Source organism: Pseudomonas fluorescens group sp. (assembly GCF_020093335.1).
Taxonomy (GTDB): domain Bacteria; phylum Pseudomonadota; class Gammaproteobacteria; order Pseudomonadales; family Pseudomonadaceae; genus Aquipseudomonas; species Aquipseudomonas petroselini.
Window position 1 is genome coordinate 57276 of sequence record NZ_JAIOKW010000010.1, and the last position, 112753, is coordinate 170028.

General features: G+C 59.6%; 95 protein-coding genes, 1 tRNA gene, 2 rRNA genes and 1 pseudogene (1 of these 99 running past the window's edge). 33 read left to right on the forward strand and 66 right to left on the reverse strand.

Annotation, left to right across the window (positions count from 1 at the left end; all coding sequences use genetic code 11):
• Positions 1-702 carry the 5' portion of an energy transducer TonB gene (locus K7431_RS13520; protein WP_012721645.1) on the reverse strand. Its footprint begins 114 nt before the window's first position, so only the first 702 of its 816 coding nucleotides appear in the window; its start codon is at positions 700-702; its stop codon lies beyond the left edge, outside the window.
• Between the two features lie 224 nt (positions 703-926).
• Positions 927-1793 (reverse strand): LysR family transcriptional regulator, encoded by an 867-nt coding sequence (locus K7431_RS13525; RefSeq protein ID WP_012721644.1) that lies wholly within the window; start codon positions 1791-1793, stop codon positions 927-929.
• 108 nt (positions 1794-1901) lie between these two features.
• Between K7431_RS13525 and K7431_RS13530 the strand changes: the two genes are divergently transcribed.
• Positions 1902-3089 (forward strand): CynX/NimT family MFS transporter, encoded by a 1188-nt coding sequence (locus K7431_RS13530; protein ID WP_012721643.1) that lies wholly within the window; start codon positions 1902-1904, stop codon positions 3087-3089.
• Here K7431_RS13530 and K7431_RS13535 read toward each other — a convergent pair.
• Positions 3060-5375 carry a TonB-dependent receptor gene (locus K7431_RS13535; protein WP_012721642.1) on the reverse strand — a complete coding sequence of 772 codons (2316 nt, stop codon included), beginning with the start codon at positions 5373-5375 and terminating at the stop codon, positions 3060-3062. The genes K7431_RS13530 and K7431_RS13535 overlap by 30 nt on opposite strands.
• Positions 5376-5530: 155 nt before the next feature.
• On the opposite strand from K7431_RS13535, the gene K7431_RS13540 reads away from it, so the two are divergent.
• Both K7431_RS13540 and K7431_RS13545 read left to right on the forward strand, forming a co-directional pair.
• Positions 5531-6475 (forward strand): LysR family transcriptional regulator, encoded by a 945-nt coding sequence (locus tag K7431_RS13540; protein WP_012721641.1) that lies wholly within the window; start codon positions 5531-5533, stop codon positions 6473-6475.
• A 100-nt stretch (positions 6476-6575) separates the two neighbouring features.
• Complete coding sequence (locus tag K7431_RS13545) at positions 6576-8183, forward strand: alkaline phosphatase family protein (protein WP_012721640.1); 1608 nt, start codon at positions 6576-6578, stop codon at positions 8181-8183.
• Between the two features lie 100 nt (positions 8184-8283).
• On the opposite strand, the gene K7431_RS13550 is transcribed toward K7431_RS13545, so the two are convergent.
• Complete coding sequence (locus K7431_RS13550; protein ID WP_012721639.1) at positions 8284-9189, reverse strand: TauD/TfdA dioxygenase family protein; 906 nt, start codon at positions 9187-9189, stop codon at positions 8284-8286.
• A 179-nt stretch (positions 9190-9368) separates the two neighbouring features.
• Here K7431_RS13550 and K7431_RS13555 point away from each other — a divergent pair, with 179 nt between their 5' ends.
• Positions 9369-10289, forward strand: a complete 921-nt coding sequence (locus K7431_RS13555; protein WP_012721638.1) for a LysR family transcriptional regulator — start codon at positions 9369-9371, stop codon at positions 10287-10289.
• 53 nt (positions 10290-10342) lie between these two features.
• Here the strand turns inward: K7431_RS13555 and K7431_RS13560 are convergent, their stop codons facing one another.
• Positions 10343-11344: an ABC transporter substrate-binding protein gene (locus K7431_RS13560; RefSeq protein ID WP_012721637.1), complete on the reverse strand. Its 1002-nt coding sequence runs from the start codon at positions 11342-11344 to the stop codon at positions 10343-10345.
• 288 nt (positions 11345-11632) lie between these two features.
• Here K7431_RS13560 and K7431_RS13565 point away from each other — a divergent pair, with 288 nt between their 5' ends.
• The 3 genes from K7431_RS13565 to K7431_RS13575 are packed head-to-tail and all read left to right on the forward strand — an operon-like array spanning position 11633 to position 15664.
• On the forward strand, positions 11633-13225 hold the full coding sequence (locus K7431_RS13565) for an ABC transporter permease (protein WP_012721636.1): 1593 nt from the start codon (positions 11633-11635) through the stop codon (positions 13223-13225).
• Positions 13222-14037, forward strand: coding sequence for an ABC transporter ATP-binding protein (locus K7431_RS13570; RefSeq protein WP_012721635.1), 816 nt, complete (start codon positions 13222-13224; stop codon positions 14035-14037). Before K7431_RS13565 ends, K7431_RS13570 begins: the two co-directional genes overlap by 4 nt.
• A gap of 16 nt (positions 14038-14053) precedes the next feature.
• Complete coding sequence (locus tag K7431_RS13575; protein WP_012721634.1) at positions 14054-15664, forward strand: arylsulfatase; 1611 nt, start codon at positions 14054-14056, stop codon at positions 15662-15664.
• Here K7431_RS13575 and K7431_RS13580 read toward each other — a convergent pair.
• A complete protein-coding gene (locus K7431_RS13580; RefSeq protein WP_012721633.1) occupies positions 15636-16715 on the reverse strand; it encodes a fatty acid desaturase in 1080 nt (359 codons plus the stop codon). The two genes, K7431_RS13575 and K7431_RS13580, sit on opposite strands and share 29 nt — an antisense overlap.
• A 101-nt stretch (positions 16716-16816) precedes the next feature.
• Here K7431_RS13580 and K7431_RS13585 point away from each other — a divergent pair, with 101 nt between their 5' ends.
• Positions 16817-17821, forward strand: a complete 1005-nt coding sequence (locus tag K7431_RS13585; protein ID WP_012721632.1) for an AraC family transcriptional regulator — start codon at positions 16817-16819, stop codon at positions 17819-17821.
• Positions 17822-17948: 127 nt separating this feature from the next.
• Here K7431_RS13585 and K7431_RS13590 read toward each other — a convergent pair whose 3' ends face one another.
• Positions 17949-18314, reverse strand: a complete 366-nt coding sequence (locus K7431_RS13590) for a response regulator (RefSeq protein WP_043204631.1) — start codon at positions 18312-18314, stop codon at positions 17949-17951.
• Between the two features lie 100 nt (positions 18315-18414).
• Between K7431_RS13590 and K7431_RS13595 the strand changes: the two genes are divergently transcribed.
• Positions 18415-18888 carry a GlcG/HbpS family heme-binding protein gene (locus K7431_RS13595; RefSeq protein ID WP_012721631.1) on the forward strand — a complete coding sequence of 158 codons (474 nt, stop codon included), beginning with the start codon at positions 18415-18417 and terminating at the stop codon, positions 18886-18888.
• A 26-nt stretch (positions 18889-18914) separates the two neighbouring features.
• On the forward strand, positions 18915-19325 hold the full coding sequence (uraH, locus tag K7431_RS13600; protein WP_012721630.1) for a hydroxyisourate hydrolase: 411 nt from the start codon (positions 18915-18917) through the stop codon (positions 19323-19325).
• Here uraH and K7431_RS13605 read toward each other — a convergent pair.
• Complete coding sequence (locus K7431_RS13605) at positions 19320-20006, reverse strand: Crp/Fnr family transcriptional regulator (protein ID WP_012721629.1); 687 nt, start codon at positions 20004-20006, stop codon at positions 19320-19322. The genes uraH and K7431_RS13605 overlap by 6 nt on opposite strands.
• An 83-nt stretch (positions 20007-20089) precedes the next feature.
• Here K7431_RS13605 and K7431_RS13610 point away from each other — a divergent pair, with 83 nt between their 5' ends.
• Positions 20090-20617, forward strand: a complete 528-nt coding sequence (locus K7431_RS13610) for an Mpo1 family 2-hydroxy fatty acid dioxygenase (protein WP_012721628.1) — start codon at positions 20090-20092, stop codon at positions 20615-20617.
• Positions 20618-20683: 66 nt separating this feature from the next.
• On the opposite strand, the gene K7431_RS13615 is transcribed toward K7431_RS13610, so the two are convergent.
• From K7431_RS13615 to dibA, 6 genes are all read right to left on the reverse strand, one after another.
• Positions 20684-21664: a sulfate/molybdate ABC transporter ATP-binding protein gene (locus K7431_RS13615; RefSeq protein ID WP_012721627.1), complete on the reverse strand. Its 981-nt coding sequence runs from the start codon at positions 21662-21664 to the stop codon at positions 20684-20686.
• 3 nt (positions 21665-21667) lie between these two features.
• On the reverse strand, positions 21668-22540 hold the full coding sequence (gene cysW, locus K7431_RS13620) for a sulfate ABC transporter permease subunit CysW (RefSeq protein WP_012721626.1): 873 nt from the start codon (positions 22538-22540) through the stop codon (positions 21668-21670).
• Between the two features lie 13 nt (positions 22541-22553).
• The gene (gene cysT, locus K7431_RS13625; RefSeq protein ID WP_012721625.1) at positions 22554-23372 is read right to left on the reverse strand and encodes a sulfate ABC transporter permease subunit CysT; all 819 of its coding nucleotides are present in this window, start codon (positions 23370-23372) and stop codon (positions 22554-22556) included.
• 243 nt (positions 23373-23615) lie between these two features.
• On the reverse strand, positions 23616-24626 hold the full coding sequence (locus K7431_RS13630) for a sulfate ABC transporter substrate-binding protein (protein ID WP_012721624.1): 1011 nt from the start codon (positions 24624-24626) through the stop codon (positions 23616-23618).
• 74 nt (positions 24627-24700) lie between these two features.
• A complete protein-coding gene (gene oscA, locus K7431_RS13635; RefSeq protein WP_003170956.1) occupies positions 24701-24883 on the reverse strand; it encodes a sulfur starvation response protein OscA in 183 nt (60 codons plus the stop codon).
• A 301-nt stretch (positions 24884-25184) separates the two neighbouring features.
• Positions 25185-27095, reverse strand: coding sequence for a phosphodiesterase DibA (gene dibA, locus K7431_RS13640; RefSeq protein WP_043204630.1), 1911 nt, complete (start codon positions 27093-27095; stop codon positions 25185-25187).
• Between the two features lie 166 nt (positions 27096-27261).
• On the opposite strand from dibA, the gene desA reads away from it, so the two are divergent.
• A complete protein-coding gene (gene desA, locus K7431_RS13645) occupies positions 27262-28446 on the forward strand; it encodes a delta-9 fatty acid desaturase DesA (RefSeq protein WP_012721622.1) in 1185 nt (394 codons plus the stop codon).
• Positions 28447-28634: 188 nt separating this feature from the next.
• Positions 28635-29636, forward strand: a complete 1002-nt coding sequence (locus K7431_RS13650; RefSeq protein ID WP_043204629.1) for a sensor domain-containing diguanylate cyclase — start codon at positions 28635-28637, stop codon at positions 29634-29636.
• 62 nt (positions 29637-29698) lie between these two features.
• Here K7431_RS13650 and K7431_RS13655 read toward each other — a convergent pair whose 3' ends face one another.
• From K7431_RS13655 to gabD, 3 genes are all read right to left on the reverse strand, one after another.
• Positions 29699-30907: an HDOD domain-containing protein gene (locus K7431_RS13655; RefSeq protein WP_012721620.1), complete on the reverse strand. Its 1209-nt coding sequence runs from the start codon at positions 30905-30907 to the stop codon at positions 29699-29701.
• A 139-nt stretch (positions 30908-31046) separates the two neighbouring features.
• Positions 31047-32324 (reverse strand): 4-aminobutyrate--2-oxoglutarate transaminase, encoded by a 1278-nt coding sequence (gabT, locus tag K7431_RS13660; protein ID WP_012721619.1) that lies wholly within the window; start codon positions 32322-32324, stop codon positions 31047-31049.
• Positions 32325-32509: 185 nt separating this feature from the next.
• Positions 32510-33952 (reverse strand): NADP-dependent succinate-semialdehyde dehydrogenase, encoded by a 1443-nt coding sequence (gene gabD, locus K7431_RS13665; RefSeq protein WP_012721618.1) that lies wholly within the window; start codon positions 33950-33952, stop codon positions 32510-32512.
• Between the two features lie 370 nt (positions 33953-34322).
• Between gabD and K7431_RS13670 the strand changes: the two genes are divergently transcribed.
• The 10 genes from K7431_RS13670 (at position 34323) to K7431_RS13715 (ending at position 42159) form a co-directional block, all read left to right on the forward strand.
• Positions 34323-34399: transfer RNA gene (locus K7431_RS13670), tRNA-Arg, on the forward strand.
• A gap of 167 nt (positions 34400-34566) precedes the next feature.
• Complete coding sequence (locus K7431_RS13675; protein WP_012721617.1) at positions 34567-35802, forward strand: tyrosine-type recombinase/integrase; 1236 nt, start codon at positions 34567-34569, stop codon at positions 35800-35802.
• Positions 35803-36357: 555 nt separating this feature from the next.
• Positions 36358-36675, forward strand: a complete 318-nt coding sequence (locus K7431_RS13680; protein WP_080567155.1) for a helix-turn-helix transcriptional regulator — start codon at positions 36358-36360, stop codon at positions 36673-36675.
• Positions 36672-36977, forward strand: a complete 306-nt coding sequence (locus tag K7431_RS13685) for a hypothetical protein (protein ID WP_043204628.1) — start codon at positions 36672-36674, stop codon at positions 36975-36977. Before K7431_RS13680 ends, K7431_RS13685 begins: the two co-directional genes overlap by 4 nt.
• A gap of 47 nt (positions 36978-37024) precedes the next feature.
• On the forward strand, positions 37025-37510 hold the full coding sequence (locus K7431_RS13690; RefSeq protein ID WP_012721615.1) for a hypothetical protein: 486 nt from the start codon (positions 37025-37027) through the stop codon (positions 37508-37510).
• Positions 37507-37791 (forward strand): hypothetical protein, encoded by a 285-nt coding sequence (locus K7431_RS13695; RefSeq protein ID WP_012721614.1) that lies wholly within the window; start codon positions 37507-37509, stop codon positions 37789-37791. Before K7431_RS13690 ends, K7431_RS13695 begins: the two co-directional genes overlap by 4 nt.
• Entirely contained in the window at positions 37788-38060 is a 273-nt protein-coding gene (locus tag K7431_RS13700) for a DUF3077 domain-containing protein (RefSeq protein WP_012721613.1), read from the forward strand. Before K7431_RS13695 ends, K7431_RS13700 begins: the two co-directional genes overlap by 4 nt.
• Complete coding sequence (locus K7431_RS13705) at positions 38057-40945, forward strand: DUF927 domain-containing protein (RefSeq protein WP_012721612.1); 2889 nt, start codon at positions 38057-38059, stop codon at positions 40943-40945. Before K7431_RS13700 ends, K7431_RS13705 begins: the two co-directional genes overlap by 4 nt.
• Positions 40946-41043: 98 nt before the next feature.
• Positions 41044-41886, forward strand: coding sequence for a hypothetical protein (locus K7431_RS13710; protein WP_012721611.1), 843 nt, complete (start codon positions 41044-41046; stop codon positions 41884-41886).
• Between the two features lie 63 nt (positions 41887-41949).
• The gene (locus K7431_RS13715; protein WP_224265918.1) at positions 41950-42159 is read left to right on the forward strand and encodes a hypothetical protein; all 210 of its coding nucleotides are present in this window, start codon (positions 41950-41952) and stop codon (positions 42157-42159) included.
• Positions 42160-42528: 369 nt separating this feature from the next.
• On the opposite strand, the gene K7431_RS13720 is transcribed toward K7431_RS13715, so the two are convergent.
• From K7431_RS13720 to K7431_RS13735, 4 genes are all read right to left on the reverse strand, one after another.
• On the reverse strand, positions 42529-44685 hold the full coding sequence (locus K7431_RS13720; protein ID WP_224265919.1) for a hypothetical protein: 2157 nt from the start codon (positions 44683-44685) through the stop codon (positions 42529-42531).
• Between the two features lie 439 nt (positions 44686-45124).
• Complete coding sequence (locus K7431_RS13725; RefSeq protein ID WP_052308610.1) at positions 45125-45334, reverse strand: KTSC domain-containing protein; 210 nt, start codon at positions 45332-45334, stop codon at positions 45125-45127.
• A gap of 2 nt (positions 45335-45336) precedes the next feature.
• The gene (locus tag K7431_RS13730; RefSeq protein WP_012721609.1) at positions 45337-47169 is read right to left on the reverse strand and encodes an ATP-binding protein; all 1833 of its coding nucleotides are present in this window, start codon (positions 47167-47169) and stop codon (positions 45337-45339) included.
• Positions 47166-48422 carry an SIR2 family protein gene (locus tag K7431_RS13735; RefSeq protein ID WP_043204625.1) on the reverse strand — a complete coding sequence of 419 codons (1257 nt, stop codon included), beginning with the start codon at positions 48420-48422 and terminating at the stop codon, positions 47166-47168. Before K7431_RS13735 ends, K7431_RS13730 begins: the two co-directional genes overlap by 4 nt.
• 1493 nt (positions 48423-49915) lie before the next feature.
• Here K7431_RS13735 and K7431_RS13740 point away from each other — a divergent pair.
• Positions 49916-50137: a hypothetical protein gene (locus tag K7431_RS13740; RefSeq protein ID WP_003187522.1), complete on the forward strand. Its 222-nt coding sequence runs from the start codon at positions 49916-49918 to the stop codon at positions 50135-50137.
• Positions 50138-50379: 242 nt separating this feature from the next.
• On the opposite strand, the gene K7431_RS13745 is transcribed toward K7431_RS13740, so the two are convergent.
• From K7431_RS13745 to K7431_RS13775, 7 genes are all read right to left on the reverse strand, one after another.
• Positions 50380-50973, reverse strand: a complete 594-nt coding sequence (locus K7431_RS13745; protein ID WP_012721607.1) for a hypothetical protein — start codon at positions 50971-50973, stop codon at positions 50380-50382.
• Positions 50970-51542, reverse strand: coding sequence for an RNA polymerase sigma factor (locus K7431_RS13750; RefSeq protein ID WP_012721606.1), 573 nt, complete (start codon positions 51540-51542; stop codon positions 50970-50972). Before K7431_RS13750 ends, K7431_RS13745 begins: the two co-directional genes overlap by 4 nt.
• A gap of 138 nt (positions 51543-51680) precedes the next feature.
• Positions 51681-53303: a vWA domain-containing protein gene (locus K7431_RS13755; RefSeq protein WP_043204624.1), complete on the reverse strand. Its 1623-nt coding sequence runs from the start codon at positions 53301-53303 to the stop codon at positions 51681-51683.
• 121 nt (positions 53304-53424) lie between these two features.
• Entirely contained in the window at positions 53425-54075 is a 651-nt protein-coding gene (locus K7431_RS13760) for a DUF799 domain-containing protein (RefSeq protein ID WP_012721604.1), read from the reverse strand.
• Complete coding sequence (locus K7431_RS13765; RefSeq protein ID WP_012721603.1) at positions 54072-54434, reverse strand: DUF4810 domain-containing protein; 363 nt, start codon at positions 54432-54434, stop codon at positions 54072-54074. Before K7431_RS13765 ends, K7431_RS13760 begins: the two co-directional genes overlap by 4 nt.
• 29 nt (positions 54435-54463) lie before the next feature.
• Positions 54464-55144 carry a CsgG/HfaB family protein gene (locus K7431_RS13770; RefSeq protein WP_012721602.1) on the reverse strand — a complete coding sequence of 227 codons (681 nt, stop codon included), beginning with the start codon at positions 55142-55144 and terminating at the stop codon, positions 54464-54466.
• Between the two features lie 39 nt (positions 55145-55183).
• The gene (locus K7431_RS13775; protein ID WP_012721601.1) at positions 55184-55765 is read right to left on the reverse strand and encodes a hypothetical protein; all 582 of its coding nucleotides are present in this window, start codon (positions 55763-55765) and stop codon (positions 55184-55186) included.
• Between the two features lie 271 nt (positions 55766-56036).
• On the opposite strand from K7431_RS13775, the gene K7431_RS13780 reads away from it, so the two are divergent.
• Both K7431_RS13780 and K7431_RS13785 read left to right on the forward strand, forming a co-directional pair.
• Positions 56037-56648 (forward strand): hypothetical protein, encoded by a 612-nt coding sequence (locus K7431_RS13780; RefSeq protein ID WP_012721600.1) that lies wholly within the window; start codon positions 56037-56039, stop codon positions 56646-56648.
• Between the two features lie 16 nt (positions 56649-56664).
• Positions 56665-57252, forward strand: coding sequence for a hypothetical protein (locus K7431_RS13785; RefSeq protein ID WP_012721599.1), 588 nt, complete (start codon positions 56665-56667; stop codon positions 57250-57252).
• 245 nt (positions 57253-57497) lie between these two features.
• On the opposite strand, the gene K7431_RS13790 is transcribed toward K7431_RS13785, so the two are convergent.
• From K7431_RS13790 to K7431_RS13910, 25 genes are all read right to left on the reverse strand, one after another.
• Complete coding sequence (locus tag K7431_RS13790; protein WP_012721597.1) at positions 57498-57788, reverse strand: RDD family protein; 291 nt, start codon at positions 57786-57788, stop codon at positions 57498-57500.
• 7 nt (positions 57789-57795) lie between these two features.
• Entirely contained in the window at positions 57796-58269 is a 474-nt protein-coding gene (locus tag K7431_RS13795; protein WP_012721596.1) for an RDD family protein, read from the reverse strand.
• 32 nt (positions 58270-58301) lie between these two features.
• Positions 58302-58718 (reverse strand): hypothetical protein, encoded by a 417-nt coding sequence (locus tag K7431_RS13800; RefSeq protein ID WP_012721595.1) that lies wholly within the window; start codon positions 58716-58718, stop codon positions 58302-58304.
• On the reverse strand, positions 58715-59503 hold the full coding sequence (gene lepB / locus K7431_RS13805; RefSeq protein ID WP_043204622.1) for a signal peptidase I: 789 nt from the start codon (positions 59501-59503) through the stop codon (positions 58715-58717). Before lepB ends, K7431_RS13800 begins: the two co-directional genes overlap by 4 nt.
• 39 nt (positions 59504-59542) lie before the next feature.
• Positions 59543-59983: an SMI1/KNR4 family protein gene (locus K7431_RS13810; protein WP_224265920.1), complete on the reverse strand. Its 441-nt coding sequence runs from the start codon at positions 59981-59983 to the stop codon at positions 59543-59545.
• A 153-nt stretch (positions 59984-60136) separates the two neighbouring features.
• Positions 60137-60586 (reverse strand): hypothetical protein, encoded by a 450-nt coding sequence (locus K7431_RS13815; RefSeq protein ID WP_012721592.1) that lies wholly within the window; start codon positions 60584-60586, stop codon positions 60137-60139.
• Positions 60587-60745: 159 nt separating this feature from the next.
• Positions 60746-61144 carry a hypothetical protein gene (locus K7431_RS13820; RefSeq protein WP_012721590.1) on the reverse strand — a complete coding sequence of 133 codons (399 nt, stop codon included), beginning with the start codon at positions 61142-61144 and terminating at the stop codon, positions 60746-60748.
• Positions 61145-61569: 425 nt separating this feature from the next.
• Positions 61570-62388, reverse strand: coding sequence for a hypothetical protein (locus K7431_RS13825; protein ID WP_012721589.1), 819 nt, complete (start codon positions 62386-62388; stop codon positions 61570-61572).
• 265 nt (positions 62389-62653) lie between these two features.
• Positions 62654-63304 carry a transposase gene (locus K7431_RS13830; RefSeq protein ID WP_224265921.1) on the reverse strand — a complete coding sequence of 217 codons (651 nt, stop codon included), beginning with the start codon at positions 63302-63304 and terminating at the stop codon, positions 62654-62656.
• Positions 63305-63604: 300 nt separating this feature from the next.
• The gene (locus tag K7431_RS13835) at positions 63605-63823 is read right to left on the reverse strand and encodes a hypothetical protein (RefSeq protein WP_139238009.1); all 219 of its coding nucleotides are present in this window, start codon (positions 63821-63823) and stop codon (positions 63605-63607) included.
• On the reverse strand, positions 63810-72005 hold the full coding sequence (locus tag K7431_RS13840; RefSeq protein WP_043204618.1) for a two-partner secretion domain-containing protein: 8196 nt from the start codon (positions 72003-72005) through the stop codon (positions 63810-63812). The genes K7431_RS13835 and K7431_RS13840 overlap by 14 nt, the downstream gene beginning before the upstream one ends.
• Before the next feature lie 30 nt (positions 72006-72035).
• Positions 72036-73760, reverse strand: coding sequence for a ShlB/FhaC/HecB family hemolysin secretion/activation protein (locus tag K7431_RS13845; RefSeq protein ID WP_012721586.1), 1725 nt, complete (start codon positions 73758-73760; stop codon positions 72036-72038).
• 376 nt (positions 73761-74136) lie between these two features.
• Positions 74137-74619: a poly-beta-1,6-N-acetyl-D-glucosamine biosynthesis protein PgaD gene (gene pgaD, locus K7431_RS13850; protein ID WP_043204617.1), complete on the reverse strand. Its 483-nt coding sequence runs from the start codon at positions 74617-74619 to the stop codon at positions 74137-74139.
• Between the two features lie 2 nt (positions 74620-74621).
• Positions 74622-75962, reverse strand: a complete 1341-nt coding sequence (pgaC, locus tag K7431_RS13855; RefSeq protein ID WP_012721584.1) for a poly-beta-1,6-N-acetyl-D-glucosamine synthase — start codon at positions 75960-75962, stop codon at positions 74622-74624.
• A 2-nt stretch (positions 75963-75964) separates the two neighbouring features.
• Entirely contained in the window at positions 75965-77962 is a 1998-nt protein-coding gene (pgaB, locus tag K7431_RS13860; RefSeq protein WP_012721583.1) for a poly-beta-1,6-N-acetyl-D-glucosamine N-deacetylase PgaB, read from the reverse strand.
• Positions 77963-77974: 12 nt separating this feature from the next.
• The gene (pgaA, locus tag K7431_RS13865) at positions 77975-80455 is read right to left on the reverse strand and encodes a poly-beta-1,6 N-acetyl-D-glucosamine export porin PgaA (protein WP_012721582.1); all 2481 of its coding nucleotides are present in this window, start codon (positions 80453-80455) and stop codon (positions 77975-77977) included.
• Between the two features lie 300 nt (positions 80456-80755).
• Positions 80756-82252: a YdgA family protein gene (locus K7431_RS13870; protein WP_012721581.1), complete on the reverse strand. Its 1497-nt coding sequence runs from the start codon at positions 82250-82252 to the stop codon at positions 80756-80758.
• 146 nt (positions 82253-82398) lie between these two features.
• Entirely contained in the window at positions 82399-83031 is a 633-nt protein-coding gene (locus K7431_RS13875; RefSeq protein ID WP_028615228.1) for a hypothetical protein, read from the reverse strand.
• An 81-nt stretch (positions 83032-83112) separates the two neighbouring features.
• Positions 83113-84555 (reverse strand): efflux transporter outer membrane subunit, encoded by a 1443-nt coding sequence (locus tag K7431_RS13880; protein ID WP_012721579.1) that lies wholly within the window; start codon positions 84553-84555, stop codon positions 83113-83115.
• Complete coding sequence (locus K7431_RS13885; protein WP_012721578.1) at positions 84552-85442, reverse strand: efflux RND transporter periplasmic adaptor subunit; 891 nt, start codon at positions 85440-85442, stop codon at positions 84552-84554. Before K7431_RS13885 ends, K7431_RS13880 begins: the two co-directional genes overlap by 4 nt.
• On the reverse strand, positions 85439-85648 hold the full coding sequence (locus K7431_RS13890; protein ID WP_012721577.1) for a DUF1656 domain-containing protein: 210 nt from the start codon (positions 85646-85648) through the stop codon (positions 85439-85441). The genes K7431_RS13885 and K7431_RS13890 overlap by 4 nt, the downstream gene beginning before the upstream one ends.
• Positions 85645-87723: an FUSC family protein gene (locus K7431_RS13895; RefSeq protein ID WP_012721576.1), complete on the reverse strand. Its 2079-nt coding sequence runs from the start codon at positions 87721-87723 to the stop codon at positions 85645-85647. Before K7431_RS13895 ends, K7431_RS13890 begins: the two co-directional genes overlap by 4 nt.
• Entirely contained in the window at positions 87720-88130 is a 411-nt protein-coding gene (locus tag K7431_RS13900; protein ID WP_043204616.1) for a MarR family winged helix-turn-helix transcriptional regulator, read from the reverse strand. Before K7431_RS13900 ends, K7431_RS13895 begins: the two co-directional genes overlap by 4 nt.
• A 376-nt stretch (positions 88131-88506) precedes the next feature.
• A complete protein-coding gene (locus K7431_RS13905) occupies positions 88507-88761 on the reverse strand; it encodes a DUF2789 domain-containing protein (RefSeq protein WP_012721574.1) in 255 nt (84 codons plus the stop codon).
• A gap of 33 nt (positions 88762-88794) precedes the next feature.
• Entirely contained in the window at positions 88795-90399 is a 1605-nt protein-coding gene (locus tag K7431_RS13910; protein ID WP_012721573.1) for a glycosyltransferase family 39 protein, read from the reverse strand.
• Between the two features lie 179 nt (positions 90400-90578).
• Between K7431_RS13910 and K7431_RS13915 the strand changes: the two genes are divergently transcribed.
• Together K7431_RS13915 and K7431_RS13920 are read left to right on the forward strand one after the other, a co-directional pair.
• The gene (locus K7431_RS13915) at positions 90579-92747 is read left to right on the forward strand and encodes a hypothetical protein (RefSeq protein ID WP_012721572.1); all 2169 of its coding nucleotides are present in this window, start codon (positions 90579-90581) and stop codon (positions 92745-92747) included.
• Positions 92744-93448 carry a DUF3142 domain-containing protein gene (locus K7431_RS13920; RefSeq protein WP_012721571.1) on the forward strand — a complete coding sequence of 235 codons (705 nt, stop codon included), beginning with the start codon at positions 92744-92746 and terminating at the stop codon, positions 93446-93448. The genes K7431_RS13915 and K7431_RS13920 overlap by 4 nt, the downstream gene beginning before the upstream one ends.
• Positions 93449-93473: 25 nt before the next feature.
• On the opposite strand, the gene K7431_RS13925 is transcribed toward K7431_RS13920, so the two are convergent.
• The 9 genes from K7431_RS13925 to K7431_RS13965 all read right to left on the reverse strand — a co-directional run bounded on the left by K7431_RS13925 (position 93474) and on the right by K7431_RS13965 (position 103095).
• Positions 93474-94919, reverse strand: a complete 1446-nt coding sequence (locus tag K7431_RS13925) for an efflux transporter outer membrane subunit (protein WP_012721570.1) — start codon at positions 94917-94919, stop codon at positions 93474-93476.
• Positions 94916-95974 (reverse strand): HlyD family secretion protein, encoded by a 1059-nt coding sequence (locus K7431_RS13930; protein ID WP_012721569.1) that lies wholly within the window; start codon positions 95972-95974, stop codon positions 94916-94918. The genes K7431_RS13925 and K7431_RS13930 overlap by 4 nt, the downstream gene beginning before the upstream one ends.
• Before the next feature lie 15 nt (positions 95975-95989).
• On the reverse strand, positions 95990-97525 hold the full coding sequence (locus K7431_RS13935) for an MFS transporter (protein WP_012721568.1): 1536 nt from the start codon (positions 97523-97525) through the stop codon (positions 95990-95992).
• 224 nt (positions 97526-97749) lie between these two features.
• Complete coding sequence (locus K7431_RS13940) at positions 97750-98670, reverse strand: LysR family transcriptional regulator (protein ID WP_012721567.1); 921 nt, start codon at positions 98668-98670, stop codon at positions 97750-97752.
• 52 nt (positions 98671-98722) lie between these two features.
• The gene (locus K7431_RS13945; RefSeq protein WP_012721566.1) at positions 98723-99349 is read right to left on the reverse strand and encodes a TonB family protein; all 627 of its coding nucleotides are present in this window, start codon (positions 99347-99349) and stop codon (positions 98723-98725) included.
• 99 nt (positions 99350-99448) lie between these two features.
• Positions 99449-100297: an ABC transporter permease gene (locus tag K7431_RS13950; protein ID WP_012721565.1), complete on the reverse strand. Its 849-nt coding sequence runs from the start codon at positions 100295-100297 to the stop codon at positions 99449-99451.
• Between the two features lie 11 nt (positions 100298-100308).
• Positions 100309-101160, reverse strand: coding sequence for an ABC transporter ATP-binding protein (locus tag K7431_RS13955; protein WP_012721564.1), 852 nt, complete (start codon positions 101158-101160; stop codon positions 100309-100311).
• 1 nt (position 101161) lies between these two features.
• Positions 101162-102187, reverse strand: a complete 1026-nt coding sequence (locus K7431_RS13960) for an ABC transporter substrate-binding protein (protein WP_043204612.1) — start codon at positions 102185-102187, stop codon at positions 101162-101164.
• Positions 102188-102201: 14 nt separating this feature from the next.
• Complete coding sequence (locus tag K7431_RS13965) at positions 102202-103095, reverse strand: TauD/TfdA dioxygenase family protein (RefSeq protein WP_012721562.1); 894 nt, start codon at positions 103093-103095, stop codon at positions 102202-102204.
• A gap of 311 nt (positions 103096-103406) precedes the next feature.
• Here K7431_RS13965 and K7431_RS13970 point away from each other — a divergent pair, with 311 nt between their 5' ends.
• The 5 genes from K7431_RS13970 (at position 103407) to K7431_RS13990 (ending at position 110025) form a co-directional block, all read left to right on the forward strand.
• Complete coding sequence (locus K7431_RS13970) at positions 103407-104105, forward strand: GntR family transcriptional regulator (RefSeq protein WP_012721561.1); 699 nt, start codon at positions 103407-103409, stop codon at positions 104103-104105.
• A gap of 372 nt (positions 104106-104477) precedes the next feature.
• A complete protein-coding gene (locus K7431_RS13975) occupies positions 104478-105245 on the forward strand; it encodes a DUF3050 domain-containing protein (protein ID WP_012721560.1) in 768 nt (255 codons plus the stop codon).
• A complete protein-coding gene (locus K7431_RS13980; protein WP_012721559.1) occupies positions 105232-106179 on the forward strand; it encodes a diiron oxygenase in 948 nt (315 codons plus the stop codon). Before K7431_RS13975 ends, K7431_RS13980 begins: the two co-directional genes overlap by 14 nt.
• Positions 106176-109547: an amino acid adenylation domain-containing protein gene (locus K7431_RS13985; protein ID WP_012721558.1), complete on the forward strand. Its 3372-nt coding sequence runs from the start codon at positions 106176-106178 to the stop codon at positions 109545-109547. Before K7431_RS13980 ends, K7431_RS13985 begins: the two co-directional genes overlap by 4 nt.
• A gap of 19 nt (positions 109548-109566) precedes the next feature.
• On the forward strand, positions 109567-110025 hold the full coding sequence (locus K7431_RS13990) for an SRPBCC family protein (protein WP_012721557.1): 459 nt from the start codon (positions 109567-109569) through the stop codon (positions 110023-110025).
• A 39-nt stretch (positions 110026-110064) separates the two neighbouring features.
• Here K7431_RS13990 and K7431_RS31135 read toward each other — a convergent pair whose 3' ends face one another.
• The 4 genes and pseudogenes from K7431_RS31135 to rrf (K7431_RS14005) form a co-directional block, all read right to left on the reverse strand.
• Positions 110065-110850 (reverse strand): methyl-accepting chemotaxis protein, encoded by a 786-nt coding sequence (locus K7431_RS31135; RefSeq protein ID WP_370636097.1) that lies wholly within the window; start codon positions 110848-110850, stop codon positions 110065-110067.
• A 117-nt stretch (positions 110851-110967) separates the two neighbouring features.
• Positions 110968-111996, reverse strand: a pseudogene (locus tag K7431_RS31140) (cache domain-containing protein); the annotation flags it as partial.
• Positions 111997-112410: 414 nt separating this feature from the next.
• Positions 112411-112526: ribosomal RNA gene (gene rrf / locus K7431_RS14000) — 5S ribosomal RNA — on the reverse strand.
• A 109-nt stretch (positions 112527-112635) separates the two neighbouring features.
• A 5S ribosomal RNA gene (gene rrf, locus K7431_RS14005) occupies positions 112636-112751 on the reverse strand.
• Between the last annotated feature and the right edge of the window lie 2 nt (positions 112752-112753).

Here is a 112753-nt window from a genome sequence, read left to right on the forward strand (position 1 = left end):
TTGCTGGCGACCGCTGCTTTTCTGGACCTGGATCTCGCCCGGCTTGCCGCTGGCCAATACATGCACCCGCAACAACACCGTGCCTTCCCAACCGCGACGCTGCGCCAGGGACGGGTACTCCGGCGCCGGGTTCTTGAGGTACGCGGCGTTGGCCGAAGCCGGTGTCACCGGGGCTGGCGCGGGCGGAGCGGGCGCAGGGGCCGGTGGCGCCGGTTGCGGTGGCGTGGGCGCCTGCTCGACCGGTTTCGGTGCGGGCTTGGGCTCAGGCTTTGGCACCGGCTTGGGCTTGGGTTTTGGAATCGGCTTGGGCGGCGCCGGCTTGGCGGCCAACTCATCCACCACCGGCGGCGGTGGCTCGACAACAGGCGGTGGCGGTGGTGGCGGCACAGGCGGTGGCGGTTCCACCACGGGCGGTGCCGGCTGGGAAAATTCGATGGTCATCGGCGGAATCTCCGGCGGCACAATCGGCAGCACCGGCGTGGGTTTCTGGCTGACCCAATAAATCACTGCACCGTGCAGGGCCAGTACCAACAAACCGAGCAGGATCCCTTCGCGGCGGCTGGAGAAGCGCTTCGGGGTTTGCTGCGTCCGCAATTGCCCCAACGGCGCGCGGTGCGGCCGGCCAAGGTCGACCAACTCACCACTCGGTGCCTGGCGCCATTGCGCCTCGGGTGCACTGGCGGCGGTCTGGACATTGCCCATTGATTCACTCCCTACGGTTTCGAAACCAAAAAACCGACGGGCCTGCGTGGAAGGCCGTCGAGGGCTGAATCATCGGGGCCAGACGCTTATCTCTTAAAGTAATCTTTGAAGTTATAGATAGATCAAATTTGAATAAACGAATGCTCTGCAAACACCAAAGCCCCGGCCCACGTGGCCTGGCGTCGAGGTGGTTTTTTTTGATGCTTTTCAGGCATACAAAATATTCACTTAAGGCATGGCTCAACGGGGCTGTTTGCACACAAATCGAACAGCTCAGCCTGCAAGCACTGCCCCGCGGCACTCAGGCCATGACGGGCATACAACGCCAGGCGCACGCCTTGCACCACGGGCAAACCGCTGTCCGGCCCCAGTTCCACATGCCCTGGCTGCACGACCCGTCGCGGCAACAGACTCACACCCAACCCCGCCGCCACCGCCGAACACACGCTGGCCAGGCTGGCGCTGGAATAACCGATGCGCCAGCGCCAGCCGCCCACTTCCAAGTGGTGCAACATTTCATTGCGGTACAGGCCGCCCACCGGGAATGCCACCAACGGCAGAGGGTCGCGCCCCAGGCACGGGGTGCTGCGGCTGTCGACCCAACACAGCGGCTCGGGCCACGAGGCCAGGCAGTCATCGCTGCTGCCCATCTGCTTGACCAGCAACACGTCGAATTCACCACTGCGGTATTGGCGCTGCAACTCGGGGCCCAGGCCGCTGGTGACCTCCAGGCGCACCCGTGGATAGGCCAGCACAAATGCCGACAGCAACGGCATCAGGCGCTCGGCGGCAAAGTCTTCCGGCACCCCCAGGCGCAGTACGCCGTCGCTCTGTTGGTTGATCAACACATCGGTGGCTTCTTCATGCAACGCGAGGATGCGCCGCGCATAGGCCAGCAAGCGTTCGCCCTCGGCGGTGGCGACCACGCGGCGCTGGTCGCGGTCCAGCAACTGGCGCGCCACCGCGTCTTCCAGGCGGCGGATCTGCTGGCTCACGGTGGATTGGGTCAAGTGCAGGCGCTCGGCGGCACGGGTGAAGTTGCCGCAGTCCACCACGGCGACAAAGCTGCGCAACAACACGGGATCGAACATCAGCGTCACCATTCTCTTTGCCACTGGTTGGCATGGTTATATTTAATTTCAGAATACCTTGGGTGCTGGCCATACTCACGCCTCATTTGCCGACTGCAAGAGCGTTGCATGACCCTGAACAAATCCCTCGCCGGCTGGGGCCTGCTGGTGGTGCTCGGCCTGAACCTGCGGCCGATCCTCAGTTCCATCAGCCCGTTGCTCGGCGAGATCCGCCAGGCCACCGGCCTGAGTTTCCAGAGCAGCGCCCTGCTGACCAGCCTGCCGGTGGTGTGCATGGGGCTGGTGGCGCTGGTGGGCGTGCGCGTGGAAGCCCGCCTTGGCGAACGGCGCGGCATCGCCCTGGGCCTGATAATGATCCTGCTGGCGTGCCTGGCACGCTGGCTGATGGGCCAGGCGTCGGCGCTGCTGGTCACGGCGTTGCTCGGCGGTGCGGGCGTGGCGCTGATCCAGGCCTTGGTGCCGGCGATGATCAAGCGCGAATTCCGTCATCGCGTGCCGGTGGCGATGGGCGTGTATTCGGCCTCGCTGATGGCCGGCGGCGGGCTGGCAGCGCTGCTCAGCCCGCTGGTGGCCACGCATTTCCAGGAATGGCAGGCGGGGTTGGGGGTGTGGCTGCTGCCGGCGTTGGGCGCCTTGCTGCTATGGGCCTGGCTGCCCCTGGGCGCGGCCAGAAATCCACAGGTGGTGCCGGCCTTCAAGGACCTGCGCAATCGCCGCGCCTGGTTGCTGGCGCTGTATTTCGGCCTGGTCAATTGCGGCTACATGAGCCTGGTGGCGTGGCTGCCGGCCTACTATCAGCAACTTGGCTGGGGCGTGTTGCCCAGCGGTTCGCTGCTGGCGTTCATGACCATCTTCCAGGTGCTCGCCGCGCTGTTGATGCCGGTGCTGGCGCAGCGCGGTATCGACCGTCGGCCGCTGCTGGGCATCGCCCTGCTGGCCCAGACCGTGGGTTACCTCGGCCTGATCGTCGCGCCGCAGGAATATCCGCACCTCTGGGTGGCGCTGTGCGGCTTCGGCCTGGGCGCGTGTTTCGCCTTGAGCCTGCTGCTGACCCTCGACCACCATCGCGACCCACGCCAGGCCGGGCAACTGGCGGCCTTTGTGCAAGGCGTGGGCTTCTTGATCAATGCGGTGTCGCCGTGGCTGACCGGCTGGTTGCGCGGGCTGACCGGCAACTTTGTCAGCGCCTGGGTGGTGCTGACGGTCACGGCGGTGGCGATGCTGGTGGTGACGCGCGTGTTCAGCCCGGCCACCTATCGCACGGGGCTAGAAGTCATAGCGCCCGGTCACTCCTAGCGTGCGCGGCGTACCAAGCAGGCCTTCGTAGCCGCCGTTCCCCCCCGTCCACAGCGTGGTGTAGTAGGTCTTGTCGAAGGCGTTTTTCAGCCATAACGACACGTCCCACTGCCCTTGCTCATAGTTGCCACGCAGGCCGGTGGACAGGTTGACCACGGCGTAGGCAGGAATCTGTCCATAGTCGGAGTCCTCCACGGTGCCCACAGCCTTGGAGCGGAAGGCATAGCTGGCGGTGACGTAGGGTTCGAAGCCGTTATCCAGGTTCCACTTGTATTCGCCGTTGGCGTTGGCGATCCATTTCGAGGCCCCCACCACTTGGTGCCCACTCAGGTCACAGGAGGCCGGCGCACCGGGGCGCAGACTGACTTCCGGCGGGCACGGCGCATCTTTGTAAGACAGGTAGCTCACATCGTTGAACGAGCCGTTGAGGTTCAGCGTCAGGCCCTTGATCGGCACCAGGGTGCTTTCCACCTCGACACCCCGCGAGCGCACCGAACCGGCGTTGGTCAGGTACTGCACACGGTTGTCCTGGTCATAGGCATTGGTCTGGTAGCCGTTGACCTGAGTCCAGAACAGGTTGGCATTGAGCTGCAGCCGCCGGTCCCACAGGGTGCTTTTGAAACCCAGTTCGACGTTATTGGCGCGCTCGGTGCCGATCAGCAGTGAGTCGGCCCCGGCCGTCGGTGCCGAGCCTACCGCCAGGTTGACCCCGCCGGACTTCTCGCCATGGGACAAGGTCGCGTAGCCCAGCAGGTTTTCGTTAAAGCGGTAGCTCAGGTTGAGCAAACCCGAGGGGCTGGTGCTGTATTGCGTGAGGTCGCCGGAATCGTACGCCCCCGCGCGCCCGCGTCGAGCCGTCGCGGCAGCACCGGTGACCGCCGCACCGCCAAGGGGAGCGTTACGCGTGACCCAGGCACTTTTTTCTTCATAGGTGCCACGCAGGCCGGCTGTGAAATCCAGGCGCTCGGTGAGGTGCCAGGTGCCCTGGGCAAACAGTGCAAAACTGTCGGTGCGAATGTGCCCGTTGCCGACGCTGCTGACGTTGGCCAGTGCGCCGGCTGGCGTGCCGTTCCAGATGTCGGCCTGCGGCCCGTAATAGCTGAAGGATTTGTTATCCAGCGAATTACCGAAGTAGTAGGCACCGAGCACGTAATCGAAGAACCCGCCGGTGGGTGAAGCCAGCCGGAATTCCTGGGACCACTGCTTATCTTCCACCGACACCCCGGCGTTATACGACGCCGGCACGTTAAGGCCGTCGTCGTTACGCGGGGTGAAATTCCAGAAGCGATAGGAACTGACCGAGGTCAGGGTGAAATCACTCGGCAACGTCCAGTTGGCCTCCAGCGACGTACCGCCCTGGAACACGGTGACGTGCTGGTCGCTGTCCAGGTTGACCTTGCGGTGGGTGCCATCGACCAGGGTCGCGCCTGCAGCGTTGGCCCGCGACTGGTAGAGGTTGGTGCCGTTGATGGTCGGCCCGGTGCTGTACAGCACCCGGGTGCCGGCGCTGGAATCCTCTTCGTTGTAATCGCCGATCCAGCGCAGGTTGAAGGTCTCGCTGGGCTTGTACAGCAGTTGCCCGCGAAAGCCCTGGCGCGAGCCGCCGTTGAGGTCATGGCCGTTGTATTCGTTCTTGATGTCGCCGTCGCTGCGGGTGCGATACGCCGAGAAACGCCCCGCCAGGTCATCGGTGAGCGGGCCGGAAATCGTGCCCTTGGTCTGGAAGTAGCCGTCCTCGCCCAGCGAGGTTTCAATGCTGCGCTCCGGGGTAAAACTCGGCGCGCGCGTGCTGATGTTGATCACCCCGGCGGTGGTGTTTTTGCCGAACAAGGTGCCTTGCGGGCCGCGCAAGACTTCAAGCTGCTCGATGTCCATCAGGTCGAACACCGCCATGCCCGGCCGCCCGAGATACACGTTGTCGATATACAGCCCTACGCTGCCTTCCAGGCCATCGCTGGCCGGGTTGTTGCCAAGCCCGCGGATCGACACGCTGGACTGGCGCGCATGCATGTAGGCGACGTTGACGCTGGGCACCAGTTGCTGCAGATCCTGAATCCGATACACCCGCTGGCTCTCCAGGGCCTGGCCGCCGATCACGCTCATGGGCGTCGGCACTGCCTGGGCGCTTTCGGTGCGCCGCCGGGCGGTGACGGTGACCGTCTCCAACTCGCCGCCGGCGCTCTCGCCCTTGCTTACCGGCGCGGGCGTTTCGGCGGCCTGGGTCGGCGACCAACTGGAACTGCCGGCCACCAGAATGGCCAGGGGCAAGGACTTCAACAGACTCATAAGCGGCTCCGGAACCCGGAAATATCCATCGAGAGATATTCCTTTAGGTTATTTATTTATGTTTTTACGAACATTTACTGCATAAGAGATAGCCTTTATAAGGAGTCGACCTAATGCATAGCCAATGCATTTCCCGGATATTTTTGATGTGAAAAATGCATATCGATCTGCGCCAGCTTCGTCACTTCATCGCCCTTGCCGAACAACGCAGTTTTGTCGCCGCCGCGTTGACGGTGAACCTGTCGCAATCGGCGTTCAGTCGCAGTATCCAGGCCCTGGAACACAGCGCCGGTTGCCAGCTGATTGACCGTGGCCGCAAAGACCTGGCGCCGACCAAACAAGGCCAGGTATTGCTGGAGCACGCCCGGCGCCTGGTCAGCGGTGCGCAGCAGTTGGCCAATGAGATCAGCCAGTTCAATGGCCTGGAGGCGGGAGAATTACGCTTCGGTTGCGGCCCGGCACCGGCCGGCGGCCTGATCCCGCGCGCCATCGGCAGTTTTATCGGGCGCTACCCCAAGGCACGGGTGCAGTACCAGGTGGACGACTGGCAAAGCCTGAGCAAACGCCTGCTCAGTGAAGAGTTCGAGTTTTTCGTCGCCGACACCCGCCACTTCGAAGCCAACCCGGACTATCACACCCACCGCCTGCGCCCGCGCCGCTGGTATTTCTGCTGCCGCGCCGGCCACCCACTGGCCGGGCGTGGCAGCGTAAGCGCCGCCGAGCTGATGAGTTACCCACTGGCCGTGACCATCCGCCCGCCCAACCTGCGCAAGGTCATCGTCGACCTCAGCGGCCGGCCCGATTACCTGCCCAATGTCGAATGCGAGAACGGCTATAGCCTGATGGGCGTGGTGCTGCGCTCCGACGCCATCGGCATCGTCAGCGCCAACAGCGATGTGCTGCACATGGCCCGGGGCGAACTGGTGTGCTTGACGATCGAGGGCCTGGCGGAGGATCTGGAGGAGCGTTACACCCGCTACGGCATCGTCAGCCGTGCGGGGTATCGCTTGTCGCCGCTGGCCGAAGCGATGATCGAGCAGATCAAGCAGGTCGATGAGTTGGATGAAGAGGTGTGCACGCTGGAGAACGTTGCGGTCTAGGCCATGCATTCACTGCATCAAAGCCAGTCCCCAAATGCACTTGCCAGCCCCCCACTCGAACGGCGAAAAACCTCACCTGTCCTCCGTCTGGTGAAGCCCCATGTCCCACCCCCAACCCGTGCGCAACGTGCTGTACATCATGTGCGACCAACTGCGCCGCGATTACCTGTCGTGCTACGGCCACGCCCACTTGCACACGCCGAACATCGATCGCCTGGCCGCCGCCGGTGTGCGCTTCAACCGCGCCTATACCCAAGGCACCATCTGCGGGCCCTCGCGCATGTCGGCCTATACCGGGCGCTACGTCAGCAGCCACCAGGTGGCGTGGAACGCGGTGCCGTTGCCCCTGGAAGAACTGACCCTCGGCGACTACCTGCGCCCCCACGGCATCCGCACGGCGCTGGTCGGCAAGACCCACGCCACGCCCAATGTGGACGCCTTGCAACGCCTGAATATCGACCCTGACAGCAAGCAGGCCGAGCCGTTGAACGAGGTCGGCTTCGAGGCGTACCTGCGTCACGACGGCATCTACCCCGACAGCCCGCTGTTCGAGGATAAACGCGAGTCCGCGCCCTACACCCATTACCTGCGCGAGCAGGGCTACAGCGGCGCCAACCCGTGGCACGAATGGGCCAATGCGGCAGCCGGTGAAAACGGCGAAGTCCTCAGCGGTTGGCACATGCGCAATGCGGGCCGCCCCGCGCGCGTGGCCGAGGAACATTCGGAAACCGTCTACACCACCGACCGCGCCATCGACTTTATCCGTGAACAGGCCGAACAACCGTGGTGCCTGCACCTGTCCTATATCAAGCCACACTGGCCCTACATCGCACCGGCGCCGTATCACGCGCTGTATGGCGCCGAGCATATCCAGGCACCGATCCAGCCAGGGGAGACCAGCGATCACCCGGTGTACCAGGCGTTCCGCCAGCACCAGGAGAGCCTTAACTTTTCCCGTGACGAGGTACGGCTCACGGTGATTCCCACCTACATGGGCTTGATCAAACAGGTCGACGACCAACTCGGGCGCCTGTTCGATTTCCTGCAAGGCAATGGCCGTTGGGACGACACCCTGATCGTGTTCACCAGCGACCACGGCGATTTCCTCGGCGATCACTTCCTCGGCGAAAAAGAATTTCTGCTGGAACCTGCGGTGGGCATTCCGCTGATCGTGCGCGACCCACGCGCCGCCGCCGATACCCGCCGTGGCACGGTGGACGCGCGTCTGGTGGAAACCATCGATGCGCTGCCGACCTTCCTCGACGCCCTGGGTTTGCCAGCGGCCGAGCATCGCCTGGAAGGCCGCTCGCTGATCCCGCTGTTGCACGGCCAGGAAACCCGCTGGCGCCGCTACGCCATCGCCGAGTACGACTACGCCTTCCAGGCCCCGGCCCGCGAACGCCTGGCGCAACCCATCGACCGTTGCCGGATGACCATGGTGCGCAGCGAACGCTGGAAATACCTGGCGTACGACGGCTTCCGCCCACAGCTGTTCGACCTGGAAAACGACCCGCAGGAACTGCACGACCTGGGCAACGACCCGGCCTATGCCGAAGTGCGCGAAACCCACGTGGGGTATCTGTTCGAATGGCTGCGCGGGTTGAAGCGACGCACCACCATCAGCCACGCAGAGATCGATCTGCGTGGCCAACGGTTTCGTTACGGTGAGCCGGAAGCGGAGAAGGTGGTGCAGATCGGCGTGTGGTAAACCACACATCGAACGTGGGGGCCCCCACTACCTCTTCGAAGTAGCGCTGTCGCACAGCAAACGGGTACCTCTGTGGTGAGCGGGCTTGCCCCCTCCCACATCAGAGACCTTTGGTGGTCTGGCTGCGCTGCCCGTGCACGCCCACCGGCACATCGCCCTTGAGCGTCACCCGGCGCACGATGCGTTCCTGGGTGCCGTAGTCGTCGACGGCGTAATGCTGGGTGGCGCGGTTGTCCCAGATCGCCACGTCGCCGGTGTTCCAGCGCCAGCGCACGGTGTTTTCCAGGCGGGTGACGTGGCTTTGCAGCAGGTTGAACAGCTGGGTCGAGTCCGCCTGGGAATAACCTTTCAGGCGCTTGACGAAGTGCCCCAGCAGCAGGGTTTTCTCGCCACTGACCGGATGCACGCGCACCACCGGGTGCTCGGTTTCGTACACCGTCGAGGTGAACACCTTGCGGTATGCCTCAAGCCGCTCGGCCGACACATCCGGCTTGAGCGCGGCGTAGTCGTATTCGTTGCTGTGCACTGCCCACAAGTTATCCGCCAGGGCGCGCAGTTCGACGCTGAGGTCGTTGTAGGCGCTTGAGGTGTTGGCCCAGACCGTGTCGCCACCGGACTTGGGCGCCAGTACCGAACGCAGCACCGAGGCTTTCGGGTAGGCATCGACGAAGGTCACATCGGTGTGCCAGGAATTGGCGCGCTGGCCACGGGTGCCGTCCAGTTCCATGAGGAAGCGCGTGCCGTCGCGCACCGGCACCGTCGGGTGGGCAATCGGCTCGCCGAGCAGATGGGCAAAGGCTTCCTGGCTCTGGTCATCGAGGTGAGTCTGCTCACGGAAGAAGACCACCTTGTACTGCACCAGCGCCTGCTGGATGGCTTCGACCGTGGCGGCATCCAGATCGCCGGACAGTCTGATACCGCGGATCTCGGCGCCGATGCGGCCGGCGACCGGGTGAATATCCAGCGCCTGGGCGACGGGTTGAACAGCTAATGCGGCGTTGCTCATGGTGATGACCCTCTTGTGCCTGCTGATGGGGACGCTTTCCGACAACGCTCTATCCATATGCAATTTAGGTCTAGCAAATGAACGAATGCTTCATTGACGGAATAAGAGCTTGCATTTAAAACCTCTGCTCCCGTGGTCGCAAATGCCTTCGACCTATTTTTAAGATGCAGGGAAAGCATATGGATCTTCGCCAACTGCGCTACTTCATCGCCCTCAACGAACACCGCAGTTTCGTGCGTGCGGCAGACGCCATGGGCATCACCCAACCGGCGTTCAGCCGCAGCATCCAGGGGCTGGAACAGGAGTTCGGCTGCGTGCTGGTCGACCGTGGCCACAAGGACCTGCGCCCCACGCCGGAGGGCCAAGTGGTGCTGCAACATGCCCTGTCCCTGGTGCACGGCGCCGCCTTGCTGAGCAGTGAAGTGACGCGCATGACCAAGCTCGACGCCGGCGACCTGCGCTTCGGCTGCGGCCCGGCACCGGCGGTGAAACTGGTGCCGGATGCGGTGGCGCGCTTTATCAGCGCCCACCCGAAAATCCGCACCAGTTTCCAGGTGGATAACTGGGAAAAACTCAGCCGTGCCCTGAGCCGTGAAGAGATCGAATTCTTTATCGCCGACATCCGCCAATTCGAAGCCGACCCGAATTTCCAGACCCGCGCGCTGACCCCCAAGCGCGGGGTATTTTTTTGCCGACCGGGCCACCCGTTGCTGGCCAAGGACAGCCTGTCGACCAACGACATGTTCGACTACCCGCTGGCGGCGCCGCTGATCTCACAGGGCATTCGCAAACTGTTGGCGAACCTGAGCGGGCGCATGGATTTTTCCCCGAGCATCCAGACCGAACATTTCCCGGCGCTGGTGAAGATCGTGCTGCAGTCCAATGCCATCGGCGTCGGCACCGAGGAGGCGTTCGCCGAAGACATCGCCCACGGCACGTTGAAGCTGCTGCACTGGCGCAACCTGCCGCAGAACATGGAGACCATGAGCGCCCGCTGCGGGATTGTCAGCCGCACTGGTTCGCGGTTGTCGCCGGCGGCGAAGGCGATGATCGAGACGCTGGTGGAGGTGGACAGGCAGGAGGTGAGCGTGGCGGTTTGACGGGCCTCATCGGGGGCAAGCCCCCGATGGCGATAGCCCAGGCACCACCCGACTCAAAGCCCCGCCGCCGCCAGGTTCGGCGCCACCCAGTCACTCACCTGGAACGGCTTGCGAATCAGCTTCTCCTTGGAGGCCAGGTCCACCGAACCCTGCAATTTAGCCAGGAACACCGGGTCCAGGGTCGACGGGAAAATCTCGCTGAGGGTCTGGTCTTTCAAGTCATTGGTGAGGATCACCGGCGGGTAACTGGCCAGCCCGGACACCAGCGCAATGTAGGCTTGCTTGTTGTTGTCATCGGTCAACCAGTGCACCGCCTGCTGCTGGGCCTTGAGCAGCTTGGCGACGGCGTCGGGGTGCTCGTCGACAAACTGTTTGCTGCCCACCAGCACCGCCTGGACGCTGCCGGCGCCACCGAGGTCCTTGGTGGTCAGCGGTATTTCAGCCAGCCCCTTGGCTTGCAATGCCGTCAGGTTCGAACCGCCCCAGGTGGCGTCGATCTGCTTGGCGGCCAGCGCGGCATTGGCGGCGTTGTAGTCCAGGCTGATGACTTTGAGGTCCTTCTCACTCAAGCCCTGGCTGGCCAATGCACTGTCGAACGACAACTGGCTGGCCGTGCCACGGAACACCGCGACGCGCTTGCCCTTGAGGTCCTGCAAGGTCTTGATGCCAGAACCCGGCACCACGCCGAGGTACTGCTTGATGTCCCGCGCGGTGGCACTGAGCAGGCGCGTCTCCAGGCCATTGGAGCGGCCGATGATCGCCGCCAGGTCGCCCAGGTACGCCAGGTCCACCTGCCCGTTGGCGAAGGCTTCGTTGATCACAGGGCCGGCGCCCTTGAAGTAATTCCACTGGATCTTGATGCCTTGGTCGGCAAAGGCTTTTTCGAAGATCTGCTGCTCGCGCAGCACGTCCGTTATGCCCCCGCCGCTGTGCTGGCTGCCTGCGCTGAGGTCGGGCACGGCGATGCGGATTTCCTTGAGGTCGGCAGCCTGTACCAGGCCCGCCAATGCGGTGCCTGCCACCAGGGTGATCAGACGTTTGAACGGCAGTTTCATAAGCGCAGCTCCTTGTGGGCGAGGGTCGCCTGGGGAGCAGAAAGTAGGCACAACCTGGTCAAAACTTTAAATACTATAAATTCACAATTTAATAGCTTTTAGGACTATACGAAGGGAAACGCAGGCTCCAGAGGGCTATGCATGAATAGCATCGAAAATATTCTTCGAATGCATTGGATGCGTGCCGGGGCGAGGCTTTAAATGGTTTTTCTTATCCCTCAATCATCTTGATTACGTTTTTATAAGATCGAAATCACATAACGCCCCTGGCGACAACGGAGGTCCTCCATGGCCCGAATCTCACTTTTGAGCCTCCCGCTCGCGGCTCCCGGCGCCACGCCACGTTGGCCGCTGCGCTGTGAACGGCTGTTGCCATGGTTGCTGCCGGTGACGCTGTTTGCGCTGTGGTGGCTGGCCAGCCGCAATCACTGGATGAGCGAGCAGATCCTGCCGCCACCGTCCCTGGTGTGGAGCAGCGCCGTGGAACTGGCCGGCGGCGAGCTGTGGAGCCACCTGGCGATCAGCCTGCAACGCCTGTCCTGGGGGTTGCTGGCGGGCATTGGCGCCGGGGCGCTGCTGGGGGCGGTGCTGGGTTTCAGCGCGCGCGCCGAGCGCCTGGTGTTTCCGACGTTCAGCGCGTTGTCGCAGGTACCGACCCTGGCCTGGATTCCACTGTTCATGGTGTTCTTCGGCATTGGCGAAACCCTGAAACTGGTGGTGCTGGTGAAGGCGATCGTGGTGCCCGTCACCCTGCATACCCTGGTGGGCGTGCGCGACGCCCAGCCCCAGTTGCGTGAAGCCGCCCGCGTGCTGCGCCTGCCCACGCACCTGTTGATCCGGCGCCTGATCCTGCCTGCTGCGCTGCCCGCCTTTATGGCCGGCGTGCGCCTGGCCCTGGCGGCCGGCTGGACCTCGCTGCTGGCGGTGGAGTTGCTGGCCTCCAGCGAAGGCATCGGCTACCTGATGGTGTGGGCGCGCCAGCTGTTCATGCTCGATATCGTCTTCGTGTGCATCGTGGTCATCGGCGTATTCGGCGTGGTGATGGACCGTGGCATTGGCTGGCTGGACCGCAAATGGGTGCACTGGCCCCATCCGGCCACGGCGCAGATTCGTCGCGGGCCGCGCTATCAAGGCTGGCAGCGCCTGCAACCGTGGGTGCTGCCCCTGCTGTTGCTGGCGCTGTGGCAGGTCGCGACGCAACAAGGCTGGGTCGACCCGAACATTCTGGTCAGCCCTTGGGTGGTGCTGCACACCACCGTCGCCGGGGTCGTGGATGGCAACCTCAGCGGTGCACTGGGCACCAGCCTGGGGCGAAGCCTGGGCGGCTTGCTGCTCGGTGGCGGCGTTGGCTTTGCCATGGGCCTGTGGCTCGGACTGTCACGGCGCAGTGAGCGGGTACTCGGGCCGACCCTGAGCGCCTTGCGCCAGATCGCGATTTTCGCCTGGGTGCCATTGCTCACTGCCTGGTTTGGCCTGGGTGAGTTGGCCAAGTGGGTGTTTATCGCCCTCGCCGCCTTCTTCCCGTTGTTTATCGCCACTCAACGCAGCGTGCTGAATCTGTCGCCACAGCTCAACGAAGCGGCGCAGGTGTTGCGCCTCAATCTGTTCCAACGGCTGCGACGCCTGGTACTGCCAGGCGCCGCAGCCGGGATTTTCGCCGGCCTGCGCCTGAGCCTGATCTACGCCTGGCTGGGCACCATCGGTGCGGAATATTTCATGCCGTCCAACGGCGGTATCGGCAGCCTGATGATCGGCGCCCAACAACTGCTGCGCATGGACCTGATCATGAGCGGCATGCTCCTGGTCGGCCTTACCGGCGCGGCCCTCAACCTGATCGGCCAGCGCATCGAAACCCGCGCCACCCGCTGGAGACACGCATGAACGCACCTATCGTCAGCTTCAACCATGTGGGCAAGACCTTCGACGTCGACGGCTTCGAGCTGGAAGCCATCCGCGAATTCAACCTGGAGATTGCAGAAGGCGAATTCGTCGCGATTGTTGGCTCCAGCGGCTGCGGCAAATCCACGCTGCTGCGTTTGCTGGTGGGGCTGGATACGCAGTTTCGCGGCGAGATCCGCGTCGACGGTAAAGCCGTGAGCGGCATTGGCGGCGAGCGCGGCATCGTGTTCCAGGAGCATCGTCTGTTCCCCTGGCTCACCGTGGCGGAAAACATCGGCCTGGGCCTGGTCAACGAGCCACTGAGCGACGCTGAGCGCAATCGGCGCATCAGCGATTTTATCGAGCTGGTCGGCCTCACCGATTTCACCCGCGCCTATCCGCACCAGCTGTCCGGCGGCATGGCGCAACGGGTGGCGATTGCCCGCGGCCTGGTGGCCAGCCCGCGCATCCTGCTGCTGGACGAACCGTTCGGCGCCCTCGACGCCCTGACTCGCCAGCAGATGCAGGACGAACTCCTGGCGATCCGCGCCCGCGCCAAAATCACCACGGTATTGGTGACCCACGATGTGGAGGAAGCGATTTTCCTCGCCGACCGCGTGGTGGTGATGGAGCCTCGGCCGGGGCGGATCAAGCAGGTGGTGGACGTCGCCCTGCCACATCCACGTCAGCGCAGCAGTTTTGAATTCCATCAACTGCGCGAAGAACTGCTGCATGAATTGACCAACGATGGCCACTACCAGCCGCCGATGCGCGAACAGATCCGCGATCTGCCATTGGCCTTTATTGCCTGCTGAAAAAAGGAGTGCCTTGATGCCGCAACGTCCCAATTTTCTCGTGATCCTGGCCGATGACATGGGCTTCTCGGACCTCGGTGCGTTTGGCGGGGAAATTTCCACGCCGCACCTGGACGCACTCGCCCTGAACGGCCTGCGCCTGACCGACTTCCACACCGCCCCGACGTGCTCGCCTACCCGCTCGATGCTGCTCACCGGCACCGACCACCATATTGCCGGTATCGGCACCATGGCCGAGGCACTGACCCCGGAGCTGATCGGCAAGCCCGGCTACGAGGGCTACTTGAATGACAAGGTGGTGGCACTGCCGGAGCTGCTGCGCGAGGCCGGTTACCAGACATTGATGAGCGGCAAGTGGCACCTGGGCCTGACCGCCGAACTGGCGCCCCACGCCCGCGGTTTCGAGCGTTCGTTCTCGTTGTTGCCGGGCGCCGCCAACCATTATGGCTTCGAGCCGACCTACGACGAGCACACCCCGGGCCTGCTCAAATCCACCCCGGCGCTGTACATCGAAGACGACCGGTTCGTGGAGCAACTGCCCAAGGACTTCTATTCCTCCGATGCCTTCGGCGACAAGCTGCTGCACTACCTCAAGGAGCGCGACCAGGCCCGGCCGTTCTTCGCCTACCTGCCGTTTTCCGCCCCGCACTGGCCGTTGCAGGCGCCTGCGGACATCGTCGAAAAGTACCGTGGCCGCTACGACGCCGGCCCCGAAGTGCTGCGCCTGGAACGCCTGGAAAAACTCAAGGCATTGGGGCTGATCGACGCCGACGTCGAGCCCCATCCGTTGATCGAGCTGAACACCCAGTGGGCCGCCTTGAGCGACGAACAGCGCCAGGTGTCGGCGCGGGCCATGGAGGTGTATGCGGCGATGGTCGAGCGCATGGACTGGAACATCGGCCGAGTGGTGGATTACCTGCGCCAGCAGGGGCAGTTGGACAATACGTTCATTGTGTTCATGTCCGACAACGGCGCCGAAGGTGCGCTGCTGGAGGCGTTCCCCAAGTTCGGGCCGCAGTTGCTCACCTACCTCAACCAGCATTACGACAACAGCCTCGACAATATCGGCCGCGCCAACTCCTACGTCTGGTATGGCCCGTCATGGGCGCAGGTGGCGACGGCGCCGTCGCGATTGTTCAAGGCGTTCACCACCGAGGGCGGGATTCGCGTGCCGGCGCTGGTGCACTATCCGCAGTTGTCGCTCAAAGGTCGTATCAGCCATGGGTTCGGCACGGTGATGGACATCACGCCGACCATCCTCGACCTGGCCGGCGTGCGTCATCCGGGCAAACAATGGCGTGGCAAGCCGGTGGCGCCGCTGCGGGGCAAGTCGTGGCTGGGCTTCCTCTCCGGCGAGACCGCCCAGGTGCACGACGACGACACCGTAACCGGCTGGGAACTGTTTGGCCGCCGCGCGATTCGCCAGGGCCAGTGGAAAGCCGTGTACATTCCCGGCCCCGTGGGCCCGGCGACCTGGCAGCTGTATGACCTGGGCCAGGACCCCGGCGAAATCCACGACCTGGCCTTGAGTCATCCGGACAAGCTCGCCAGGTTGATCGGCCACTGGCAGCAGTACGTCGACGAAACCGGCGTGGTGCTCAGCGCGTCGCCGTTTCAGCCGGATTGAGCCGGGCCTGGGGCGACGCCATGGGTTCAAGCCGATTGGCCCGCGCAAACGTGCCGAAATCATTGAAACGCACGCCCATCTCGGCCATGACCTTATGCGCTACCTTGGCCGTCATCTGGCGGATGTAGAACGGCTCCTTCACCACAAAATGGTGAATCCCGTGGGTGCTGCCGAAGTTGAAGCAGAACGCCTGCAACGGCCACATCCACCAGGGGTTCAACACTTGGGTCTGCTGGATCACGTTGCCCAGTTCCACATCGCCGTAGTAGTGCATGTTGGAGCTGACGAAGTGCAGGCAAAAGGTGCGCAGCACGTTGGGCCCGATGATCACCACGGCGGCGATATCGATCACGTGCATCATCTGCACGGTAGCGGCCGACCATTCAATCGGCGTGTCCATCAGACCCGCAATACCATTGGCGGCATGGAAGCCGAGGAAGATGTACCACGCGCCCCAATGAAGCAGCGCCAGCGGCGCGTACACCAGCAGCGAGCGCTTGATGATCGCTCGTTTGTGCTTCCAGGTTTTGGCCCTCAGGATGCGGATAAACGCCGACATGACGTTATCGCCGACCATCAGCAAGCGCGCAAAACCCCACGGCTCGCCGTTGGTGATGGCGCGCTCTTCCATATCGGTTTCGGTACCGGAGACTTTGTGATGGTTGAGGTGCAGGTGCCGGCGCACCCACGGGTTGATGGTGCTCGGCCGCGCCAGCCACACCAGGCCCATCATCAGGTTGTGCGGCACGCGCTGTTTGCGAAAGTACATGCTGTGGATCAGGTCGTGTTCCAGCTCGTGGGTCAGTGACGCCAGGAACGCATTGAGCAGCAGGCAGGCCCACCAGGCCATGTGCCCCGTGATGTAGAGCGCCGCCGAACCCACCATGCCGACCAGCGCAAACGCCAGGATGCCCGCGCCCAGCGCGTCCTGATGCAGCAACCAGGGGTGCTGCCGGCGCAGTCGCACGCCCTCGGCCATCACCACTTCACGGATATGCGCCGAACGCTGTTGCGCGTTCATCTGCTGGGGACTTGCAGAAGTACCGTCCATGCTCCCATCCTCTTATTTATTGATGGTTACATCCTGCACCAGAGCTTCCTGCAGGACGCTAGCCCCACACGCCAACCTGTTGACCGCAAGCGCCAATCGCCATGACTGAACCCACTTCCCTCGCCAGCTGGACCCGCGCCCTGCGCAAGCAGCTCGACGCCCTGGGCCTCGACAGCGCCGCGTTGTGCGTGCAAGCCGGGCTCGACCCACAACAGATGGACGATCCCAATGCACGCTACCCGCTGTCGGCCACCACGCGCTTGTGGGAACTGGCGGTGCAGGCCAGCGGGGATCCGGCGATTGGTTTGCGGGTGTCGCGGTTTGTCAGCCCCACGACCTTTCATGCATTAGGCTATGCGTTGGTGGCCAGCGGCAGCCTGCGCGAGGTGTTCGAGCGCATCGTGCGGTATCACCAGGTGGTCAGCGATGCGCTGACGCTGGAGCTCAGTCGCGAAGGCGAGCGTTATCGCTTTCGCCTGCTGCAGCCCCCAGGCAGCCCGGCACCGGCGCTGGAAGCCATCGATGCCTTCGCGGCGATCTATGTGCGCACCTGCCGTAACCGCCTGGGCCGCGACTACGCCCCCTTGGCCGTTCACTTGCGGCGCCCTGAACCTGCCGACCCCAGCCCCTGGCACACGGTATTTCGCGCACCGGTGTTTTTTGGTGCCGAGGAAGACGCGTTGGAATTCGCCGCCCATGACTTCGACAGCCACCTGGACGATGCCAACCCGGAACTGGCCGAACATAATGAGACCGTGCTCAAGCGCACCCTCGCCCAACTGCAACCGTTGACCTGGGAACGCAAGGTACGCGCGGCCATCGAGGCGCAATTGCCGGATGGCGAGCCGAGTGCCGAACGCATCGCCCAGGCCTTGCACCTGAGCCTGCGCAGTTTGCAGCGGCACTTGGCGGATGAGGGCTGCCGGTTTGATACGTTGCTCAATGAATGCCGGGAGAACCTGGCATTGCTGCACCTGCGCGACCCGAACTGCTCATTGGCCGAGATCAGTCATTTACTCGGGTTTGCCGATACCAGCAGCTTCAACCGCGCGTTCAAGCGTTGGACGGGGATGACGCCGGGGCAGTTTCGGGATGGATTGCGGTAGGTAGGTTTGGGGTGATGGTGATGGCCTCATCGCGGGCAAGCCCCCTCCCACATTTGAAATGCATTCCCCTGTGGGAGGGGGCTTGCCCGCGATGGCGATGGCTCAGGTAGCAAAAATACCTGATCAATCAGCGCCCGCGATCACGCCGCAACACTTTCTTCACCCGCGCCACCAGCGCCTTGGCCTCAAACGGCTTGAGCAAATAGTCATCCTCATGCAATTCCAGCCCGCGCAGGCGATCTTCAATCCCGCCCGGCGTGGTCAGGAACAGCAGCGGCGTCTGCCCCTTCTGCCGAATGGCCTGTTGCAGCTTCCAGGCATTCAGACCCGGCAACATAACGTCCAGGATCACCAGGTCGTATTCGGTACTTTCAACAAAGCGCAATGCCGCCATGCCATTCGCCGCGACTTCTACCGTGAAGCCAGCCTCGCTCAGACCTTGAGCCATGCGCTGCGCCAGTTGGGGCTGATCTTCCACTAACAACACCTGCATGCGTTACCTCGTAGTTTGATTACAAAATTGTCATCAAATTGTGCGGCTTCTGACCCTGCCCGCTGGCTAACGTGATGGCCTGTTTTAAGGAGCCTTCACCATGTATCGCACTGCCTTGTTCCTGAGCCTCGCCGCCTGCACGGCCGCTCAGGCTACGCCCCTCTTGCCGCGTCATGCCGACCTTGATTTGCGCACTGCGCGCCAATTGGCCGATGCCAGCCTGACGCACTGCACCGCCGCACTGACCGTGCTGGACCGCGGCGGCAACCTGCTGGTGGCCCTGCGAGCCGATAGCGTCGGCCCGCACAACAGCCTCGCCAGCCAACGCAAGGCATACACCGCGCTATCGACAAAGACCCCGACCCGCGTGTTTGCCGAGCGCGCTCGCAACAATCCCGAAGCGGCCAACCTTAACAGCTTGCCCGAGTTGCTGTTGCTCGGCGGCGGCGTGCCGCTGTTTGCCGAGGCGGAACTGGTCGGCGCGCTGGGCATCGCAGGTGCCGGCGGCGCGCCACAGGACGAAGCCTGTGCCCTGCAAGCCGCCGAGCAACTGGGCTTAAAAACCACCCCTTGAATCTCCCCTGTCAAAAGGACTTCTCGATGAAAACCCTAAACATGACCCTCGCCGCCCTAAGCCTGAGCGGACTGTGCAACCTGGCACTGGCCGACGGCAATCCGTTGAGCGTGCATGTGCTCAACCTTGAAAATGGCCTGCCGAGTGCCGGGGTCAGCGTCACCCTGGAAGAGCACGTGGGCGACCAATGGCAGTCGCTGTCCCAAGGCGTCACCAATCAGCAGGGACGTATCAGCGAACTGTTTCCCGCCAATCGCAGCATAAAGCCGGGTGAGTACCGTGTGGTGTTCAAGACGGGCGACTACTACAAAAAGGCCAACCGCGAGACCTTTTTCCCAGAAGTGCCGGTCATTTTCCGAGTCAAGCAGGCCGACCAGCATTACCACATCCCGCTGCTACTCAGCCCGTACGGGTTCTCTACGTATCGCGGCTCATAGGCCCGCAGACAGCCGCAGGCCATTGAAATCGAGTATCTCAATCGCGCCGTAACTGAGCTCAATGACGCCCTGTTGCTCCAGCGTCTTGAGCAGACTGTTAATGGTCTGGCGCGACAGGCCCAGCATTGCCGCAAGATCCTCCTGAGGCAAGTGCAACACGCGGCGGGCCTGTTCTATCTCCCCGTAGCCTTCAGCGATCATCAGCAGCCGATGGGCCAGCCGCGCCAACGCGGGCATCAGGCTCATCTGCTCGATATTGATCAATGACAGGCGCAGTTTGTGGCTCATCAGCAGGGCTACATCGCGCCAATACGGCGGATGCCGCTCCAGGATGCCGAGCATTGCCGCCTGCGGCACCTGCAGTAATGTGCATGGCCCCATGGCAAGGGCATCATGGGTACGCGGCAGGCCATCGAACAGGCAGATTTCGCCGAACCAGTAAGGCGTCTCAACCAGGCTCAATACCGCTTCCTTGCCCTGGGCATTCACTGCACTGATACGCACCCCACCTTCCAGCACGGCATACACACCGCACGGGGGATCACCGCGCTTGAACAGCAACTGTCCTGCTGTCAGCGAGCGTGGCCGGGCCGCTGCCAGCAAGCTACGCTGCAAGTCTGAAGGCAGATGACGGAACCAGTGGCCACAGCCCAACCGGGCGTGCCATTTGTCTGCGTCCATGTGAACTCCGAAGATTGTCGCCCAACTGACAGTTCGCCACAGGCTGACAGGGCATGATCAAACATCCTACAGGAGGAATAACAATGAAAAGCCTCGTCGACCATCTCAGTCAATACGCCGCCTACCATCGCGACCCGCGCAATATCGCCAGCCACTTTATCGGCATCCCGTTGATTGTGGTGGCGGTTGCGGTGCTGCTGTCGCGCCCCGAATGGGCCGTGGGCAGCCTGTGGATTTCTCCCGCCGTGATTGTCGCGCTGTTGTCGGCGTGGTTTTACCTGCGCCTGGAGCTGGCTCTGGGTGTGCTTATGACGGTACTGATGGGCCTGTCGGTGTGGGCCGGGCATGTGCTGGCGGCGCAAAGCACGCTGGTGTGGCTCAGCAGCGGCGTGGGGATGTTTGTGGTGGGCTGGGTGATCCAGTTTGTCGGCCACTATTACGAAGGCCGCAAGCCCGCGTTTGTGGATGACGTGTCGGGACTGATTGTGGGGCCGTTGTTTGTGGTGGCGGAGTTGGCGTTTCTGCTGGGGTTGCGCCAGGGGCTCAAGCAGCAGATTGAAGAGCGGTCGGGGCCGGTAACTCGTCGTGATCTAAAGCCTAGCGAGGTCTGATGTGGGAGGGGGCTTGACCCCTCCCACATTCAGATCCCATTCCCCTATGGAATATTGGGTGGGCTTTTAAGCTTTTTGCCAGACCTTGGGCTTGAAGAACAGGGTCTCGCCACGGGCCAAACCGGTCAGGCTGTCGTGGTCCTTCACCACTTCAGCTTCGATCAGCTCGCTCTGGCCTTCCACCTTCAACGTCACACGGGTTGTCGCGCCGAGCGGGCGAATATCCCGCACTTCAGCGGCGTGGTGATCCTCCAGCTCATGACGCGACAGCGACACTTCGTGTGGACGGAACAGCACGTGCTGGTCTTCACCCAGGTGCAGGCGGTTCGAATCACCCAGGAAGTGATAGACGAAATCGCTGGCCGGGTTTTCGTAGACGTCACCCGGTGAACCGATCTGCTCGATCACGCCCTTGTTCATCACCACGATGCGGTCGGCGACTTCCATGGCCTCTTCCTGGTCGTGGGTCACGAACACCGAGGTCAGGTTAATGTCTTCGTGCAGGCGCGCCAGCCAGCGGCGCAGTTCTTTACGCACCTTGGCATCGAGGGCACCGAAGGGCTCGTCCAGCAGCAACACTTTCGGTTCCACCGCCAGGGCACGGGCCAGGGCGATACGCTGGCGCTGGCCACCGGAGAGTTGCTCCGGGTAGCGATCGGACAGCCAGTCCAGTTGCACCATGTTCAGCAGCTCATGCACTTTGACGGCGATCTGGCTTTCATTCGGGCGCTGGTTTTTCGGTTTCATGCGCAGGCCGAACGCCACGTTGTCGAACACCGTCATGTGGCGGAACAAGGCATAGTGCTGGAACACGAAGCCGACGTTGCGATCACGCACATCGCGACCGGACACGTCTTCACCGTGGAACACGATGCTGCCGTCATCCGGGGTTTCCAAACCGGCGATGATGCGCAGCAAGGTGGTCTTGCCGCAGCCGGACGGGCCGAGCAAGGCCACCAGCTCGCCACTCTGGATGTCCAGATTGATGCTGTTCAGGGCCTTGAAGGCGTTGAAGTTCTTGCTGACATTACGGACTTCGATCGACATGACTTATTCCTCAGCCGCACCGGCGCGCAGGCGGTTAATACGGTTCTCGCTCCACTGCTTGAGCAGCAGGATGAAGAGCGCCAGGATCAGCAGCAGACTCGCCACCGCAAACGCGGCAACGTGGTTGTATTCGTTGTAGAGAATCTCGACGTGCAGCGGCAGGGTGTTGGTCACGCCGCGAATGTGGCCGGACACCACCGACACCGCGCCGAACTCACCCATCGCCCGTGCGGTACACAGCACCACGCCGTAGATGAGGCCCCATTTGATGTTCGGCACGGTGACATGCCAGAACATCTGCCAGCCATTGGCACCGAGCAGGCGCGCGGCCTCTTCTTCCTGGGTGCCCTGCTCCTGCATCAGCGGGATCAGTTCACGGGCCACGAAGGGCACGGTGACGAAGATGGTCGCCAGCACGATGCCAGGCAAGGCGAACACGATCTGGATGTCGTGCTCCTGCAGCCAAGGGCCAAAGAAGCCCTGGGCTCCGAACATCAGCACGTAGACCAAACCGGCGATGACCGGCGACACCGAGAACGGCAGGTCGATCAGCGTCACCAGGATGCTCTTGCCACGGAACGAGTACTTGCTCACGCACCACGCGGCGCTGACGCCGAACACCAGGTTGAGCGGCACCGAAATCACCACGGCGATCACCGTGAGTTTCAGCGCCGACAGCGCGTCCGGCTCGAGGATCGCGGTGAAGAACGCACCGAGGCCGTTTTTCAGGCCTTGGGTCACCACGATCAACAGCGGCAACAGCAGGAACAGTGCGAACACCAGCCAGCCCAGGCCGATCAGGATGCGTCGGGACGCAGCACTGCCACGGCGGGCGGCGTTGGCCGAGGACGCGGCGGAAATAGACGATTGGGACATGTTCCGCGCCTCCTTATGGACGTTCGATGCGCCGCTGCAACAAGTTGATCAGCAGCAGCAGGACAAAGGAAACCACCAACATCAGCACGCCGATGGAGGTGGCGCCGCGGTAGTCGTATTGGTCGAGTTTGACCATGATCAGCAACGGCAGGATCTCGGTTTTCATCGGCATGTTTCCGGCGATGAAGATCACCGAACCGTACTCACCGACGCCACGGGCAAACGCCAGGGCGAAACCGGTCAACCAAGCTGGCAGCAACGCAGGCACCAGGATGTAGCGGAACACCTGCAACGGCTTGGCACCCAGGCAGGCGGCGGCTTCTTCGACTTCCCGGGGAATATCGGCCAACACCGGCTGCACCGTGCGCACCACGAACGGTAGGGTGACGAAGGTCAGCGCCAGGGTGATGCCCAGCGGCGTGTAGGCGATCTTGAAGCCCAGGTCCGCGGCGAACTGGCCGACCAGGCCGTTAGGCGTGTACAGCGCCGTCAGGGCGATACCGGCGACGGCGGTGGGCAGGGCGAAGGGCAGGTCGATCATCGCATCGATGATCTTGCGACCGGGGAAGGTGTAGCGCACCAGCACCCAGGCCAGCAGTGTGCCGATCACGCCGTTGATCAACGCAGCGTACAGCGCCGTGCTGAAGCTCAGTTGCAACGCCGCCAGCACGCGCGGTGCGGAGATGATGTTCCAGAACTGATCCCAGGTAAGTTGAGCGGCGTGTACAAACATCGCCGCGAGGGGGATGAGTACGATCAGGCTGAGGTACACCACGGTGTAGCCCAGCGTCAGCCCGAAGCCGGGTATGACGGGGGAGATACGACGCGACATAAGAGTCCTTGGTTAGCGGATAGATACCACTGTAGGAGCGCGCCGTAAATGTAGAGCTAACTTACTGTGGCGAGGGAGCTTGCTCCCGCTGGAGCGCGAAGCGCTCCCAAACCGGTATCCGCGTTGCACCTGGTGCAACTCGGTTGTCTGATTTTGGGGCTGCTTCGCTGCCCAGCGGGAGCAAGCTCCCTCGCCACAGTAAGGGCCTCTCCACAGAAAGTGGGCTCCTACAGGTACTTTGGTTTACTGCGCGGTGTAGATCTGGTCGAACACGCCACCGTCGTTAAAGAATTTCGGTTGGGCAGTTTTCCAGCCGCCGAAGTCTTTGTCGATAGTCACCAGGTCCAGTTTCGGGAACTGCTGGGCGTATTTGGCGGCCACTTTTGCATCGCGTGGGCGGTAGAAGTTCTTCGCCGCAATCTCCTGGCCAGCCGGGCTGTACAGGTGTTTCAGGTATTCGGTGGCGATCTCGGTGTTGCCTTTTTTCTCGGCGTTCTTGTCGACCACGGCCACCGGAGGCTCGGCGAGGATCGACAGGGAAGGCACGACGATATCGAACTTGTCGGCGCCGCCGTCCTCTTTCAGGGCCAGGAACGCTTCGTTCTCCCAAGCCAGCAACACGTCACCCTGACCGTTGTTGACGAAGGTGATGGTCGAACCGCGAGCACCGGTGTCCAGCACAGGAACATGCTTGAACAGCTCTTTCACGTATTCCTGGGCCTTGGCTTCGCTGCCACCGGTTTTCAGGCCATAAGCCCAGGCGGCGAGGAAGTTCCAGCGGGCGCCACCGGAGGTTTTCGGGTTCGGGGTAATCACCGACACGTCTTTCTTGATCAGGTCGCCCCAATCCTTGATGCCTTTAGGGTTGCCCTTGCGCACCAGGAACACGATGGTCGAGGTGTACGGGGTGCTCGCATCCGGCAGGCGGGTCTGCCAGTTTTCCGGCAGGGTCTTGCCCAGCTTGGCGATTTCGTCGATGTCACCGGCCAGGGCCAGGGTGACCACGTCGGCGCGCAGGCCGTCGATCACGGCACGGCCTTGTTTGCCCGAACCGCCGTGGGATTGCTGGATCTTGACGTTGTCGCCCGGGTGAGACTGTTTCCAGAAGCTGGTGAACTCAGCGTTGTAGTCCTGGTACAGCTCACGGGTAGGGTCGTACGAGACGTTGAGCAACTCGTAGTCCTTGGCAACCGCGGAACCTGCAAACACGGCGCTGGCCAGGGCGGCCAGGGCATAACGGCGAATCGACGACATAGAAGCTCCTGAAATTCTGGGGTGTTTGCTTTTTCTTATAGTTGCGGGTCTAGCATGCGAATCGCCGTTCTTGCTTAGCTCGGTTTGTTACCCGGATTCTGCAAACGGAATTTTTCTTTGCGTTCAATCTGAACCACTTGGGCGTTGTGCACCGTGATTTCCACCGCGCCAAACCGCAGATCGCGCAGGGCGCTCTGGATCTCACGCAAAATGGCTGCTTCGTCCTGGCCGTCGACGCTACGTAGAGATGCGCTCATGGTCTCGCTCCTGAAATGAATAGTGCCTCGCAGTGGCGGCACTGCTTGCGGCGTGAGGGCGATAGTAGATAAGCGCGGATATTCTTAAAAATACTATTTAAGAATGTTTATATAACCAGAAAGAATTTTCTGATGGGACGCGGGGTTGCGCGCGGGTTCTGTGCCAGAACGCAAAAATAAAGTCTTGAGCAGATTCAAATGTGGGAGGGGGCTTGCCCCCGATGGCGGTAGGTCAGTCAAGAATTTCTAACCTGATACACCGCTATCGGGGGCAAGCCCCCTCCCACATTTTGACTGCATTTCAAGGCCTGATTACGGGGGCCCGTGACCAATCGATTTCCTGCGCCGGCATCGGTTTCCCAAACCAATACCCCTGCCCCATGTCGCACTGCTGGTCGAGCAGGAAGCGCGCCTGTTCCTCCTGCTCGATCCCCTCGGCATGCACCTGCATGCCCATGCTTTTCGCCAGGGCGATCACCACGCGCACGATCGCCGCGTCATCCTCATCCCACGGCAAGCCGGCGACGAAGCCCTGGTCGATCTTGAGCTTCTGCACCGGCAGGCGCTTGAGGCGCAACAGCGACGAATAACCGGTACCAAAATCATCGATGGCCAGGCGCAAGCCCAGCTCGCGCAAGCGGTGCAGTTGCTCCAAGGCCACTTCAGGGTCGTCCATCACGGCGCTTTCGGTGACTTCCAGCTCGAGGAAAGCCGGGTCCAGGCCGGTGTCGTGCAGCACTTGGGCAACCTGTTCATACAGCTCGCGCCGGGCAAACAGGCGGCTGGACACGTTGATCGCGATAAAACTCAACGGCGCCCCCTGCGCCAACCAATCGCACATCTGCCGGCAGGCCTGGTCCATCACCCAGGCATCGATATCGGCAATCAGCCCGGTGCGCTCGGCAATCGGGATAAATTCCCCAGGCGGCACCAGGCCACGCGCCGGGTGCTGCCAGCGCACCAGCGCTTCGACGCCGATCAGGCGGCTACCATTGAGGTCGTGTACCGGCTGGTAGTAGACGCGCAGCTCTTTCTGCTCAAGGGCACGGCGCAGCTCACTGGCGATTTCCACGCGGTTTTGCGCGTGGGCGGTGAGTTCTTCGGTGTACAGCGCATAGCCCTCACGGCCGGTGCTCTTGGCCTTGAACAGCGCGGAATCGGCGTTGCGCAGCAGTTGTTCAGCGCTCAACGCGTCATTGGGGAACAGGCTGATGCCAATACTGGCGCTGATAAACAGCTGATGGCCGTCGAAGAGGAACGGTTGTTTCATCGCCTCCAGCATGCGTTGCGCCAAGCTGGCCGCTTGCGCCACCTGTGGACAACTTTCCGCCAGCACGGCGAACTCATCCCCACCCAGGCGCGCCAGCGTCACGCCGGGGCCGAACAGTGCCTTGAGCCGTTCACCCACCAGCTTGAGCAACTGGTCGCCGACGTTATGGCCCAGGCTGTCGTTGATGATCTTGAAGTGGTCCAGATCGAGCAACAGCAGGGCGCAGCCGCGCTTGTGGACTTGCGCCGACGCCAGCGCCTGCTGGGCGCGATCGGTAAACAGCAGGCGATTGGGCAGGTCGGTCAGCGGATCATGGTGAGCGAGGTGGGCCAACTCGTGTTCGGAATCCTTGATCGCGCTGATATCGGAAAACACCGCCACGTAGTGGCTGACCTGGCCCAGGTCATCGTGGATTACACGGATGGTTTGCCACTGTGGATAAATCTCTCCGCTTTTGCGTCGGTTCCAGATTTCACCGCTCCATTCGCCGCAGCGCTCCAGGCTCTGGAACATCTGCTGGTAGAAATTCGACGAATGGCGACCGGATTTGAACAGGCTGGGCTGGCGACCCATGACGTCTTCACGGCTGTAACCGGTGATTTCCATGAAGGCCCGATTGACGTGCACGATCAGCCCCTGAGCGTCAGTGACCAACACGCCTTCGCGGGTGCAATCGAACACGGCAGCGGCCTGGCGCAGGCGTTCACGGTTTTCCTTCAGGGGTTGCTGCTGGTTGGCACGGGCAAACCGGGCGCAGATCAAGTAAATCACCAAGGCACTGAGTGCCACCCACACATAGCCGCGCACCTGCAGCCAGTGGTTCAACGCACTCGGGTTATCGAGAAACTCGATCAATAACCGCTCAGTCAGGCTTATCCACGTCATCGAAACCAGCAGATATACCAGCCCCGCCCACCGGGCACCTCGGTATGAAAACAGCATATGGTCAGTAATCCTTACCAAAAAAACATAATCGCCCCACAAAGGCTGCGGATTATAGAATAAGAAACATCCAGTCACTCCTATCTGAAAGGGCGGCTGGTTTTCTCTGTAGGCTTAGTGATAATGCGTGAGCTGTTTTTTTCTTTATCTGAGGGCCATACAGCCTATGTGGTACAACGGTTTTCTTGACTTGTCAGCCTGGCAATTGGTGGCAGTCACTCTGTTGATGACCCACGTGACCATCATTGCGGTCACGGTCTATCTGCACCGCTATTCAGCCCATCGCTCCTTGGAGCTCAATGCAGGCCTGAAACACTTCTTCCGCTTCTGGCTGTGGCTGACCACGGCGCAGAACACCCGCGAGTGGACGGCCATCCACCGCAAGCACCACGCCAAGTGCGAAACCGTCGACGACCCGCACAGCCCGGTCATCAAGGGCCTGTCCACCGTGCTGCGCACAGGTGCCGAGCTGTACCGCGCCGAGGCCGAAAACCCGGAGACCCTGCGTATCTACGGCAAGAACTGCCCGGATGACTGGATCGAACGCAAGCTCTACACCCCCTACCCGCTACTGGGCGTGGCGATCATGGGCGTGATAGACCTGCTGTTGTTCGGCACCATCGGCATCACGATCTGGGCGATCCAGATGATGTGGATCCCGTTCTGGGCCGCCGGTGTGATCAATGGCCTGGGCCATGCCGTGGGCTATCGCAACTTCGAATGCCGTGATGCGGCGACCAACCTGGTGCCGTGGGGCATCATCGTCGGGGGCGAAGAGCTGCATAACAACCACCACACCTACCCCAACTCCGCCAAGCTGTCGGTGAAGAAATGGGAGTTCGACCTGGGTTGGGCGTGGATCAAGGTGTTCAGCTTCCTGCGCCTGGCCAAGGTGCAGCGCGTTGCGCCCATCGCCCATCGCGTGGAAGGCAAAGGCCACCTGGACATGGACACCGCCATGGCGATTCTCAACAACCGCTTCCAGATCATGGCTCAGTACCGCAAGTTGGTAATCGGACCGTTGGTCAAACAGGAACTGGAAAAGGTCGATCACTCCGTTCGTCACCAATTCCACCGCGCCAAGCGCCTATTGTCGCGGGAAACCAGCTTGCTGGACGACCGCCACCACCTGCGTATCCAGAGCATGCTGGAGCATAGCCAGGCCCTTAAAGTGATCTATGAAAAGCGCCTGGCGCTGCAACAGATCTGGCTCAAGACCAGCTCCAATGGCCACGATATGCTCGCCGCCATCAAGGAATGGGTACACGAGGCCGAGGCCAGCGGCATCCAGTCCCTGCGGGATTTTGCCCACCAATTGAAGACCTATTCGCTGCGCCCTGCATCCATATGACAACAAGGCGGGAGGGCCTTCCCTCCCGCCCATCAGCTTTTTGGCGCCATTTCTCGGACACCGTCAATCGATCCTATTGACGGAACTTCACTGCAATTCGCCTCTCTCAATGAACACTTCGCCATCATGGTGGCCCCTTGTAGTGACCGCTGCTCCAGTTTGCGGCGCGCCCAGAGAGAGTTGTGCCGATGGTTCACGAAAAGTCCTCCTTAGTCGACGCGCCCACAGCTGAGCATCCCCGCCCAGCTGCGGCGGCGACCCTGCTGGCGCTGGTGCATGCCCAGGGTGAAGTCGAGCGATTGAGCGAGCGTGAGCAGCTGCTGAGCTCGATGCTGGTCAGCGTGAATGCCGTGCTGTGGGCCATCGATTGGGAAACCCGTCGCGTGCTGTACGTGAGCCCGGCTTACGAGCGGGTGTTCGGTCGCTCCGCCAGCCTGCTGCTGGCCGACCATCGGGAGTGGCGCAACAGCATTCACCCCGAGGACCTCGACTACGCCGAACACAGCCTGGCCCGCGTGCTGGAGCAGGGCGCGGTTGAAGACCGGGAGTACCGCATCATCACGGCCAACGGGCAGATCCGCTGGCTGAGCGACAAGTGTTATATCAATCAACAGGTTGAGCCCGGCGAACCGGTGATCGTGGTCGGCATGGCCGAAGACATCACCGAAAAGAAACAACTTGAGCTGGAACTGCACCGTCTCGCCACCACCGACGTGCTGACCCAGAGCAGCAACCGCCGACACTTCTTCGAATGCGCCAACCAAGCCTTCGACACTGCCTGTGCCCAAGGTGCACCACTGGCCTTCCTTCTACTGGACATCGATGACTTCAAGGACGTCAACGACACCTACGGTCACCTGGAAGGCGATCAGGTGTTGCGGCGTATCGCCGAGAGCGGTCGCGGGGTACTGCGCCGTGGCGACCTGTTCGGGCGCATTGGTGGCGAAGAGTTCGCCGCTGTCCTCCCCGGCTGCGCACCGGAGATGGCGCTGCAGGTCGCTGAACGACTGGGCAAAGAGATTCAGGCGCTGAGTTTCAGCTATGAAGGCCAGGCCTTCAGCGTGACCATCAGCCAGGGCCTGGCCAACCTCAGCGAGGCAGACTCGACCCTGGACAGCCTGTTCGCCCGCGCCGATGCGGCCATGTACGAGGCCAAGCGCCTCGGCAAAAACCGCGTCATCGCCGGCTAGTGGTCGACTGATCAAATGTGGGAGGGGGCTTGCCCCCTCCCACATTTCGACCGCAGCGCCTTTTAGGATTTGCGTACTCGGGTCAGCTCCGGCAAGCCCACCTTGAGCAGTCGCGCTGTCTTGCCCGCAGCCAGTGCTTCCAGCCCTTCGTGCTCGGTCAAACGCGCCATCTGCGCCGCCAGGTTCATCACCAGCGCATCCCGGGCATAGACCCCACCCTCCAACGAATAAATCGCCGCGATCAACTGACGCAGCTCAAGCGGCAAACGCCAACGTGCGCGCAGTGCCGAACCGTAGGCAGCGCCAAACGTGTGCAGCGACTCGCCAATCGCTTCGTCATCCAATGCACCACCGCCCTGGCGCCAGTCTTCCAGGCAGCGCAACAGCGCCAAGTCACCCAGCCGATGGAGGATACCGGCGCTGTAGCAGCGCTCATGGTCCAGCGCCAACAGGTGTGCCAGACGCCGGGCATAGTCGGCGGTGTCCTGGGACAACTGCCAGTGACGCTCGGCATAGGCGACCAGGGCCGGATCCCCCAACACCACGTTGTGCTTGAGCGCCAGGCCGAGGATCAGGTTCATGCTGTGCCCGGACGCCAGCGTGTGCAGGGCTGCGGGCAGGGTTTGCACGGGCGTGCCGTGATGGCCGGCGCTGTTGGCGGCGGCGATCAGCACGGCGGTAATTTGTGGGTCCATACGCACCCGGTCTTCGAGTTGCTTAAGGTCCAGGCCATCCGGCCCGAGGCTGCGTTGCACCGCGGCTCTCACGTCGACCCGCAACGGCGCACCATCGGACGCCTCGCGGCGACGCTCGAGGAATACCGGCAAAGTCATGCCGGGCGCCAGCGGCGGAATCTCGCAGTACACCGTTTCGCCTTCATTCAGCAGCAGGTCTTGCAGACGCTGCGTCAGGCCTTCCATGTTCAGGGGTTTGGTCAAATACGCCGTGGGCGCCAAAGGCAAGGCTTCGCGTACGCTGGCGCTGTCGTTGCGACTGCTCAGCAGAATGAACGGCAGCGCGGGTGAGCGGCGTTTCTGGCGCACGTTGCGCAACAGGCTCAGCCCATCGATGCCCGGCAGCTCCCAATCCGCCAGGATCAGGTCGTAGGGCTTTTCGCGCAACAGCGTGGCCGCTTGTTGCCCGTCGGCACACACATCCAGCCGCGCATCGCAGCGCACATTCAACAGCACTTGCTTGAGCAGGTCCCGCGACCAGGGGTCTGCTTCGGCAATTAGTACGCGCGGTACAGCGGGTAAATCAACAGCAATCATCCTGCACGCTCCGTCGGCAATGCTGGAACCTTAGACAATGCAGGCGCCTACGTACAACGAACAAGGCCTGAATGTGCAGTGATCGGCATAAAAAAACCCGCCGAAGCGGGTTTTTTGTGTCGATCAGCTCAGCCTCCGCTTACAGCTCGGAGAAGCATTCTTCGATGATCGCCAGGCCCTTGTCCAACTGCTCGTCCGGCGAGGTCAGCGGGACCAGTACGCGCAACACGTTGCCGTAGGTGCCGCAGGACAGCAGGATCAGACCCTTGTCACGCGCCTTGGCCACCACGGAGGCAACAGCAGCGGCGTTCGGCTTGTGGCTGTCGCCATCTTCAAACAGTTCGACCGCGATCATCGCGCCCAATGCACGTACTTCGCCGATCACCGGGTATTTAGCCTGGATAGCTTTAAGGCCAGTCACCAGGCGCTCACCGACAGCTTTGCAGCGGTCCAGCAGGTGCTCTTCTTCGAATACTTCCATCACCGCCAGCGCAGCGGCGCAAGCAATCGGGCTACCGGCATAGGTTCCGCCGAGGCCGCCGGGTGCAATGGCGTCCATGTATTCGGCTTTGCCGCACACACCGGCCAGCGGGAAGCCACCGGCGATGGATTTGGCGAAGGTGGTCAGGTCGGCGGCAACGCCCATCTGTTCCATGGCGAAGAACGTACCGGTACGGCCGGCACCGGTTTGCACTTCGTCAGCGATCAGCAGGATGCCGTGCTTGTCGCACAGCTCGCGCAGGCGCTTCATGAAGGATTTTGGCGCGACGTAGAAGCCGCCTTCGCCCTGTACCGGCTCGATGATGATGGCAGCGATATCACGCGGCTCGGCATCGTTTTTGAAGATGCGTTCGATGCTGGCGATGGCGTCATCGTCGCTGACACCGTGCAATTCGTTCGGGAACAGCGCGCGGAATACGCCACCCGGCATCAGACCCATGCCAGCCGAGTACGGCACGACTTTGCCGGTAAGGCCCAGTGTCATCATGGTGCGGCCGTGGTAGGCACCGGTGAAGGCGATCACGCCGGCACGGCCAGTAGCGGCACGGGCGATTTTCACGGCGTTTTCGACGGCTTCGGAACCGGTGGTGACCAGCAGGGTTTTCTTGGCGAAATCACCTGGGACCTTGGCGTTGATTTTTTCGCACAATTCCACGTAAGGCTCATAGGCCAGTACCTGGAAGCAGGTGTGGGTCAGCTTGTTCAGTTGCTCGGTCACGGCGGCAATGATTTTCGGGTGCACGTGGCCGGTGTTCAGCACGGCGATACCGCCGGCGAAGTCGATGAACTCGCGACCTTCAACGTCGGTCACGGTGGCGTTCTTCGCGGATTCAGCGAAGATCGGGTGAATCTGGCCAACACCACGGGGTACAGCGGCTTCGCGGCGTTTCATCAGGGATGCGTTGGTCTTGCTCATAAAGTCCTCATTCGCCACTCATCGGGTGGCGTGGTCCAAGGAATACGTGGCGGGGAGGCAACTACGGCAGCATGCGATGATCGACTGCCACAGCTTTCCCGGCCACTACGAATAACGGTGTGAAACACGCAAAGGGTCAGCGCTCTCGTGCCCTCTGCGTTTACGGCAATGCCTTGCCGGGCGGTTTAGATGCCCAGGCAGAGGTATTTGATTTCCAGGTAATCCTCGATCCCGTACTTGGAACCTTCACGGCCCAGGCCCGAGGCCTTGATACCGCCGAACGGCGCGACTTCGTTGGAGATCAACCCGGTGTTGACGCCGACCATGCCGTATTCCAAGGCTTCAGCCACACGGAACACACGGCCCAGGTCGCGGGCATAGAAGTAGGAAGCCAGGCCGAACTCGGTGTCGTTGGACATCGCGATCACTTCAGCTTCATCTTTGAAACGGAACAGCGGCGCCAGTGGGCCGAAGGTTTCTTCCTTCGCGACGGCGGCGTTTTTCGGCACGTCGACCAGGATAGTCGGCTCGAAGAAGTTGCCTTCCATCACCTTGCCACCGGCCAACAGCTTGGCGCCTTTGCTCAGGGCATCGGCGATGTGTTCCTGGACCTTGGCCACAGCTTTTTCGTCGATCAGCGGGCCCGTGGTGGTGCCTTCTTCCAGACCGTTGCCGATCTTCAACTTGGCCACCGCCACTTTGAGTTTTTCCGCGAACGCGTCGTACACCGAATCCTGGATGTACAGGCGGTTGGCACAGACGCAGGTCTGGCCGTTATTACGGTACTTGGAGATGATCGCGCCTTCGACGGCCTTATCCAGATCGGCGTCGTCGAACACGATGAACGGCGCGTTGCCGCCCAGTTCCAGGGAGACTTTCTTGATGTCCTTGGCGCATTCGGCCATGAGCTGGCGACCGATTTCGGTCGAGCCCGTGAAGGACAATTTGCGCACGATCGGGTTGCTGGTCAGCTCGCCACCGATGTCGCCGGCGCTGCCGGTCACCACACTCAGCACACCTTTCGGGATGCCAGCACGGTGTGCCAGCTCAACCAAGGCCAGGGCTGAGAACGGGGTTTGAGAAGCCGGCTTGATCACCATGGTGCACCCGGCGGCCAGCGCCGGGCCGGCTTTACGGGTGATCATCGCGGCTGGGAAGTTCCACGGGGTGATCGCAGCGGTCACACCGATCGGCTGCTTGATCACGATCAGGCGCTTGTCCGGCTGGTGGCCAGGAATCACGTCACCGTAGATGCGCTTAGCTTCTTCGGCGAACCACTCGATGAAGGACGCGGCATAGACGATCTCGCCCTTGGCTTCGGCCAGCGGTTTGCCTTGCTCGAGAGTCATCAGGCGACCGAGGTCTTCCTGGTTTTCGATCAGCAGCTCAAACCAACGGCGCAGCTTATTGGCGCGCTCCTTGGCGGTCAGTGCCCGCCAGGCCGGCAGGGCCTTATCGGCAGCTTCGATGGCACGGCGGGTTTCGGCGGCACCCATCTTCGGCACGGTGCCGAGAATCTCACCGGTGGCAGGGTTGTTGACCTTGATGGTCTGACCATTGTCCGCATCGACCCAAGCGCCATCGATAAAGGCTTGTTGGCGGAACAACTGGGAATCTTTGAGCTGCATGTCGGCTTTCCTTAACAGCACCGCGCGCACGCGGAGCGAATTAGAGTTGTTGAAAGGCGCCTTGTGGGCTGCCGTCAGGGAAATCAGCCTCTGCGCGCGGAAGAAGTGAAAGAGCGCACGGGAGACAGAGCGTTTGAAATCTCAAACGAATCCTAGGATCAATGGGGGTACAGGGCAATAGTCTGTTCGAAAAAAAGAACGAAAACGGCGCATTTATCCGATTTTTCTGATCAGCGTATTTCTGCCAGGTTTCACTGCAATGATCGGCGCCTCCCGACTTAGGGCCTTATGCGGCAGATTCCTACGCTTGAAGGCTCAAAGACCAGCATGGACGCCCAAGGTCGACATGGGTATGATGTCGCCCGCACAAGCATCCGTAGCTCAGCTGGATAGAGTACTGCCCTCCGAAGGCAGGGGTCGTGGGTTCGAATCCCGCCGGGTGCACCATATAGCAGTCTCGGGCTGTCTGAGACAGTCTACGAAACGCCCCAAGAAGCCCGCCCCGTGCGGGCTTTCTTGTTTCTGCCTATCCATCCCTGTCTACCCCTATAACTTCCCGCCGTGTATGCCCACGTGTATGCTTTGAGATTCCTATAACTGGAGGCATACAGGAAGTGAAGCGCACTGAAATCAAACGCCGCCCCTTAGCAGACACCACCCTTGCAGGCCTGGAGCCGGAAAACGCTACGTATCGTGAGCAGGACGGGAATGGTCTGTACTTCCGGGTGAAACCTAATGGGCAAAAATCCTGGGAGCTGCGCTACAAAAAGCCAGACGGGAAATGGTCGTGGCTGGGCCTCGGCGGCTACCCCGATATCAGTGGCTCATTGGCGAGACAGAAAGCAGCTCAACTGCGGGAAGACGCATCGACCGGCAAAAATCCATTGGTGAGCAAGCAAGCTCGCAAGGTTGCCGACCAGGTTGCTGCCAACAACACTTTTGAGGCGTTAGGCCGTGAGTGGTTTGAAGCCAGACGCACAAGCTGGGAAGCAGGTACGTCCCGACGAGTACTGGGAGCACTGGAGCTTCACGTGTTCCCTGTCTTCGGCAAGCGCGTGTACACAGAAATATTGCCCCTGGAATGGATGGAGTTTCTACGTGGCATGGAGCAGAAGGGGATCATTGAACAAATGGGCCGAGTTCGTGCCTTTTGCAAAGAGATCTATGACCTGGCCCGCGTAACAGGACGAGCCGTCCACAACCCCCTTGAAGGTCTCAGCAAATTCCTGCAATCACGTAGCGCTGAAAACTATGCACACGTTTCGATTGAAGAACTGCCTGCGCTACTTCGAGCGATCAACTCCTACCCTCACGCAAAGGACGTTCGTATAGGGCTTCGCTTGCTTTCCTTATTAGCATCGCGCCCGAGCGAGATCCGAGAAGCACGCTGGTCAGAAATCGATCTCTCCAAAAAGCTATGGACGATCCCAGCCGAGCGAATGAAACGTCGTCGCGAACATGTCGTGCCCCTCTCTCGACAGGCGATCGAAGCGCTCACCGAGTTACGAACACTTACAGGTGCGTACCCTCTCCTATTTCCAGGCAGGAAAGACAGGACAATCCCCCGTAGTAACACTGTCTTTCTAATGGCGCTCCGCAGACTGGGATATGCCGGTCGGCAAACAGGCCACGGCTTTCGTCACATCGCGAGTACCATACTCAATGAGCAGGGTTTCGATGAGAATCACATTGAGGCCCAGCTCTCTCATGCAAAGGAGGGTATTGCCGGGGTCTATAACAAAGCGGTGTACCTGCCTCAGCGTAGAGTGATGATGCAGTGGTACGCCGATCACCTTGATGCCCTAGTGAGTGGAAATGTGGTGCAGGGCCAATTTGGAAAGGCAGTATGAGAGCACATACCCAGCCCCCTCCAAAACCGGTGTAACGGGTGTTACTCGTGTAACGCCACTCGCCAAGTGCCCGGATTCATTGGCTTTCACGCCCGTTACACAGTTGAGCGACATAGCGCACATCCAATGTAACGCTAACCCAACGTGTAACGCAAAAGTCAGCGCTCAGGTGCTGCGGGCAGGCGTTTTTCGCCCGAGCCTACCAGGCGATCTTCGCTGGCTCCGCCCTTCAAGCGCAGGGCGTGGGACTTTCGTTTACACAGCGCCTGAGACACTTGGCAATGACTGATCGCTAAACCGTATTGCATTCGGCGCTAAGTAGCGGCCTGCTCAAATCTCTCTCAGCGCAACCGCTTTATGATCTCTGCCGTGGACAGGTCGCTGACGCCTGCCACCTGATCGACCAGTGCTAGCTGCGCAATTACTAAACCGGCGCGTTCACCCTGCGTTGCCCCCATATTGACCACACATTGACCGATCTAGAGGAAAAGTAGTTTTCTTCATCTAGATAAATGTATAGATAGATACCCCTGTATCCATGACCAGGGGTTATCCATGAATGATCATAACTGCAAGTCCGCAAATCCCACCCAAATCCGCTTTTACGAAACAAGCGATCTGAACGCCAAGCGAACCAGTCATTTTGCCGCAGATCCTTCAGCAGTTCTGATCCGCATGCCGGAAGTAATGGCCATAGTTGGGCTAGCGCGCCCAACGATTTACAAACTAATGCAGCAAGCGGATAGCGGTTTCCCACTTCCAGTAAAACTCAGCGCTAGTAACGCCCGTAGCGCTCCCGTCGCATGGGTACTGGCTGAAGTTTTAGATTGGACGCGTGCGCGCATTGCGGATCGCGACAGGGTGGCGGCATGAAAAAACGAGCCGCTAACAACGCCATTTTGCAGCCCTTTTCTGTACTCAGAACAGTCGGATTCTCATCACGCGGCATGCAGCGTTTTGAACGTTACCGCACAGAGCAAAAACGCCTGAACCGGGACGTGATGGTGATGCGATGGAGAGATGGCATCTGGTGCGCATTGTCAGTTCCCTGCCAAGCCCCTCAAGCAATCATCGTCGACGAAGGCCAACAAATCGATGCCTATGAGGATGCGCGCGCGTGCCTCGAAGGCGACCTGTTGCCCTTTGTCTCCCTGCGCTGGGACATCCATGCCTGAAACGAAAACGCCCCCGGCGGCAACCGGAGGCGTTGAGGTAAATCTACATGCATGATCAATTTATGCCGCATCAAAAAAATCCGCAAGCCATCTGCACAGTTGCACTTTCAAAAAACGGGCGCTACTCTCTGGCTGTCGCTGCAAATTCAGCGACCGGGCTTGGTAACCCGACGAAATCAAGGCGCAACAGCGCCCCCATTACGATTGCAGGCGCTTTTTTTGTGCCCGCAGTTACGTGTTATGGCGGCTGTGCGTGGGAGGCATTCGTGCCTGCCGGGTTCCTTGATTCCCGGTTTACCAACCTGCGCACAGCTGCCACCCATTCGCTTGGTAACGAACGTGGCAGCTCCTCAAATCAAGGAGCTACACAGATGAAACACGCCCTCAATCCGTCCAAAATTCGCGCCGCTGCTCATCGAGCAATGGCTCTCGCCGCTTTACACGCCAACTCCAGCCTCGCTACACGTCTCTCCCGTTACAACGCCCATATGTCCAAAGCGCGAGCCTTGGAAGCCGCAGGGGGTGCCCAATGAGCATGCTCCCAGGCTTCTCACTTCCCGAGGATCTGCTCTGCGTCAGCCAGGATGCTGAAGCCGGTATTCCCATCGACGCTATCACCTGCGCCCTCGACCGTGCCGATTCAGTTCTGATGCTGCTGGAAGATCATTTAGACGGCGATAAACCCGTACTCTCCAACCGCGTGCTGTCATCCGTTATTTGGGACGTGCGCGGCACCTTGGGCTTGATCAAAACACTCGCCTTGTACGGTGACGCCTCCTCTGTGCCAATGGTCCAGAAAGGCGGTGCCTTGTGAACACTGCCACTACTCTCGGGCGTGCCGAGTTCTCCTGTGCTAACGACACTCATCAGAAACTATTCCGAGTGAATGCAGGCGTGCCGATCGAGGACGCACTTGAGGCCATATCGCTGTTTCAGTACTACGCCAATCAACTGACCCTCGATGCCGCCATGAGTGACAAAGGCGAGCGGTTCAGTTGGCCGGCGTTCTACCTGGGCGAGGTGTCAAAAGCGCTGATCGATGACGTGAACGATGCTCTCTACGCAGCGAGTACAGCGCCATGACTCAGCGCACCGGCAACACCTCAAAACGTCCGAGCTTTGCCGACGTAAAAAGTGCCGCACTGAAGAACATCGACCGTGTGCTTGCTCACTGGCTGCCGAACGGCAAACTCGTTGATGGCGGCAAGGAATACACCGCACCTAATCCGACGCGTTCAGACAAGCGCGCTGGCTCGCTCAAGATCAATTTGAGCAAAGGCACCTGGGCGGATTTTGCTACTGGCGATAAGGGCGGCGACCTGATCGACCTGGTGCGCTACATCGACGGCGGCACCGACGTTGAAGCCTGCAAAAAGCTGGCGGATCTGCTCAGCGTTTCCGCAGGTTCAGCGACAACCAAAAGCGCACCGACCAAGAACGCAACACCGGAGTGGATCGCGATTCAGCCGATCCCGGTCGAGGCCATGAACAAGTGTCCTGCCAAGCACCGGCAACACGGTGTTCCGTCCAAGGTGTGGATCTATCGCGATGCTCAGGGCCAGCCAGTCATGGCGCTGTATCGCTTCGACCTGGGCCCAGATGAAGACGGCAAACTGAGGAAGGTCTTTGCACCGCTGACCTGGTGCAAGCGCTCCGATGGGCAAACCGAACAATGGCGCTGGCAAGGCTTGGCGGGACCTCGGCCACTGCTGCACCTGAATGAGCTGGCACAGCGCGTCGACGCACCCGTGGTTCTTTGTGAGGGCGAAAAGGCCGCTGACGCCGCGGCTGAACTGATGCCCGACTACGTCGCCACCTGCTGGCCGAACGGCTCCAACTCTTGGCACAAGGCAGATCTTACGCCACTCAAAGGGCGCACGGTGGTGCTGTGGCCGGATAACGATTCCAGCGGCAAGACCTGCATGGACGCCATCGAACTCAAGTTGATTGAGCTGGGCGCCGCTTCGGTACAACGAATCTCGCTCGACGCGTTTAAGCTCAAGCCCAGCAGCAAAGGCGGCAAGCCGACACTCGTCAAAGGTGGAAAATGGGCTGACGGCGACGATGCTGCAGACGCATTAGCCAAAGGCTGGACCGCAGGCCACGTCGCCGAGTTGGTGCGCAACGGGGAGCTTTTCGGCAGTGTTGCTGAGCCAACTGAACCCCAAGAACAGAAGGCCAAGGCGCCCGCCAAACGCCCCGCGAAATCGAAAAATGATCTGTTGCCGGGCGGCTTTCGCCTGACCGCTGAAGGGGTGTTTTATTCCGGCGATGATGGTGAGGCACGCCCCGTGTGTTCGCCTCTGGAAATCATCGCTCGCACTCGCGACGACAAGGGCCACAACTGGGGCTTGTTGGTCGAATTCGATGACCCGGACGGCGCTAAAAAACGTTGGAACATTCCAGCCCGAACCATGACCGGCGACTTTGGCAAGGACGTACTCGGTCCACTGGTAGATATGGGTTTGCGCCTTGCGGGAAGCCGATCAGGGCGCAATGCCCGCAACGACTTACAAAGCTATCTCGGCGGCTTCGACAGTGCCCAGCGCGCACGCTTGGTGACGCGCTTGGGCTGGCACGACAATGCTTTCCTCTTGCCCGAACAACAGATTGGCTCGCACGCCGAACACCTGCATTTTTATGAAGCCGGTGCGCAGTTGCCACCAATCAGCGAAGCGGGTTCTCTGGAGCAATGGCAGCAGCAAATCGGCGCGCTTTGCGTTGGTAATCACCGCTTAGCGTTTGTCGTCTCTGTGGCCTTTGCGGGGCCTCTGTTGAACATGCTTGGGCATGAGTCTGGCGGCTTCCACCTCTACGGCGACAGCTCCGGTGGCAAGACCACTCACCTACAAGTTGCCGCCTCGGTTTATGGCGGGCCGCGCCTAGTGCGTTCGTGGCGTTCGACAGATAACGCCCTGGAGTCCATCGCCGCAGCCCACTCAGACGGTCTCCTGGTGCTGGATGAAATCGGTATGTGTGACCCGCGCATTATCGGAGAGACGGTCTACATGCTCGGCAATGGCACCGGTAAGGCCCGGGCGAATGATCGAGGACAAGCGGGCCGACAGGTGCAGGAGTGGCGCTTGCTGTTTCTCTCGACAGGAGAGAAGACGTTGGCGCAGCACATGGCGGATGCAAACAAGGAGCTGAAAGCCGGTATGGAGGTGCGCATGCTCGCCGTGCCTGCGGATGCGAGCAAAGGCCTAGGCATGTTCGATGTGCTGAATGGTTTTGAGGACGCTGCCGCCCTTTCCGACGCGCTCAAGGCCCGTGTAGCCAAATACTACGGCACGCCCCTCACCGCTTTCCTGCACGCACTGTGTGCGCCTGGGGAAATGCTCAGGTGGACAGTGATCGTGCGCCGCACGGTGGAACAGTTCATCACCCAAAACCTACCCGCCTCGGCCAGTGGTCAGGCGCAGCGTGCCGCCCTTCGCTTCGGCCTCGCCGCCGCCGCCGGAGAGTTGGCTACCGCCTTTGGAGTTACCGGCTGGCCGGATGGCACAGCCACGACCGCCGCTCGGGTGTGTCTGCATGCGTGGCTGGCCGAACGCGGCGGCGCCGGTAACTTTGAAGGGGATGCGATCTTAGCGCGGTTACACCAGGTCATCGAACGGTTCGGAGAAAGCCGCTTTACCCGCTGGGAATCTGCCGCCGCCAAGATCGATGAGCACGGACCACGCACGATTGATCGACTGGGCTTTCGCAAGACGATGGAACACGGCATGGGCGATGCACTGCACACCACCAACACCTACTACGTACTGCCGGAAGCCTGGAGGGCCGAAATCTTCAAGGGCATGAACATCAGTGCAGTGAACAAGGAGCTGCTGCAACGAGGCGTGCTGGAACCGTCCAGCGACGGCAAGGCGTCGAGTCTGGTTCGGTTACCCGGTCTGGGTCAGCAACGCTGCTACATCGTGAAGACGATTCCGGGCACGGAAGAGAGCGAGGCCGGGGCTGCCTGACGGCATGCCTGCTGATCGAGGTAGCGCCGGCTTATTACCGGCCTCGCCAGCCGTTCGACAATCATCCCAATCAACCGCAGTACACAGAGACAATACAGATGAACACTATCCAAGAACTGAAAGACCGCCGCGACACACTGACCCTCGAAATAGAGAGCATACAGCGCGACCTGGCGCCCTTCGAAGAAGCGCTGGAAAGCCCGGAGGTTATCCAGCAGGGCCGTCAACGGGCAGTGCAAGATGAAATCAACGATCACAAAAGACGCATCGACTCGCGAAATCTGGAGATCAACACACTGAACCAGAAGATTGATCGCCTTGAAACATTGGCAAACCGCGAGAGCTTGGCTGCCGGCTATCTCAGCGATATGGCGAACTGGAAAGCAGACGAGATGGAACTCAACGAGAAGCGCACCAGCATCGAGACCCGGTTACAGCAGGTCCGCCAGAGCGCTCATGAAGACATGGCAAAGGCTCGACAAGCTGAAACGGACGCTGCCACTGCTTATGCGCAGGCTGTCGCCTGGGGCGATGTGGAGGGCGAGAAAGCCGCTAATGCAGCAGCTCAAAAGGCAGCAAAAAACCTCACGGCTGCGGTTGAGCATCATCGCCGTCAACAAATGCTCATCCACGCCCTGGAACAAGAGTTGGTGACGATTGATCTGCACATAACAGAGGCACAAAAAGAACGCGCCAAGATCGAGAACAAAGCGGCTCATCTGGCAAACACGGTGTTAGAAGAAAAGTGGAACGAGGCCGCGAAAGCGCTGCTGGAAACCGGCGGCAAGTTGTGGGCAGCACGCAATCTGATTAACCGAGAGCCAGTTGCGTTGATGAAGCTTGATATCCCTGAGCAAGGCGGGCACTTCGGAAGCTGGACCTGGCGAGAACTCGCGACTCGCTCACATCAACACAGCCTACTTGACCTATTGGCGGCCTAACCTGAACCATCCCCGAAGCAACCGGCGAGGGTCGGCTGCTTCGGGCCAACCATCGGTCTAACCATGAATAAACCACCACAGAACAGTGCTCAGATGCCGGATTACCTAGAGGCCCGAAAGCTGCATTTGAACGGGATAATTGTCGGTATGGCCGGAATGAAAAAGCTCAACGCAAGAGGAATCATAGAAACTAAAGTTGAGACGCTCACGATTGATGCAATCAAAGCAGAGCTTGATTTCATTGACCTTCGACTCAAAAGAAAGAGCAGGTGATGAGGAAGCGGAAGCTTAAGCAGCTTCCGCTCCGTTAGTTCCTTTCCTCATACGCAAGGGGTCAGACCTTTCTTGCTTATGGTCTATAACAGACTTTGTCTGCTTTCGACCCATAGTGTTGAAACAGCCCTTCGAACACAACTCTATATCACGCCCCAAAAGCGACAGCATTAAAAAACCAGCATGCAATCACATAAAAACTAGACTATCCAACCTCCTTATACGCCTAATGGTGACAAACTTATCTAAGGTTACTACGTGATCAGACAACGCCAATGTATTTTTAGGGGTGCGACGACACACTAAATGCATAAGCACTCCCAACAACACATAATTTATCAACTAGAGCAGCGTAACGGCTAGAACTTTTTATTTTGTAGAAGAACTCGATAGCCCTGTACTAGTTTTATTTTTATCCACAATAATAGTAATAAGCTCGGGGCGCCCCAACTGACAATACAACATCGTTTCAAATAGAGGATTATTTTCCTTTATTAATATAACAAGCTCATCCGGTGTCTTCTTAGAGACACCTGCCACAGAGGCCAGCAAATTCTCATACCAGTTCGGCTCCATAAGACTAATGTCTTTATTGGCTGCTAAGTGAGTATCATAATAAGCTTTGTGATCAATGAGTTTTTTCTCTTGAAAAAATTTTAGCACGTCTGTCGAATAAGACATTTTCAAAAAGCCACTAATAAATGCGCGCCAGCTAATAGCTTCGTAATTTAAAGACCTTACAGCAGGTAAAAATGAATGTATTCGATAAATAATTCTCGCCATAAAGGCAGATGATTTAACAGCATCTACAGGCAGAAAAGTGCCGATCACACTCAATGCGCCACAACGTAAAAAACCATTAGCAGGCGATGCATGCGATCCTCCGATTGCAGAGGTCGAACAAGCGCTTAATAAGACAATTGGGGGAATCCTGGCTACGCCAAAAAGTGACCAAACATCTAATTTTTCTCTACCAATCCTCAAAAACCCAGGCTTATTTTCGCCATCGTGCCCCCCATGACAATCGAAGACAACAACCGCGCCTGCGTATGCATTGAGTGCTGATATTACTTCATGAATATTTTTCACATCAACAAACTTTATATTTAGACGAGGTTCAACCTCAAACAGACCAATTGCAGTCTCTAACATTTTTTTTATTTTATCGTGATTTTCAAAGGAGCGAATCACGAGAATATCTTTGAGGGCGGACTCCGGTATAGTAATCCCGTCGCCCAGCATACAAAACTGACCAAGTAAATTTCCTGGTGTCATAGGAATCTTGGAGACTTCATGACTAATCATCAAAGGAAGCTTATCTAAGTAAACCCACTCGATAGGAACGTCACTACAAATCTTTGCACTCTGACATTTTTCTGAAATCAGCGAACCGAGTTTGGCTCCGATCTCCATCTTAAACTGGTCTGATAATGCCTTAAACTTAAGCTGTAGCTGCGCTTGCGACTTCAAGTCGCTTCTTTGGATTGTAAGCTCCAAATCTTTCAGCTGTGGAAGATGCAGATTTAAGGCATTCGGAAGTCGAATGACTGGCGAGCAGTAAGCCGAGGCCATACTAGCAACAAATAAATTCGTGGCCAATAATTCTGACTGTCGCTCTTGTAAAATGGCAGCAAAAGCAGGTTCATCAAACGGATCATCATTTTCTAAAAGTAGACTTTTGTCAATACTAACTCCTGAGTAATGAGGATTCCTTATTAACCCATTTTTTATAAATTCTCGTGTCCACCTTCTTTTAAGGTCCCTGAATACTTGATTCCAAAAGTGCTGATTTGTATTGTAATAAGGCACCATAATTGATGGCGAATACAATATCATTTCCTGTCGAAGCTTGCCGTCACCATTTATTATACCAAGTAGCGCATCAACGCTTTCGTAGATGGCGTTATAGTAAGTTTCCGGCTCATCTGGCTTGACACTATTTTCAGAACCAAAAGTAAAACCTAAACTTGAAAAAATACAATCATTTGACAAGGTAACTCCAGAGCCATAAATTGGGACTGGGGCAGTTTCATCATAAGGATCCCTTAAGGGTCTCAAATCATCAAGACTTTGCCCATTTCTCGTTAACTCCCCCCTAATGAACTGATCAAGTTCCTTATCCAGAAAGTGAACAGAATTATATTCTTCATCATTTATAGATATAACACCATCTGCTTCAATCGTCGAAACAATTATTACCTTAACTCCCTCTTTCCATTGAAGCGAAGAAACTTCAGAAACATTGCATTCTGCGCAAAAAATAACCGCGACTTTCGAATTAATAATTTCTGGAAATTTAGAAACAAACTGACTACCAACAGCACTGATATTTTTATTCGAACCCAAAGATCTACTCTTAACTAGATCGGCGTGGCTTATATATATTTCACCCGTATCATTAGGCGAACTACAGATCGCAGCTATTAGATTAAAAACTTCTGGCTGCGTCACACCACGATTATGGCCCTGAAAAAATGTGTTATCTTCTTCTATAGGTATAACTAAATAGTACTCAATCGTGCTCACTTGATAGTCCTTTGTCAAAATTAGTTACCACACCGACAAACTTTCGAAGCCCGTATAAACTTTCCGCCACATAACCGACTCGCGCACGTTTAGACCTGAGCTTTCCACATCTCTCAATGAAGCCAATAAAATATAAACCAGTATAAATTTTTGACATGATCAGTTCAGCTCTCAACGTTACTTCGGCACTTCGGCACTCTCAAGCACCGTCATCCGTGCATAAGTACTCTGAGCGACTTATTTGCTACCGCTTTGTAAATCAGTGCTGCCAATGTTCAGCTGTGTTCCGGCAGAAGCTCTTCAGGTAAAAAATGTGAGATAGAAGATTTTTAGAGCCTATCTCAACACGCACTTATCTTACGCACAAATAGTCATAAATCTAATTAAACAGGATATTACAACGGATCTGACCGCACTCCCTGCAGTCAGATCGCGCGTATCAAACTCTTGAGAAAGGAACTGCATTTTTTATATATATATGAAAAAACTGCCCTTTAGAAGAAGATGCTTTGAATTGCTCATAAAGGTGCTCGCTCACATTATAGTATTGATAAACAGCGCCATCCTTAAACTCGATCTCTAAGGTTTCACTCCCAGAGTCGTAGCCGACAGATATGATATTTGACGAAGACACGGCATCACGGTTCATTTTCAGCCCTCCTCAGGGTCGTTGTCGATTGGTGAGCGGGTTATTTCAAGTTTTCGGACAACAGCATTAGTTTGCTGACTGCGCCAAGAGGCCACCACGCGGTCGTACCCTTCCGCTGAACGCCGCCTAGCCCAAGCTTCAGTCACCTTAGGATCGTTGCTTCTGGGTAGATGCTCTTGGCGCGGCAAGGCAATGCGACAGCGAACGGGAAGTCGAGCAGCTTCCCCAGTGATTATTGCTTCACCTGTTCGCAAAACCGGCAGGAGGTCCATCAGACCGGCAAGGTTGTCTGGCAAACTTCCTTTCACACGAGCGCGATCTACAGGATTTGAAAGCCGAAGCGCGATAATTGTTCCACATTGGGATAAAACTGTCTCATCGACTTCTGCGGGCCGCTGGGAAACAACCATAGCGCCGACACCATATTTTCGCCCTTCCTTCGCAATACGCTTTACCACTTCAGAAGCGACGGTCCCAGCATCTGGACCCAAATAGCGATGAGCCTCCTCCATAACGATTAAGAGAGGACGCTCTATTCCCCCTTCTGATTTTTCTCGGCTCCAAAAAAGAGCTTCGTAAACAATACGTAGAATAGAGCCGATGAGTCTTGTTAGAACCGCGCTCGGAACACCGGACAAGTCTAATATTGTTATCTGTTTATCATGACCAAGCCAGCCTTCCAGCAGCTTGTCGAGATCATTTTTTACTGTTCCCGCAAGTTCGGGTTCCCAGTCTCCGGGATGTAGGAGAAAGTCATAGCGTCGATCGAGCAAACGGGAACGAAGTAAATTCAATGGTCTACGTATACCTTTAGCCGCTGTATTGGTAAAGGGTCCCTTAGCCCCCATCGCGTGAACTTGGTATTTAGGCGCAACCAGCGTTTCTGCGTCGCCCAATTCCTCTAGGGCAGGCTCATCACGATTTACACCGAGATAGGTTGTCGTCTCAAAATCGATCAACTCATACCAAAGTTGTTTTAAACTAAACGGAACAGGACTATCTACGGTCAATGTTCTCGAATCAATACCCGCTCTTGGTTGTGCTTTAATACCCTTGTCTTTTAGCTCGGCAATTTTATCCGTGAAGGCGATTTCGTGGGCATCAGACAACCCTCCCGTGATGAAATCTAAAAGTTCCCCAGCCTCCAAGGCCCAATAAGGAACGAAGAGCGACTCTTGGCCTTGGCTAGGTGTTGCACTAAAAACAGTAGCCACATCCTCTAGCGCTTTAGTGTATTCACCATGAATATCAAGCATGAGGATACGAGCGCCTGGAGAACCCAGTGTTTCACCTTTCCGGATTATGGAACGCAGGAGGCTTGCAACCGTTGTGGATTTACCCGCCCCTGTTGATCCAAGTATCGCGGAGTGCCGAGTCACAAGAGCGTCTAATGATAGTCGCACCTCAATATTTTCAGCGCTGGCAAGATGACCGATGACCACTTGATCCTCACCAACCGATCCGTATATTCGTCTTAGATCTGACTCAATGACAAGGTGCACTGAATCATTTATATTAGGATGTTGGCTCAGTCCTCTTTCAAATTGTCCACCGACTGTTTCACCTGCAAGCTGAACCGTCATCCATCTTCCTGAGTTGGCACCTGAAATATCTGACTGCGTGGGAGCTGCAGTAGCGCCCACCTCAGAAACAATACCAAATAAGTCCTGATAGCCTTGAGGAATTCGGACGAAACTTCCTACTTGGCCAACCCGATATGTATGACCACGGATGACGGCAAAGCCGGAGTCTAAGGACTCTGCAAGTTTTACGGTAAGAGTGGCACCGGAAACGGCATTAACAACACCTAAGTAGGTAGGATCATTATCGCTCATTTCTGACCACCCTCTACTTCGATATCACTACTACCGCTGTTATCTACTTCACCCTCAAGTTTTTCTGGTTCGTCTCTTTTCAAAGATTGTGCAATTAAATCATTAGCCTGAGCCAAAGCGCAGAACCTTGCGAACGCAGCAAAGTCTCCCAACAGAAACAGAGCAGGCTCTTTCGGCCATCTCGATGCCCAAAAGCTCTCACGTATACTTCCCCAATTCTTGGGAAGTTCACCCGGACGCCACTTTCCTGGAACGCCACCTATCACAGCACCATCAGCTGCGTAGACACTTAGGTTAGGTCTATCACTAGCTAATTTAACGGCAGGCTCTTCTTTTATGAGTGTCTGGTATTGAAAAGCCAAGACAGCAGTATTGGCATTCATAGCCAAACTCTCATCAAGAATGGCGCAGATATGGGCATCTCTGAAGGAAAACCCAATTGTCAGTAGCAACGAATCTGGCGTCAGCAAAAATCTTTTAAGCCTCTCAAACAGAGCAGAATAAGGCTGTTTTTGGGTCAAATCATATTTTAAGTGGTCTGGATAAACCAACTCGGCAGCTTCCCGTCCATGTCCTCGAACAACAGCTCCATCTTCCAAAGCCCAGCCAAGGGATCCATGCATCTTCCATAGTTTTGCCCAGCGAGCAGGTAAGTCGTCCCCTGCCACGGAAACCGGATCGAAGAAAGGCTTGCTGCCACCTGAAAAACCATCGAAATAAGGGCTTCGGACTCTTTCAAACGCTTCTTCGAAAAGAAAGTCATAGTTTGTAGTAAATATTTCGACGGAGTTAGTGCGGACAGTTCCCGTAATCCATGCAATCAGGTCGGAATAGGCATTGCGCTCTTTCGGCAAAAAAACACCAACTACATTAGCAATGTTTTTACATATTGCTTTCCCGAGTTCTTTATAACCGTCAGAGTCGAGTCCCTGTACCACAGTCTTTCCCAGCGCCTGCTCCAGCAACCGGATGCGAGAAAGAATGGACTCGATATTAGCATTACTTCCCAGACTTTCTTTTATGGATTCGACAGCTGTCGTCTGAATTGTGGTTAGACCAGAAGTTGCCTGCTCCGTTAGTGCCTCGACACCAGGGATCAGCGACGTTCCATTAGGATCTAACTCATTTTTATCGTTGACGCGAATTGCCAAGGGCGCTCCTGCGCCAACAAGAATCCCAATCCGCTTTCTTCCCTGCGACAGCACTTGCCGTAAATCGGACATAAACCGATCTGGATTATGGAACGTTTCCATCGTTCACCCCCCCTGTAAGCGTTGCCGACGAAATCCTTTAACAGGATCTCTTCATTCGACAATCGCCTCCCAGACGCCAGAGTACAGTACGTGCGCCCTCCGTACATCTAGAACGCGTCATGAGCACTAGAATAGCTCGGGCTAGACTTCCCATTTTTGAGCCGAGTGACTCACACTCACAAAGGGCTGCAATTTTGGCCTACAGCCTACAAATATGCCTCCGGAATGCCTGCTTATGACCAGCAAAGCCCCTCACGGCAAAGCCGGCGTCCTCGCATACTCAAGATAAACCGATCCTCACAAAGCAATTGTTGCGGTAACAACTACTGGCCATGTAACACAGCTATACGTTAATGAAAAACGCATGTGTAACATAGAATATATTGTTTTAATTCATATGCTTATGAATGACTATAACGCGAGTAACATCCGTAACATGGTTTTGAGGTGGTACGACCCCTAGCCCCCTAAGAACGGCCCCCCCAGCGAGGGAACTCGGTCGCGTTGGTGACTTAAACGTGGCGAGGCGCTTAGGCCGCCAAGCGATTGAGCGTGTGCTATGTGCCGCCCTCGGGCGATGGTAAGGCATGATTGGTTACAGGCAAGCTAATACATGGCTTTTAGCGAAGTAGCTCAAAATGGCTCGCCGAAAAGTCGCCGGGGCCCCTGGAGGCATTCGTGAGACACGGGGTAGGAAACCCGCGTGATCGTGTCAGCGGAAAGGTGCCCAGCTTAGTGAACAGGTGAACCAGGTGAACTGCTGTTCACCAGTGCATTTGCCCTATGAATCGGAAAGCCGCTGGGGACCCTGGGAATTTCGGATAGACACGGGGCATAGAACCCGCCGGATCTCGTTAGTGGCTGGGCTCCAAAGTTAGTTGACCGGTTGACTGAGTTGACCAAGCCATCCGTTCACAATCCTGAACAAAACCGAGGACCGTTACCGTTCCGGTAAGGATCCCCTTTTTTCTTCAAGATCCTTTCAATTTCAACGATTGAAATTTCAGTAACTTCCAGCACCTCCCACTAACTCAGTCCCGCGGGTTTCATGCCCCGTGTAACGCGAAACCTCTCAGGGTCCCCAGCGTGATTTCCTGTCATCGAGAGGCGGAGCAGGCGAAATTCGCTTGGTAGGCTGGAGCGCAAAGCGCCTGCCCACGACACCTGGCTGCTGACGTTAGCGTTACACGCACGGGCAGCGTTACATCCGATGTACGCGATGCCGCTCAACTGTGTAACAGGCGTGAAAGCCAATAAAACCGGGCGTTTGGTGAAGGGCGTTACACTCGTAACACCAGTTACACCAGTTTTGGAGGGGGCTGGGTGTGTGCGCTCGTGCTGTCTTTCCAAATTGGTCCAACAGCACATTGTTGGCCCCTAGTGAATCAAGATAGTCGGCATGATTTCTGATCACAAGGTGGTGAGGACAGCTGATATGCAATGCCACTGGCTCGAGGTAGATTGACTACCTGACAAAACGGCGAGAAACCATCATGGAAGACACCCCTTTGCTTGCGTCATTACTCAAGCGCATGAATGAAAACCAACTGGCGCTGGGGGCAGCTATCGAGGAGCTGTCAAACTGGGTTGAGCAAAGAGGATCTACGGAAGTGGCACAGAACATTCGAGGGGCACTGGATACCCTGGATGAAAATGCAGGATTCATCACCCTTGCGCTCGCCTCACTGGCGGCAGAAGGTCGAACGAAGAAGTAACGACTCAGCTGGAAGGCACCACATCAGTAACCATTTGGTGTTGCTTTACCTTACGGGGATACCACGAAAAAAGTGGCCAGAAGGAAGCGCCGTGTATGCCCACGTGTATGCCTAACTGACTAGCCATAAAACGCACCCAATGAATACGGGGCTCTCACCCTCCAGTTCAAACGACGCCGGGGCACCAGATATGACGAGAAAGCCCCAGGTCAAAAGGCCTGGGGCTTTTTTGTGGGCGACATTCAATGTTTCTGCAATGCCTCCAACCGCGCCGGCAAGTCTTCCTCAGGAAAGCGCTCGTGCAACGCCAACAGCTTCTCATCCGCCGCTCTGGTTTCCCCAGCCTCACGCAGCCTCACAATCTCCTGCAACCCCTCCTCCAACCCCGGCACCGCCACCGGCGCGCGCTTGCTGAGTTTGGCGGGCGACTCATCCGCCATCGAGCCCATGACTTGCGCACTCTCGGCGTTGGGGGCGATGGCCAATCGGGCCACGGGCGCAGGGGCGGACATCGGGGTCGGGGCAGGACGTGCGGCTTCCTCATGAAGGGCGGAGAAGGTCGCTGTGGAGATGTCGGGGTGCGGCACGGGCTCGCGTAGGACCACGCCGATCATCAGCGCTAAGCCTGCGACGGTGGCGAACGCCATCTGCCAGCGTGGCCGTTGGCAGGCTTGCAGCCAGCGTTGCCACAGGCTCGGCTGCGGCGCCGGGGCTTCGCGGCGGGCGGTGGCGAGGATGAAGGCGTCGAGGGACGCGGGCGGTTCGCCAGTGCTGTGTTGACGCATGTGCTGGAGCAGCACGTCGTCGGGGTCCGGGGTGTGTCGGGGGTCGGTCATGCGGGTATCTCCTCGGCCAGCAGGCGACGCAGTTTCTGCTGGGCGTAACGCAGGCGGCTTTTGACGGTTTCCAGCGGGGCGCCGGTGAGGGCGGCGATTTGCGGCACTTCGAGGTCACCGTGCAGGCGCAGCAGGAAAACTTCGCGCTGGTCTTCGGGCAGGTCTTGCAGCGCGGCGTCGAGGCGGGCCTGGTCGCGGCTCAGGCTCAGTTGCTGCTCGGGGCCGGCGCTGTCGTCGGCCTGGGCGTGCAGTTGCTCGTCGTAGCTGTCGTGCAGGGGGTTGTGAATGCCGTGCTTGCGCCAGTGGTCGATCAGGCGGTTGCGGGCAATCTGGAACAGCCATGTGCGAAAGCTCGCCCGGCCTTGTGGCTGGGTGGCGCTGCGGATCAGGCTGAGCCAGGTTTCCTGGTAGATTTCCTCGGCCAGTTCGGCCTTGTTGCTCAGGGATACGAGGAATCGGTACAGGCCCTGGCGATGGCGCGCGTACAAGGCTTCGAACGCGGCGCTGTCGCCGGTTCGGTAGCGGGCCAGCAGCGCTTCGTCGCTGGGTGGATCGTCTGGAACGGCCATGTAATGGGCGAACTCCTTTTGTAAATGTGGGAGGGGGCTTGCCCCCGATAGCGGTGTATCAGTAACAGATGTGTTGACTGTCCCACTGCCATCGGGGGCAAGCCCCCTCCCACATTTCGACCAGTGTTGCATTCAAGATCAGGGTTTCAGGCTTTGGGCCAATTCCACCAGTTGCACGAACTCATTACGCAGGCCGAACGGGTCATTGCCTCGGGCCGAGCGGGCCAGTTCGGCAGTGTCCTGCAGGCTCATGCTGCCAGTGTAGCGGCCATCGCCCTTGAGCTGTTGTGCAAAGGCTGCCACTGCCGCCGCGAAGCGCAGGTCGTCGCTCGCTTGGGTGGATTTATTGCGGATGGGGCGCTCGATTAACTGACTGTCCCCCCCCGCCGCCGACTTGTAGCGCACGCGCAGCATCGCCAGCTCACCCGATTTATCCTCAGCTGCAGGCGCAGCAGCGTAGCGCAAAGGCTCCGACCAGCCCTTCTCGCCCTTGGGCACAATTTCATACAACGCAGTGACCGTATGCCCTGCGCCAATTTCACCGGCGTCGACTTTGTCGTTATTGAAATCCTCCCGTTTCAAGGCGCGGTTTTCATAGCCCAGCAGGCGATATTCACTGACCTGCGCCGGGTTGAATTCCACCTGCAACTTCACATCGCGCGCCACCACCGCCAGGGTCGAGCTGAGTTGGTCCACCAGCACTTTGTGCGCTTCGCGAAGGTTGTCGATGTAGGCGTAATTGCCGTCGCCGGCGTCGGCCAGTTGTTCCATCAGGTGTTCGTTGTAGTTATCCACACCGAAACCCAGGGTGGTGAGGGACACACCGCTTTTGCGCTGCTCTACCGCCATCTGTTTGAGGCTGTCGAAATCACTGATGCCCACGTTGAAATCACCGTCGGTCGCCAGCAGGATGCGGTTGATGCCGTTGTCGATAAAGCCTTCGCGGGCCATCTGGTAGGCCAGTTCGATGCCGGAAGCGCCCGCCGTGGAGCCGCCTGCGGTGAGTTGGTCAATGGCGTTGCGGATCTTCACCTTGTCTCGACCGGAAGTCGGTTTGAGCACTACCCGGGACTCACCGGCATAGACCACCAGCGAAACACGGTCCTGCTCACGCAACTGATCCACCAGCAATTTCAGCGTGCTTTTCACCAGCGGCAAGCCTTCGCGACGGTCCATGGAGCCGGACACGTCGACCAGGAACACCAGGTTGGCCGGCGCCAACTCCGCCACGGGGCGGTCGGACGCCTTGATGCCGATGCGCAGCAGTTGGGTGCGCGGGTTCCACGGTGTGGCGGCCACTTCGGTGGTCACGCCAAAGGGCGAGCCGTCGGTGGGCAACGCGTAGTGGTAGGGGAAATAGTTGACCATTTCCTCGAGTCGCACAGCGCCTTCGGGCGGCAGGCTACCTTGGTTGAGGAAGCGTCTGACGTTGGCGTAGCTGCCCGTGTCGACATCAACACTGAAGGTTGAAACCGGCGTTTCGGCCACGCGATGCACCGGGTTGTCCGGCAGGTTGGCGTATTGCTCGCGGGGTTCGCTGCGGTAGTCCATCGCGGCGGACTCCTGCATACGCATCGGTGCAGGCATTGCCATGCGTTTCACCAAAGCGCCCTGGGGTGACGCGGTTTGCAGCTCGGCGACGGGCTCGGCCGGCTTGGCCAGCTCAGGGGACGAAGACAGCCCGCAACCGGCCAGCGCCACCACCATGGTGACGGCAAAGCCTTGGGCGGCAGGACGCAGGAAGAGCAGAGGACGGGACATGGGCTGAACCTCGTGAATGAATGATCCGTTCACAAGGTCAGACGCAAGGTGCGGGATGTTCGGGTTAACCCTGATTCAAATAACACCACAGTTGGACCGTGGTGCTCTCAGAATCCGGATATCAGTCCGTGCCGTACTTCGGGTTACGCGGGCCGTACAGGATCCCCGCACGCTGCCCCGGCGACAGCAGGCGCGCACTGGTGATACCGGCGATCGGGTGCGCCGCATCGGTGGAACTGTTGATCACTTGCTTGACCGCCGCCGTGATCAGCATGCCGACGAGGCCACCGCCGTTGTTGTTGCCTTCCTCGCTGGACGCATGCGCCGAGCCGGTCCACAGGGTGGTGCCGGTGCGCAGGTCGACCAGTTTGGCCGAGGCCGTCACGGAGGTGTCGCTGGAGATCAGCATGTACTTGGTGCCGTAATTGGTAACGGTGATGTACAACGCCGAATCCGCGCCAAAGATGTCATGCAGCTTGGCCGGTGGCACCGCCTGGATATCGTTGGCAGTGGTCAGGCCGTTCTGGCGGAAGGTTTCGTCCACCAGGGCAATCGGCAACACGTAGTAGCCGGCTTCCGCCAACGGGTAGGTCACTTGCGAGACCATGCTGTAGGAGGCCTGCACTTCCGGCGACTCATTGATCGGCGGCAGTACCAGGATCGACTTCGGTCGCGCCTGTTTGTATGCCGTGTAGTCAATGGTCTTGGGGGCTGCGCAACCGCCGAGCAGGGCCAGGGCCAGCAAGGCGCCAGTGAGTTTCAACAGGCTCATTTAGTGGCGACTCCGGTCTTGGCGTTTTTCAGCAGAAAATCCATGTAGGCGGCGGACTCAGGGAACAGTGCCTTCTCGGTGCGGAACTCCTGCACCATCTGGTCATCCTTGCCCATGCTCAGGTAGAGCATGCCCAGGTGCGCGTGGTAGCCAGGTGGGGCCTTGCGGCCACTGGCGTTGATCTTCTGCAGATCCCGCTCCAGCGCCTCGACCTGCGCTTCCTTGGGCTCGCCCTTGAAGTACTCGTAAACCTGCGGCTGGTAGCTTTCCCATTGATACAGGGGTTGGGGCGCCGTCTGGCACCCGGCGACCGTTGCGACTGCTGTCAGCATCAGCGCCAACTTAACTGCCTTGCTCATCCGTGTACTGCTCCTTGAGGTGTTGCTGATCAGTTGCGCGGGTTCCAGGCGCCGGCGTTGATGCCGTCGACGAGGCGGTTGATGGCTTCACGCATGGCCAGGTCGAGGACCTTGCCATTGAGGGTGGAGTCATAGCTGGCGGTGCCGCCGAAGCCGACCACTTCACGGTTGGACAGCGCGTACTCACCGGCGCCCTGGGTGGAATACACCACTTCGGAGGTGCTGATGTTGACGATATTCAGTGCGACTTTGGCATAGGCGACTTGGGTCTTGCCACGGCCAAGGATGCCGAACAGCTGGCGGTCACCGGTCTCTTTGCGGCCGAACTCGGTCACATCGCCGGTCACCACATAGTCAGCGCCTTTGAGCTTCTGCACGGTGCCTTTGATCGCGGCTTCCTGGGAGATTTCGCCCATGTTGTCGCGGTCCAGCACGCTGAAGCGGTTGGTCTGCTGCAAGTGGGTGATCAAGATGGTCTTGGCCTGGCCACCGAGGCGGTCAACACCGTCGGAGAAGATGCCGCGCATGTAGCTGGAGCGGTTATCGAACTTGCCCACGGCGATTGGCACGCGCACGCCGGAATAAGCGACGTGGGCGCTGGCGACTTGTTCCACCGGCATGGCGCGGTTGCTCTCCGTGGCGCAACCGGCCACGGTCAGCAGCGCTGCGGCGGTGAGGCCGGACAGCAGGATTTTGGACAGTGTGTTCACAGGGTGCTCCTAAGTGGGGAAATCCAAAGCGATTGGCCGCTATCGAGAAGGGATATCTTGCAGGTCGTCGACAATGTATTGGCTCAGCCCACCAGTGAAATGTCGCTCGACACTGGCGTTACCGGTATTGGTGATAATGCCGCCGATGGTCTTCCATTGCTGCACCTGGCCCACCCAGTTGTTGGGCACCAGGCCTGGCCGGTCGTGGGCAAAGCTCAGCACTTGGGCGCCGGCTTTCTTGACCTTGACCTTGTAGCCGAAATCGATGCTTTGCAGGATGGTGCCGTCGTCGATGACTAAATTGGACAGCCCGCCGTTGGTGTCGATGATATGGCGCACGTAGACGATATCCACGTCCAGCAAATAATCGGCGGTTTCCTTGCTGGTGGCGTAGCGCTTGGCGTTGAGCAGGCGGTTGACCAGATCGACACCGAGCTCCTGGCGAACCTTGTCGTCTGGCATGAAATGTTTGCTTTTGCCGCCCACTTCAACGTCGAAGGTGTCGACCCAGTAGGTAGCCGTCTTGGGAATAGTGACCGGCGCCGGGGAGATGTAATACGCCGGCTTGGAGGCACAGCCCGCCATAAGGCAGGCCGCGAGGAATACGGCAAACAGGCGCATGTCTGAATTCGTCCCTGAAAAGTATCGTGCTTTAAACAATCGCGGCATTTTACGGAGTTGAAAGCCGTTCTCAAGTTGTTTTGACGCCCGAGCTGCGCCGTTTTACTGGCGCTTATGCCCAAGTCCGCGGCGAAATGCCCTAAGGCATTGTCAGCAAAACAAAAACAATGATGGCTATTGGCCTGCACCAATCAAATAAAAAATGCATTCTCAAGTTATGCCCGTGAAGGACGAGACAGTGGCTTGGTTCGTTCATTTATAGGGATATTGCGTGTTGAAAACCCTCTTCCGGGCAGCGGCGCTCGTCGCCGCGTTATCCATGACCGGCTGTGTGTCGTACACCGTCACTGGCCCCATCGGCGCCCCGCTCCATCCGGCCTCCAGCAGTAGCTCGCGCAGTGCGCAAGTCGCCGATGTGACGGTGAATGCCGCCGACGTCAACGAGGCCAACAAGACGGCCATCAGCCGCTCGCTGACGGCCCAGATCAACCAATACGTGCGCACGGCGGGTTATTTCAACCAGGTCACCGAGTATCCGGTACGCCTGGGCGAGCACGACGTCACGCTCAAATTCAAGATGACCTCCCTCAAAGGCCATCGCGCGCCACACCCTGCGTATGTGCCGGGCGCGCTGCTGACGCTGACGATCTGGATCTGGGTCAACGGCCCGATCTACGTGGACAGCTTTGACGTAGCGGGCGACCTGGTCATCGTCGACCGCAACGGCCAGGAACTGGCTTCGGCGAAAGAGTCGATCAAGTTCGAACACAACGTCGGGCTTTACAGCGGCCAGTATTGGGCGCCCTCGATGGGCGGCCAGCAGCTGACCAAACTGGTCGCGCAATTGCTCGACACCGCTACCGCCAAACTGGCGAAACCGTAAATTTAAGGAGCAACACATGAAAGGATTGATTAAACACTGCCTGGTCCTCGCGGCGGTCCTGCTGACCGGTTGCGTTTCTTACTCGCAGCACGAGCTGCCGGCAGTGCAAACCTGGCCGCCGACCGCTAACGCACCGGCTCAAAAGCCGACGGCGTACGTGCGCACCACGGCGCAAAACCACGTCAACGGTGGCCCAGGCAACGCGGCAGTGGGTGCCCCGGTGGTGCTGTGGGAAAAGGCTGTGGCCGACACCTTCCAACAGTCCAACCGCTTTTCGCGAGTAAGCACCGACAAGGTTGACTCGGACCTCTATGTGGATGCCACCCTGCACAACAATGAAGAATACAGCCCGGTGTCAGCGTTCATTACCGGCTTCACGTTCTGCATCATCCCCACCACTGCGAAGAACATTTTTACCCTCGAAACGGTGTTCAAAGACAAGGACGGCAAGGAGTTGGGCCGGGTCAAAAAGAGTGAGTCGGTGCGCACATGGGTGCATCTGGTGCTGATCGTAGGCCTGCCTTTCCAGACCGACACACGGGAAGTGGTCGAGGCGTTGACGCGCAGTACGCTGGATGAGGCGGTGCAGCGCAAGTTACTGTAAAGGCCTGTACGTCGACGGTTATCCATCTGACGCACGTCAATCAAAAATGTGGGAGCGGCGGTTCAACGCCGCCCACATTAGTTACAGCCAGACCGCCCTGCTCACGTGTTGATCACAATCGTCTTGGCCAACATATCGCCCAATCGACGGCGCAACCCGAACAGCACAAAAAGGCCGTTCAGCATACTGAACAACAGCTTCGGAACATTACGCAAAAACGATTGAAACAGCGTGCAGTTCGTTGGTTAGGGGTAACCCACCACCGCCGTCCGGCACACCCGCTTACCCAGGCTCTGGCCTTTGGGCAAGGCATCGCAAAACAGAAAGTACCCGAAGGCTAAAAACATCAGCACATAGCGGATGCCATCAAAAAACAGCGGGGCCACCACCGAGCGCAAAGACAGATACGCGTAGTCCAGGTTGCGGATCAAAAACAGCAGGAAAAACACCACGGCCATATCGATGACATAGCCGAGCAGCCGCCTGAACGGGCTGGCAAGGTCCCAGGTTTCTGCCGCCGATACTGAATCGTTCATAACGTGCTTATCCCCTGCCTTTGTCGTAAATATCCGCCAGGCTGCGAACGCTCGTCAGATTACCGGTCTGGATCACGATGGTCTTGGCGAACATGTCACCCAGGCGTGTCCTCGATTCCATGAGGATCCACACCCAATCGATGACCACCAGCGCACCGGAGTTACGCGTAAACGACTGGGAAACGCTGCAACCCTTGAGGGTCTTGCGGTCAACCGTGGCAATGCTCAGCAGGCGCTTGCCAAGGCTCTGGCCGTAGGGGAGCGCATCGGCCAGCAGGAAGTAGGCAAAGCCCGCAAAAAACGCGCAGAGGAAACCGGCCTTGGGCGTCGCCGCAGGGACATAGGCAGACAACGCCTCTGCACTATATTTGACGATGAAAAAGATCAGCACCGCGATGGCGCAGTCAATGATGCGTGCGGCCAGGCGACGGCCGATGCTGGCCAGGATTGTGGGGCGTTTAGGGGTGCTATTTGCGTCCATACAGGGTTACTCCAACTTCAACGTGATTGCGTCTATTCCGGGCGGGTGCAATTGCGCTCCCAGCCTTTTTCAATCGTGCCGCCGTACTTTTCACAGGACGCCCTTTCCAACAGAGCGTCCAGGGAATCGCGCCCAGGCTCAACCCACAGCAGGCCGAGCAAGTAGGCCGCCGTGGCCGCGAGCACCAGCATCGCGGCCATCCGAGTCAGCATGAATCGAAGCGTTGCTGCGGTTGTGCGCGATCGCTCAAACACGAACGCGAACAGCAGCCCAATGCCGCACCACAGGAAGCCTGTGACTGCCACGCCCAACGGCGTCGAACCAGGATCGAGGTAGGCCCAGGCCAGCATGGATACCGTGGCGCTGGCGAACATCACCAACAGGCACAGCCACTGGGCAACCCGACACCCAATGCTGAAAAAGCGCGCCAAGCGCGTTTGAGCATTCACGGGAACGTCATACCAATGCGTGCCCGCTCTTCGGAAAACCAGATGCCTGTGACCTTACCGACCACCTCTTCAACGGCCACCTGTCCCATAAAGCGGCTGTCATTGCTGTTATTGCGGTTGTCACCCAGCAGGTAGACGTGCCCTGGCTCGACCTTGAGCGGAGCCAACTCCATCGACGCCGGCCCATTCACACGGTCTGCCGGTGCATGAAACAGGCCGAGGTTTTCACCGTTGCGGATCAGTTCGCCGTTGACGATGGCCAACGTATCGCCCCCAACACCCGCCACGCGCTTGATTGCCTCGGTGCCGTTCCAGCGATACACCACGATATCGCCGACCTTCGGCACACCGGCCTTGAGGTCGGCCACAATGTAGTCGCCCACGGACACCGTCGGTGCCATCGAACCGGTCGGAATGTAGTAATTCTTGAACCCTATCAGCGGCCCCCGCAGGACCTCCAACAGAATGAACGTGATCACGATCAACACGCCGACGTATAGCGCGTGGAACCGTTTGCGCGGCACGCCCGCCGGGCCCGTGTAACGACGGGCCAACACTGCCGATACGATTGCCGAGCTGAGCTTGACCGCGACAATCCAGCCGAACAACACGTACAGCCCGATGGGCGAGGCGCTCAGACCGAACACGCCGAGCAGCACCACACCGCCGTACAACAGCGCAGCAACCGAAATGGCCCACTTGATACGGCCCACGTAGACAAGCCCCCAACCGGCCACCAGGCAGGACATCAGGAAAGCTTGCAGGGAGAGTTTTACAGGTTTCATTGATCATCCTTAATAATGCAAGTGCGCGCGTTGCGCCTATTACTGTGCGGCGCGCCAATCCACGTAACCCTTGACCGCCTCTAACTGGCTCAACATGAAGCTCGAAAAGTCCTCGAACAAAACTGTTGCCCCATCCAGTTCAGGATCAATTTCTACGATTGACCAATCGTTCTCTGCGTCGAATGCATAAAGCACACCGCTCCCACTGCTGGCAAACACATACATATGACGGTAGGCATCGACCTCGCATTTGGCGATGGCGGCGTACTTCACTGGGCCGTCCTCGATGTAGAGCGCGCTGTCCAAGTCACCGAAGCCGAACTGCTCAAGAAACTCAAGATAGTCATCCGGCACACTGTCGCGGTGCGAAAATTCGACGCCACTCAGTATTAAATCCCGGTCACTTATGCAGCTTCCATAATCCCCTTCGTACTGCTCAGCAGAGGTGATGTGTTTTATAAGTTCGCGAATATTCAACATGTACTCCATCGATACCACGCATAACCCTAATTGCCCTGCGCAGGAGGGCGCTTGCTCGCGCAAAAACCGGAAGACGCCGCGCGATGGGATTAAAGGGGACGGATTTATTTAACCGCTTACCGACTGGCGCCACTACCAAATAAACCGCCCCCTTTAGTCCAGTACTGTTTCAATCTCTTGTCTTAAGAACCGCGGGGCCGGCGTTGTTGCATAACGCTGTGCGATTTCAAAAGGGTCGACAACTTTTGCTTTAACCCCTTCAATTGAAAAATCGCCGACCACATATTTGGCGAAAGACGATGACAGCCGATCACCATCAAGTAGCCAGCAGCCATAAAACAAGGAAATCAGGTACTCGCCAATGTAATATCCGATACGCGTCACAAACCAGACTCTGTGTTCCTCACTGATAACAGCGTGCTGAAACCCACGGTCCAGCAGAGCTAAAAACTTTTTTGGCTCAACCAATACTTCATGAGGCTGATCAAATCCGAGACTTTCACAGAATTTATGCAGCACCGGCAGACGCTCTGATCTAAATGCCGCAAATCCAGCAGCACGTCGGTCAAGCAGCCTATCCGGCGTTTCTCCAGTGTCTACCATTAATCACCTCACTCACTGCTGCTTTTTAATAGTTACCATGCACACGACATTTCCACAAAATGGCATAGGGCAGCTCGTCGTCCAATATGTCTGTCGAGCGAAAATAGTAGACCACTGAAGCGTTCTCGAGGCTTTTGTGAACAAAGGCACCATCGGACATTATGCGGTAGAGGCATGTTCCATAACGTCCCCCACGGCCTTCAACGCTTGCTTGATTTGACCATAGGTCGTGTCTGCCGTCTTTGGTATCAATTCCGCAGGGGGACTAATGACTACCATGTCATCACGTTCAACTTCTCTGAAATAGGCTCGACGAAACGCTGCCTCGCTGGCTGCCCAGTAAAAAGAAACTAATCGGAGTTTGTCTTGACCATCCTCGTTAACGGTGTCGGCCAAGCAGAATTGATTATCGCAAGTTCCATAAACACCCTCATCGATGAGTGAAAGTGCCGCTCCGGATGTATCAAGGACATCACCTGCTTTTTGCTCAAGCAACAACGACCAAGGAATCATCACCACACCCTCCAGAATTATTGCGGCCATTTGAATATTTTGCATTCGATCCTGCCAGCCTTGAGCGCATTTTCAGCCGCTGTTTTATGCGGTCCCTCTGGTATTTTTTTACCGAATTAGAAAATAGGGTTCAGACCACCAATATACGTTTTAGCAGTAATCGTGGTCTGACCCCTATTTTCATAACCGCCTTGCTGAAAAAAATTTTAAGCAGATAAAAATAAAAAGCTAATTTTTAAAGAGCGTAATGTTCTAGGCTTGCCTCACATACATTAAAAAAACGTTGTCTGACCCCGAGTCCCCCGGCGACCTCTTCCACGTGATGACCAATGACGGTATTGAGCACCAACTGGCGTTCCGATTTCCCGGTAGGCCGGGCCTTGTAATTAAAGGGGACAGATTTATTCAATAGCTTACCGATCAAGGCCCCAGCTAAATGAATCGTCCCCTTTTTGGGTTGGCCATGGGGTTCAGTACCCCCCGGCACTGACATCCGCAACCGACAACCAATAATCCACTACTGCATCGAAGCCTCTGTCGTTGGCCCGAGCCTGCAACGCGACAAGCGCCTGCCGCGCATCGGTTATCGACCAGCCCGTGGAGTTCAGGCTCAGCCACGCATAGTCCAAGCGGCCGGCTTGCAAGAAGCTCTCAAACAACGGCTTTTTCTCTCGATCAGGATCAAACCACGCCGGCAATTGCCCTCCTGTCGGCGGGGGCATATCCCGATCAATGATTTCGAAGGAACAACTGCTTTCCCACCATGGCCGGCCAGGGTCGGACGGGTTGGGAAAGTCTCCGGTGTAGGGCCCCGCGTCTTCAGCCATGCTCTCCAGCGGCGTCTCTTTGCTAAACAATTCGACGTTGGCGAAGCCTTGGGGATCATCACCGGTTTTCAATGACTGCGCTTCTAGCTCCTCCAGACAATCAAGCCCAACCGCTTGGGCAAATTGCTCAAGCTCTGGGGTGACAGCATCTTCGACACTGATGGACATCATAGCCAGAACACCCATCAACTGGGCAGGCGTGCGGGCAATCTCGATCGTCATATGCTCGGCGGCTACATACATCTTGACGAAGCAGGGTTCACGGTCGACAAACCAGTGCCTCCAATAGCCAATATAGGTCGGCCGCGATCCATCGCTCCACAGCGGGATCAACGCCGGCGGGAACCCGTACCATTGCGCTGGGGCATCCAGCGTGCAGATGGGCGGATGGATGCTTCCATCCGCGCAGGCATCCAGCACGGTGGGCAATCCTAAGGCTTCAAAGGTCTTCTTGAGATTCATATCTTCACCGTATTGGCGCCAGAGGCGTCGACCACTCAGGGATATCTATTCTATGCAACGGAGAAACTGGGCCCACCCAGGGTTTGGAAGTTGCACTAGTTTGCTGGTGTATCAGTTGATGAGCCTCGCGCGAAGGTACGGGTACTAAATGCCGTGGGTCAACGATCTGGGTCGGGAAATCTGTCTTACCGAAGTTCCAGTGGTGGACTTCAGCAACGAAAGAAATAGAAAGAAATAGGGGTCAGACCACTATTCTTCTATTCTTTTAGCTCACACTTCTTGGGCGTCCTGACACCCCCTGCGAAACTCGTTTACCTAATGCCTGCTCAATCTCGGCCGCAAACTTCTGATCGCCCAAAACGTAATTACCGTTTGTAGAAAATCGAATTTGCTCTATCAACTCAGGTGAAAGCCGATCCTTGAATAAAGACCGGTAGGATTCGGCTCGTTGCACGGTGCTGCTACCTAACTCTCTATAGACCGCATGTGGGCTTAAAAAGCTTGATGGCTCGCCCTGTGCATTTGCCCTGTAGCTGGTCCAGCGATAGTCGCCCGGATGAGCAACCATGCCCGCTCTAACCGGATTCATTTCGATATATCGATAGCAAGCTAAAACATAGTTGTCTTTTTGAACCAGACAGGAGCGGAAACGTCCTTCCCACAACGTGCCCGTTCGTTGATAGGTTCGATTGATGTATTGAACGTAGCGCTGCCCCAGCCCTTTCATAAGTAGACCAGCCCCTGCGAAGCAGGTGGGGGTCAACAACAAGTGAACGTGATTTGTCATCAAGCACATTGCGTGAATTTTACAGCCATACAATTCAGCAAGCAGGTCTAACTTATCAACGTAAAAAATATAGTCTTCGTCTGAATAAAAACACGCAGACCGGTTGTTTCCCCGCTGAATAATGTGCAACGGGACATCCGGCAGTATAACTCTAGGACGGCGAGCCATATAAACCCCCAAATGAATAAGAGCTTACAGCTTAGCCGCCCATCACCAGGCCAACACAATCGAATAATTACAAAAAATAAATCATATTTTAAAAGAGCAATTTTGCTGAACTCTAAAAAGCGCAAAACCGTGGTCTGACCCCTATTTTTCAAGGGGACAGATTTATTAATCGACTACCGACTAGCGTCACGTTTAAATAAATCCGCCCCCTTTCATGCACCCTTTTATACAAAAACTCAGCCACCTTTATTAAATTAAAAATCAACGAACATTAAAAAACCACAGAACAAAACCTAGAACAAAGCCAACCCCAGCCATTTTTAAATAAAGCGGCGTATTTTCTTTTATAAGCACAATAAAGTCCTCGCCACCACTCAACCAATACCCGGCAATCTGAAAGAACACACACATAAACAACAGACCGAACGCACAGGCACAAGGAAGATAAATAGCAACCCACCAAGGTTCATTCTTTTTCATTGTTGTCTCTTTTCTTCAAATAGAAATCAGCTCCACTATTGAAAAATCCTGACGATACAGAGTCGCCCAGATTACCAAATATGGAGGGAACGGAACTTTGCGATGCCGGCCTGCTGATAGTCCATATTCCAGTCGGCATCCACTCATACTGCTTCGACACCGGGTTAAGCAGCTTATCAAGAGGCGCCTTGATCGTATTACCAACGGCAAACCCCACAGAAGCGCCCGCCTTACTTAACAAAGCTCCCATAAATGGGTCTTCCCCTTTCATTTCCGCTTGATAATAACCACCCGTTGCATTCCAAGTAACCGTCGGATTGTAACCTTTGCCAGCTGTGATCGCGCCGACTACCCCAGAGCCAATCACGTCCGACAGTGTCACTTTTCCTGTCGTTCCATATTGGATAGCTGCACCAATACCTGCGGAAGCGCCCACCGCTATCAATTGTTCTTTACCTTTGGTCAAAGCGTTAGTAAGGATTGAACTTCCGCCCATCACCATTACCGGCCAAGAGAGCGGATCGATGACAACTGACATGACTCGGTCTGTGTCAGTAATATTTTCCTTCAAAAATTTAAGGTCCGAGCCATTGAGGTAATTTACCAGTGCGACAGCCTCGGGATTTTTCAATTTTTCACTCAGGCGGAACTGTGACGGGTCGGCATCTCTCGCAGCATTGGTGCTTGCCTGAATTTCCTCTTCCCGTAGGACACACGTTAAACCACCGCCAATGCAACGACCCATCATTTTTTTACTGTTTTCATTACTGATTTCAATATATTTTTTTAATACTAGACCGCAGTCGCCTTTAACGTTTTTGCAGGCCGATAGTTCTCTATCAAGTGCGCGGGCTTCTGTCTCACTCAGCCAGTTATTCTCCACCGCATTACGTCCTGCCTGAGCGCCAGCGGAGGCACCGAGCATATCACCGCCAGTGAGCCCTCCGCCCACCCCCGCAGCCAAGGTCGACAAGGCGGAAACCGTTTCCTTTTGCGCTTGCGTCAGGTCACTTGTTGCGGTGCCCGGATAAAGTTGACGGGCAATCAACTCACCCATCGCAGCGCCGGTGCCCCCTGCCAGCGCCGAATTTCCTTGCGCTTGCGCCACCATCGCGCCAAGCACTGCGTGAGCCATCAGGTTGGCGTAAGGGTCGCCTTCAGTTTTTTTCTTGATCTCCTGTGCCAGGTACGGCGCCGCGGCACCTGCCAACGCACCGCCAACATTGCCACCCATGACCGCTTGAACAATGGCGGTGACGGCTTGGCTGGCCCTCTGGAAGCTGCTCCCTAAGCCATAGTCCTTCTGAGCACGCTGGCTGACTTGTTCGGCAGTCGGGTTAGCGATGCCGTCTTCAATTAGCTTCTGCCGCGTGGCTTTGCCAGCCTCAGTGGTGGGGTCTTCGGCGTCCCTGATCTTCGCGGCAGCAATCGCATCGCCAATGCCCTTGGTCAACTCTATCGAACTCTTGATCAGTTCCATGCGTTCCTGCATGGCCTTTTCATCAGGCTTGTCGAGACGCTGGTTGGCGTTGGCCGTGTCGCGGTTCAAGCCGACCAGGTCATTGGCACCCTCGGGGTTACGCACCACGATCGTGCCTTCGCTGACAGCACTGCGCGTATAGCTGTGGTCCGAATCGTTCAGCGACATTCCATACAGAGCGCCCGGTGTCATCGTGCTCGCGCCGCTGCTGTAGGAGCCGGAGACGCTCATGCCCGCAGACTTGCTCTCGATCTCGCTCTTGTTCTTGATGTCACTAACCAGCAACCGATCGGTGAGCAGCAGGTTCCTGTCGGCCGCAGCCTCGCTGGCAATCACCGCACCTTGCAGGATGGTGTTTTTGGCCACGTCGATGGTGTAGCCGCCCTTACCGGCAAAGAAACCGCTCTGGTCGGTGACAGCTTGGTAGTCGCTGTTCATTTTCGACGCCGCCAGGCTCGCGGACGCTGTCACTGGGGAGCCATAACAGATCGGCGGAATGCAGATGCTCGCACCGAAGCCCGCGCTGTTCTGCTTGCTCTTGGACGTCTCGGTGTCCTGGCGCGACAGAATGTTGAGGTTGCCGCCGATGTTGGCATCGATACGGTCAGCGCGTACCTGCGCGCCGATCAGGCTGGTGTCCTGGCCGCTGCGCAGTACCAGCGAGCCGGTGTCCAACGTGGTATTGACCTGGGTAACCGAGCCACCCGAACCGAGGTTCTTGGCGGTTTGTGCGCCGAGGTCGATGGTGAAACCGTTTTGCTCGCCTATGTTGAAGCTGGCACCGATAGCGGTCCTGTTGCGTGAGCCGTCGTTTTTGCGGTCGGTGGTGTTCTGTGCGCTCTGCATCAGGATGTTGTTTTTCGCGGACAGCAACGTGCTGTCGGCTTTCAACGTACTGCCGGTAATCGTCAAGTCACCCACAGTGCCCGGCGCATCGCCCGCAGCGATGATCGACAGTTTGCCCCCGGCGTTGAGGTTGCTCTGGTGAGCGGTCTGCGCCGTGTATTCGCTGCTGCTTTTGGTGCGGGTGTTGGCCAGTTCGGTACCGATCTTGATCAGCGACCCGTTGCCGGCAGAGCCACCAGTCTTGTCCTTGAAGCCGGTACTTTGTTTAGCGAGATCGCCCGCCTGGTTATTCAGGTTGTACATCGACAGCGCCGCCTGGGCGATCTTCACAGCCTTGAGGCGTGGATCGTCGGAGCTGCGCGCCGCCTCGGCTGCGTCGCGGATGCTGTTGGCGGTGTCGACCACGGTGCCCGCAATCACTCGCCCAACCGCCAAGCTTTTTGAGCTGTCCTTACTGGTCTGACTGGCCGTCTCCATCCCCGAAGTAACGGTGACATTAGCCCCACTCAACTCCATGTTCTTGGTACTCACCAGATCACTGGCCACCACCTTCAACTCACGCCCCGCCGTCAGCGACACGTTGCCCGCGCTGGAGCCAATCGTGCTGCCGGTCAAGGTCATTTCATTGGCGGTGCCGTTGTGCTTGGAGCTGTTGATGTACAGCTTCTGGTTGCCGGTCATGTCGTCCAGACCGAGCTTGTTGCCGGTCAACACGCCGGTGAGGTCGCGGTTCTTCTCCTTGTGCATGTCGGTGCGGGCGAAGGTGTTTTGCGCCGCGTCGATGGTCAGGTCGCGGCCGGCTTGCACGGCGAGGTCGCCGGTGCTGACCAGGTTGGAGCCGGTGACCGTGGCATCACGTTGGGCCGCGACGGTGACGGTTTCGCCGGAGACCATGCTGCCCAAGGCGGTGGTGCGTTTTTCGTCGACTTTGTCCTGGACCTTGCTCGACTTGAGCCCGCCCCAGCTGCTTTTGCTTTCCTTGCGTTCATGACGGGCGCTGTCGGCGTTACTGACGGCGAGGATGTTCACGTCCTGGCCGGCGACCAGTTGCGTGGCGCCTTTTTCAGCGGTAACAGCACTGCCGGCCAGCAGCAGGTCTGCACCAGCGACGACGGTGCTGTTCGTCCCCGCGCTGACCAGGCTGCCAACGTTGTTCACCACGTCGGTTTCATCCAGGCGGAATTTCTTGCCCTGGGAGGTTTTCTTGGTCTTGCTGTAGAAGCTGTAGTCCTGATTTGCTGCGGCTTTGAGCTCGAGGTTTTTACCGGATACCAGGTACGCCTCGTTGCCGGCATTGACCTGGCTGGCCACCAGTTGCAGGTTCTGCCCGGCGCTCAGGGTGGCGTCGCCGCCGGCCTTGATCACGCTGGACACTTGCTGCACGTGGTCTTCGATGCTCTTGACCTTTTTTGTGTTGCCCGTGGAGTGCTGCTCGTTGGCCGCCGCAACGGCGTTGAGGTCGCGGGTGGCAATCAGGTTGACGTCGCGCTTGGCTTCGACCTGGCTGGCCACGGCGCTGATATCGCGCCCGCCAATCACATGCAGGTCGCGGCCAGCGTCGACCACGGAGCCCTGTTGGGCGATGGTGGTGAAGCTGGAACGGTTGCCGATGGCGCCGCTGTCGAGGCTTTTCGAGGCGGTGATGTTCACGTCGCCCACGGCCTTGACCGTGGTGTCGGCACCGCTCTTGAGCACGCCACCGATGTTGTTGACGTTGCCGCCCGCCTGCATGGCCAAATCGTTGGCCGATTCGATGCGCGCGGCGCTGTCGACGAAGTCGCTGCGTTCGGTGCGGTAACTGCTGGCGCTTTCGTGGGTGGTGACGCTGCGTTCGTTGAGCAGGTCGGCGCCAGCGGCGAGGTTGACGTTGCCCGCGCTGATCACACCGCCGGCGCGGTTGGTCAGGTTGTTGCCGCTGAGCAGGTCGAGGCGACCACCGGCTTCCATCAACCCACTGTTGGTGAGGTTGCCGCCGACGTTCGCCAGCAGGTTGCCGGTGGCACGCAGGGTGCCGGCGTTATTGAGGTTGCTGCCGGTGATCAAGTTGACGTCGCTGCCGGAAATCAGCGCCCCATTGGGTGCCAGGCGGTCGTTCGCCTGGGCCAGGTACAGCACCGGCACCAGCACTTGCTGGCCGGCGACGGTGGCGTTTTCCAGCCACACGATATCGTGGGTCAGGGCGGCGACTTGTTCGGCGGTGAGGCTCACGCCTACGGACAAATTCAGGGCGCTTTTGCTGCTGATGGCGTTGTCCATCAGGTGCTTGAACAGGTCGGCGTCGCTGGTCTGGCCGTCGATGAAGCGCTGGCCGGTGCGGGCGAGTACGGCTTGCTGGATCAGGCGCTGTTCGTAGAAACCATCGCCCAGGCGCTTTTGCGCGGTGTCGGGGTCATAGCCGAGCTTGGTCAGCATGTAGTCCGAGCCCAGGAACTGACGCATATCCGTGAACAGCGGGTTGGTTTCGATCAGGTATTTATGCGGGCTGGCCGCGAACTGGCTGGTGGGCAGGCCTTTGGCGCCATCGCTGTCGTTGAGGTGGAACAGGCCGTTCTGGCCACTGGGCAGGTCGAAGCCGGGCAGGCCCAGCGGGTTGACCTGTTGCTGGGCCACGTCCGGTGGCAGTTGCGGGTTGAGGCTGACCAGGGTCGAGTAGCCCGGCGCATTGGTGTTGGCGCCGCTGCCGACGTAGGTGTAGCCACCTCGCACGACGCTGTTGTCGATGCCGGCCTGGGCCTTCACATCCACGCTGCCGCCAGCTTGGATCACAGCGGCGTAACTTTGGTCTGGCGCGCTTAACTGGGTGGTCTTGCGCAGGGCGATCTGCTCGCTCTCCATCTTACCGATGAACGAGGCCAGGCCCGCTTCGACGCCGCCCATGTCCTGGCCGGCCGAATAGCGCTGGGTGAACGCAGCGGCTTCGCGGTACCAGGCACCGGGCTTGCGCTCACGGGCGGAGGTGAAGATGCGATCGTACTGAGTGTCGTGGGTCACTACACCGACATTGGTGAGTTGGTTGACGACGGCCGTGAGGTTGCCGCCGGCGCCGATGCTACTGCTGCTGTTGAGCAGCTCGCCGACGGTGAGCAGCATGTTGCCGCCCGAGGTGATGCTGGACGCTGCCGTGGCATCGCTGACGATGAAGTGATCACGCTGGGTAATCAGGAACGGGCGGTTCTGCTTGGGGCCGTCGCAGTCTCCACCGGTCACGCGAAAGATACAGGCCGTGGGCGTGATGGAGGCGCTGTAGATACCGGACTCGGTGTTGAGCACCGTACGGATGTTCTGGATCGTGCTGGCGGCCAGGACCAGATTGCGCTCGCTCTCGATGGTGCCCGAGCTGTTGATGATGCTGGTGGCCAAGCCGCCCTGGCCGTCACGATCGACGCGCAGGTTGCCCATGGCGTAGAGCGTGGCGCCGAGGTTTTTCAGGCGGTCGACCTTGAGGTTCAGGTCGCCGCCACTGAAGATCAGGCCGTGGTCGTTGAGCAGGTTGTCCACCGAAAGATCCAGGCTGCCCTGGCTGGCGACGCTGCCGCCCACGGTCCAGTCCTTGCCGCTGCCGACCAGGGCGCGGGTGCCGAGCAGTTTGCCGGTGGCGGTCTGTTGCAGGTTATCCACGTTGACGGTCAGGCGCCCGGCCTGGATCGCGGTGCTGTTGGTCCAATTGACTTTGTCGAAGGTCAGGTCACCGTTGGTGACCAGGCTGCCACCCACGTCATCGAGGCTGATGCCACTGAGGTCGAGCGCGCCGGTGCCCACATGCAACACCTTGCCACCGGTGTTCTGGAAGCGGGTGGCGGCGAGGCTCAATTGGTCGTTGGCGGTTTCCAGGCTACCGCTGTTGTTGAGCAGGCCACCGATGGCGTAGCGGGTCTTGCCGCTGGTGCCCAAGGCGCGTATTTGCCCGCTGTTGTTGAGGCTGGCGGTCTCGACATCAAGGGCCGTGGCGCTTTCGATCAGGCCACGGTTGGTCAGTGCGCCCTTGAGGCTGACGTCGATCCGGTTGCCGGCGATCTCGCCGCCGTTATCCACATTCATACCGGTCAGGTGCACGCGATCCCGAGCAAACAACGCGCCGCTGCCGTTGTTGAAATCCGTTGCATCGATCTGCGCATCACCGGCTTTGGCGGCGATACGGCCACCGTCGTTGTCGAGCGTACCGGCGGTGATGGTCACGCCAGCGTTTTCACTGTGGATCAGACCGTTGCCGCTGTTTTGCAACAGGCCGCTGGTGGTCAGGGCCAGGCCATCGTTGGCGGCCAGGGTGCCGGTGTTACGGTTGTCGATGCTGTTGGCGAATACCGTCAGCAAGCCCTGGCTGGCGAGCTTGCCGCCCTGGTTATCGATGTGCGCGGCGCGCTGGATCAGCAGCGGCCCGGCGCTGGCCAGCTTGCCGTTGCGGTTGATCAGGTCGCCGATCAAATCCAGGGTGATCGCCCCGCCGGCGGTCAGGCTACCGGTGCTGTTATCCAGGGTATTGCCGTTGAGGGTGAACGCACCGGTGCTGTCGATGATGCCGCCCTGGCTGTTGTCCAGCAGGCCGCTGACGTTGAGGGTCTGTGCGCCGTCGCTGAGCAGGCGACCTTTGTTGCGGTTGTCGACGCTGGCGGCGGTGACGTTCAGCGCCTGCTTGGCGCTCAAGGTAGCGCCCTGGTTATCCAGGCTTTGCGCGGTGGCGGTGAGGCTGCGATTGGCGATCACCGTGCCGGTGTTGGTGAGGTGCTGGCTGTCGAGGGTGACGTCGCCACCGGCATTGCGCGTGTTGTCGGGGTTGACCCCGGCTTCGATGATGCCGCTGTTGGTCAACTGACCGTTGCTGGCCAAGGTGATGCTGTCGCGGGCGGCGAGGGTCTTGCTGTTTTTCAGTGCGCCCTTGGTCTGTGCCTTGAGGGTGGTGCCCGCGTACACCGCGCCCTTGGTCTCCAGGCTCGCGGCCTTGATGTCCACCGCACCGCTCGCGGCGGCCTGGGCCATGCTCAGGTGGCCGTTGGCGTCGAGCTGAATATCACCACCACTGGCGGCCAGTGTGCCGTCGAGCTTCACGCCCACACCGGCTTCGGTGCCCACCAGTTTTATCGCACCGGCATACATGCCACCCAGGGCCGACGAGTCGATGGCCAGTTCGGGCTTGGCGCTGCCGTCGTCGGCGCGCGCAGTGGTTTTCAGGCTTTGTGCATCGACGTCGTTGCGGCCGGCGATCACGGTCAGTTGGCGGGCGTTGATCTTCGCGTTGATCTTGGCCGAACGGGTGATGATTTCGAAGCGGTCCACGTTGCTTGCATTCAAGCCCTGGCCGTCGATGGTCACGGCGCCGCCATCGACCTGGTAGCTTTTCAGCTGCCCGGCCTGATCGATCATCGGTTTACCGGTGGTCAGGGTGACGTTGGGGGTGTTGATGAACCCGCAACCGTTGCAGCTGATGCCGTAGGGGTTGGCGACGATGACCTTGGCCGACTGGCCCGCCACTTCGGTGTAGCCGCGCAATTGGCTGGGGCTGCCGCCTTTGACTTCGTTGAGGATGACATTCGCCGCGCCGCCCCTGAGGTTCGGGTTGCCGACGATGATCCCGCCCAGTTGCGTGCTTTGCACCGGCCCGCTGGCGTTGTTAAGGATCACGCCGTTGGGGCCGACGTTGTAGTCCTTGAATTGGTTGTGCGACAGGCCGCTGCCGTTCGGCGTGGCGATGTTCACCACCGGCACGCCATTGCCTGCCTGGCCGACCGTGGTGCCAGGGCCGCTGACGACAATGCCGTCGGCCTGGGCCAACAGCGGCTGCCAGAACAGCGCATTCGCCAAAATCAGTGCGAGGCCGCGCTGGGTTAGGCTTTTCAGGGCAGAAACAGGGCGAACGTCCATATTCAAGATCTCAAGGCAGCTGGCGTTGAATTACAGGTAAAAATCCATGCGGAAATAGATCGGCGCTTCGCGCTCGCTCATCACCGCAGGGCGTTCCAGGGAGTGGGCAAATGTCACGCTGGCGCTGACGTTTTTGCCGCGGGCGAACAGCTCCAAGGAGTTGCTCGAAACCCGCCCATGGAGCGTTTCGTTGTAGCGGTCATTGCGGATCACACCCTGGTCGTAGCCGACACTGGCGCCGTATTCCAGGAACGCCGGGCGCATCCAGTCCCACGTCACCGGGCGGGCCCAGCGAATGTCGTTGCGCCAGTAGCCACCGCTGTCGCCGGTGAGTTGCTGGTCCTTGTAGCCGCGTACCGAGGCCGACCCGCCCAGGCTGATGCGCTGGGGGCTGAACAGCACGTCTTCACTTCGCTGCCCGGTGGCCAGGCTGGAAAAACTGAACGACTCACCCCACAGCGTGAAGGGCTGCAGGTAGCTGAGCGTGGCGGTGTATTTGCGGTAGTTCGGCGTGGGCGTGAGGTTGCCCTCGCGATCGCGTTCCTGGTCGTTGCTTTGCGCGTCGAAGGCGCCGATGCCGTTCTGCATACCCAGGTCGAGGTTGACGAAGGCGCTGCCGATACGCCGCCCGTGGTTGATGCCGACCTGGAACTCACTGAGGCGGTTGCTGCTGGGGCCCAGGCGAGTGTCGAGCAAGTAGTTGTTGGTGCGTATATGGGCGAGGCCGACGTTCACTGAGGTCTTGCTCACATCGTCACGATGGATCACACGCTCGGCGCGCAGCTGATGGTTCTGGCTGTCGCCGGACTGCTTGAACTTGAAGCCATCAGCATCGCCGAGGGTGCGGTAGTCGCTTTCGCTGTAGGTGTAACTGAAGTTCCACCAGCCCCATGGCACGTTGTAGTAGAGCATGCTGTTTTTCGAGGTTTTCTGGTGGTCACTCATGGCGTCGTGGCCGCCGCGCAGTATCAGTTGATCGGCCAGGCCGAGGGGGCTGTCCCACTCAAGACCAGCACCCCATTGCTGTTCGCCGGTGCTTTTCTGACCATCGTTGTTACGCGATAGGCTGGCGCGCCAGGGTTTCTGCGGGGTGTTCTTGACCACCACTTCGCTGCCGCCCACTTGGCTGCCGGGCGTCAGCTCCATCTGCGCCTGCTTGGACGGCAAGCGGCTGAGTTGGTCGACCAGTTGCTCGACTTCGCGCAGGTTGAGCGGCTCACCCACCTTGCCGGGAAAGGCCATCGCCAGTTCGCGGTCGGTGACGGTGCTGCCTGGGCCGCCTTTCACGCCTTCGAGCTTGCCTTCCACCACCAGCACCTGCAGGTGGCCGCTGGAAAGGTCCTGCTGCGGCAGGTAGGCGCGGCTGGTGACACGGCCTTTGGCGATGTAGAAATCAGTGATGACCTTAAGCAGCTCATTGAGCTGCGAGACACCCAGGCATTGGCCGACATAGGGCTTGAGCAGGCGCACGCGGTCCGACGTCGACAGGCTGTCGGCACCCTGCAGTTGGATGTCTTTGATAGGGAAGCAACGGGTGTCGGCAGGCGCGGCCGGGGTCTGGGACTGGGTGCCCTTGCCCGGCAGGTCCTGGAGCTCTTCGAGGCGCCGGCGCTGCTCTTCGAGCAAGCGGTTCTGCCGGTCGCGGATCAGGTCCTGATCCCCGGGCGTAGGGGCGGCCGAGGCGCTGTTCAGGCTCAAATAAGCGAGCAGGAAAGTGCACAGCAGATACCGAGTCCGTGGCAATAACGAAGACATGTTCGATCCGTCGAAAATCAAAGGGCGGCAAACTAACATCGAACTTCCGCCAACTCAAAGAACAGAGCTAGTTGGATATTCGCGCAAGCTAATCACGCAACTCATTGATTGATAACAAGTAAAAATAATCAAATAGGCGAACGGCTTGTAACTGGAAGTATTAATCCGACAAGCGGCAGCACTATTGATCGCGATTCGTCGGAGAACTAACAGATTGCTATTAATTAGCCATCAAGTTCTTGCCGAGATAAGTTAGTACCGAAAACAGCAGAAAAGTTCGCGGCCTTTTTGTGATTTGGATCCCATTTATGGGCTTAAAGCTTATGCCTGTGACGAGCGGGCTTGCGGCAGACACAAAGCCCGCCCGTCACAATACTCAACCGGCGTCTTTGGTCTGGTCCTTACCAGGCACCAGTGTCAGCCCCGGCTTTTCCACATCGCGGGAGACATGGGATGTCACTTGCGCGACACCGCCGTCCTCGTCGTTATGGATCACCAACACCCCAGGTCGACGCAACTGCTCAAGGTCCCCTTCAGCAAGGCTGAAGCTCTCGCTCAGGTTCTTGTCGGTGAGGGCCTTGGCCTCCGCGCGACGCTGGGCGAACTTGCGCCCCTTGCGTTGCTGGTAGCGGGCCCAACTGACCAGGATCACAGCGTTGAACAGCGCGATCCACAGGTAGATCTGCAGGGTATTGAGCGCTGCAAAGATCGGCGCTTCAATCCGTGGCCCACCGTGGCTGTCGAGCATCGAGCCGATCCCGCGGGCCAGCAGCCAGATCAACCCGGCCCAGGCCATCAGGGTCAACAGCACATCGATGATCCACATCACGGTACGTTGGCGGGTTCTGACCAGCTTCATGATCACGCCTCCTCTTCAGTGGGTTTGATGCCGCGATCGGGGCTTACCCAGCGCGCACGCTTCTGGTGCTGGTTGAACAGCACCTTGGGAAAGCTGACCAGAGTGGTGAACAAACTGACCAGCCAGAACACCATCGGGTACCACACGGTCCAGAACAGGGTTTTCCACAGGTCTTTCTCGTAGCGGCGGTCGATCAGGATGCTCACCGCAAACTGCAACAGGCACACCATCGCCAGTACCAGCCCGGTAAACGCCGGCGGCATCAGGGAGTCCACGGCAATGGCCTGGGGCAGCGGAATGAACTTGCCCACCCCCCAGAAAATCACCGACAGCAGGAACGTGAACGCCCAACCGGTGGACAGGCAGTATTCGAACAGCAGCGGCCACAGGTAGCGGTGACGCCATTGCCAGATGCCACGGATATTCTTGAACAGCACTTCGGCACCGCCCTGGGCCCAACGCAGGCGCTGTTTCCACAGGCCGCCGACGGTTTCGGGCATCAGGATCCAGCACAGGGCGCGCGGCTCGTAGAAGATGCTCCAGTGATCAAGCTGCAGCTTCCAACTGACATCGATGTCCTCGGTGATCATGTCGGTGCTCCAGTAGTCGATACGGTCGAGCGCCTTTTTACGGAACGCTACCACCACACCCGACACCGTGAAGATCCGGCCAAACACCCGTTGTGTCCGCTTGATCAAGCCGATGATCGAAGAGAACTCACCCACTTGCACCCGGCCGATCAAGGTCGAGCGTGTGCGGATCCGTGGGTTGCCGGTCACGGCGCCCAGGCGCGGGTTATCGAGCATCGGCGCAACCAGGTAGGCCGCCGCGTTTTTATCCAGCAACGCATCGCCGTCGATGCACACCAGGTATTCGCTGCGTGCGGCCACGGCCCCCATGCGCAAGGCCACCGCCTTGCCTTGGTTCTGCGCCAAGTGCAACACGCGCAAGCGCGGGTGCTCCAGTGCCAGTGCGTCGAGCACGGCGGCGGTGTTGTCCTTGGAGCCGTCGTTCACCGCGATCACTTCGATGTTCGGGTACAGCTGGCCCAGCGCCGCATGGATGGTGTCGGCGGCGTTATCCCCTTCGTTGTAGCAAGGGATGATGATCGAGATCAGCGGGTTGCCGGCCAGCGTGGGTGCCGGTGTGTCTTCTTCCCAGGGCCAGTGGCGCTCCCAGTGCAGCCAGAAGTAAACGCCGCCTGCGATCCACAACGCCGACATGAACAGCGGGTAGAAAAACACAAAGTCCATCAGGAACTGCCCGGTGACCAGGAAGATCAGGCCCAGGGGCACGCCCAATACCAATGCCAGCACGAATAAAGCCAGGAGTCTGTCGAACATGGTCAAGGGTTCCATTGGTTGGAAAGGGCCGGACGCACAGTCTTCAGGTCCGGGGAGTTTTCCAGGAAGTTGTCCGGGTAGTAACCGAAACTCGTGACACCCTGGCGCTTGAGTACACCCATCCATTCAGCCATCTGCTTAGCGTCAATATCCGGCGCGGCCTTGGTGCGCCAGTCTTTGGCTTGCAGTTCGAATACCGTGCGCTCCATCGCGCCAGGACGCGCCTTGACCGTCGCCACCAGCTTCTCCAGCCAGGCGTTGGAGGTCTTGTACTCTTGGCCTTCCATCAACGGCATGGCCATGGGCGCGGTCCAGTCGTAGGTTTGGAGGAAGTCATCAAGGTTCTGCGCGAACCAGGCTTCGCTGCCGGGATTGAGCATCGGCTCGGCGAAGATATTGCGCGCGGTCTGCACCTGCGGACCACCGATGGCGCGGACCTTGGCGGTCAGCTCGTTGGTGAAGTCGATCAGGTAGCGGCTCTTGAAGCGCGTCCAGCGTTGCATCACGGCCGGGTCGGCACGCAGGGCCTCGATCGTATTCGGCAGGCCGTTGGCGGCATACGCCTTGAGCGCGGCCGGGCTGGCGTCTTCGAAGTCGTTGAGCACCGCATCGTCGTGGTACAGCACACCGTCGATGGCGTTGTTGCGCGCCAGGTCTTCATAGATCTCACCAATGATCTTGCGCACCTGCGGGTCAAACGGCGACAGGCGTTTGTATTGGTCGGGGTCGAGGCCGACCTGGCCGGTTTTCGGGTCCCAGCGCGTCACGCGCGGCAGCTTGGGGTCGAGGGCGAAACTGAGCACCGGCATCCAGGCATACACCGCGGCATGGGCACGGGTGTGCAATTGCCAGGAGACGCGGTTGAACAAGTCGGCACGTACCGGCAAGTGACGGTTGGGGAAGTACAGCTCATGCACCAGGCCGTCACCCTTGGGGTCGGCGAAGGCTTGCAGGAACACGGTGCCCGCGCCCATGTCGACAACTCTCTGCACCAGTTGGTCGAGGTTGCGCGCTTGCTGGGCCGGGTCCGGGTCGTAGACGTTGTCCAGGTCCACATGCAGCACGCGCAGCGGTGCCTTGGCTTGCGCCGCGACAATGCTGTTGGCGAAGTGCTCGCCGTCCGGGTCAGAGGCGACCAGGAAGCGCGGGCTGTTCATCAGGTCACTGGAGCTGTCGAGGCCGTCTTCCAGGGTCAGGGCCATTTGATAGCCCTGCTCGCCAACGATCGCCAGCGAAGTGCCCTTGGCTGCACCGTAGGGCCATACCCACACCCGTGGTTTCTTGCCCGTGACTTTTTGGATCTTGTTGGAGATCGCCACCACATCGGCACGCATGCGCGCATCGAACTGCGCTTGGCTTTCATAACGGCCCGTGGCCGGATCAAAGCGCAGCGAGGTCGCCGCCGGCTCCAGGTTGCCCTGGGGGTTGGCGAGGATGCCGGTGTGGCTGGCATCGGTGTGCGCCGCAATTTCCACCAGGCCCGACTGGGACACTTCGCGGATCTGCTGCCAGGTAAGGAACTCTCCACGCGGCCGTGGTTGGCCGGCAAAGTCCACCGGTTTGTCCATCGGCGTATCGATCCAGTAGCCCACCGGCGCCAGCAACGCCGGCCAGTGATAGGCGCGCAGGATCGGCATCACCCGTGTGTAGAAGCTGGAATAACCGTCATCGAAGCTGAGCATGATGGCTTTGGGTGGCAGCGGCCGCCCACCGTTGCGGGCTGCCAGGATCTGGTCGACGCTGACCGCCTGGTAGCCGTTCTCGCGCAGCCAGGCCAGCTGTTCGATCAAACGTTCGGTACGCACCGCCACCACCGCCTGATCGGGGTCGCGATCCTCGACGTCGTGGTAGGCAATGCCCAGGAAATGGTTTTTCGGCCACGGCGCTTCGTTGGCCGGGGTCGGCCGCTCGGCGGGTGGAGTAAAGGGTGCGGGTTGCTGGGCGCAGGCACTGGCCAGCATTACGCCCAGGATCAACAGGCAACGGCTGAGGACGGTCATGGTCAGGCTCTTCTAGAAACGGTAAGTGAGGTCGACGAGCAGACGCAGATCGCGTTCGCGATCACCGTCATAAGGTCGGCTGATCAGGCTCAGGTTGGCGCCGGCTTCCAGGACATCGTTCCAGCGAAAGCGTTGGCCGTAGCCCACCAGACCGATGCCTCCGGTGGAATAATCCCGCTGGCTATACGTACCCGCACCGACCTGGAACTGCTGACTCCACTGGGTCTCGTAGCGGTGATAGAGCACATGGTTGATGTTGAGGACAGGCAACACGGTGAAGTCCGACTTCGGGTTGAAGTACACCGTGTCTTCCTTGCTGTTGCGGCTGGCGCCGACTTCCAGGCCCAGGTCCACTTGCACTTTCGACGAGCTGTAGAGGCCTTCACGGCCGCTGAGCAAGGCTTCGAAACGGTCGTTGCCATCGCTGAAATGGGACGGGCTGAGGGTCAGTTTCCATTCGCGGCTTTCGTTGGCACGCCAGCGGATGAAACCGCTGCCGCCGTTGGCCGTGACGCCGTCATTCAACGCCCGCAGCGGAGTGGTGGACAGGAGGTAGCCAAGGCTGCCGCCGTATTGCCAGTTGTCGTTGATGTCGCGGGCAATCGACACGGCAGCGCCTTGTTTTGAGCCATCACCGTAGGAGTGGTTGGACACCTCGGCTTCAATGGTCATGTCGCGGGTGCGCCGCTCTACGCCGACTACCTGCCAACGATGCTGGCCGGTGCCCTCTTCGAAATCGGCGCGGGCATAGCCGGCACCGGCGAACAGGCGCCAATCTTCGTCGATGGGCGGCGTGTAGAGGCGGCTTTCGATACCCCAGTCACGGCTGCCGGATACGGCACCCGCATCGCCGTCGCTGCCACCGCCGAAGCTTTTACCGGTGTAGGCCTCGACCCGTAGCTCGGCCATATCATGCACATCGCGCAGGCGACTGAGGCGCTGCACCTGGCGGTTGTCCGGGTTGCGCGCGACCACGTCATCGGTCAGCACATCGAGTTGGCGCCACTCCTGCAAGTCCATGGCGGTGTAGGCCTGGCTCACTTCCAGGCCAATGTCGCGCGGGGCCTGGGCTTCGGTTTCCTTGAGAAGGCCTTCGGCGCGCCGTGGCCAATCACGGGCGCGGTACATGTCGGCCTGGGCCAGGCGCAAGCCGACATTGCCCGGGGCTTTTGCCACCAGCGCTTCCAGGCCGGCCTCGCTGCCTGGCAGGTCACCACCGAAAACGCCGGCCTGGGCTGACAGTTGTTGCGCGTCCATCCACGCATCGCTGGGGTTGCCGACAGGCAAGCCCTTGAGTTCGACTCGAGGGCTTTGGTTCTTGGCGAGGTTGTTGGCGACTTCGCGGGCGTCGTCGGCTTTATCGCTTTCCTGCAAGGCGTAGAACAACGCCGTGGTGTCTTCGACCCGATCATCGGGCTCGGCGTCGGGGGCGCTCAGCGCCTGGCGGTACAACGGTTCGGCTTTTTCCGGCTGGCGCTGGTCGAGATAGGATGCCGCCACCCAACGCACAGCGTAGGTGGGCAATTGCACACCCTCGGCCTTGAGGGTTTCGTACTCGCGAATCACGTCAGCGGTGCGAGCCCGTGCCTTGAGCGCGCCCAGGCGGTCGATGCGCCAGGTCAGCACGTCGTCACGGGCCGTGGCGTCCGGGGTCCAGCGGGCAAGGAGTTGGTCGTAGCCCTGCAAGGCACGATCAGCGATGACATAGCGTTCTTTCTCGGAGCGCGTGGCGAACTCGGCCATGCGCACGCGCTCGGCCGCCAGGTCACCTTCCAGGCGACGCTGAGTGACGGGGTCAACAAGCCCCGGACGCTGGGCCGACAGGCGCAATGCAGGCTCCGGTAAACGCGCCTTTTGCAGGGCGACGATGTATTCGCGGGCCACTTCCGGTTTGTCGCCGGCGCGGATAAACGCCTGGTCGAATTCATGCAGCGCATCGAACTGCAAGCCCGCGCGAGTCAGCGCGTAGCCCAGCGCCATGCGCCGGTTGGGGTCATCGGGCTTGGCGGCCACCAAGGCGCGGGTGCGCTGCACCGCTTCGCTGGCCTTACCACCGTCAGCCTGGGTAAGGGCCAGGCCCAATTGCAGGTCGACATTATTCGGTTCACGCAGCAGCGCCTTGCGATAGACCGCCTCGGCCTGCGCCCACTGCTTCTGGTTGCGATAGGTACGCGCAACCGTGGCCAGCGCCTGGGCAGTCAAGTTGCGGTTCTGACCCTGCGCCTCGTACACCTTCAGCACTTCGGCATCCTGGCCGGCCCAACCGGCGATCACCAGGTGATCGCTGATCTGGCCTGGCGTCTGGCGCTCGGCAGGCAATTGGCGCAATTGGGTCAGGGCGGGGGTGAAGTTGCCGTTGCGCGCCTGGATGATCAGGGCGTCATAGGCCGTGTCGGCCATGGCAAAGGTGGGCATCAGCAACTGGCTGCACAAGGTTACCCCGATGAGCAGCCGTAACCGGCCTGAGGCACTGAGTGGAATGTTTCGCAGCATATCGTGAGCTTCCTTACACACGGAAAGCTGTAACGATAGGTGGTCCTGAGCGATTTGCATCAGGGCGTCGGCGTCTCGTGACCCGACCTAGCTTTCCTGTATGAACTATCCCCGACGCCTGTATCGAAATGCACAAATCAGCACAATTGTTCAGAATTGCGCGACAAATCTGAAATACGAATGGGGGAGCGGACTTGCCTACGATAACGGGTCACACGCCGGCGGGAGCGCCGACAGTTTGACCCGTATCGCGGGCAATCCCGCTCCCCCATTATTTATTTCTGGGCGATGGCGAAATCTTTACTGCGCGCCGCCAACCGCACCGACTTTGGACATCACGAAGCCAATGAATTGCTCAACGGTCATCTTCTGGCCATTGAAGGTCACTTCATTGTTGGCGTAATGCAGCTTGGAGACCACGTCGCTGCCCACCAGGGTCGCCAGCTGCGTGCCGACGGCCATGCCGCTGACCATTTCGCTGGCCATCTGGGATTGCTGCTCGATGGCTTTAGGGTCGGTCACACCGCCGACCTGTGCTTGCAGCGCGGCAACGTCAGCGATCATCGGCTTGGACAGGGTCAGGTTGGCGTCCAGCAGCGAGACCATTTGCTTGCCCAGTTCAACCGGCGGCAGTTCCAGGGTGGTCGGCTTGGCCAGGTCCAGCACCAGGTTGAACTTGCTTTCACCGTGGGTGGTTTTCAGCGACAGGTTTTCCAGCGCCAGGTGCGGCTTGGCGGCCAGCATCTGGTTGACGTTGGCTTGGGCCAGCGCTTGCTCGGCTTCGGTCAGCTGCAGCTCGGGCACCGGTTGGCCGGCGGCGGCAGCGGCTTGCACCGGCTGCATCTTGTCCTGGTACAGCTTGGTCAGCACCAGGCCCGACGGGACATCGATGTTCTTCAAGCTCAGGGCCATGGCGGCGGAACCGACCGGTTTGCCCTGGTAGCCGATCTCGTCGATCTTGTAGTCAACGCGGCCGGACATGGTGTTGTCTTTGACTTCACTGGCGTCTTTTTGCTCGAAGCCCTTGAGGGTCAGCACGGCTTTCTGCGGGCCGAAGGTGAGCTTGGCGTCGCTCAGCTCTACGGTGTTCTGCCCGGTGTAGAAGCCGAAAGTGGATTTCTCCAGGTTGCTGGCCACGGTCAAGCCAGCGAGTTCAGCGTCGAATGGCGCGCCATTGGCGTCGATCACGGCCAGCTTGAGGCTGTTCATGTAGCCGTCAACCTTGACCTTCTTGCCTTCGGCGGTGCTGTCAAAATCCAGGTTCAGGCCGGAGAAGTTGACCGAGCCCGTCGCGTCCTTGAACTCCAGCGGCAGCAGTTCGAGATTGCCGTTCACCGAACGGCTGTAGCCGATATTGGCCACGCCTTTGAGCGGCGACAGGTCTTTGGCGGCGGCGAACCATTTCTCGGTGGTGGCGTTCTTTTCCAGTTCGTAGTGACTGGTGGCCATGACCGGCAGCCATTTCAGCGACACCAGGCGCGAGAATGGCAGCGGGCCGTGTTCGATATGGTCGACAATCAGCAGCTCGGGGTTCGGGTTCTGCTCGCCGAAGAACGAGCCCTGGCCTTTGAGGCGGTAGTGCGCGGTACTGCTGAACAGGCCACGGTCCAGGGACACCAGCTCCAGGGCAACGGTGCCGTCGATGCCGGCCATGGAACGTTGCAGTTCCTTGTTGGCGTCCTGAACCGCCGTTTGCAACACCGGCTCCAGTTGCTTACCGGTGTACCAGGCACCGCCCGCACTGACGACGCCGACGGCGACAACAAAACCCAAAAGAACGACTGCTGGCTTATTCATGAAGTGACCTGATCAAATCCTGTGAGAAGTGGGCTGTCTTCCTTGAACCCCAAGGGGATTGGCTCAAGCCCGCCGAAAACGGGGGAAGATTAGCACTGGCGGCCACAAACGGCCCAGCCTTTCAGAGGGATCAGTTCAACAGGAGTTCAGGAGTACTCCAGCTCAATTTCATCCAGTTGGTGGTCGAAACTCTTCAAGCGAGCCGTCCAGGTGTACACCAACACCTCAAACTCGCGGTGTATCACGGCATTACCGGGGGTGTCGGCCTTGGGGTCGCAGAAGTCGAGCTGGTAGCGCTCGCGGGCCATCTGGGTGGCCACGTCGGACAATTCCCGCGCGTTATTCAGCCAGTGCCTGCCGTCAGCAACCTGCTGATCAAGCGCCACACACTGTTTTTTCAGGACTTCGAGGCTTTTTTCCAGGGGCGTGCCGGTGAGGTCGCCCATGACTTCCTGGAACGTGCGCCCCGGCTGCCAATAGCTGCCCCAGAAATAGCGGTCGAACACGGTTTCGACCCGACGCAGCGCAACCTTGGTATCCCAGATGGCTACGCGGGTCTTGCCTTGTTCGAGGAGCTTTTTCTTCACCCGTTGATTTTGGTAGGAGGCCCAGGCCACGACGCCGATGGACAGGGTGCCGATCACCAGGCAGGCGCTGTCGAGAAATACCATCGCCTTGTCGAGTTGATGAGCCAGCATGACGCCGTAGAAGTAAGTCGCCGATAACAATACCAGTGCGAAACACACGCACCAGAAAGCGGGAGCATAAGGGTTTTTCATTATTGGAATCCCCATGAGCAAACGCGAGCAGTGTCAGGCGAATCGTCACGGCGATCCGCCTGTCAAAGCATAGCTATTCGCTCAGGGTTTGCCGGGCTGTGACGCTTGCGTTCGTCCGCTTTCCCAGCCACCGCCAAGGGCCAGGAACAGATCGATCTGGCTCATGGCGACCTGGGTGTTGGCCGCCGCCAGTTGCGCGCGCACATCGGTGTAGGTGCGGGTGGCTTGCAGGTCGGCCAGGAAAGACGCGCGACCCGCCTGGAAAAAGCGATGGGTCTGCCCCGCCGCTTCCTTGGCCGACTCGCCCGCTTCGGCCAGGGCGTCGCGGCGTTGCAGCTGCGCGGTGTATTGCGCAAGGCCGGTCTGGGTTTCGCGGATGGCGTTGAGCACCACGCCGTCAAAGTGCGCCAGGGCGCCCTGAGTGGCGGCTTCGGCTTCGTGGATGCGGGCGCGTGCGCCGTTGGTCGGCACTGTCCAACTGATCATCGGGCCAAAGCCCCAGCGATTGGTGGCCGGTGTGCCGAGGTTATCGAGCAGACCGACGGTGCCCACAGTGGCACCGATACTGATATCCGGGTAAAGCGCCCCCGTGGCCACGCCAATACGCGCGGTGGCAGCGGCCAGTTGCCGTTCGGCCTGACGCACATCGGGACGGCGCTTGAGCAGCGTCGCGCCGTCGCCCACCGGCAACAATTGGGCGATGTGCGGTAATTCGGCGCAAGTGCCGGTGCCCGCCGGCAGTTGGTCCAGCGGCTTGGCGAGCAGCATCGACAGGCGGAACAAGCCGGCCTGGCGCAGCGCCTGGTAGCGCGGCATGTCGGCGCGCAACGATTTGTATTGGGTCTGCGAGCGCGTCACCTGGGTTTCATCACCGCGCCCGGCGTCACGCAGGCGCTGGGTCAGCTTCGTGCTCTGGGCCTGCAGGTCGAGGGACTCGTTGGCAATCGCCAGCTCTTCATTGGCCGCACAGACCTGGGTGTAGGAGCGCACTACGTCCGCTACCAGGGTGATGCGCGCGATATCGGCGGCGGCTTGCGCGGCGTCCGCACTGGCCTGAGCGCTTTCGATTCCGCGCTGCAGGGTGCCGAACAAATCGAACTGGTAAGAGGTGGTGATGCCCACGCTGCCGATATTGCCCACCGGTACTTTTTCCGACAGCAAAAAGGCCTCACCGGACTCTTGCAGGCGCTGGGCTTCGGCCTTGGCGCCGACGCTCCAGCCTCCGGCGGATTCGGCTTGCTGGGTTTGATAGCGCGCACGCTGCAAGTTGGCGGCCGCCACGCGAAGGTCGGTGTTGGAGGCCATGGCCTGGCGCACCAGCTCATCCAGGCGCGGGTCCTTGTAGAGTTTCCACCAGTCGGCCGGCACCGGCGCCGAGACCACGTTGTGGCCCTCGCCCGCGAGTTGCCCTTGCAGGTCGCCACGGTTGATGGCGGACTTTTCCGGCAGCGTGTAATCCGGCCCCACGACTTGGCAGGCCGACAGCAACACCCCCAGTGCAGCGGTTGCCAGCAGCTGCTTCATGGCTTGGCTCCGTTGTCGACCTTATCGCCGATGATCGACACCGTCGCCGTGCGCCCGGCGATCATGCGGAAGTCCGCCGGTACATCGTCAAAGGCAATGCGCACCGGAATCCGCTGGGCCAGGCGCACCCAACTGAACGCCGGGTTGACGTTGGGCAACAGGTTGGAGCCGCTGCTGCGGTCGCGGTCTTCGATACCGGCGACGATGCTCTGCACATGGCCGCGCAGACGGGCGTTGTCGCCGATCACACGGATATCCACGCTCATGCCGACATGGATGCCGTCGAGCTTGGTCTCTTCGAAATAACCGTCGATATGGAAGGAATTGCTGTCCACCACCGACAGCACCGGGCGCCCGGCGGTGACGAACTCCTGCGCGCGCGGCGCACGGTCGTTGACGTAGCCGTCCACCGGGCTGCGGATCACCGAGCGGTCGAGGTTGAGCTGGGCGGAATCCACCGTCACCTGGGCCTCGGCCAAGGCTGACTGGGCGCGGGCGACACGCGACTGGCTTTCTTCCAGTTGCTCGCTGGGCACCAGGTTGCCAAGGCCACGGTTACGCTTGTACTCGCGCTGGGCCTGGGCCAGGGTTTCCTGGCGGTCGGCCACGGCGGCCTGGGCTTGGCGCAGGGCCAGCTTGAAGCGGTCCTGGTCGACAGCAAACAGCACCTGGCCCTTGGTCACCAACTGGTTATCGCGCACGTCCACGCGCTGGATCAGCCCGGAGACGTCCGGGGCGATCTGCACGATGTCGGCCCGGATGTGGCCGTCACGGGTCCAGGGGGCAAACATGTAGTACATGACCATGCGCCACACTACGACGACCGCAAACGTCACGATCAACAGCGTGAGGACTACACGGCCGATGGTCAAAAAAGGTTTTTTCATGTCATCAGGTATCGACTGAGTGAGTCCACCGCGCCCAGCAACAGCGCGTAGAGCCCCACATTGAACAATGCCCGGTGCCAGACCAGGCGATAGAAGTGGACGCGGGTCAACAACCCGTGCACCACCAGGAACAACACATACGTAATGCCCATCAGCACCAGCAGCGTGGGCAGGAACACCCCGCTGATATCCAGATCACCGATCATAAAGGCGCTCCATCAGGCAGCGGCGCTTCCATCTCGGTGCCGCCAATAAATTCCACGCCCGGCAGCAGCGACAAGCGCAGCCCGGCCAGCGCGTGTAGCAGGTGCAGGCGCGTGTCGTCTTCGTCTTGCAGGCCCTGGCCGTTGAGGGCGCGGCGCGTGCGGTCCAGGGTCATCAGCAGACCGCTGGGCGCGGGCAAGCGTTCACCCGCCTTGAGGCAGGCCTTGAAGTACCCCCCCACGCCTTCCACCACTTGGTTGAGCAGCACCCGTGGCACGCCGAGGATGCGCGGCGAGTAGGCCAGCAGGTCGAGCAGGTTCAGCGCCACACGCAAATCGCGCAGGGCGGTGCCGGTGTCCTGGTTGATCAGGGCCAGGCGCGGCAGGTGTTGCATCAGGCGGTCGAGCATTTGCACGGCCATGTGCCGGTGTTCGGCGAGGGTCGCCGGCTCGGTGAGGCTGACGATGTCGCGCCAGCTGAAACGGGTCAGGCGCTTGGCCGCCAATTCAGCGCCGAAGGGCCGCGCGATCAACGTCCACACAAAGGCGAACAGCAGGCCCACTGGCCCCGCCAGGTTGACGTTGGCGAAGTTGAGAAAGTCCGCGTCGTAGGCACCCTGGATGCTGATGAATGACGAGGTATTCACCAGCGTCAGCAGCATGCCCAGGTAAAAGCGCGGCTGCACCGTGAGCGTGCCGATGCAGATAAACGGCACGGCAAACGCCAGCACCAGCATCGGGAAGTCATGCAGGTTGGGCAGCACCAGGAACAGGTACAGGCTGGCGAACAGCACCGACATGGCGGTCCAGAAAAAGAACCGGTAGATCTGCGGCGCCGGGTCGTCCATCGTTGCGAAAAAGCTGCAGGCGACGGCGGCCAGGATCACTGCGCTGCCGCCGTCGGTCCAACCGAGCAGGATCCACAGCACCGAGGCGACGATGATCGCGGTAACGGTGGAAAACGCCGAGTAGAACATCAGGCCACGGTCGAGGAACGGCGTGAGCCGGCCCAGGCGCCAGTGGCGGTAGACGGCGCGCCAAGTGTCCTGGCTCTCGCACTGGATGGCGGCTTGCAGGCTGCGGCAGTCTTGCCACAAATCGATCCATTCGCCCAGGCGGTACAGCGCGTTGGAAAACAGCAGCGTGTGACGGTCGTCCAGCGCTTCGCCTTGGGGTTGGGCGGCGTCGACCTGGTCGCGCAGCACGCGCCAGCGCTCAAGAGGCGCGGTGTCGGTAGTCCTTTCCAGCCAGGCGTTGGCGGCTTCCAGCAACGGCGCGAGCTGATCGACAAACTCCGGCGCGCGGTGTTCGATGGCGTACACCGCATCATCCAGGGCATCGATCACCGGCAGCAGGTGAATCATGCGCCCGCGCAATTCCTTGGTATTGCGTACCGTCTGTGGCCGTGCGCCTTCGTGCGGCAATTGGCCGATCATCAATTCAAGGGTGTTGAAAGTGGCGACCATACCGCCGCGCAGTGTGCTGATTTCTTCAGGCTCGACATTGCGCGTGAGGAAGCGCTGGCTGTAGACCTGCGCGTCGGCAAACCATTTGGCTACCGAGCCATCGAACACCGGCATCAACCGGCGCGGCCAGAACATTGCGCCCACCACCGCTGCGACTGCGATGCCGAGGAAGATTTCTTCAGTGCGCGCTTCGGCCACGTCCCTGACCGCCAGGGGGTTATCCACCACCGGCAAGGCGATCAGCGGCAAGGTGTAGCCGGCCAGCATCAGGGCGTAATTGTTGGCGGTGCGCAGGTGCATGGAGAGGAACAGCAAGGTGCCCGTCCACAGGGCAATCACCACCACCAGCAGGTAGGGCGATTGCACGAACATCGGCACAAAGATCACCGCCGCCGCCGCCCCCATGAACGTGCCGATCGCACGGTAGAGCGCTTTGGAACTGGTAGGGCCGACAAACGGGCTGGACACGATATACACCGTGGCCATCGCCCAATACGGACGCGGCATTTGCATGAGCATGGCGATGTACAGGGCAATCATCGAGGCCGCGAAGGTACGGACCCCGTAGAACCAATCACGGGCGGGCGGGAAACCGGTAAAAAATCCGTTCAAAGCGACGCCGCCTCGAAAGCACGCAGCACACGCAGCGCGGCTTCCAGATCGCTGGGGGCGATATCCGCCAGCACGTCCTTGCGCAGGCGCACCAGTTGCACTTCCACCGCATGCACCAGTTCACGACCGCGCTCGGTGAGGCTCAGGGACTTGGCGCGACGGTCGTGAACGTCTTCGGTACGGCACACGTAGCCGTCGGAACACAGCCGGTCGAGCAGGCGCACCAGCGACGGGCTTTCCATCCCCGACGCCTGGGCCACTTTGACCTGGTGCACCCCGTCACCCAGGCGGCCGATCATCAACAGCGGCACGGCGCAAGCTTCGGAGATGCCATAGCTCACCAGCGTGGTCTGGCAGATTTTGCGCCAGTTACGGGCGCCCACCACCATGCTGCTGCTGAGGTTCATCTGGAGTTGTTCGAGGGATTGAGGCACTGGATAGTTCGCATACAGTTAGTTTGCTAACTATCAATATGGTGGATGGATCCAAATGCGTCAAGTTTTGAAACAATTTTGCGGATGGGTGGTGAGAGTCAGTAAAGCTGGTTTTAGCGTGGGGGTAGGATTTACCGCATACCGAATGTGGGAGGGGCTTGCTCCCGATTTCGCAGTTTCAGTCAATACAAGGTTGACTGATTGACCGCTATCGGGAGCAAGCCCCCTCCCACATTTAGATCAGTGCTGGCTTCAGGATTGGTGTTCGGCCTGGCCACCAAGCCCGGACCTCAGGAAAAGTTTACTAACGCGGTAAAAGACCGGATTTTTTCAACTTTTGCCCTTTCTGCTAAGTTTTTTGCACCCCTCGCCCGCCCCGCAACATCAAGTTCAACTCATCCACCACTTCTGCCCAATCTGCATCCTCCAGAATTTCCTCACGCAAAAACGCTTGCTGGCTGTGCGTCCAGAAGAACGCATCCGCCAGTTTCAGCTCCGGCTTGAGGGGCGAATGAGTCGTGACAAACTGCTCGATACTCACCGGGTCATCCGGCAGACCCAACTGTTTGAACAGTGACGGCAAGCTATGCACGGGCGATTCCATGACGGACTCCTGTTAGAAAAGCGTTAACCCAGTCTAGCGGCAGCCCTCGGGTTGCGCCGACGGCACGTTGCACAACACGAACAACCGCGCCCTCGCACCGCCGCCATCCTGGCGGCTGAGTTCGCGCCAGCCTTCGGGCAGCGGGGCGAAGTCGTCCGGGGCTTCGTTGCTGCTGATCAGCCACACGCGGCGGGTTTCGGCGGGCAGTGCCGACAGGTGGTCGAGGTAGATGCGTCCGCCGTCCTGGTCCACCAGGGTGCCGAAGCCGTAGGCATTCGGCCGGGTGGGCGTGCCGTCCGGTTTGGGCGGGGTGTAGAGCTGCAATTGAGCGTCGGTCTGGTCGTAATACACGTAGCTGAGGTACCACATCATGTCGCTGAGGACGATGCGGTCGTCTTCCTGGTAATTGCGGTTGACGAACTCCACCGGCACGTTGAACTGGTCGTGCTCATCCACGGTGAAATTGTTCTTAAGCCCCACCAGTTCCACGCCGACAAACAGGACGAACAACGCTGCCCCCAGCAGTGCAAACCGTGATGGCAGGCGGTCGATGGCCATCGCCCAAAGGATCGGCAATCCCAGGGCATACACCGTCAGGTAGCGTTCGATAAACACCGGGGAAATAAACGACACGCCGTAGACCAATAACAACGGCAGCAAGAAAAACAGCGCCAGCAGGCGGGCCGGTCGATGACGCTCGCGATCACGCCAGGCCGTGATGACGACGACAGCCACCAGCAACAGCGGAAACAGCCAGAACAGCGGTGCCCAGAAGCCAACGCCTTCATCCTGCAGCACGAATTGCCAGATCATCGAGGGCAGGGAGAACAGGTTGACCGGTTCTTCCCAGCCGATGTCGCCCCCCACCTTGAGCTGGTCGACGTGCTGTACCAGGTCCAGCAGGTTCGGCAGCCACGGCAGGTACACCAGCACAATCGCCGTGTTCGCCACCCACCAGGCCGGGCGCGTGATCAGGCGTTGGCCTCGAGGCGCCGTGCCACCCAGCACGCCCAGGTAAGCCCAATGCACCAGCACGCACAGCGCAGTGAAGTAATGGGTATAGAAACCGGCACTCATCAATACGACATAGGCCGCCAGATAGCGCGTCCGCTCGGGTTGGCGCACCCAGTACACCAGCGCCAGCGTGGCGCCCAGCAACCACACGCCCAGCAACGAATACATGCGCACTTCCTGGCTGTAACGCACCGCTGTCGGCAACAGCGCCAGCAGGATCCCCGCCAGTACCGCCGCCCGGCGCGTGGACAGTTGCCGGGTCAGCCAGACGCCCAGGCCCACGACCACCACACCGGGAATGGCGCTCATGCCGCGTATCGACCAGATACTGTCGCCGAACAGCTCGATCCAGCCGCGCAGCAGGAAAAAATACAGCGGCGGATGCACGTCGTGCGCCGCGTGAAACCACAGGTCGGCCAAGGCGTATTCGCTGAGCAGCAGGCTCGAGCCTTCGTCGCCCCAGATCGCCGCCGCCGTCAGGTTGTAAAAACGCAGAATCATAGCCAGCGCCAGGATCGGCACCCACCAGAGTCGGCTGATCCAACCGGCGCCTTCCCACGTCAGGCGGTTGAGTGCGGGTAACGTCCCGACCTTTTCGTTTTGTTCTACCACAGACCGACGCACCTCGATTCCCCTACCACTGCCTTGATTGCCCACGCGTAAACACCGCCACTCTAGGACAAAAGATCCAGGCTGGCTGCTGGAATCGGACAAATCAGCAAATTGTGCAGGGCGTCTCCGAAGCAACCGTAGGAACACGCTATTATTGCCCCCCTCCACGGACTCAGGATCAAGGACACGTCATGCGCATCGGTTTTCTGTCACCCCTGGCACTGGCACTGCTCGCAGGCCTTTCCCAACACGCCCAGGCCAGCTCCGACGACTCGTGCTACCCCGATTGGCGGGTGACACGTGACAGCCTCGACGCGTGCAGCAACCTGCCGTTCCTCAGCCCGGGAAACGACAGCCGCGTCAATCTGCGCCTGTTGCTGGCCGACAAAAAGTCAGCGCCGTTGGCGCCCAACGCCTTGAGCGAAGATGACCTGTCCCAGGGCTTTGGCCCGGTGCCCTTCCCGGTCTATCGCCTGGCCCCCATTCCCAGCACAAACGAAGAACCCGACAACGCCCCGGACGACTCACGCACCGCTGAACTCGACACACTGCTGCAGCCCTTGGGCATCAAGCGCGACGAGTACAAAACCGCTGGCGAAGCATTCCTCAATGGCGAAGGCAGCCGCTGCCGCAGCAACGACGATGACAGCGCCACCGCGTTTATCCGCCAGGTGATCAAGGCCGACGTACCGGCGGCCGAACGCGACCTGCTGGTAAAGGCGCGCTTGCAGCTGCTCACGGCCTGTTCGTGGGAGGGCCAAGTGGTGAACGCCCAGCAGATCCAGTCCAGCGAAGGCCAACTGTTGCGCACTTACCTGCAAGCCGCGGCCGACTTCTACAGTGGTCGCTTCAGTGACGCCGAACGGGGGTTTGCCGCCGCCAGCAGCAGCAACGTGCCGTGGCTGAAGGAAACCGCGCTGTACATGACCGCGCGTACCTCACTGAACCAGGCCCAGGCCGAAGCCTTCGACGAATACGGCATGCCGCGCCTCGAGCATGTGGATAAGTCTGCCCTGAGCGAGGCTGAGGAAGGTTTCCTCAACTACTTGAAAACTTATCCACAGGGCGATTACGTCGCTTCCGCCCGTGGCCTGTTGCGCCGGGTCTATTGGTTGGCGGGTGACAACACCAAACTCGCCGAGGCCTACGCCTGGGCGATGACCCAGGCCACTGACGCGCAGCGCAATGTGTCGGTGGATGAATTGGTGGAGGAAGCTGACCTCAAGCTGTTGATGGTCAACAGCGAGACCGTCACCACACCGATGATCCAGTTTGTCAGTGACCTGATGGTGATGCGCGGCGGCAACCAGCCAGCCCTCTCCCGCGCCGACCTGGAGAAGCAAAAAGCCGCATTCGCCAATGCGCCGGAACTGCATGACTACCTGCTGGCGGTCAATGCGCTGTACAGCGAGCATCAACCGGACGCTGCCTTGAAGCTATTGCCCCAAACCGTACCGTCGAGCCTGAATTACTTCGCCTTCAGCCAGCAGACCCTGCGCGCCCTCGCCCTGGAAGCCAAGCAAGACTGGAAAGGTGCCGAAGCGCTCTGGCTGCAACTGCTGCCGCTGGCGAAACTGCCGCTGCAACGCGACCAGTTGGAATTGGCCCTGGCCATGAACTACGAGCGCAGCGGCCAGTTGGCCAAAGTATTCGCCGCCGACTCGCCGATCAGCGCCAAGCCGGTGCGCTACATCCTGCTGCGCAACGTTGCAGGTCCCGAGTTGCTGCGCCAGCAGATCGCCCAGGCCAGCGACCCGCTGGAACGCCAGACCGCACAATTCGTGCTGCTCTACAAAGACCTGCTGCGCGGCCAGTTCGCGACCTTTGCCGAAGACCTCAAGCAACTGCCCGCCCAGCCTTCGGAAGACAAACTGGGCACCAGCCTGGGCTACGTCTACAGCGCCGGCCAAACCTTGAAGCTGTTCCAGTGGAATGGCGACAAGGCCGAATCCGGCTACGCCTGCCCGAGCATCGCGCAAACCGCCGCGACCTTGCAGGGCGATGCCAAAAATCCACAGGGCCTGAACTGTCTGGGTGAGTTCATCCTGCGCAACGGCCTGGACGGCATGCCACTGGAACAGGCACGCGCCGCCGGCAGCCTGGGCAGCACTGCGTCGGACTTCAAGGGAGAAACCTTCTCGCGCCTGGACGGCTACAAACAGGTGATCGGCAACGCCAAGGCGCCTAAGAATGATCGCGCCTATGCGCTGTTTCGCGCGATCAACTGCTATGGGCCATCGGGCTACAACAGTTGCGGCGGCGTTGATGTGGAGCCGGCCGTGCGCAAGGCATGGTTCCGTCAGTTGAAAACCGGCTTCGCCGACACCCAGTGGGGCAAGTCCCTGCAGTACTACTGGTGAAGCACCTGTGGCTAGGCTTGCTGTTACTGGCAAGCCCGGCCTTCGGCGCCGTTGACGCCCGTGACTATGACGCCTTCTGGCTGTGGAGTGGCGTCACCCCGCAACCGGTGCTCAAGCAGGCCAAGACCTTGTATATCCTCCAGGGCCAGATCAACGCCACCCGCCGCGCGCCGGGCCGTGGCGTGCAGATGATCGCCCAAGGCATCAGCGTGCCACGCCTCACCCAGGGCGACATCTGGATCGTCTACCGCGCCCACACCCTGCGCTGGCCGGAACAGGTCTACACACAACTGCTCGGGCAAGTGCAACGCTGGCGCGATGCGGGCAACCCGGTGGTCGGTATCCAGATCGACTTCGATGCGCGTACCCAATACCTGCACGAATACGCCGAGTTCCTGCGCGACCTGCGCCAGCGTTTGCCTGCCGAGTTGCGCCTGAGCATCACCGGCTTGATGGACTGGAGCAGCAACGCCGACCCGGCGGCCATCGCCCAGCTCAAGGGCGTGGTGGATGAAGTGGTGGTGCAGACGTACCAAGGCCGCCACAGCATCCCGGATTACGCGGCGTACTTGCCACGCATGGATCGGCTGGGGCTGCCGTTCAAGATTGGCTTGATTCAGGGCGGAGAGTGGCAAGCACCGGGGTATCTGAAGGACAGCGAGTGGTTTCGAGGCTATGTGGTGTTTTTGCAAAACCCTTGATGCGTTCAATCTGTAGCTTTGCCGCTCAGCGCCCAGCGGTTTGCAGCGGATACACCGATTCCCAGCCGCCGCCCAACGCTTTGTACAGGCCAACCATGGCCAGGGACACGCCGGTCGAGCTTTCCACCCACTGCTCCTGCGTCGCCAGCAGCGCGCTCTGCACAGTGAGCACGTTGACGAAATCCACCACGCCTTCCACGTACTGCTGCTGCGCGGTGCTCAGGGCAATCTGGTTCTGCCGCACGGCTTCGGCGAGGCTGTCGCGGCGCAGTTGGCTGGCGTTGTAGCGGGTCAATTGGTCGTCGATCTCATGCCAGGCCCGCAGCACGGTTTGCTGATACGCGAGCGCCGCTTCCTGTTGTTGGGCTTCGCGCAGGTTCAACATGCCTTGCAGGCGCCCGCCGTTGAACAGCGGCAAGCTGAACTGCGGCCCGAAGGCAAAAGCGCGGGAGCCCCAGGAACCGAGATCCGAGAGTTGCATGGCCTGGGAGCCGAGGCTGCCGGACAAGGTGATGCGCGGGTAGAAGTCGCCTTTGGCAACGCCGATGCTGGCGGTCGCGGCGTGCAGGCGGGCTTCAGCCTGGCGGATGTCCGGGCGGCGCTCGGCCAGTTCCGACGGCAGGCCAATCGCAACCTGGCGCTGGGTTTGCGGCACGGCGGCGTCCTTGGACAACTGCGCATGCAGGGCCTGCGGCGGCTCGCCCATTAGCAGGCTGAGGGCATTGATCAGTTGGTCCTGACGCTGTTGCAGATCCGGCAGCCGTGCTTCGATGGCCGCGACCTGGGCGGCGGCTTCGGCGACGTCCAGGTCGGTCGCCACGCCGTCGGCCAGGCGCAACTGTGACAGCTTGAGGCTGTGGCGGGCGACGTCGAGGTTCTGCTCGGTGACGGCGCGGGTGTTCTGTACACCGCGCAGTTGGATGTAGTCCTGGGCGGTCTCGGCGAGTACCGACAACAGCACAGCGCGGCGGTCGTCTTCGGCGACTTGCAGGGTGGCGTCAGCGGCTTCGGTTTCGCGTTTCACACGGCCCCAGAAGTCCAACTCCCAAGAGGCAGAAAAGCCCATGTCCCACTGGTTGAACGCCGAACGACCGTTGTTGCCGGACGGGTCGCTTAGGCCTTTGCCGCTGTTGCGTTGGCGCAGGTAATCAGCGTTGGCGCTGAGGTTGGGATAACGCTCGGCTGTGGTCACCTGGCGCACGGCACGGCTTTGTTGCAGGCGACTGCTGGCCAGTTTCAGGTCAAGGTTATCGGTGAGCGCGCGACGGGTGAGGGCCGAGAGTTGCGCGTCGTGAAACACATCCCACCAGCGCTCCTGCAAGGGATCGCTGACGGCACGGCTGGTCGCCTGACGACCCTGGGGCTCGTTCCATTGCGACACTGGCAGGCTCTGGGGCTTGTGGAAGTCCGGGCCGACCGTGCAGGCACTCAGGCTGATAAGGCTCAAGGTGAGCCAGGCAATTCGCTTCATTGCTGGGCCACCTCACGCTGCTGCGCAACGGGCTGGGTGTCGACGCTGGCTTCCACCGACATGCCGACCCGCAGGCGTTCGGTGAGTGCCTGGTTGGGTTCGAGGACGATTTTCACCGGGATGCGTTGCACCACCTTGGTGAAGTTGCCGGTGGCGTTGTCGGGTTTGACCGAGGCGAACGTCACGCCCGTCGCAGGCGCGAGGCTTTCCAGATGGCCGTTGAGCAACTCACCGTCGAGGCTGTCGACGCGCACCTGCACGGCCTGGCCGGCGTGCATATGGGAAAGCTGGGTTTCCTGGAAGTTGGCCACCACGTACGCCTCCTCCAGCGGCACCACCGCGAGTATCTTGCTGCCCGGCGTCACATACGCGCCAACGCGCACCGCACGTTCGCCGACCATGCCATCCACCGGCGCGACGATGCGCGTGTAGGACAGTTGATAACTGGCCAATTCCAGCGCGGCCTGGGCACGCTTGAGCCCACCTTCGGCGGCATCGCGCTGGGCGGTGAGGATCTCCACTTGCTTGCGTTCGGCCGCCAGCACCGCCGTCGCGTTCGCCAGGCGCGCGGTGGCCTGGTCGATGCGGGTCTTGGCTTGCTGGGCGTTCTGCACGGTGCCGGCGCCGACACCGGCGAGGTGGTTGTAGCGATTGAGTTCGTGTTCGGCAAAAGCCACTTCGGCGCGGTCCGCTGCGACGGTGGCCTGGGCCTGGGCGATCACCGAGCTTTGGCGCTCGAGGGTGGCGGTGGCATTTTTCAGTTGGGCCTGGGCGACCAACGTATCAGCGTCGGCAGCCTGGGCGGCGGCGCGGAAATCGCGGTCGTCGATCAGCGCCAACAGTTGCCCGGCCTTGACGCGCTGGTTGTCCTCCACCAGCACCTCTTTGATGAAGCCCGCCACGCGCGGCGCCACCAGGGTGAAGTCAGCGGCGACGAAGGCGTCGTTGGTGGTCTGGCGCTTGCTGCCGAGCACGCCCGGCGCGACCAGGTACACCAGCACGCCGACGGCGAATACCGCGATAACGGAGACGGCAATTTTGTCTTTGCGTTTCATGAGCAGTCCTTTCAATCAAGTCGGTGCACGAGGCGGGAAAATCCGCGTGGGCATCCAGAAAATCAGCAGGATCAACGCCGCCGCGACTGCGGCCATGACGTAATAGAGATCCGAAGAGGTCAGCACCACGGCCTGCTCGTGCAGACGGTGCGCCAAGCCCGGCGCGTCGCCGTCGGCCAGGGGTGAGTTGCCCAGGCGGTCCACCAGCAGGGTCGAATGGAAGTGCAGGCGCTGGGTGGTCAAGGTGTCGAGCACGCCGGTGGCAATCACGGCGGCCAGGCCTTTAATGGTGTTGAACCAGGCTGAGGCGAACGGGCCGTCCGTTGGCTGGATGCTGCCGGTGGAGAGCATCAGCAGCGGCAACACGGCCATCGGTTGTCCGAAAATTTGTAGCAGGTACAGGCCGTAGAAGTCATCGCGAATCCAGGCCGAGGTCAGGTGCGCACTGCCCACGCAGCACAGCACCAGCATCCCCAGGCCGATCCCGAGCACCCAGCGGCAATCGACCCAGCGCAGGTTGCACAGCGCCGCCACCAGCGGCAGCGCGATCAATTGCGGGATCGCCATCAACAGCATCACCGGCGCGGTTTGCAGCGGACGGTACCCCTGGACCTGGGCGAGAAAACTCGACGGGATGATGATCACCGAGGTCAGCACCATCAGCACGCCCGCCAGCACAATCAGGGCGAACGACAGGTTGCGCAGCCCGAGCATCTGCAATTTGAAAAACGGCATCGGGTGCGACCACTCGTTCACCATGAAGAGCACTAACAACACGCTGCCACCCGACAGCAGGAAGGTGATCAGGCCCGACTCGAACCAGTCCAGGCGATTGCCTTGCAGGATGCCGATCACCAGCATGCAGATCGCCGGGAAGCCCAGCAGCAGGCCGCGCCAGTTGAACTGCTTGAAGCGCTCCAGGCGCAGCGGGTCCTGCGGCAGCCCGTAGGCCACGGCGGCCATGGCCAGCAGACACGGCGCAACGATCTGCCAGAACGCCCACTGCCAGCCGACGTACTCGGTCCACAGTGCCGCCAACGGCGTGCCCAGGCTCGGGCCGAAGGTGGCGGTGAGGGCGTAGCCGGCCAGGCCGTACAGCTTGACGTTGGCCGGCAGGAAGCGCAGCGCCACGGTCATCAGCATCGGCGGCAGCGCACCACCGGCCAGGCCTTGCACGGTGCGCAGCACCAGCAGGCTTTCGTAGTTCGGCGCGAACGGGCACAGGATCCCCAGCACCGTAAACACTCCGATCGCCCAGAGGGTGAAGCGGCGCAGGGAAAAAGTCACCGAACACCAGGGTGCAAAGGCCATGGCTGATACCGAGGTGGCGGTGTAGGCCGCGACCAGCCAGGTGCCTTCGTCGAACCCGATGTACAGCGCGCCGCGAATATCGGCGAGGGCTACTTTGGTGACCATCTCGTTGAGACCGGAGACCAGCACCGCCAGCAACACACCGACCAGCCCGATGATGATGCGCGGGCCGAACACGGGCGGGGTCATGGCAGCGGGCTTGGCTGCGGCCGCAAGGGTGGGTGCAGCGAGGGACGTCATGAACAAGTAGCTCGAATGATAAATACCCGAGCAGTTTAATCAGGCACAAACATGACAAAAAGTTACTTGTTGGCAGTGTGTAACTGCACCAGACGCAACAATCACGATAAACACCAACCTCTGTGGGAGCTGGCTTGCCGGCGATAGCGGTGGGTCAGTGATCCATTTGGAACAGTCAGACCGCAATCGCAGGCAAGCCAGCTCCCACATTCACCGAGTTCACTTCAGGCCGGCTGGGCTTCGAGCCACGTGGCGTGGCAGCTCTCGCGCAGGGTTTCGCGCAGCCATTTGTGGGCGGGGTCTTTGTCGAATCGCGGGTGCCAGGATTGGGCCAATACCAGCGTCGGCAGCGAGATAGGCAGGGCGAACGCGCGCAGTGGCAGCTTCAGGCGATTGGCACTCAACAGCGCCTCCTTAGGCACCGGCAGGATCAGGTCGGAGTCGGGCAGCATGAACATCGCGCCGTGAAAGCCTGGGGCGATCATCGCCACGCGGCGCTCCAGGCCCTGGGCATTCAGCGCGGTATCGATCGGCCCCCGTGCGATGCCGCGCCGCGAGATGCTGATATGGGAATAACTGGCGAAACGTGCGGCGGTGATTTCTTCGTCGAACAACGGGTGGTCTTCCCGCGCCAGGCCGACGAAGGTGGTGGAGAACAGGTTCTGCACCTTCACCTCGGGGCTGGCCGGCATGGTGTTGCTCACGCGTAAATCCAGGCGCCCTTCGCGCAGGGCCTCGTCATCGGTGTCGCCTTCGGGCACGAAGCACAGCTCGCACAGGGGCGCCAGGCGCTCCATGGTGTCGAACAGCCGCCCGCCGTATACGCCGATAAAGAAGTCATTGGCGCGCACGCTGAAGCGGCGGCGCAAGGTGCTCAGATCCACCTGGTCCGCCGAGCGGAACAGCAGCGCCGCCTGCTCAACGACGTTGCGCACCTGGCCTTGCAGCTGCAGCGCCTTAGGCGTGGGCACCAGGCCGCGACCGGCGCGCACCAGGATCGGGTCGCCCACCGCTTCGCGAATACGCGTCAGGGTGCGGCTCATGGCCGCCGGGCTGAGGTTCATGCGGCGCGCGGCGCCAACCACACTGCCCTCGTCGAGCAAGGCGTCGAGGGCGACCAGCAGGTTCATGTCCGGTAGTTGCATGCCAAGCACTCGTGATCAACGGGGCGTGAATTGAGCGCAATCGTAGCAGGCTTTACAGGTAAGGCTTCACGTTGCGGGGCAGGTAGTCCGCAAAGGCGGCTTTGGGATGGGCCTGGCATTTGCGCACGATGTCCGGCAGGGCATTTTCCAGTTCGTCGGCGCGAGTCAGGCCTTCGTTGTAGTCGCTCTTACCGCTCAGCGCCGGGAACATCACCGCGACGCGGGTAATGGCAAAGCTCTTCATTGCGATCAAGGGGCGCGTGGGATGTTCGCGACGGAACTGGCTGACTTCTTCGGTCAGCGTGCTGCAGGATTGGTAGGTGGTCTGGGTAAAGGTCAGTTGAGTGGTTTCCTTTTTCACCGGTTCGGGTGTGAACACCATATCGTTTTGCGCCTCGAGCACTGCGGGCCGATCGGCCTCTACCGTCCAGGGCTTGAACCGCCATAGCGTGGCCGCCGCCACGGCGGCTTCACCAAACGCCGGCTTGGTGGCGCTGAGCGCTTTGACGTCGCTGACCGTACCGTCGTTATGAATGTTCAGGCTGATGCGTGCGTGCCCCTGGGTGGCTATCAGGTGGCTGGGGTACAGCGGCTTGGGCATGGTGACCACTTCAGGCACGAATTCCGCCAGAACCGAAGTCGACAAACACAAAGCCGCCGCCAAAACAAAAAACCGCATCGTCGTAAATCCTTTTACCGGGCACACCTGACGCCAGGGCGACGTCAGATTTGGCCGGCATTATCGGGTTCACGGCGGACAAAGAGCAATCATTCCTGTTTAGCGCTGCATGCCCCAGCGCTTCACGGTCAGGCGCTCGAACGTGTCAAACACCAGATTTTCCACAAGCAGGCCGATCAGGATCACCACCGCCAGCCCGGCAAACACCTTGTCGGTATACAGCTCGTTGCGGTTCTGGAAGATGTACCACCCCAGGCCACCCTTGCCGCTGGTGGCGCCGAATACCAGTTCGGCCGCGATCAGCGTGCGCCAGGCAAATGCCCAGCCAATCTTGAGGCCCGCGAGGATCGACGGCAGCGCCGCCGGGATGAGGATGAACAGCACAAAACGCATGCCCTTGAGGCCGTAATTGCGGCCAGCCATGCGCAGGGTTTCGGACACGCCGAGGAACCCCGAATAGGTGTTGAGCGCCAACGCCCACAGCACCGAATGCACCAGCACGAAGATCAGGCTGTTCTGCCCCAGGCCAAACCACAGCAGCGCCAGCGGCAGCAAGGCAATCGCCGGCAGCGGGTTGAACATCGAGGTCAGGGTGCTCAGCAGATCACGGCCCAGTTGGGTCGATACCGCCAAGGTGGTCAGGGCAAACGCCAGCACAATGCCGATCAGGTAACCCTTGATCAGCACCACCAGCGAAATGCTGACTTTGCTGAGCAATTCACCGCTGAGCAGCCCGTCGTACAGTGCGTGAAAGGTCTGCAAGAAGCTCGGCAACAGCAGGTCGTTGTTCTGATAACGCGCAACGGCTTCCCAGAGGATCGCGAGCACGATCAGGATCAGGCCCTTGCGCAGCCAGCCTTGTTGCCACAAACGTTGACGCAGCGGCAGCTCGCGTTCCACTGGGACACTGAGCAACGGCTCGAGGGTGATTTCGTATTCCTGGCGCATGGGTTGTCCCTTCAGTAAGCGATGCGGATATCGGCGAAACCCAACTCGCGTTCGGCCTCGGGCGCTTCATCGAACAGCAGGCGATGAATGCGCCGTGCCGACGCCTGGAACTCCACGCCACCGAGGCTGTGCAGGTCGTATTGATGGCTGTGGATTTCCGCGCGCACGCGTCCCGGGTGAGGCGACAGCAACAGGATGCGATTACCCACCACCAGCGCTTCCTCAATGGAGTGGGTGACGAACAGCAGCGTGAAACGCACTTCTTCCCAGAGCAGCAGCAACTCTTCCTGCATCTTGCGCCGGGTCAGCGCGTCGAGGGCGGCGAAGGGTTCGTCCATCAACAGGATTTTCGGCTGCATGGCCAGGGCACGGGCGATGGCGACGCGGGCTTTCATACCGCCGGAAAGGGTGTGCGGGTAGGCATCGGCAAAGGCGGTGAGGCCGACTTTGTCGAGGTAGTGCAGCGCGCGTTCTTCGGCTTCGGCGCGCTTCAAGGTTTTCGAGGCCAGCAGCGGAAACATCACGTTCTGTTTGACGGTCTTCCACGGCGGCAACTGGTCGAATTCCTGGAACACCACGATACGGTCCGGGCCTGGTTGCTCGACCTTCTGGCCCAGCAAGCGGATCTCGCCTTCGCAGGGTTTGATAAACCCGGCGATGGATTTGAGCAAGGTGGACTTACCGCAGCCCGAAGGGCCGAGCAGCACGTAGCGATCGGCCGGGTCGATCTCGAAACTCACCTGGTGGGTGGCCCGCACCACGCGCTCGGGGGTGCGGTATTCCAGGCTGACGTTATCCACCGCCAGCAGCGGGCCGGTGGTGTGCAGGTTGCTGGCCGCGTGGCCTTGCAAAGGCGCGTTCATCTCAACTTCCTTGCAGGGGCTTGGCGTCCTGGAAGAAATAGTCCTTCCACGATTCAGGCTTGTTCTTGATGGCGCCAACGCGGTAGAGGAATTCCGCCAGCGGGTAGGTGTTTTTCGGCGTGACGCTGAATTCGAACTGCGGGTTGTCGATGATTTTCAGCAACTCGGCGCGGTCGATCTTGGCGTTGGTGACACGGATGTAGGTGTCCGCCGCTGCGCCTTTGTCGTTCTGGGCGAACTGCGCGGCTTCGGTCAATGCCTCGACGAACGCCTTGTAGGTTTTCGGGTTGTCGTTGCGAAATTTCTCGGTGGCGAACAGCACCGTCGGCGAGTTCGGGCCGAGCAGGTCGTAGGTGTTCAGCACCACGTGCACGTTCGGGTTGGCCAGGGCCTGGTCTTGGAACGGTGGGTTGGAAAAGTGCCCGGTGAGCTCGGTGCCGCCTGCGATCAGCGCGGCGGTGGCATCCGGGTGCGGGACGGCAACGGTGTACTTGTCGAGGCGGTTGAATTCCTTGTCACCCCATTGTTTGGCCGCCGCGTATTGCAGGAAACGCGACTGCACCGACACGCCCACCGCCGGTACGGCAATGCGATCTTTCTCGGTGAAATCGGCGATGGTCTTGACCTTGGGGTTGTTGCTGACCAGGTAGTACGGGAAGTTGCCCAGGGAAGCGACGGCCTTGACGTTCTGCTTGCCGTGGGTGCGATCCCAGATGGTCAGCAACGGGCCGACACCGGCACCGGCAATATCGATGGAACCGGAGAGCAGTGCGTCGTTGACTGCCGCGCCGCCAGACAGCTGAGTCCAGTCCACCTTGATGTCGATGCCTTCCTGCTTGCCGTATTTCTCGATCAGGTTCTGGTCGCGTACCACGTTGAGTAACAGGTAGACGATGCCGAACTGCTCAGCAATGCGAATCTCGCCTTCGGCCTGCGCGGCCGCTGGCGCGACCAGGCTGCCGGCCAGCAGGCTGATACCCAGGCCGACGGTCGCGGCCAGCCGTGCAAATGGAATGTTCCTGGACATGGTCATGCTCCGAATCAGAAAGGCGCGTCGCCCTGGATGGTGGTACGAAACAGCTTGCGGCGCAGATGGCTCGGGCAACCGGCAGCCAGGTGGATCAGCGAACGGTTGTCCCAGAACACCAGATCGTGGGGCTGCCACTGGTGGCGGTAGATGTTTTGCGGCAACACGCTGTGCGCATAGAGTTGGGCCAGCAGGTCGCGGCTTTCGTCCTCCGGCAGGCCGACGATGCGGGTGGTGAAACCTTCACTGACAAACAGCGCTTTGCGGCCGTTTTCCGGGTGAGTGCGCACGATGGGGTGCACGACTTCCGCCACCTGGGCAAGCTGCTCAGGGGTCAACGTGGGGCGCCAGTTGCCTTCGAATTTGGTTTCGCTGTAGCGCGCGGTGTAGGAGTGGGCGGCACTGCGACCTTCGACGGCGTTGCGCAAGTGCTCGGGCAATTGGTCCCAGGCTTTGTGCATATCGGCGAACAAGGTGTCGCCGCCTTCAGAGGGCAGCTCCTGAGCGTGCAGCATCGAGCCCAGGCTCGGCAGTTCTTTATAGGACAGGTCCGAATGCCAGAATTTGCCCGCGTCCCCCAGGCCGATGGACTGGCCGTTTTCGATGATGTTGGAGACGATCAGGATTTCCGGATGGTTGGCCAACAGGAACTGTTTGAGCACATGGATCTGCAGCACGCCAAAGCGACGGCTGAAGGCGATCTGTTGCTCGGGGGTGATGCGTTGGTCACGGAAGACCACGACATGATGGTCCAGATGTGCGCGGTGGATGCGCGCGAAATCTTTGTCGTTGATCGCACGGGTCAAGTCCAGGCCAATGATCTCGGCACCGACACTGCCGGGAAGTGGGCGAATCTCGAAGGTTTGGTGGGTAGGGATCGCTGTTGGAACAGTAGAGGCGGCGGACATGAGTTCACTCCCGGTCAGACAGGAGAGTGACTTTATAGATATAAGAGCGGCATTTTAAATACCGATAATGAATATCTATAGACAGGAATGTTCCGGCGAAAAGGCGCTTTCGGCGGCGGGGATGGCATAAATCAGCGAAGCGAAACGTTCAGCTGTAAGACGCCGTAGAAACGCTGTGTGGGCGCCAAGAACCGCGTGTTTAGCCGCTTACAAGCCGAAAACCTTGCCCGTTTGACAACCCGGCAGGCAGTCTCTAGTGTGCATTGGATCCAATTAGCCACACTCATTCTAATAAGGAGGATAGCGTAGCCGTGACGCAGAAGCCGAACCCTTTGAACAGCATCAAGATCAGCGGGCCGATTCCCGCCCACCTTGCCCGCTCCGTAATTGAAGAAACCTTGCGTAACGCCATTCTCGATGGCCGGTTGCCGTGTGGTACCGCCATGCGCCAGCAAGAGCTGGCCAGCCTGTTCGGGGTCAGCCGCATGCCAGTCCGCGAAGCCTTGCGCCAGTTGGAGGCACAGTCATTGCTGCATGTGGTGACGCACAAGGGCGCAGTGGTTGCGCCGCTGATTGAGGACAACTCGGCTGAGACCTATGCCTTGCGCATTCTTCTGGAGTCGGAAGCGCTGCGCTTGTCGACCCCGTTGCTGACCGCCGCCGATATTGCCGAGGCGAATACCTACATCGATGCCTTGGAACGGGAGAAAGACTACACCGAGATTGGCCGCCTGAATCGACTGTTTCACATGGTCCTGTATGGCAAGGCTCCTAACCAGCGGCTGCTCAAGCTGGTCGAACACGGTTTGAATGAAGAGGAGCGCTTTTTGCGCTTCAACCTTGAAGCGATGGGGCTGGGCGAGACATCCCAGGAAGATCACCGTGAACTGCTGAACCTGGTGGCGCAGAAGAAGCTCGACGAAAGCATCCTGGCATTGCGCAATCACCTGACGCGCGGCATGGAAGTCATCGCGAACTATCTCAATGGCCTTGAAGAAGCCGACAGATAGGTTTCCACCGCAACGCTCGCCCCCCTGCGTTGCGGGGCTCCCCCCTCAAGGAGAGCGCCGCGTCAAGATGACGTGATTAAAACAACTTGATTAAACTAAACCTGCTTCTACCCAAGAAACTTCCCACCTTTAAAACGCACCTTACACACCACATGTAACTTCTCGAAAAAACATCCAGTGCACTTATAAGCTCACCCAAACGTTTAATCAGCTTATTATCTTCCGCTGAACATTAAACTTTTCAACTGTCCGTATCCATCCAGGCCTATGGCGCGCCTTGCGCGTGGCCTGACTGAACGCTACTTGTCTACTTCCGGCTGCAAAAGCCATCACTGCTTCACGAGCAGTCGCGACAACTTATAGGCATCAACCATGTATCAAACTTTGCTTGAGCAAAAAAAACAGCTGTTATGCAGCCATCTGTTATTTGATGAAATAACTTCACTGGGTAAGTTACAACTTTTCATGGAGAGCCACGTATTTGCGGTATGGGACTTCATGACCCTCACCAAACGCCTGCAACAGGACCTGACGTGCACGCGGCTACCCTGGCTTCCCCCGACCGATCCACACGCTGCCCGATTGATCAACGAGATCGTGCTGGGTGAGGAGTCCGACGAGCATCCTGAGCGAGGCTATAGCAGCCACTTCGAGCTGTACCGTGAAGCAATGGTCGAAGTGGGCGCCAGCACCGCCGCCATCGATGCCTTTATTACGCTGCAACGCGGAGGCATCGAGGCCCACGCAGCCTTGCAACAGATCGATGTACCGCAAGGCGTGTCCCGCTTCGTCGAGGACACGTTGCTTATCGCGTTAAATGCCCCGACCCATTGTGTCGCCGCAGCGTTCCTGCACGGCCGTGAGAGTGTAATCCCGGCCATGTTCGAACGTCTGTTGCAAGGTAACGGGATCATCAATCAACAGGCGCCTATCCTGGGCCACTACCTGAACCGTCACATCGAATTGGATACCCAGGGCCATGAGCCAGCGGCGCAACAGTTACTGCAACGCCTGATTGGCGCCGACGCGTGCCGCAAAGAAGAAGTTGCGGGCGCTGCACTCAACGCGGTGGAAAACCGCATCACCTTCTGGGACTCGGTGCGTGCCTCGTTGCAAGGGGGCATCCATGAATACCGCTGACTATCGCTCCATCGCTGAGGATTGGGAGTGCCGTGCAACCATTCGCACACGTCCTCGCCGCGTGCTGGAAAACGACGGCAATCTGATCTATCCATTGTGTCGCCAGCCACTGGTAGTGGGCGCGACGTTTCTCGAGCACTGCTCGCAATGGCGCGATTTTGTGCTGGTGCAAAGCTTCTATAAATTCATCAATGACGTAGTGATTTTCGAAACCGAGATCGTCGACAAGACCGCCCGCCGCATTGCCAAGAACCGCTTCGCCATCACCTTCCCCCTCGCCTGTCGCTACGACGCAATGACCATCGTGGTGGACGAGGATTACCATGCCCTGGTCGCGCTGGATTTCCTGCAACAGACGGTGGCAATGACCGGTATAGAACCGCTCGAACTGCCGGCACAAATCGAGCTCAGTCGCGCCCTGCCGGCAGCACAGGCGCAGGCCCCGGCACACCTGCGTGACGCGGTTGAGTTGATTGGCGTGGCCATCGCCGAAAACACGGTGACCCATGACGTCGCCGCCTTCGCCAAGGACGACAGCGTCAAGTCGTCGGTCCGCGGCATGATGGCCGATCATCTCTCTGACGAAGGGCGTCATGCGCAATTCTGGACACGCCTGGTACGCCTCTACTGGCAAGCGGCGAGCCCGGAGGATCGCGACAGCATCGCCGACGTGCTGCCAACATTCTTGAGCCACTACCTGACCAACGACCTGCAGAAGTCCTTCGACCTGCAACTGATCGAACGTCTGGACGTGGACCCCAACATCCGTCAGGCGCTGACGCGAGAAGTAAACGCGCTGGATTTCCCCATCACCCGACAACACCCACTGATCGGTAACATCACAGGTTTTCTGCAGCGTAGCGGCTTGCTGCAGACACCCAGCGTGACACAGGCATTGAGTGACTATTTGCCCCTGGCCGGGAGAGCGGCATGAGATGCCTGACCATTGGATGGGTCGGTGTCAGCCAAGCCCTGGAGAGCGTGAAGCACGTGCTGGAGCAGTACGGCCATCGGTCTGGTGATGAGGCCGCCGACTGGGTGATCGAAGACGGGAGCCAGCCAGTACCCCGGCGCTTGTCCGAAGCCTCCCGCATCAGCTTGCGCGTGGGCATCGGCGCTCTGACTGAATACGGGCTGCCCGCCGTACAGTTGCGCGGCTATGACCGCAACAGGCGCCTGCTTGCCGCGCTGGACCTTGCCGAAGAGCCCAGTGGGAACGGCCAGCGACTGCGTTTGCACGCAACCCGGGTGCTGGCGGAATGGGTTGCCTTGCACATCAGTCGTGTTGCACGTGACCCTGAGTATTTGCCCCCAGAGGCCTGCGCCAATGCCTGGCCTGAGCAAGGCATGCAGGGGCTGGAAGCGGTGGCGTTTCTGCATCGGTTTAATCGCACGGCGGACCCGGCCGTGTGGCAGGCAGCCCGGGTGCCGGTGATCGAGCGATTGCAGGCCAGCCTTCTCACCTTCGCCGAGAGACCTGCCCTGAACATTGCGGGCAATGTGACGACTTACCGGCAACTGCAGACTCAGGTGCTCGCCATCCAGCAGCGGCTGGAACGGCTACTGGAGGGCATTGAGGCACCCGCCGTAGTCGGTGTTTGCCTGGAAAAATCCATCGCGTTGTACGCCAGTATTCTCGCAGTGCTCGGCTGCGGCGCGGTGTACCTGCCGCTGGCGCCCGACCACCCATCACAACGCCAGCAGGCCATGCTGGAAAGTGCAGGCGCCCGCGTATTGCTGGATGACGGCAGCCATCCATTGCGTGAGCACTTCGTTTCGCTGGACGTTGGCAATCTCGGCGCGCCAGACACTGCACGACCATTGCGGCCTCCTTGCATCGACCTTGAAGCACCTTGCATGGCGCTCTTCACCTCAGGCACCACGGGACGGCCCAAGGGTGTACTGCTCGGCCAGGACAATCTCGCCCATTTCAGCGCTTGGTTTGCCAGCCAAATGGCGCTGAGTGAACGGAGTCGTGTGCTGCAGTTCGCCTCGGTGAATTTCGATGCATCGCTGATGGACATTTTCCCCAGCCTGATCGCCGGCGCGGAGTTGATCATCCCCAGCGAGACGCAACGGCGCGATCCGCAGCAATTGGTCGAGCTGATTCGGCAACAGCGCATCACCCATGCGTTCTTGCCGCCGGCGCTGCTCAGCCTCCTGCCGCTTGATAAACCCTTGGGCCTGACGCATCTGTTGACCGGCGGCGATGCCTGCGAGCCTTATGTGATCGAACGCTTGGCAGGCCATTGCCACCTGCACAACCTCTACGGTCCCACCGAAGCGACGGTACTGGTCACCCATCGGATCCTGCAAGCCGGGGATGGCAATCGCAACCTGGGCCGCCCCATCGCCAACAGCCAAGTGCTGATCCTCGACGATAACCTGCAACCGGTGGACGAGCAGGTGATGGGCGAGCTGTACATCGTCGGCCCTGGGGTAGGCCTGGGGTATTTAAATGCAGCGCAGTTGCCCGACGACCCTTTCATGACGCTGACCCTGCCGGGTGGCAAGCCCCTGCGGGCCTATCGCAGTGGCGACCTTGCGAAGTGGACTGCCGAGGGTATCGAGCTGGGCGGCAGGCGCGATGCGCAGGTGAAGATTCGCGGAATCCGGGTCGCGCCTCAGGAAATCGAACAGTGCCTGCGCGACAGTCGACTGTATCGCCAGGTGGCGGTGGTCATTGATAGTGAACGCAAGATTCGTGGTGTCGTCGCCCAACCGGAGCCTGGCGCCACGCTAGCCGGCTTGAAACAGCATGCACGGCAGTGGCTGCCTGATTACCTGCAGCCCGACCTGTGGGCCGAGCTACCCAGCCTGCCTTGCTCCAGTAACGGCAAGGTCGACCGTCTGGCCTTGCTGGCGTTGCCGGCCCACCCCACGTTGAATAGCGCCGGGCAGGCTGCGCAAACGGCCCTTCACAGGCAACTGGTGGCGTTATGGCGTGAGTTGTTGCGCTTGCCAGTGGGCGAGCTGTCAATTGATGACAGCTTCTTCAATCTCGGCGGCCACTCCATGTTGTTGTCGATGTTGTTGCTGCGTATCCGCGAGCAGTTTGGCCGCAGCCTGCCGTTGAACCGCTTCTTTGAAGCACCAACGATTCGCACGCTTGCGCTGCTGATCGAGGATGGGGCGCTGCCTGAAGCAGCTTTCGGCCAGGCACTTCAGGATGCACAGAGGGAAGACGTTGTTCAGGTACTGCCTGTAGAGCGCGTCGGTGATCGCAACAAAGTGATCGTGACAGGCGCAAACAGTTTTATCGGTGTGCATATCGTCGAGGCGCTGTTGGCCAATGGTGCAACCCACGTGGCGTGCCTGGTGCGGGAGCTGCCGGGACAAGCCGCAAACACGCGATTCGCTCAGGCGTTGCGCGAACACCGTCTTGAACACTTGGACTTGAACCGGGTGCAGGTCTATGCCGCGGATATCAGCCAACCACGCCTGGGCTTGGCTTGCGATACGTATGAGCACCTTACACGGGACTACGGTGTGCTCGTGCACAACGCCGCGCGGGTCAATCACGTGATGGACTACGCCTCGTTGGTAAAGGACAACGTCGCCCCCCTGCTGGAATGCCTGCGCTTGTGTGAGACCCACTGCAAGAAAGTGCTCAATTTCATCTCGACCTTGTCCGCCTGCAGCGACACCGACGCACATGGCCACGTCCTCGAAACCCCGGCCGCGCAGACCCTGCCGATCTACATCAAAAATGGCTACAACTTGTCCAAGTGGGTCGCTGAGCGCTGGCTGGGGCGCGCGGTCAAGCAAGGTTCCTGGGTGAACATTCACCGCCCGGGAAACATCAGTTTCAACAGCCGGAGCGGTGTGTGTCAGCCGCAGAAAAATCGCCTGATGCTGATGCTAAAAGGCTCGCTGCAATTGGGCTTGGTGCCCCGTTTGGAAGTGAACTTCGACCTGATGCCTGTGGATTTTTTTGCTCGGTTTCTCGCGTTCCACTGCGGCCATTTTGAAGCGAGGCGAAACGTCTTCAACCTGCATAACCCACAGCCTTTGAGCTGGGATCAATATTTGGATGCATTCAGCCGGGCGGGCTACGAATTCGAGCGCGTCAGTGTCGCGCACTGGCAAAGGGCGCTGCGCACGGTAAGCCGCGAAAACGCGCTGTTTGGCGTACTGGGCTTTTATCTGGACGGGCTGGGGGACGACATTGGCGACACCTCAATGATCCACTGCAACAACGCACGTCGGGCAGTGGAAGCAATGGGCACCCACTACCCCGAAAAGAGCGCGTCGCTGCTGCAAAGGGGCTGCGACTACCTCAAGGCTATCGGCTTTCTTTGAACGGATTAAGGACAACCTCATGAAACCGCTGCAACCCGATACATTGATTCACAACCCAACTGGCATGCCGGTGGTGGCCTCTGTCGTGGTCAACTGCGAGGCCATGCGACTGTGGGGGGTGGTGGGTCACTTTGCAGGCTTTGATGCCTTTATTCCGGCCCTGTCGCACATCGAAATGACGGGGGACGGCGTGGGCGCTTTGCGCACCAAGTTTTTCCACGATGGTCATCGCGTCGTGGAGCAACTCAATAGCCGGGACGAAGATGCCATGAGCATGACCTGGACAACGATCTATAACACGCTGGGCGTAGCTCGATTGTGGGCGGCGATGCGCGTGGAAGCACTCGGTTCAAGCGGTTCAAGGGCGACCTGGACGCTGATCGGCGAGCCAGCAGAAATGGCGCAGGCGGAGTTTGAACAGTTTGTACAAACATTCGCCGACAACGCTTTGGGAAATGTGCGCCATATGCTGGGTTGAGGAGCAGGAGCGAGAGGGCTCGCTCCTGTTCAATCACCGTCAGATCTTGAAACTGTCGACCAGCTGTTTCAAGCGGCTGGCCTGCTGGGATAGCGCGTCGCAGTCCTTCAATGTTTCGTTGAGATTGGTCACGCCTTGCTGGTTCAGCAGGTTGATCTGATTGATGTCGACATTGAGTGTTTCCACTACTGCAGTCTGCTCTTCGGTGGCGGCAGCGACCGATTGGTTCATGCCATCGATTTCAACGATCCTCTTCGTCACGCTGATCAGCCGCTCACCCGCCTGGTTGGCCACCTGGACACTTTCTTCGCTGGAGGTCTGGCTGGCGTTCATCGTGCTCACCGCTTCACGCGAACCCACTTGCAACGAGGTGATCATTTTGTGGATTTCTTCAGCCGACTCCTGCGTACGGTGCGCCAGGTTACGCACTTCATCAGCGACCACGGCAAACCCGCGGCCAGCCTCCCCGGCACGGGCAGCCTCGATCGCGGCGTTGAGCGCAAGCAGGTTGGTCTGCTGGGAGATGCCTTTGATGACATCAAGAATGTGACCGATGTTGTCGGTGCTGGCATTCAGGGTTTCAATCTGCGTGCAGGACAGGCTGATCTTTTGCGACAGTTCCGACATCGCCAAAATGGTTTGCTCCACCACTTTGCGCCCATCGTCAGCCTGCTCACTGGCACCGCTCGCGTGCTGCGAGGCGTCGGCAGCATTACGCGCGATTTCCTGAGTGGCTGCGCCCAGCTCGTTGATCGCGGCAGCCACGCTGTTAGTGCGCGCGCTCTGCTCGTCGGAACCGATGATCGAGGCGTTGGACGATGCCATTACGCGCTGGGACAAGTCATGCACCTGGCGTGTTGCTGAAGACACTTCGGAGATGGAGGCGTGGATACGCTCTACGAATTGATTGAATGCACTGCCTACCTCGCCAAACTCGTCCTTGCTGGTGACGTCCAGGCGACGGGTCAGGTCGCCCTCACCCTGAGCGATGTCCTGCATGGCAACGCCCATAGTGGTCAGAGGCCGCAGCAGTACTTGGATCAGCAGGCTCAAGAGCACTGCGATCGCCACCACCGCAATTAACATGGCAATCAACGCTGATGTACGGAATTTACCCAGCGGTGCGTAGGCCTTGTCTTTATCGATCGACAGACCAATGTACCAATCCGCATCTGGCAGGCCACTGATCGGGGTGAACGACAAAATACGATCCTGGCCATTGAGGACGACATCCTGACTGACCTTCTCGATACGCACAGGGGAGCCTGGATAGATGTCCTTAAGGTTCTTCATCACCTGGTCCTGGTCAGGACTGACGATGACCTGGCCATCGCCGCTGACCAGAAACGCATGGCCGATGCCGCCGAAATCCACAGAGTTGATGATCTTCACCAGGGTTTGCAGGCTCAGGTCACCACCGACGACACCCAGCAGTTCACCGTTCTTTTTCACCGGCATCGCGATGGTCACGATCTGCCCACCCACTGCGGCCATGTAAGGCGGGGTGAGCATGGTTTTATCAGTGGCTACAGCTTGCTTGTACCAAGGACGCTGACGGGGGTCGTAGCCATCAGGCATCTTCGCATCTGGACGCTGGGTGAACACACCGTTGGTTTGGCCGACATAGGTGAACTGGAAATTTGCTGTGAGGGCAGGTTGATCGACCAAGCCCGGGAGGTCTGCGCCAGTGCCCTGGTGGGCAATATTTTGCGCCAGGCTTTCGAGTACCAGAATTCGCCCACTGAGCCAGTTCTGCACACTACTGGCGGTAAGCTCGCCGGATTGCTGGATGGAGGAATCCAGGTTTTGCTTGATGGTGCTTCGCTGCAGGTAGTCGTTGTAAAGCGTGAATAACGCGAAGGCTAGAACCACAACGCCTGACGCGGCCAACAGAATTTTATGACTGAACTTAAGATTCATTTCACCGACTTCTTTTGCCAAATGGGGGTGTGAGCGTGCCGAGTGGAACATTCCATGTAACGGTATAGGCGGACTCTCTGACCGCTCTATTTCGGTGCACGCATGGCTCGTCAGGCTTTCGGCCAAAGCAGGGCAAATCTTAGGGGATTGTGAGGTATATCCTGTTTTCGCGAGAGAAACCGACCGGTGGTAGGCGATAACGGATCGGTGATGCAGAGCCTTTCAGTCGCCAGGGTCGTGCCGCAGATACGTCCGCGCAAGGCGCCTTTGTGAACTTGCTGCAACAGAGCAGGAGCTCCGGAATCAAGATGCCTCATAGGTTTTTGCATGTCATGCAATGGCCTGGTAATCGATCACTGACGACGTGAATAAATCGAACATGCTTACCGGGGATCTATCAACTGCCGCATCTCTTAAACGACAAAACCCCTGTCTGCGCTAGCAGACAGGGGTTTCGGAATTCAATCTTGACGATGACCTACTCTCACATGGGGAAACCCCACACTACCATCGGCGATGCATCGTTTCACTGCTGAGTTCGGGATGGGATCAGGTGGTTCCAATGCTCTATGGTCGTCAAGAAATTCTGTGCACCGGACCGTTGTGTTAGCAACGTGCCGGTTAAATTCATGGACTTCTACATAAACAAAACCCCTGTTTGCGTTAGCAAACAGGGGTTCTGGAATTTAATCTTGACGATGACCTACTCTCACATGGGGAAACCCCACACTACCATCGGCGATGCATCGTTTCACTACTGAGTTCGGGATGGGATCAGGTGGTTCCAATGCTCTATGGTCGTCAAGAA

What these genes read in the sequence shown, in the direction of transcription:
- K7431_RS13525 (WP_012721644.1), bottom strand. Translation starts at nt 1,793, where the DNA reads ATGTTCGATCCCGTGTTGTTGCGCAGCTTTGTCGCCGTGGTGGACTGC.
- K7431_RS13530 (WP_012721643.1), top strand. Translation starts at nt 1,902, where the DNA reads ATGACCCTGAACAAATCCCTCGCCGGCTGGGGCCTGCTGGTGGTGCTC.
- K7431_RS13535 (WP_012721642.1), bottom strand. Translation starts at nt 5,375, where the DNA reads ATGAGTCTGTTGAAGTCCTTGCCCCTGGCCATTCTGGTGGCCGGCAGT.
- K7431_RS13540 (WP_012721641.1), top strand. Translation starts at nt 5,531, where the DNA reads ATGCATATCGATCTGCGCCAGCTTCGTCACTTCATCGCCCTTGCCGAA.
- K7431_RS13545 (WP_012721640.1), top strand. Translation starts at nt 6,576, where the DNA reads ATGTCCCACCCCCAACCCGTGCGCAACGTGCTGTACATCATGTGCGAC.
- K7431_RS13550 (WP_012721639.1), bottom strand. Translation starts at nt 9,189, where the DNA reads ATGAGCAACGCCGCATTAGCTGTTCAACCCGTCGCCCAGGCGCTGGAT.
- K7431_RS13555 (WP_012721638.1), top strand. Translation starts at nt 9,369, where the DNA reads ATGGATCTTCGCCAACTGCGCTACTTCATCGCCCTCAACGAACACCGC.
- K7431_RS13560 (WP_012721637.1), bottom strand. Translation starts at nt 11,344, where the DNA reads ATGAAACTGCCGTTCAAACGTCTGATCACCCTGGTGGCAGGCACCGCA.
- K7431_RS13565 (WP_012721636.1), top strand. Translation starts at nt 11,633, where the DNA reads ATGGCCCGAATCTCACTTTTGAGCCTCCCGCTCGCGGCTCCCGGCGCC.
- K7431_RS13570 (WP_012721635.1), top strand. Translation starts at nt 13,222, where the DNA reads ATGAACGCACCTATCGTCAGCTTCAACCATGTGGGCAAGACCTTCGAC.
- K7431_RS13575 (WP_012721634.1), top strand. Translation starts at nt 14,054, where the DNA reads ATGCCGCAACGTCCCAATTTTCTCGTGATCCTGGCCGATGACATGGGC.
- K7431_RS13580 (WP_012721633.1), bottom strand. Translation starts at nt 16,715, where the DNA reads ATGGACGGTACTTCTGCAAGTCCCCAGCAGATGAACGCGCAACAGCGT.
- K7431_RS13585 (WP_012721632.1), top strand. Translation starts at nt 16,817, where the DNA reads ATGACTGAACCCACTTCCCTCGCCAGCTGGACCCGCGCCCTGCGCAAG.
- K7431_RS13590 (WP_043204631.1), bottom strand. Translation starts at nt 18,314, where the DNA reads ATGCAGGTGTTGTTAGTGGAAGATCAGCCCCAACTGGCGCAGCGCATG.
- K7431_RS13595 (WP_012721631.1), top strand. Translation starts at nt 18,415, where the DNA reads ATGTATCGCACTGCCTTGTTCCTGAGCCTCGCCGCCTGCACGGCCGCT.
- uraH (WP_012721630.1), top strand. Translation starts at nt 18,915, where the DNA reads ATGAAAACCCTAAACATGACCCTCGCCGCCCTAAGCCTGAGCGGACTG.
- K7431_RS13605 (WP_012721629.1), bottom strand. Translation starts at nt 20,006, where the DNA reads ATGGACGCAGACAAATGGCACGCCCGGTTGGGCTGTGGCCACTGGTTC.
- K7431_RS13610 (WP_012721628.1), top strand. Translation starts at nt 20,090, where the DNA reads ATGAAAAGCCTCGTCGACCATCTCAGTCAATACGCCGCCTACCATCGC.
- K7431_RS13615 (WP_012721627.1), bottom strand. Translation starts at nt 21,664, where the DNA reads ATGTCGATCGAAGTCCGTAATGTCAGCAAGAACTTCAACGCCTTCAAG.
- cysW (WP_012721626.1), bottom strand. Translation starts at nt 22,540, where the DNA reads ATGTCCCAATCGTCTATTTCCGCCGCGTCCTCGGCCAACGCCGCCCGC.
- cysT (WP_012721625.1), bottom strand. Translation starts at nt 23,372, where the DNA reads ATGTCGCGTCGTATCTCCCCCGTCATACCCGGCTTCGGGCTGACGCTG.
- K7431_RS13630 (WP_012721624.1), bottom strand. Translation starts at nt 24,626, where the DNA reads ATGTCGTCGATTCGCCGTTATGCCCTGGCCGCCCTGGCCAGCGCCGTG.
- oscA (WP_003170956.1), bottom strand. Translation starts at nt 24,883, where the DNA reads ATGAGCGCATCTCTACGTAGCGTCGACGGCCAGGACGAAGCAGCCATT.
- dibA (WP_043204630.1), bottom strand. Translation starts at nt 27,095, where the DNA reads ATGCTGTTTTCATACCGAGGTGCCCGGTGGGCGGGGCTGGTATATCTG.
- desA (WP_012721622.1), top strand. Translation starts at nt 27,262, where the DNA reads ATGTGGTACAACGGTTTTCTTGACTTGTCAGCCTGGCAATTGGTGGCA.
- K7431_RS13650 (WP_043204629.1), top strand. Translation starts at nt 28,635, where the DNA reads ATGGTTCACGAAAAGTCCTCCTTAGTCGACGCGCCCACAGCTGAGCAT.
- K7431_RS13655 (WP_012721620.1), bottom strand. Translation starts at nt 30,907, where the DNA reads ATGATTGCTGTTGATTTACCCGCTGTACCGCGCGTACTAATTGCCGAA.
- gabT (WP_012721619.1), bottom strand. Translation starts at nt 32,324, where the DNA reads ATGAGCAAGACCAACGCATCCCTGATGAAACGCCGCGAAGCCGCTGTA.
- gabD (WP_012721618.1), bottom strand. Translation starts at nt 33,952, where the DNA reads ATGCAGCTCAAAGATTCCCAGTTGTTCCGCCAACAAGCCTTTATCGAT.
- K7431_RS13680 (WP_080567155.1), top strand. Translation starts at nt 36,358, where the DNA reads ATGAATGATCATAACTGCAAGTCCGCAAATCCCACCCAAATCCGCTTT.
- K7431_RS13685 (WP_043204628.1), top strand. Translation starts at nt 36,672, where the DNA reads ATGAAAAAACGAGCCGCTAACAACGCCATTTTGCAGCCCTTTTCTGTA.
- K7431_RS13690 (WP_012721615.1), top strand. Translation starts at nt 37,025, where the DNA reads ATGCATGATCAATTTATGCCGCATCAAAAAAATCCGCAAGCCATCTGC.
- K7431_RS13695 (WP_012721614.1), top strand. Translation starts at nt 37,507, where the DNA reads ATGAGCATGCTCCCAGGCTTCTCACTTCCCGAGGATCTGCTCTGCGTC.
- K7431_RS13705 (WP_012721612.1), top strand. Translation starts at nt 38,057, where the DNA reads ATGACTCAGCGCACCGGCAACACCTCAAAACGTCCGAGCTTTGCCGAC.
- K7431_RS13710 (WP_012721611.1), top strand. Translation starts at nt 41,044, where the DNA reads ATGAACACTATCCAAGAACTGAAAGACCGCCGCGACACACTGACCCTC.
- K7431_RS13715 (WP_224265918.1), top strand. Translation starts at nt 41,950, where the DNA reads ATGAATAAACCACCACAGAACAGTGCTCAGATGCCGGATTACCTAGAG.
- K7431_RS13725 (WP_052308610.1), bottom strand. Translation starts at nt 45,334, where the DNA reads ATGAACCGTGATGCCGTGTCTTCGTCAAATATCATATCTGTCGGCTAC.
- K7431_RS13730 (WP_012721609.1), bottom strand. Translation starts at nt 47,169, where the DNA reads ATGAGCGATAATGATCCTACCTACTTAGGTGTTGTTAATGCCGTTTCC.
- K7431_RS13735 (WP_043204625.1), bottom strand. Translation starts at nt 48,422, where the DNA reads ATGGAAACGTTCCATAATCCAGATCGGTTTATGTCCGATTTACGGCAA.
- K7431_RS13740 (WP_003187522.1), top strand. Translation starts at nt 49,916, where the DNA reads ATGGAAGACACCCCTTTGCTTGCGTCATTACTCAAGCGCATGAATGAA.
- K7431_RS13745 (WP_012721607.1), bottom strand. Translation starts at nt 50,973, where the DNA reads ATGACCGACCCCCGACACACCCCGGACCCCGACGACGTGCTGCTCCAG.
- K7431_RS13750 (WP_012721606.1), bottom strand. Translation starts at nt 51,542, where the DNA reads ATGGCCGTTCCAGACGATCCACCCAGCGACGAAGCGCTGCTGGCCCGC.
- K7431_RS13755 (WP_043204624.1), bottom strand. Translation starts at nt 53,303, where the DNA reads ATGTCCCGTCCTCTGCTCTTCCTGCGTCCTGCCGCCCAAGGCTTTGCC.
- K7431_RS13760 (WP_012721604.1), bottom strand. Translation starts at nt 54,075, where the DNA reads ATGAGCCTGTTGAAACTCACTGGCGCCTTGCTGGCCCTGGCCCTGCTC.
- K7431_RS13765 (WP_012721603.1), bottom strand. Translation starts at nt 54,434, where the DNA reads ATGAGCAAGGCAGTTAAGTTGGCGCTGATGCTGACAGCAGTCGCAACG.
- K7431_RS13775 (WP_012721601.1), bottom strand. Translation starts at nt 55,765, where the DNA reads ATGCGCCTGTTTGCCGTATTCCTCGCGGCCTGCCTTATGGCGGGCTGT.
- K7431_RS13785 (WP_012721599.1), top strand. Translation starts at nt 56,665, where the DNA reads ATGAAAGGATTGATTAAACACTGCCTGGTCCTCGCGGCGGTCCTGCTG.
- K7431_RS13790 (WP_012721597.1), bottom strand. Translation starts at nt 57,788, where the DNA reads ATGAACGATTCAGTATCGGCGGCAGAAACCTGGGACCTTGCCAGCCCG.
- K7431_RS13795 (WP_012721596.1), bottom strand. Translation starts at nt 58,269, where the DNA reads ATGGACGCAAATAGCACCCCTAAACGCCCCACAATCCTGGCCAGCATC.
- lepB (WP_043204622.1), bottom strand. Translation starts at nt 59,503, where the DNA reads ATGAAACCTGTAAAACTCTCCCTGCAAGCTTTCCTGATGTCCTGCCTG.
- K7431_RS13810 (WP_224265920.1), bottom strand. Translation starts at nt 59,983, where the DNA reads ATGTTGAATATTCGCGAACTTATAAAACACATCACCTCTGCTGAGCAG.
- K7431_RS13815 (WP_012721592.1), bottom strand. Translation starts at nt 60,586, where the DNA reads ATGGTAGACACTGGAGAAACGCCGGATAGGCTGCTTGACCGACGTGCT.
- K7431_RS13820 (WP_012721590.1), bottom strand. Translation starts at nt 61,144, where the DNA reads ATGCAAAATATTCAAATGGCCGCAATAATTCTGGAGGGTGTGGTGATG.
- K7431_RS13825 (WP_012721589.1), bottom strand. Translation starts at nt 62,388, where the DNA reads ATGAATCTCAAGAAGACCTTTGAAGCCTTAGGATTGCCCACCGTGCTG.
- K7431_RS13835 (WP_139238009.1), bottom strand. Translation starts at nt 63,823, where the DNA reads ATGAAAAAGAATGAACCTTGGTGGGTTGCTATTTATCTTCCTTGTGCC.
- K7431_RS13840 (WP_043204618.1), bottom strand. Translation starts at nt 72,005, where the DNA reads ATGGACGTTCGCCCTGTTTCTGCCCTGAAAAGCCTAACCCAGCGCGGC.
- K7431_RS13845 (WP_012721586.1), bottom strand. Translation starts at nt 73,760, where the DNA reads ATGTCTTCGTTATTGCCACGGACTCGGTATCTGCTGTGCACTTTCCTG.
- pgaD (WP_043204617.1), bottom strand. Translation starts at nt 74,619, where the DNA reads ATGAAGCTGGTCAGAACCCGCCAACGTACCGTGATGTGGATCATCGAT.
- pgaC (WP_012721584.1), bottom strand. Translation starts at nt 75,962, where the DNA reads ATGTTCGACAGACTCCTGGCTTTATTCGTGCTGGCATTGGTATTGGGC.
- pgaB (WP_012721583.1), bottom strand. Translation starts at nt 77,962, where the DNA reads ATGACCGTCCTCAGCCGTTGCCTGTTGATCCTGGGCGTAATGCTGGCC.
- pgaA (WP_012721582.1), bottom strand. Translation starts at nt 80,455, where the DNA reads ATGCTGCGAAACATTCCACTCAGTGCCTCAGGCCGGTTACGGCTGCTC.
- K7431_RS13870 (WP_012721581.1), bottom strand. Translation starts at nt 82,252, where the DNA reads ATGAATAAGCCAGCAGTCGTTCTTTTGGGTTTTGTTGTCGCCGTCGGC.
- K7431_RS13875 (WP_028615228.1), bottom strand. Translation starts at nt 83,031, where the DNA reads ATGAAAAACCCTTATGCTCCCGCTTTCTGGTGCGTGTGTTTCGCACTG.
- K7431_RS13880 (WP_012721579.1), bottom strand. Translation starts at nt 84,555, where the DNA reads ATGAAGCAGCTGCTGGCAACCGCTGCACTGGGGGTGTTGCTGTCGGCC.
- K7431_RS13885 (WP_012721578.1), bottom strand. Translation starts at nt 85,442, where the DNA reads ATGAAAAAACCTTTTTTGACCATCGGCCGTGTAGTCCTCACGCTGTTG.
- K7431_RS13890 (WP_012721577.1), bottom strand. Translation starts at nt 85,648, where the DNA reads ATGATCGGTGATCTGGATATCAGCGGGGTGTTCCTGCCCACGCTGCTG.
- K7431_RS13900 (WP_043204616.1), bottom strand. Translation starts at nt 88,130, where the DNA reads ATGAACCTCAGCAGCAGCATGGTGGTGGGCGCCCGTAACTGGCGCAAA.
- K7431_RS13905 (WP_012721574.1), bottom strand. Translation starts at nt 88,761, where the DNA reads ATGGAATCGCCCGTGCATAGCTTGCCGTCACTGTTCAAACAGTTGGGT.
- K7431_RS13915 (WP_012721572.1), top strand. Translation starts at nt 90,579, where the DNA reads ATGCGCATCGGTTTTCTGTCACCCCTGGCACTGGCACTGCTCGCAGGC.
- K7431_RS13925 (WP_012721570.1), bottom strand. Translation starts at nt 94,919, where the DNA reads ATGAAGCGAATTGCCTGGCTCACCTTGAGCCTTATCAGCCTGAGTGCC.
- K7431_RS13930 (WP_012721569.1), bottom strand. Translation starts at nt 95,974, where the DNA reads ATGAAACGCAAAGACAAAATTGCCGTCTCCGTTATCGCGGTATTCGCC.
- K7431_RS13935 (WP_012721568.1), bottom strand. Translation starts at nt 97,525, where the DNA reads ATGACGTCCCTCGCTGCACCCACCCTTGCGGCCGCAGCCAAGCCCGCT.
- K7431_RS13940 (WP_012721567.1), bottom strand. Translation starts at nt 98,670, where the DNA reads ATGCAACTACCGGACATGAACCTGCTGGTCGCCCTCGACGCCTTGCTC.
- K7431_RS13945 (WP_012721566.1), bottom strand. Translation starts at nt 99,349, where the DNA reads ATGCGGTTTTTTGTTTTGGCGGCGGCTTTGTGTTTGTCGACTTCGGTT.
- K7431_RS13950 (WP_012721565.1), bottom strand. Translation starts at nt 100,297, where the DNA reads ATGCGCCAGGAATACGAAATCACCCTCGAGCCGTTGCTCAGTGTCCCA.
- K7431_RS13955 (WP_012721564.1), bottom strand. Translation starts at nt 101,160, where the DNA reads ATGAACGCGCCTTTGCAAGGCCACGCGGCCAGCAACCTGCACACCACC.
- K7431_RS13960 (WP_043204612.1), bottom strand. Translation starts at nt 102,187, where the DNA reads ATGTCCAGGAACATTCCATTTGCACGGCTGGCCGCGACCGTCGGCCTG.
- K7431_RS13965 (WP_012721562.1), bottom strand. Translation starts at nt 103,095, where the DNA reads ATGTCCGCCGCCTCTACTGTTCCAACAGCGATCCCTACCCACCAAACC.
- K7431_RS13975 (WP_012721560.1), top strand. Translation starts at nt 104,478, where the DNA reads ATGTATCAAACTTTGCTTGAGCAAAAAAAACAGCTGTTATGCAGCCAT.
- K7431_RS13980 (WP_012721559.1), top strand. Translation starts at nt 105,232, where the DNA reads ATGAATACCGCTGACTATCGCTCCATCGCTGAGGATTGGGAGTGCCGT.
- K7431_RS13985 (WP_012721558.1), top strand. Translation starts at nt 106,176, where the DNA reads ATGAGATGCCTGACCATTGGATGGGTCGGTGTCAGCCAAGCCCTGGAG.
- K7431_RS13990 (WP_012721557.1), top strand. Translation starts at nt 109,567, where the DNA reads ATGAAACCGCTGCAACCCGATACATTGATTCACAACCCAACTGGCATG.
- K7431_RS31135 (WP_370636097.1), bottom strand. Translation starts at nt 110,850, where the DNA reads ATGGCATCGTCCAACGCCTCGATCATCGGTTCCGACGAGCAGAGCGCG.